This is a genomic window from Microcoleus sp. CAWBG58 (assembly GCF_020883045.1).
Lineage (GTDB): Bacteria > Cyanobacteriota > Cyanobacteriia > Cyanobacteriales > Microcoleaceae > Microcoleus.
In genome coordinates, this window is sequence record NZ_JAHRFA010000014.1 from 1 (window position 1) to 114,207 (window position 114,207).

105 protein-coding genes and 1 pseudogene are annotated in these 114,207 nt (G+C 45.8%); 58 read left to right on the plus strand and 48 right to left on the minus strand.

Features of this window, described 5'->3' with window-relative positions; genetic code table 11:
- Nucleotides 1–259: 259 nt before the first annotated feature.
- From QZ918_RS08470 to QZ918_RS08490, 5 genes are all read left to right on the plus strand, one after another.
- Complete coding sequence (locus QZ918_RS08470; RefSeq protein ID WP_293333453.1) at nt 260–2,203, plus strand: sensor histidine kinase; 1,944 nt, start codon at nt 260–262, stop codon at nt 2,201–2,203.
- Nucleotides 2,200–2,664, plus strand: a complete 465-nt coding sequence (locus tag QZ918_RS08475; RefSeq protein ID WP_293333456.1) for a response regulator — start codon at nt 2,200–2,202, stop codon at nt 2,662–2,664. Before QZ918_RS08470 ends, QZ918_RS08475 begins: the two co-directional genes overlap by 4 nt.
- Nucleotides 2,665–2,922: 258 nt before the next feature.
- The gene (locus tag QZ918_RS08480) at nt 2,923–3,177 is read left to right on the plus strand and encodes a hypothetical protein (RefSeq protein WP_293333459.1); all 255 of its coding nucleotides are present in this window, start codon (nt 2,923–2,925) and stop codon (nt 3,175–3,177) included.
- 233 nt (nt 3,178–3,410) lie between these two features.
- Nucleotides 3,411–6,338 (plus strand): PAS domain-containing protein, encoded by a 2,928-nt coding sequence (locus QZ918_RS08485; protein WP_293333462.1) that lies wholly within the window; start codon nt 3,411–3,413, stop codon nt 6,336–6,338.
- Nucleotides 6,339–6,717: 379 nt separating this feature from the next.
- The gene (locus QZ918_RS08490; RefSeq protein WP_293144902.1) at nt 6,718–7,215 is read left to right on the plus strand and encodes a hypothetical protein; all 498 of its coding nucleotides are present in this window, start codon (nt 6,718–6,720) and stop codon (nt 7,213–7,215) included.
- Nucleotides 7,216–7,279: 64 nt separating this feature from the next.
- Here the strand turns inward: QZ918_RS08490 and QZ918_RS08495 are convergent, their stop codons facing one another.
- The 3 genes from QZ918_RS08495 to QZ918_RS08505 form a co-directional block, all read right to left on the minus strand.
- Nucleotides 7,280–7,645, minus strand: coding sequence for a response regulator transcription factor (locus QZ918_RS08495; protein WP_039886668.1), 366 nt, complete (start codon nt 7,643–7,645; stop codon nt 7,280–7,282).
- A gap of 678 nt (nt 7,646–8,323) precedes the next feature.
- Nucleotides 8,324–10,669: a GumC family protein gene (locus QZ918_RS08500; protein ID WP_293144905.1), complete on the minus strand. Its 2,346-nt coding sequence runs from the start codon at nt 10,667–10,669 to the stop codon at nt 8,324–8,326.
- Between the two features lie 136 nt (nt 10,670–10,805).
- On the minus strand, nt 10,806–12,284 hold the full coding sequence (locus QZ918_RS08505) for a polysaccharide biosynthesis/export family protein (RefSeq protein ID WP_293144908.1): 1,479 nt from the start codon (nt 12,282–12,284) through the stop codon (nt 10,806–10,808).
- A 312-nt stretch (nt 12,285–12,596) separates the two neighbouring features.
- On the opposite strand from QZ918_RS08505, the gene QZ918_RS08510 reads away from it, so the two are divergent.
- From QZ918_RS08510 to QZ918_RS08560, 11 genes are all read left to right on the plus strand, one after another.
- The gene (locus QZ918_RS08510) at nt 12,597–14,015 is read left to right on the plus strand and encodes an O-antigen ligase family protein (protein WP_293144911.1); all 1,419 of its coding nucleotides are present in this window, start codon (nt 12,597–12,599) and stop codon (nt 14,013–14,015) included.
- A gap of 119 nt (nt 14,016–14,134) precedes the next feature.
- The gene (locus tag QZ918_RS08515; protein WP_293144914.1) at nt 14,135–15,469 is read left to right on the plus strand and encodes a flippase; all 1,335 of its coding nucleotides are present in this window, start codon (nt 14,135–14,137) and stop codon (nt 15,467–15,469) included.
- On the plus strand, nt 15,466–16,683 hold the full coding sequence (locus QZ918_RS08520) for a hypothetical protein (protein ID WP_293144917.1): 1,218 nt from the start codon (nt 15,466–15,468) through the stop codon (nt 16,681–16,683). The genes QZ918_RS08515 and QZ918_RS08520 overlap by 4 nt, the downstream gene beginning before the upstream one ends.
- Before the next feature lie 38 nt (nt 16,684–16,721).
- Nucleotides 16,722–17,783 carry a hypothetical protein gene (locus tag QZ918_RS08525; RefSeq protein ID WP_293144921.1) on the plus strand — a complete coding sequence of 354 codons (1,062 nt, stop codon included), beginning with the start codon at nt 16,722–16,724 and terminating at the stop codon, nt 17,781–17,783.
- 18 nt (nt 17,784–17,801) lie between these two features.
- Nucleotides 17,802–18,728, plus strand: a complete 927-nt coding sequence (locus tag QZ918_RS08530; RefSeq protein WP_293144924.1) for a glycosyltransferase family 2 protein — start codon at nt 17,802–17,804, stop codon at nt 18,726–18,728.
- Nucleotides 18,729–18,878: 150 nt separating this feature from the next.
- Nucleotides 18,879–20,129: a glycosyltransferase family 4 protein gene (locus QZ918_RS08535; protein WP_293144927.1), complete on the plus strand. Its 1,251-nt coding sequence runs from the start codon at nt 18,879–18,881 to the stop codon at nt 20,127–20,129.
- A gap of 315 nt (nt 20,130–20,444) precedes the next feature.
- Complete coding sequence (locus QZ918_RS08540) at nt 20,445–21,326, plus strand: glycosyltransferase family 2 protein (RefSeq protein WP_367275290.1); 882 nt, start codon at nt 20,445–20,447, stop codon at nt 21,324–21,326.
- Nucleotide 21,327: 1 nt separating this feature from the next.
- The gene (locus QZ918_RS08545; protein WP_293144933.1) at nt 21,328–22,488 is read left to right on the plus strand and encodes a glycosyltransferase family 4 protein; all 1,161 of its coding nucleotides are present in this window, start codon (nt 21,328–21,330) and stop codon (nt 22,486–22,488) included.
- A gap of 148 nt (nt 22,489–22,636) precedes the next feature.
- Nucleotides 22,637–23,890: a glycosyltransferase family 4 protein gene (locus tag QZ918_RS08550; RefSeq protein ID WP_293144936.1), complete on the plus strand. Its 1,254-nt coding sequence runs from the start codon at nt 22,637–22,639 to the stop codon at nt 23,888–23,890.
- Nucleotides 23,891–23,948: 58 nt separating this feature from the next.
- Nucleotides 23,949–25,022 (plus strand): NAD-dependent epimerase/dehydratase family protein, encoded by a 1,074-nt coding sequence (locus tag QZ918_RS08555; RefSeq protein ID WP_293333465.1) that lies wholly within the window; start codon nt 23,949–23,951, stop codon nt 25,020–25,022.
- A 120-nt stretch (nt 25,023–25,142) separates the two neighbouring features.
- Complete coding sequence (locus QZ918_RS08560) at nt 25,143–25,949, plus strand: WecB/TagA/CpsF family glycosyltransferase (RefSeq protein WP_293333468.1); 807 nt, start codon at nt 25,143–25,145, stop codon at nt 25,947–25,949.
- Nucleotides 25,950–26,149: 200 nt separating this feature from the next.
- Here QZ918_RS08560 and QZ918_RS08565 read toward each other — a convergent pair whose 3' ends face one another.
- A complete protein-coding gene (locus QZ918_RS08565; protein WP_293277405.1) occupies nt 26,150–26,428 on the minus strand; it encodes a hypothetical protein in 279 nt (92 codons plus the stop codon).
- Between the two features lie 141 nt (nt 26,429–26,569).
- On the opposite strand from QZ918_RS08565, the gene QZ918_RS08570 reads away from it, so the two are divergent.
- Complete coding sequence (locus QZ918_RS08570) at nt 26,570–28,033, plus strand: Ig-like domain-containing domain (protein ID WP_293333471.1); 1,464 nt, start codon at nt 26,570–26,572, stop codon at nt 28,031–28,033.
- A 678-nt stretch (nt 28,034–28,711) separates the two neighbouring features.
- Here QZ918_RS08570 and QZ918_RS08575 read toward each other — a convergent pair.
- Nucleotides 28,712–29,668: a class I SAM-dependent methyltransferase gene (locus tag QZ918_RS08575; RefSeq protein ID WP_293333474.1), complete on the minus strand. Its 957-nt coding sequence runs from the start codon at nt 29,666–29,668 to the stop codon at nt 28,712–28,714.
- Nucleotides 29,669–30,062: 394 nt separating this feature from the next.
- Complete coding sequence (locus QZ918_RS08580; RefSeq protein ID WP_293333477.1) at nt 30,063–31,031, minus strand: Npun_F2552 family protein; 969 nt, start codon at nt 31,029–31,031, stop codon at nt 30,063–30,065.
- Between the two features lie 74 nt (nt 31,032–31,105).
- Between QZ918_RS08580 and QZ918_RS08585 the strand changes: the two genes are divergently transcribed.
- The gene (locus QZ918_RS08585) at nt 31,106–31,309 is read left to right on the plus strand and encodes a hypothetical protein (RefSeq protein WP_293333480.1); all 204 of its coding nucleotides are present in this window, start codon (nt 31,106–31,108) and stop codon (nt 31,307–31,309) included.
- Here the strand turns inward: QZ918_RS08585 and QZ918_RS08590 are convergent.
- Nucleotides 31,306–31,632, minus strand: coding sequence for a hypothetical protein (locus QZ918_RS08590; RefSeq protein ID WP_293333483.1), 327 nt, complete (start codon nt 31,630–31,632; stop codon nt 31,306–31,308). The genes QZ918_RS08585 and QZ918_RS08590 overlap by 4 nt on opposite strands.
- Nucleotides 31,633–31,670: 38 nt before the next feature.
- Between QZ918_RS08590 and QZ918_RS08595 the strand changes: the two genes are divergently transcribed.
- Nucleotides 31,671–31,952, plus strand: coding sequence for a hypothetical protein (locus tag QZ918_RS08595; RefSeq protein ID WP_293333486.1), 282 nt, complete (start codon nt 31,671–31,673; stop codon nt 31,950–31,952).
- A 67-nt stretch (nt 31,953–32,019) separates the two neighbouring features.
- Here QZ918_RS08595 and QZ918_RS08600 read toward each other — a convergent pair whose 3' ends face one another.
- Nucleotides 32,020–33,444, minus strand: coding sequence for an aspartate ammonia-lyase (locus QZ918_RS08600; RefSeq protein WP_293333489.1), 1,425 nt, complete (start codon nt 33,442–33,444; stop codon nt 32,020–32,022).
- A 205-nt stretch (nt 33,445–33,649) separates the two neighbouring features.
- Entirely contained in the window at nt 33,650–33,847 is a 198-nt protein-coding gene (locus QZ918_RS08605; protein WP_293333492.1) for a hypothetical protein, read from the minus strand.
- Between the two features lie 57 nt (nt 33,848–33,904).
- Between QZ918_RS08605 and QZ918_RS08610 the strand changes: the two genes are divergently transcribed.
- The 6 genes from QZ918_RS08610 (at nt 33,905) to QZ918_RS08635 (ending at nt 39,888) form a co-directional block, all read left to right on the plus strand.
- Complete coding sequence (locus tag QZ918_RS08610) at nt 33,905–34,357, plus strand: hypothetical protein (RefSeq protein ID WP_293333495.1); 453 nt, start codon at nt 33,905–33,907, stop codon at nt 34,355–34,357.
- A gap of 550 nt (nt 34,358–34,907) precedes the next feature.
- Entirely contained in the window at nt 34,908–36,788 is a 1,881-nt protein-coding gene (locus tag QZ918_RS08615) for a hypothetical protein (protein WP_293333498.1), read from the plus strand.
- A gap of 298 nt (nt 36,789–37,086) precedes the next feature.
- The gene (locus QZ918_RS08620; protein WP_293333501.1) at nt 37,087–38,931 is read left to right on the plus strand and encodes a DNA repair helicase XPB; all 1,845 of its coding nucleotides are present in this window, start codon (nt 37,087–37,089) and stop codon (nt 38,929–38,931) included.
- Between the two features lie 30 nt (nt 38,932–38,961).
- Nucleotides 38,962–39,087: a hypothetical protein gene (locus tag QZ918_RS08625; RefSeq protein ID WP_293333504.1), complete on the plus strand. Its 126-nt coding sequence runs from the start codon at nt 38,962–38,964 to the stop codon at nt 39,085–39,087.
- A gap of 161 nt (nt 39,088–39,248) precedes the next feature.
- Nucleotides 39,249–39,476, plus strand: coding sequence for a hypothetical protein (locus tag QZ918_RS08630; RefSeq protein WP_293333507.1), 228 nt, complete (start codon nt 39,249–39,251; stop codon nt 39,474–39,476).
- Nucleotides 39,466–39,888: a hypothetical protein gene (locus QZ918_RS08635; protein ID WP_293333510.1), complete on the plus strand. Its 423-nt coding sequence runs from the start codon at nt 39,466–39,468 to the stop codon at nt 39,886–39,888. Before QZ918_RS08630 ends, QZ918_RS08635 begins: the two co-directional genes overlap by 11 nt.
- A gap of 66 nt (nt 39,889–39,954) precedes the next feature.
- Here QZ918_RS08635 and QZ918_RS33075 read toward each other — a convergent pair whose 3' ends face one another.
- A complete protein-coding gene (locus QZ918_RS33075) occupies nt 39,955–40,053 on the minus strand; it encodes an HNH endonuclease (RefSeq protein WP_367275291.1) in 99 nt (32 codons plus the stop codon).
- 173 nt (nt 40,054–40,226) lie between these two features.
- Here QZ918_RS33075 and QZ918_RS08640 point away from each other — a divergent pair, with 173 nt between their 5' ends.
- The gene (locus QZ918_RS08640; RefSeq protein ID WP_293333513.1) at nt 40,227–40,568 is read left to right on the plus strand and encodes a DUF2281 domain-containing protein; all 342 of its coding nucleotides are present in this window, start codon (nt 40,227–40,229) and stop codon (nt 40,566–40,568) included.
- On the plus strand, nt 40,558–40,914 hold the full coding sequence (locus QZ918_RS08645; RefSeq protein WP_293333516.1) for a type II toxin-antitoxin system PemK/MazF family toxin: 357 nt from the start codon (nt 40,558–40,560) through the stop codon (nt 40,912–40,914). Before QZ918_RS08640 ends, QZ918_RS08645 begins: the two co-directional genes overlap by 11 nt.
- Nucleotides 40,915–41,120: 206 nt before the next feature.
- On the opposite strand, the gene QZ918_RS08650 is transcribed toward QZ918_RS08645, so the two are convergent.
- Both QZ918_RS08650 and QZ918_RS08655 read right to left on the minus strand, forming a co-directional pair.
- Nucleotides 41,121–41,882: an SGNH/GDSL hydrolase family protein gene (locus tag QZ918_RS08650; protein ID WP_293333519.1), complete on the minus strand. Its 762-nt coding sequence runs from the start codon at nt 41,880–41,882 to the stop codon at nt 41,121–41,123.
- Nucleotides 41,883–41,941: 59 nt separating this feature from the next.
- Complete coding sequence (locus QZ918_RS08655) at nt 41,942–42,127, minus strand: class I SAM-dependent methyltransferase (RefSeq protein WP_293333522.1); 186 nt, start codon at nt 42,125–42,127, stop codon at nt 41,942–41,944.
- 201 nt (nt 42,128–42,328) lie between these two features.
- Between QZ918_RS08655 and QZ918_RS08660 the strand changes: the two genes are divergently transcribed.
- Both QZ918_RS08660 and QZ918_RS08665 read left to right on the plus strand, forming a co-directional pair.
- Nucleotides 42,329–43,495: an iron-containing alcohol dehydrogenase family protein gene (locus QZ918_RS08660; RefSeq protein ID WP_293333525.1), complete on the plus strand. Its 1,167-nt coding sequence runs from the start codon at nt 42,329–42,331 to the stop codon at nt 43,493–43,495.
- Between the two features lie 233 nt (nt 43,496–43,728).
- Complete coding sequence (locus tag QZ918_RS08665) at nt 43,729–44,910, plus strand: aspartate aminotransferase (RefSeq protein WP_293333528.1); 1,182 nt, start codon at nt 43,729–43,731, stop codon at nt 44,908–44,910.
- A gap of 164 nt (nt 44,911–45,074) precedes the next feature.
- Here QZ918_RS08665 and QZ918_RS08670 read toward each other — a convergent pair whose 3' ends face one another.
- Together QZ918_RS08670 and dapF are read right to left on the minus strand one after the other, a co-directional pair.
- The gene (locus QZ918_RS08670; protein ID WP_293145011.1) at nt 45,075–46,220 is read right to left on the minus strand and encodes a hypothetical protein; all 1,146 of its coding nucleotides are present in this window, start codon (nt 46,218–46,220) and stop codon (nt 45,075–45,077) included.
- A gap of 299 nt (nt 46,221–46,519) precedes the next feature.
- On the minus strand, nt 46,520–47,431 hold the full coding sequence (gene dapF, locus QZ918_RS08675; RefSeq protein WP_293333689.1) for a diaminopimelate epimerase: 912 nt from the start codon (nt 47,429–47,431) through the stop codon (nt 46,520–46,522).
- A gap of 203 nt (nt 47,432–47,634) precedes the next feature.
- On the opposite strand from dapF, the gene QZ918_RS08680 reads away from it, so the two are divergent.
- On the plus strand, nt 47,635–47,847 hold the full coding sequence (locus tag QZ918_RS08680) for an Hfq-related RNA-binding protein (protein WP_293333531.1): 213 nt from the start codon (nt 47,635–47,637) through the stop codon (nt 47,845–47,847).
- Nucleotides 47,848–48,249: 402 nt separating this feature from the next.
- Here QZ918_RS08680 and QZ918_RS08685 read toward each other — a convergent pair whose 3' ends face one another.
- Nucleotides 48,250–50,565 carry a cation:proton antiporter gene (locus tag QZ918_RS08685; RefSeq protein ID WP_293333534.1) on the minus strand — a complete coding sequence of 772 codons (2,316 nt, stop codon included), beginning with the start codon at nt 50,563–50,565 and terminating at the stop codon, nt 48,250–48,252.
- A gap of 119 nt (nt 50,566–50,684) precedes the next feature.
- Here QZ918_RS08685 and QZ918_RS08690 point away from each other — a divergent pair, with 119 nt between their 5' ends.
- Nucleotides 50,685–51,776 carry an acyltransferase family protein gene (locus QZ918_RS08690; protein WP_293333537.1) on the plus strand — a complete coding sequence of 364 codons (1,092 nt, stop codon included), beginning with the start codon at nt 50,685–50,687 and terminating at the stop codon, nt 51,774–51,776.
- A 79-nt stretch (nt 51,777–51,855) separates the two neighbouring features.
- On the opposite strand, the gene QZ918_RS08695 is transcribed toward QZ918_RS08690, so the two are convergent.
- From QZ918_RS08695 to QZ918_RS08705, 3 genes are all read right to left on the minus strand, one after another.
- Nucleotides 51,856–52,182 carry a type II toxin-antitoxin system RelE/ParE family toxin gene (locus tag QZ918_RS08695; RefSeq protein ID WP_293333540.1) on the minus strand — a complete coding sequence of 109 codons (327 nt, stop codon included), beginning with the start codon at nt 52,180–52,182 and terminating at the stop codon, nt 51,856–51,858.
- Nucleotides 52,183–52,184: 2 nt separating this feature from the next.
- A complete protein-coding gene (locus QZ918_RS08700) occupies nt 52,185–52,427 on the minus strand; it encodes a ribbon-helix-helix domain-containing protein (protein WP_293333543.1) in 243 nt (80 codons plus the stop codon).
- Between the two features lie 163 nt (nt 52,428–52,590).
- Nucleotides 52,591–53,712, minus strand: coding sequence for a formylglycine-generating enzyme family protein (locus QZ918_RS08705; protein WP_293333546.1), 1,122 nt, complete (start codon nt 53,710–53,712; stop codon nt 52,591–52,593).
- Nucleotides 53,713–54,017: 305 nt separating this feature from the next.
- Between QZ918_RS08705 and QZ918_RS08710 the strand changes: the two genes are divergently transcribed.
- The gene (locus QZ918_RS08710; protein WP_293333692.1) at nt 54,018–54,866 is read left to right on the plus strand and encodes a M23 family metallopeptidase; all 849 of its coding nucleotides are present in this window, start codon (nt 54,018–54,020) and stop codon (nt 54,864–54,866) included.
- A gap of 212 nt (nt 54,867–55,078) precedes the next feature.
- Complete coding sequence (locus QZ918_RS08715; protein WP_293145034.1) at nt 55,079–55,621, plus strand: late competence development ComFB family protein; 543 nt, start codon at nt 55,079–55,081, stop codon at nt 55,619–55,621.
- 401 nt (nt 55,622–56,022) lie between these two features.
- Here QZ918_RS08715 and psb29 read toward each other — a convergent pair whose 3' ends face one another.
- Nucleotides 56,023–56,736: a photosystem II biogenesis protein Psp29 gene (psb29, locus tag QZ918_RS08720; RefSeq protein ID WP_293145037.1), complete on the minus strand. Its 714-nt coding sequence runs from the start codon at nt 56,734–56,736 to the stop codon at nt 56,023–56,025.
- Nucleotides 56,737–56,759: 23 nt separating this feature from the next.
- On the opposite strand from psb29, the gene QZ918_RS08725 reads away from it, so the two are divergent.
- Together QZ918_RS08725 and QZ918_RS08730 are read left to right on the plus strand one after the other, a co-directional pair.
- Complete coding sequence (locus QZ918_RS08725) at nt 56,760–56,918, plus strand: hypothetical protein (protein WP_293333549.1); 159 nt, start codon at nt 56,760–56,762, stop codon at nt 56,916–56,918.
- Between the two features lie 158 nt (nt 56,919–57,076).
- Nucleotides 57,077–57,727, plus strand: a complete 651-nt coding sequence (locus tag QZ918_RS08730) for a chromophore lyase CpcT/CpeT (protein WP_293333695.1) — start codon at nt 57,077–57,079, stop codon at nt 57,725–57,727.
- Between the two features lie 191 nt (nt 57,728–57,918).
- Here the strand turns inward: QZ918_RS08730 and QZ918_RS08735 are convergent, their stop codons facing one another.
- The 3 genes and pseudogenes from QZ918_RS08735 to hemF all read right to left on the minus strand — a co-directional run bounded on the left by QZ918_RS08735 (nt 57,919) and on the right by hemF (nt 59,914).
- Entirely contained in the window at nt 57,919–58,281 is a 363-nt protein-coding gene (locus QZ918_RS08735) for an STAS domain-containing protein (protein ID WP_106149243.1), read from the minus strand.
- Nucleotides 58,282–58,392: 111 nt separating this feature from the next.
- Nucleotides 58,393–58,524 (minus strand): annotated as a pseudogene (locus QZ918_RS33080) (RNA-guided endonuclease InsQ/TnpB family protein); the annotation flags it as partial.
- Between the two features lie 346 nt (nt 58,525–58,870).
- Nucleotides 58,871–59,914, minus strand: a complete 1,044-nt coding sequence (gene hemF, locus QZ918_RS08740) for an oxygen-dependent coproporphyrinogen oxidase (protein ID WP_293145046.1) — start codon at nt 59,912–59,914, stop codon at nt 58,871–58,873.
- A 189-nt stretch (nt 59,915–60,103) separates the two neighbouring features.
- Between hemF and QZ918_RS08745 the strand changes: the two genes are divergently transcribed.
- The 5 genes from QZ918_RS08745 to QZ918_RS08765 all read left to right on the plus strand — a co-directional run bounded on the left by QZ918_RS08745 (nt 60,104) and on the right by QZ918_RS08765 (nt 64,603).
- Nucleotides 60,104–61,174, plus strand: a complete 1,071-nt coding sequence (locus tag QZ918_RS08745; protein ID WP_293333562.1) for an Mrp/NBP35 family ATP-binding protein — start codon at nt 60,104–60,106, stop codon at nt 61,172–61,174.
- Between the two features lie 362 nt (nt 61,175–61,536).
- Nucleotides 61,537–61,728 (plus strand): NAD(P)H dehydrogenase subunit NdhS, encoded by a 192-nt coding sequence (locus tag QZ918_RS08750; protein ID WP_293333577.1) that lies wholly within the window; start codon nt 61,537–61,539, stop codon nt 61,726–61,728.
- Nucleotides 61,729–61,863: 135 nt separating this feature from the next.
- Nucleotides 61,864–62,532 carry an HAS-barrel domain-containing protein gene (locus QZ918_RS08755; RefSeq protein ID WP_293333580.1) on the plus strand — a complete coding sequence of 223 codons (669 nt, stop codon included), beginning with the start codon at nt 61,864–61,866 and terminating at the stop codon, nt 62,530–62,532.
- 116 nt (nt 62,533–62,648) lie between these two features.
- Nucleotides 62,649–64,109 carry a serine/threonine-protein kinase gene (locus QZ918_RS08760; protein ID WP_293333583.1) on the plus strand — a complete coding sequence of 487 codons (1,461 nt, stop codon included), beginning with the start codon at nt 62,649–62,651 and terminating at the stop codon, nt 64,107–64,109.
- A 272-nt stretch (nt 64,110–64,381) separates the two neighbouring features.
- Nucleotides 64,382–64,603 carry a hypothetical protein gene (locus QZ918_RS08765; protein ID WP_293333586.1) on the plus strand — a complete coding sequence of 74 codons (222 nt, stop codon included), beginning with the start codon at nt 64,382–64,384 and terminating at the stop codon, nt 64,601–64,603.
- 59 nt (nt 64,604–64,662) lie between these two features.
- Here QZ918_RS08765 and QZ918_RS08770 read toward each other — a convergent pair whose 3' ends face one another.
- From QZ918_RS08770 to QZ918_RS08785, 4 genes are all read right to left on the minus strand, one after another.
- A complete protein-coding gene (locus QZ918_RS08770) occupies nt 64,663–64,866 on the minus strand; it encodes a hypothetical protein (RefSeq protein ID WP_293191929.1) in 204 nt (67 codons plus the stop codon).
- Nucleotides 64,863–65,207 (minus strand): hypothetical protein, encoded by a 345-nt coding sequence (locus QZ918_RS08775; protein ID WP_293191927.1) that lies wholly within the window; start codon nt 65,205–65,207, stop codon nt 64,863–64,865. The genes QZ918_RS08770 and QZ918_RS08775 overlap by 4 nt, the downstream gene beginning before the upstream one ends.
- Nucleotides 65,208–65,448: 241 nt before the next feature.
- The gene (locus QZ918_RS08780; protein WP_293333588.1) at nt 65,449–67,833 is read right to left on the minus strand and encodes a tetratricopeptide repeat protein; all 2,385 of its coding nucleotides are present in this window, start codon (nt 67,831–67,833) and stop codon (nt 65,449–65,451) included.
- Nucleotides 67,834–68,195: 362 nt separating this feature from the next.
- Nucleotides 68,196–68,729 (minus strand): COP23 domain-containing protein, encoded by a 534-nt coding sequence (locus QZ918_RS08785; RefSeq protein ID WP_293333591.1) that lies wholly within the window; start codon nt 68,727–68,729, stop codon nt 68,196–68,198.
- A gap of 116 nt (nt 68,730–68,845) precedes the next feature.
- Here QZ918_RS08785 and QZ918_RS08790 point away from each other — a divergent pair, with 116 nt between their 5' ends.
- Entirely contained in the window at nt 68,846–69,154 is a 309-nt protein-coding gene (locus QZ918_RS08790) for a Rieske (2Fe-2S) protein (RefSeq protein ID WP_293333594.1), read from the plus strand.
- Nucleotides 69,155–69,972: 818 nt separating this feature from the next.
- A complete protein-coding gene (locus QZ918_RS08795) occupies nt 69,973–70,443 on the plus strand; it encodes a cupin domain-containing protein (protein WP_293333598.1) in 471 nt (156 codons plus the stop codon).
- Between the two features lie 248 nt (nt 70,444–70,691).
- Here QZ918_RS08795 and QZ918_RS08800 read toward each other — a convergent pair whose 3' ends face one another.
- Entirely contained in the window at nt 70,692–73,556 is a 2,865-nt protein-coding gene (locus tag QZ918_RS08800; protein WP_293333602.1) for a TIGR02921 family PEP-CTERM protein, read from the minus strand.
- Complete coding sequence (gene xrtO / locus QZ918_RS08805) at nt 73,534–75,084, minus strand: exosortase O (protein ID WP_293333605.1); 1,551 nt, start codon at nt 75,082–75,084, stop codon at nt 73,534–73,536. Before xrtO ends, QZ918_RS08800 begins: the two co-directional genes overlap by 23 nt.
- 138 nt (nt 75,085–75,222) lie before the next feature.
- Between xrtO and smpB the strand changes: the two genes are divergently transcribed.
- The 4 genes from smpB (at nt 75,223) to QZ918_RS08825 (ending at nt 77,573) form a co-directional block, all read left to right on the plus strand.
- Nucleotides 75,223–75,690, plus strand: a complete 468-nt coding sequence (smpB, locus tag QZ918_RS08810) for an SsrA-binding protein SmpB (protein ID WP_293145085.1) — start codon at nt 75,223–75,225, stop codon at nt 75,688–75,690.
- Between the two features lie 569 nt (nt 75,691–76,259).
- Nucleotides 76,260–76,472: a hypothetical protein gene (locus tag QZ918_RS08815; RefSeq protein WP_293333608.1), complete on the plus strand. Its 213-nt coding sequence runs from the start codon at nt 76,260–76,262 to the stop codon at nt 76,470–76,472.
- Nucleotides 76,473–76,659: 187 nt separating this feature from the next.
- On the plus strand, nt 76,660–77,346 hold the full coding sequence (locus QZ918_RS08820) for a tetratricopeptide repeat protein (RefSeq protein ID WP_293333613.1): 687 nt from the start codon (nt 76,660–76,662) through the stop codon (nt 77,344–77,346).
- Nucleotides 77,343–77,573 (plus strand): Osc7112_2153 family protein, encoded by a 231-nt coding sequence (locus QZ918_RS08825; RefSeq protein ID WP_293145091.1) that lies wholly within the window; start codon nt 77,343–77,345, stop codon nt 77,571–77,573. The genes QZ918_RS08820 and QZ918_RS08825 overlap by 4 nt, the downstream gene beginning before the upstream one ends.
- 282 nt (nt 77,574–77,855) lie before the next feature.
- On the opposite strand, the gene QZ918_RS08830 is transcribed toward QZ918_RS08825, so the two are convergent.
- On the minus strand, nt 77,856–79,295 hold the full coding sequence (locus tag QZ918_RS08830; RefSeq protein WP_293333616.1) for an IctB family putative bicarbonate transporter: 1,440 nt from the start codon (nt 79,293–79,295) through the stop codon (nt 77,856–77,858).
- 13 nt (nt 79,296–79,308) lie between these two features.
- On the opposite strand from QZ918_RS08830, the gene QZ918_RS08835 reads away from it, so the two are divergent.
- A complete protein-coding gene (locus QZ918_RS08835) occupies nt 79,309–79,455 on the plus strand; it encodes a hypothetical protein (RefSeq protein ID WP_293333620.1) in 147 nt (48 codons plus the stop codon).
- A gap of 37 nt (nt 79,456–79,492) precedes the next feature.
- On the opposite strand, the gene QZ918_RS08840 is transcribed toward QZ918_RS08835, so the two are convergent.
- The 8 genes from QZ918_RS08840 to QZ918_RS08875 form a co-directional block, all read right to left on the minus strand.
- Nucleotides 79,493–80,386 carry a sensor histidine kinase gene (locus QZ918_RS08840; protein ID WP_293333623.1) on the minus strand — a complete coding sequence of 298 codons (894 nt, stop codon included), beginning with the start codon at nt 80,384–80,386 and terminating at the stop codon, nt 79,493–79,495.
- 522 nt (nt 80,387–80,908) lie between these two features.
- On the minus strand, nt 80,909–82,357 hold the full coding sequence (locus QZ918_RS08845) for a 1-acyl-sn-glycerol-3-phosphate acyltransferase (RefSeq protein WP_293333626.1): 1,449 nt from the start codon (nt 82,355–82,357) through the stop codon (nt 80,909–80,911).
- A 445-nt stretch (nt 82,358–82,802) separates the two neighbouring features.
- On the minus strand, nt 82,803–84,812 hold the full coding sequence (locus QZ918_RS08850) for a ribonuclease catalytic domain-containing protein (RefSeq protein WP_293333629.1): 2,010 nt from the start codon (nt 84,810–84,812) through the stop codon (nt 82,803–82,805).
- Between the two features lie 302 nt (nt 84,813–85,114).
- Nucleotides 85,115–85,330, minus strand: coding sequence for a 30S ribosomal protein S18 (gene rpsR / locus QZ918_RS08855; protein ID WP_006631377.1), 216 nt, complete (start codon nt 85,328–85,330; stop codon nt 85,115–85,117).
- Between the two features lie 135 nt (nt 85,331–85,465).
- A complete protein-coding gene (gene rpmG / locus QZ918_RS08860) occupies nt 85,466–85,654 on the minus strand; it encodes a 50S ribosomal protein L33 (protein ID WP_015175916.1) in 189 nt (62 codons plus the stop codon).
- A gap of 38 nt (nt 85,655–85,692) precedes the next feature.
- Complete coding sequence (locus QZ918_RS08865) at nt 85,693–86,226, minus strand: RDD family protein (RefSeq protein ID WP_293333632.1); 534 nt, start codon at nt 86,224–86,226, stop codon at nt 85,693–85,695.
- A 106-nt stretch (nt 86,227–86,332) separates the two neighbouring features.
- On the minus strand, nt 86,333–86,575 hold the full coding sequence (locus tag QZ918_RS08870) for a DUF7219 family protein (protein WP_293145106.1): 243 nt from the start codon (nt 86,573–86,575) through the stop codon (nt 86,333–86,335).
- 206 nt (nt 86,576–86,781) lie between these two features.
- Nucleotides 86,782–86,913: a hypothetical protein gene (locus QZ918_RS08875; RefSeq protein WP_293333635.1), complete on the minus strand. Its 132-nt coding sequence runs from the start codon at nt 86,911–86,913 to the stop codon at nt 86,782–86,784.
- Nucleotides 86,914–87,210: 297 nt separating this feature from the next.
- Between QZ918_RS08875 and QZ918_RS08880 the strand changes: the two genes are divergently transcribed.
- Nucleotides 87,211–88,065 carry an SGNH/GDSL hydrolase family protein gene (locus QZ918_RS08880; protein WP_293333638.1) on the plus strand — a complete coding sequence of 285 codons (855 nt, stop codon included), beginning with the start codon at nt 87,211–87,213 and terminating at the stop codon, nt 88,063–88,065.
- A gap of 282 nt (nt 88,066–88,347) precedes the next feature.
- Here the strand turns inward: QZ918_RS08880 and QZ918_RS08885 are convergent, their stop codons facing one another.
- The 3 genes from QZ918_RS08885 to QZ918_RS08895 all read right to left on the minus strand — a co-directional run bounded on the left by QZ918_RS08885 (nt 88,348) and on the right by QZ918_RS08895 (nt 92,634).
- Nucleotides 88,348–89,247, minus strand: coding sequence for a DUF8686 domain-containing protein (locus QZ918_RS08885; protein ID WP_293333641.1), 900 nt, complete (start codon nt 89,245–89,247; stop codon nt 88,348–88,350).
- Nucleotides 89,248–89,434: 187 nt separating this feature from the next.
- Nucleotides 89,435–90,928, minus strand: a complete 1,494-nt coding sequence (locus tag QZ918_RS08890; protein WP_293333698.1) for a carotenoid oxygenase family protein — start codon at nt 90,926–90,928, stop codon at nt 89,435–89,437.
- 251 nt (nt 90,929–91,179) lie between these two features.
- Nucleotides 91,180–92,634 (minus strand): folate/biopterin family MFS transporter, encoded by a 1,455-nt coding sequence (locus tag QZ918_RS08895; RefSeq protein ID WP_293333644.1) that lies wholly within the window; start codon nt 92,632–92,634, stop codon nt 91,180–91,182.
- Between the two features lie 227 nt (nt 92,635–92,861).
- Here QZ918_RS08895 and QZ918_RS08900 point away from each other — a divergent pair, with 227 nt between their 5' ends.
- The 5 genes from QZ918_RS08900 to QZ918_RS08920 all read left to right on the plus strand — a co-directional run bounded on the left by QZ918_RS08900 (nt 92,862) and on the right by QZ918_RS08920 (nt 96,512).
- Nucleotides 92,862–93,341, plus strand: a complete 480-nt coding sequence (locus tag QZ918_RS08900; protein WP_293333647.1) for a hypothetical protein — start codon at nt 92,862–92,864, stop codon at nt 93,339–93,341.
- 4 nt (nt 93,342–93,345) lie between these two features.
- Nucleotides 93,346–93,864, plus strand: coding sequence for a cupin domain-containing protein (locus tag QZ918_RS08905; protein WP_293333650.1), 519 nt, complete (start codon nt 93,346–93,348; stop codon nt 93,862–93,864).
- Between the two features lie 6 nt (nt 93,865–93,870).
- Nucleotides 93,871–94,506 (plus strand): class I SAM-dependent methyltransferase, encoded by a 636-nt coding sequence (locus QZ918_RS08910; protein ID WP_293333657.1) that lies wholly within the window; start codon nt 93,871–93,873, stop codon nt 94,504–94,506.
- Between the two features lie 320 nt (nt 94,507–94,826).
- Entirely contained in the window at nt 94,827–95,681 is an 855-nt protein-coding gene (locus QZ918_RS08915) for a helix-turn-helix transcriptional regulator (RefSeq protein ID WP_293333660.1), read from the plus strand.
- 234 nt (nt 95,682–95,915) lie between these two features.
- Nucleotides 95,916–96,512, plus strand: coding sequence for a ferric reductase-like transmembrane domain-containing protein (locus QZ918_RS08920; RefSeq protein WP_293333663.1), 597 nt, complete (start codon nt 95,916–95,918; stop codon nt 96,510–96,512).
- A gap of 174 nt (nt 96,513–96,686) precedes the next feature.
- On the opposite strand, the gene QZ918_RS08925 is transcribed toward QZ918_RS08920, so the two are convergent.
- The 6 genes from QZ918_RS08925 to kdpA all read right to left on the minus strand — a co-directional run bounded on the left by QZ918_RS08925 (nt 96,687) and on the right by kdpA (nt 104,695).
- On the minus strand, nt 96,687–97,955 hold the full coding sequence (locus QZ918_RS08925) for a cation:proton antiporter (protein WP_367275288.1): 1,269 nt from the start codon (nt 97,953–97,955) through the stop codon (nt 96,687–96,689).
- Nucleotides 97,956–98,253: 298 nt separating this feature from the next.
- Nucleotides 98,254–99,396, minus strand: coding sequence for a histidine kinase (locus tag QZ918_RS08930; protein ID WP_293333666.1), 1,143 nt, complete (start codon nt 99,394–99,396; stop codon nt 98,254–98,256).
- Nucleotides 99,397–99,537: 141 nt separating this feature from the next.
- Complete coding sequence (gene kdpC, locus QZ918_RS08935; protein WP_527250391.1) at nt 99,538–100,224, minus strand: K(+)-transporting ATPase subunit C; 687 nt, start codon at nt 100,222–100,224, stop codon at nt 99,538–99,540.
- A gap of 107 nt (nt 100,225–100,331) precedes the next feature.
- Entirely contained in the window at nt 100,332–100,601 is a 270-nt protein-coding gene (gene kdpF / locus QZ918_RS08940; protein WP_293145140.1) for a K(+)-transporting ATPase subunit F, read from the minus strand.
- 151 nt (nt 100,602–100,752) lie between these two features.
- On the minus strand, nt 100,753–102,858 hold the full coding sequence (gene kdpB / locus QZ918_RS08945; RefSeq protein WP_293333669.1) for a potassium-transporting ATPase subunit KdpB: 2,106 nt from the start codon (nt 102,856–102,858) through the stop codon (nt 100,753–100,755).
- A 76-nt stretch (nt 102,859–102,934) separates the two neighbouring features.
- Nucleotides 102,935–104,695, minus strand: a complete 1,761-nt coding sequence (gene kdpA, locus QZ918_RS08950) for a potassium-transporting ATPase subunit KdpA (protein WP_293333672.1) — start codon at nt 104,693–104,695, stop codon at nt 102,935–102,937.
- 242 nt (nt 104,696–104,937) lie between these two features.
- On the opposite strand from kdpA, the gene QZ918_RS08955 reads away from it, so the two are divergent.
- Nucleotides 104,938–106,044 carry a sensor histidine kinase gene (locus QZ918_RS08955; protein ID WP_293333674.1) on the plus strand — a complete coding sequence of 369 codons (1,107 nt, stop codon included), beginning with the start codon at nt 104,938–104,940 and terminating at the stop codon, nt 106,042–106,044.
- On the plus strand, nt 106,034–106,774 hold the full coding sequence (locus tag QZ918_RS08960) for a response regulator transcription factor (protein ID WP_293333676.1): 741 nt from the start codon (nt 106,034–106,036) through the stop codon (nt 106,772–106,774). The genes QZ918_RS08955 and QZ918_RS08960 overlap by 11 nt, the downstream gene beginning before the upstream one ends.
- A gap of 16 nt (nt 106,775–106,790) precedes the next feature.
- On the opposite strand, the gene QZ918_RS08965 is transcribed toward QZ918_RS08960, so the two are convergent.
- Complete coding sequence (locus QZ918_RS08965) at nt 106,791–106,949, minus strand: hypothetical protein (RefSeq protein WP_293333678.1); 159 nt, start codon at nt 106,947–106,949, stop codon at nt 106,791–106,793.
- A 105-nt stretch (nt 106,950–107,054) separates the two neighbouring features.
- Here QZ918_RS08965 and QZ918_RS08970 point away from each other — a divergent pair, with 105 nt between their 5' ends.
- A complete protein-coding gene (locus QZ918_RS08970; protein ID WP_293333680.1) occupies nt 107,055–111,365 on the plus strand; it encodes a cadherin-like domain-containing protein in 4,311 nt (1,436 codons plus the stop codon).
- A gap of 77 nt (nt 111,366–111,442) precedes the next feature.
- Here the strand turns inward: QZ918_RS08970 and QZ918_RS08975 are convergent, their stop codons facing one another.
- Nucleotides 111,443–112,342: a LysR family transcriptional regulator gene (locus QZ918_RS08975; protein ID WP_293333683.1), complete on the minus strand. Its 900-nt coding sequence runs from the start codon at nt 112,340–112,342 to the stop codon at nt 111,443–111,445.
- A 378-nt stretch (nt 112,343–112,720) separates the two neighbouring features.
- Between QZ918_RS08975 and QZ918_RS08980 the strand changes: the two genes are divergently transcribed.
- A complete protein-coding gene (locus tag QZ918_RS08980) occupies nt 112,721–113,617 on the plus strand; it encodes an aspartoacylase (RefSeq protein ID WP_293333686.1) in 897 nt (298 codons plus the stop codon).
- Between the two features lie 74 nt (nt 113,618–113,691).
- On the plus strand, nt 113,692–113,826 hold the full coding sequence (locus QZ918_RS08985; protein ID WP_293145193.1) for a S8 family serine peptidase: 135 nt from the start codon (nt 113,692–113,694) through the stop codon (nt 113,824–113,826).
- The last annotated feature ends 381 nt before the right edge of the window (nt 113,827–114,207 follow it).

A 114,207-nucleotide genomic window follows, 5' to 3' on the forward strand; every position in this document is an offset into this window, starting at 1 on the left:
TGAACGAAAGTGCTGCTGTGCATGGCTTTTGACTAATTTTACCTCATAGTCTTACACTTGATGGGCACCGAACACAAGTCAAAGCCTTTTCAGGCAAGGGTTCTAGGCTTATTCAGCAAGCCCTAAACTAGAAACAAGACGATCGCAAATTTGAGCCTTAAATTTATCTGCTTTGGCCGCCGTGTCTGCCCGAGCAGAAAATTCATCGCCTGCAGCGAGCTAAAACAAAAAAAAGCGGGACTCGCGCGCCGACTATTTCATGAACAAATCGCTGACTCGCCAAATCACCGCAGGCATCGGCATCGCCTTGGGAATGCTAATTTTTAATGCGGCAACTTCCTACCGCAATACTCTGAAGTTAGTCGAAAATGAAGCCTGGGTGAGTCACACTCACCGAGTGTTAACTGAACTCGAAGTCACACTTTCGACGGTAAAAGATGCTGAAATTGGACAGCGCGGCTATTTGCTCACGGGAGAAGAACGGTATTTGGAACCATATTACAGCGCGATCGCTGGTGTCAACGTACAAGTAGTCGGATTGCAGGAGCTAATAGTTGACAAGCAGCAGCAACAGCGAACTCGTCAATTAAAAATTGCGATCGACTCTAAATTAGCCGAACTTGAGGAAACCATCAATCTGCGGCGCAAAAAAAACTTAGCAGCAGCCATGCAGCAAGTAAAAACCGATCGGGGAAAGCAAATCATGGATGGGATTCGACAGCAGGTAGCTGTGATGATTGTGGCAGAAAATCAGCTATTGCAACAGCGCGCCCGAGAATCCCAAGCCAGCGCTAATCTGACAATCCTGACTTTTACCGTTGCTGCTGTAGTAGATTGGCTGTTGCTGGTGTTGGTTTACTATTTGGTGCAGCGCGATCGCATTTTGCGCGACAATGCCCAAATCAAGCAAAATCAACTTTTAGAACAACTAGAACACGATCGCAATTCCCTGCAATTAACCGAAGAACGTTTCCGCCTCGCCATTGTTAACGCTCCACTGCCAATTATGCTGCACGCTGAAAACGGAGAAGTTTTGCAAATTAACTCCGCTTGGACAGAATTTTCAGGCTACAAATCCTCAGAAATTCCTACAATTGAAGATTGGACAGAAAAAGCTTACGGCAGCCGCAAATCCCTAGTGAAAGCAAATATTAATTGGCTGCACAAATTAAACTCGCGCCTTTCTGAAGGTGAATATATAATTACCACAGCCAGGGGTGAAAAACGAATTTGGGACTTTTATTCTGCACCTTTAGGCAAGCTTTCCGACGGCAGAAGTTTAGTAATTAGTACCGCCATTGATATCACTGCACGCAAACAAGCAGAAGCGGAAATTCGGATGCTCAACGCTACGTTAGAACAGCGAGTCGAACTCCGCACCAATCAACTGCAAGGAGCTAACGAAGAATTAGAAGCTTTCACCTATACCGTCGCCCACGATTTGCGCGCGCCCTTGCGGGGAATGCAGGGATTGGCTGAAGCTTTGTTAGAAGATTACGGCGAAATCCTTGACGAACTCGGTCAAGAATATGCCCAGCAAATTGTAAATTCTGGGCAACAATTAGAAGATTTGATCCAAGATTTGCTAGCATACAGCCACCTGAGCCGCACTGATTTATCGCTGCAAGTTGTAGAGTTAGAATCTGCTGTCACTGAGGCAATTGCTATGGTACAAGCCGATGCTAAGTCCAACGGTGCTCGCATCAGCGTGCGATCGCCCTTATTGCGGGTAATTGCCCATCGCGTTACTTTAGTTCAAGTCATCGCAAATTTGCTCGCCAATGCTATAAAATTTGTGGCAGGCGCATCGCCGCAAGTGCAGATATGGGCTGAGGAAATTCAACTGCCTCCAGAAGGAGAGACAGACAGACAGACTGCGGGAGAATGGAAAAGGGGGACAGTGGAAAAGTGGGAGCATTCGCAGTTATTGATTAGCACTGGCCAATTGCCTGCTATCAAAGCCAACGAAGACGATCGCATCATTCGTCTGTGGGTAGAAGACAATGGCATCGGTATTGCTCCTGAACATCAAAAACGGATTTTTCGCGTCTTTGAACGGCTTCACGGTATCGAGTCCTATCCCGGAACTGGTATAGGATTAGCTATTGTACAAAAAGCAGTCGATCGCATGGGGGGTCAAGTTGGTGTGGAATCTCAATTAGGACAAGGCAGTCGATTTTGGATACAACTGAGGAAAGGATGAGCCAAAGGCAGACGATTTTGCTGGTGGAAGATAGCCCCGTTGATATTCTGTTGATGCAGCGGGCGTTTCGCGATCGGATTTTTACTAATACTTCGCTGCAAATTGTCCGAGATGGAGATGCAGCGGTTTTTTATTTAAATGGTGATGGAGAATACAGCGATCGCGAGCGCTATCCTTTACCTGCGATAATTTTACTAGATTTGAAGTTGCCCAGGCGATCGGGTCACGAGGTTCTGAGTTGGGTCAAACAGCAGCCGCAACTAAAACGTTTACCTGTGGTTGTTCTTACATCTTCGAGGCAAACATTAGATGTCAATCAAGCTTACGATCTAGGGGTTAATTCTTATTTGGTTAAACCTGTCGGATTTGCTTCTTTATCGGACATGATGCAGAGTTTTGGCGAGTATTGGCTCAACCAGACCGAACTGCCGGATCCTATAGAATTTTCTGGTTTATCGTAGCGTTATCCCAATTTTTACGGTTTATTTCCTCGTTGTCAGACTTTTCCTCGTAACGAGAGATTTGAGATACTTCGACTTGGCTGTACAAGTTTGAGATTTACTTGTAGCGCCGTGAATCTGGGAGTTTGAACTTTGGTATAAGATTTTGTAATCTCCACTTCTGCTGTCGTGGGCTTGTATCCATTTTTGGGTGGTCATCAGTCATTCCCAATTCTTTAATCTCAAATATAATCAAATCAAAACTGGTAGAAGTTGGTCTTGAGGTGGCGAGTCCTGTATCATCTGTTCCTGTGCGATGAATCCAAGATTGACGGGAGGCTAATCAACCTCGAAAATCGTAAGGCTGGGATTTTTACCAGAAAGAATTGGTTGAAAGCCCGCCCGCGTTTGACGGAGAAATTAAAATTAGACTATTCATTACTCCAATCCTCGGACTTAAGGGTAGAGGTTGCCCTCAAAAGTCAACTGTCAATTGTCAACTCTCAACTGTCAACAGTTGAAGCAAGGCATTGACTAATATAATACCCACAAGGTTCGAGAGAAGACATTAGGTTATGTATCTGTTAGCAAATACTGGGAAAAAACTACCGACAGCATAATCTGTGAGATATAATAAAATACAAGCAAATACAATGAAAAAAATCCGAGGATAGTTAATTAGCACTAAATATTGAAATAACGGGATTCCTCAATAACATATTCTTAGATTCAAGAATGTTTGTGCCAATACAAAAAGCCCAAAAACCATGCTGTCTATTCTGTTGATCGACGACAACCCGAACGATCGCCTGATGATCGAGCGAGAACTGAGAAAAACTTTGCCCGATTTAGAAGTTAAGTCGGCGATAGATGCCCCAAGTCTCGAGCAAATCCTTGTCGTCGGGGGTTTTGACATGGTAATTACCGATTACCAAGTGCGCTGGAGCGACGGATTAACTATTCTGAAACAAGTTCAAAGTCAGTATCCAAATTGTCCGGTAATTATGTGTACCGACAGCGGGAGCGAACAAGTGGCAGTCGAAGCGATGAAAGCGGGTTTGAGCGATTACGTGTTCAAAGGGCGGCACTTCAATCGGCTGGCGTCCGCCGTGCGCGAAAGTTTGGAAAAACAGCAGTTGCGGGAGAATTACGCGAGAACTTCGGCGCAGTTGGCAATTTCTGAGGAAAGGCTGAGGGTGGCTATCTGCGCCTCGCAAATGGGAACTTGGGATTGGAATATATTAACTGGCGAGGTGGTTTGGTCGGAGGGACACGAACTGTTATTCGGGTTGGAAAAAAGCAGTTTTTTGGGAACTTATGAAGCATTTTTGGCCTGCGTTCACCCAGACGATCGCGATTCTATTGCTCGCGCGATCGCCTTTTCTTTAGAAAACAAGATAGAATACCAGCACGAATTTAGAGTGATTTGGCCCGACGATAGCTTGCACTGGATCGCGGCTAGGGGCAAGTATTTTTATGATGGTACTGGTCAATCGGTGCGATCGATCGGCGTGGTTTGGGATATTACCGATCGCAAGTTATCCGAAGCCAGAATACAGGAAAGCGAGGAAAATTTGCGCTTTGCCCTGGAAGCAGCTAACACGGTTGCTTTTTCTTGGGATTTTGTTTCCGCCGAAATCCGCCGTTTTTCCAATGCCCAAACAGAGATAGGTTTTCTCCCGGAGAGCGCCGTTGGTACTTTGGAGGAAAAAAAGAATGCGGTGCATCCAGACGATCGCGACAGCTTTTTTGCAGATTTGGATGCCGCACTCAACGGCTCGGGAGTTTACGACTCGCAACACCGCCAAAAGCGCCCCGACGGTTCGGTGATTTGGCTTCACGACAAAGGGCGGGTGGTTTTTGACGCATCCGGTAAACCTGTGCGGCTGTTCGGCGTTGCGATCGACATTACCGCTCGCAAACAGTTAGAATACGATCGCTCCCAAGCTTTGGCGCGCGAGCGATCGTATTTGCACCGCCTGCAAAAGTTAACCTCCGCCTCAGTTGCGCTCCACTCCATGCTTTCGGTAGCAGACATCGTTCAGTTAGCAGCAGATAGCGCCCGCTCCATTCTGGAAGTCCACCAAGCAGCCGTCAACCTCAGCCCTTCCGCCCACTGGGATGTTGGAATTAGCAAGTTTTCCCTATCCGAAAAATACGCCCAGTGGCAAGATTACTGCGAAGAGCCAGACGGTACGGGCATTTATCAGGAAGTTTGCCGGCACCAACAGGCGATGCGGATGACTCAAAGCGAGTTAGAGGCTCACCAGGCGTGGCGGAAGTTCGGCAAGGCTGCCGACAAGCACCCGCCGATGCGGGGCTGGCTGGCGGTACCGCTGACGGCTCGCGATGGCAAAAATATGGGATTGATTCAGTTGTCGGACAAGTATGAGGGGGAGTTTGGGGAAGATGACGAAAATATTTTAATGCAGTTGGCTCAGGCAGTTTCGGCAAGCATCGAAAACGCGCGGCTTTATGAGGAATCTCAGCAAGCAAATCGCATGAAAGACGAGTTTTTAGCAACTCTTTCTCACGAGTTGCGATCGCCCTTAAACGCGATTTTGGGCTGGGCGCAACTGCTGCGACACCGCAGTTTTAGTCCGGCTGCTACTGCTCGGGCTTTGGAAACAATCGAGCGCAATGCTAAATTGCAAACTCAATTGATTGAGGATTTGCTGGATATTTCGAGAATTATTCGCGGCAAATTGACTTTAAATCCTTGTCCCGTAAATTTGATTTCGATGGTGGAAGGAGCGGTAAATACGGTGCGGTTGGCGGCCGATGCTAAGTCGATCGACGTGGAGTTGGCAATTCTAGATTTGGGCTGGGATACTGCTGAATTTTGCCCGCTCAAAGAGGTTTCTGGCGATCGCGAATCTCCGTTAAATCCGAGATTTTTGGTATCGGGAGACCCCGGCCGCTTGCAGCAGATAATTTGGAATTTGTTGACGAATGCGATTAAGTTTACGCCGCGCGGCGGGCGAGTGGAAATACGCTTGCAGCGATTAGATTCGGAGGTTGAGCTAACTGTTACCGACACCGGAATTGGGATTGCTGCGAATTTTTTGCCCTACGTGTTTGAGTCTTTCCGGCAAGCGGATGCTACGATTACTCGCAATTATAGCGGTTTGGGGCTGGGTCTGGCGATCGTCCGGCAGTTGGTGGAACTCCACGGCGGCAGGGTTTGGGCCCAGAGTCCGGGACTGGATATGGGTTCGACTTTTACTTTCCGCCTCCCTTCGATTCCGGTAAATTCGATCGCCCGTGAGGAAGCGTCGCTGTTGGCTGGCGGTGGTAATTTACAGGGAGTCAAGGTTTTGGTGGTTGATGACGAGGTGGATTCGCGGGAATTTATGATGTTTGTCTTGAGCGATTCCGGGGCGGCTGTCAGGGCTGCATCCTGTGCTGCTGAAGCGTTTGAGGTGGCTTCGGAGTTTGTGCCGGATGTTTTGGTCAGCGATATCGGAATGCCTGAGGAAGACGGCTATTCGCTGCTGTTAAGGCTGCGTTCTCTGGCAACCCAAAGCGGCAGGAAGTTTCGGGCGATCGCCCTGACGGCCTATGCTAGAGATGAAGACCGCGATCGGGCTTTGAAAGCTAGTTACGATCGGCATCTGACTAAACCCGTACAGCCCGATGTCTTGGTGGAGGCTGTAGTCAGTTTGAGGCGTGCCGGCGCTAACAATTTAAAATAATTCAATTAATCATTAGTAATTATGTTAGTAGTGAGTACTTTAGCCCGCATCAAAATCCTAGGAATAAAGTCCTCGATACAAACCTCAATCAAATTCGTTCGTAGTGAGGACTTTAGTCCGCATCAAAATCTAGGAATAAAGTCTGAACGATCGAACCTCAATCAAATTGGTTCGTAGTGTGGACTTTAGTCCGCATCAAAATCTCACTAATAAAGTCCGAACGATCAAACCTCAATCAAATTGGTTCGTAGTGTGGACTTTAGTCCGCAGATATGTTGCGGACTAAAGTCCACACTACAAACCTTTTATAAAATGCCGATCGAATGATTGGTTTGTGTTAATATGCTAAAATATCCAAAAACCACGCAATAAATAAGAAGTGGACAAACTTCAGACAGACATAGAAGCAATTTGCTCTCAGATTGAGGCCTTGCGCCGCGAACGCCAACAGCTTAGCACTGGCGCGATCGCCCCAGCGGGGGATTCGCCCCAAGCCATCGCTGATGCTTACCGCCGTCACGCGAGGGAAACAGCACAAGTGTCGGCAGAAGTCAAGGGAATAGATGATGCGATCGCAGCTCTGTCTGTTCAACTGAATCAGAAACAACAGCTATCGGTAAACTTGCAAAGAATGAGTCCAATGGAGCAGCAAGTTGAAGAGGGAAGAGAGCTCGCTCGCGGACACGCGGAACGGATTAACGAACTGGCAGCCCAATTGGCGGGAGAAGTGAAGGAACTTAAAGCCATTGCCGACCAAATTAGCCCCAGCTACTGGCAGGTTTATTACAAGCCTTTTATTACGGGTTTTAAGAGTATTTCTGTACCCTACGTGCGATCGGACGGGGATGTTTGGACTATTGTCAATCGAGTAGTTTAGAGAGGCTGCGGGATCAGAAATTGGAACCACTCAAGACATTTTTTTCTGTCCCTCTTCCTCTACTTCAACCGCGCAGCAGTTGCTTAATGGTACCCACCAATTCCTGAGGGTGAAAGGGCTTGGCGATGTAAGCGTCAGCTCCTTGTTTCATTCCCCAGTAGCGATCGAACTCTTCGCTTTTGCTCGAACACATTACCACGGGCAAATTCTGAGTTTTGGGGTCGCTCTTGAGCCGGCGACAGACTTCGTAGCCGTTCATCCGGGGCATCACGATATCCAGAACGACTAAATCCGGGCGGTTGGCTTTGATTTGCTCCAGAGCTTCTACGCCATCACTAGCTACGGTGACGTTGAGTCCTCTACCTTTGAGCAAGTCGGCGATCATCTCCCGCAGAGTGACGCTATCATCAACAACCATAACTGTACTCATAGAATAATCCCTACCAAGTTTCTGGGTTGAAACGTTCACATTAACGTTTGCATTAACGTTCACCTTCAAAGGTGTCTTTTCCTGATTGAGATTGCGCTCTGCTAGATGTAGTTTACCCACTTTTGCTGATTTCCCAATCATTTTTTAAAGAATTACCGCGAATCAAATATCCGCGCAATCTCGGTTGACACACGAGGCTATGTCCGTTAGTCTATCATTTTCTTTCTCAAATGGTACGTTTTTGAACCTCCCCACGTCTGAAGCCGGGGGATTCTTGCCCACCAATCAAGGATCTAAGGGGACAATAAGAGTATCCCCCTACTCACTCAAACAGCTCTAAGCTGAGATTGCGTATACTTTCTGAGTCCTTCGTGTGTCTAAGTTTGAACGCTCCATACCCTGCCATTATTTGCCCTTTAACTATTCCAACTCTAGTTGGATCTGTCCGTTGCTGGGATTGCGACCTACTAGGGTACTTCAATCCGCTCTTATGTTATTCCTACTCACTTTTCGCTTCTGTTGATTATACACGGCGGTTGAAACCGCTACCGACTTATCCCCATGTCGCGCCGCCCGGGGCACGGGAGGCTCGTCTTTCGGTCAAAAAATGATGGTGCAGGTTGGTTGTGCATTTCGGGTAGAGGAGGGCGGCACGGCGCCGCTGGGATCGAAATTTGTCTAATTTTGATTTTTTGTACCTAAAGCCGATAGTTTTTGGTCGTAGAGCGTGTCTAAACCGACCGAGCGCTGCCGGTAACTGTTAGGATCGTTTTTGCAGCCGTTAGCCACGATTCCCAAAACCGAAGCTCCAGAAATTTTTAATTCTTCTAAAACTTTGCGAACTTGCGCTCGGTCTGTTTTGGCAATTTGCACGACCATAATCGTAGCGTCGGTGTGAGCTGCGATCAAGTGGGCGTCTGCCAAGCCGGCTAGCGGTGGGGTGTCATAAATCACTAAGTCAAAAAATGCTTGAAACTGCTCCATCAGATACTGCATCTTTTTGGAAGAAAGCAGCTTGATCGGATCGGGCGGAATTTGTCCTGCGGTGAGTACGAACAAATTGTCTTGATTCAAAGCTCGCTGAATCGCGTCGTTGAGGCTGAGATCCGTGGAAATGGCATCGGCTAGCCCGCGCACGTTCGGCAGTCCTAGCTTAGTATGCAGTTGCGGGCAGCGCAAATCTGCATCTACTAACAATACTCGCTGTCCGACTGCTGCTGCTATGGCAGCCAGGTGCAAAGCTACTGTAGATTTGCCGTCTCCAGCCACGGCCGAGCTCACTAAGAGCGATCGAATTGCCGTACCTGCACTGAGCAAGTGAATATTAGTGTAGAGCGATCGAAATGCTTCTAAAAATTGATAGTCCAACTCCCTAAAAATACTTTGCCCCCCGATGAGCGTCGGAGGAGTAGGTTCAGTGTCGAGGGATTCGAGAACTTGCACTTGCGACTTCGACGACGAGCGAGCCGAAGTTAGTTTCCTCTGCCTCGCTGGCGGTCTGCGCCTGACTTTTTTGCTAAACGGAATCACCCCGATCACCGGCAATTTTGTGGCGATTCTCAGCGCTTCTGGAGTGTGGAAAACAGTATTTAGCACCTCTACGAGCAAGCCGACTGCTATGCCCAGCAGACTGCTTAAAATTACTGCCAATGCTAACTGTCTTTTGGTTTGTTTGACTGTAGATGGGATCGGCCTGTTGAATTTGTCTAGTGGAATTTCCGGAGGATTGATCAGCACCCAGGGTATTTGCTGCTGAGCTGCATCAATCCGCAAGGCTTCCCGTTTTGCCAAAAAGTCCGACAAACTCTTAGTAACAACTTGTTGTTCCCGCACTAAATTGTCGTATTGTCTCGTTGTTACTGAGAAATTTCTAATTTTTTGGTAGAGAGCCTTTTGCAAAGCAGTCATTTCGCGATCGCGCGCCTCAACTTCTTTGATTTGGCTTGACAAATTTCCCATCACCACTTCTTTTGCTTGTTGAGTCGCTGTTAAAACCAGTTCTTCCCGGCTTTTTCGCAGTGCTAAAACAGGCAAACTGTCATCTCTATACTGAGCTAATTTCAGGGACAAGTCTGAGTCTATTTTCTGGATTTGAGATAACAGTCCGCCGTAAGCTTGTCCTTGGGTCATCAATACGCCAATGGGGTTATTTTTATCCAGTAAATTTTGATAGCTTTGGTAGAGATTACGCATCCCTTTTAACTGTACCTGGAGTCCTACTTGCTGTCCCCGAATGCTTTGAACTTGTTCTGACAGAGATTTTCCCTCTAGCTGCGGCTCAAACAAGTTGCTATTCTGGCGCAGTCTTTGGACTTGCAGTTGCAAAACTTCGACTCTTTCTCGGAGCTTGGGCATCTCCATGTCTATAAATTTAATACCTTGATTGATGCCCGTCAGCCGCTGCTGCAAGCTATATTCTAGATAAGCTTTAGAAACCTTATCCAATACACCGTAAATTTTATTTGGGTCTGGATCTTTGTAGCGAACTTCTAAAATTTTTGTGCCTTGCTGTTTGCCATCTCTTCCGTAGCTGACGCGGCTGATCGACAGTTTTGTCATCAGTTCGCTGTAGGTTAGGTTGGGATTCCAAGCTCGCAAATCTTGAAGCACTGGCTGCATCATTTTGGGGCTGCGTAAAATCCTAATTTGGGTTTCGTAATCTACTAAACTAATTCCTTCTATATTAATTTTTGCTAAGTCGGCAGCGACGGTATTGTCTAATTGTTTGGATAGCAAACCTTCAGCGGTTGCTGGTTCTACTAACAGAGAAAATGAGCCTTCATACTCCAGCGTTATCCGTTTAGAAGCGGTGACGATCCCTGTTCCTGCGAGGGCGCTCAAAGCAATTGTGGCTGCTGCCATCACCAGGATACGGCGGCGCAGGACTCCTAACAGCCACGACAAGTCTAGCTTTTCTTCCTCTGTCTCCTCGACGAACCTATCTCTGTAGTTCTGAGCCGAGAAGTCGGGCAGTTTGCCATTAGATTTGGGTGTGAAGGGTTGGTAATCTTGTCTGCTATCCATATTCAGCCTGGGTATTCTTGAGGTTTATATTTTTGATGTTGATATTTTTGAAGCTGCCACGCCGCGACGCCAGAAATTCTATTGTTTAATTTATTCTAGCCTTTCGCAGGAATTATCCACCTCACCAGCAACATTCTTACCTAAATAAACTTCGGAGAACGTTTATAAAATTTAACACTCCGGTAGCTGGTGCGACAGGCCCGACGATCGCGTTCATGCGGTCTATGAAGTTGACGATACCGCTGCGGGATACGATAATCATGTCGTTGTTCCGAAGTTGAGGATTGACTTCTTCGTTAATGCCTTGAGTTAAATCGACTTCGATCGTCCGTTTAGTAGCAGTACCGTCCTGATTGAGGCGGACTAGCTCAATTTTATTCCTTCTAGCTCTCGTATTCTCGTAGCCAAAAAATCCTCTGGAAACTAAAGCTTGATTGAGGGTGGCATTAGGTGGCAGCCTCAAGGGATCGAGAGATGTTCTGACTTCTCCTACTACATAAACGTTAATGCCGGAAGGAGCAAAGTTAGTGCTAGCCAGCACGCCAGCTTCTGCGGGGTTGACGATAGTTGCTTTGGGAACGATGATGGTGTCTCCCTGCTGGAGGATGGTATCTTGGGCGCCGTCGCCAGACTCTAGGAATTGCCACAGGTTGACTGGAATGATTTGTTCGCCTTTTCTGGTGACGCGGCGCACTTGAATTTGGCGGATGTCGGCTTCGGAGGTAATTCCGCCCGCAAGCTGGATGGCGCGAATGACGGTGGGAAATCCTTCTCGGCTGAGGTCGCTATTGGTGTTGCCGCCGATGACTACGTAAGCCCCCGGGCGGGTTACTTGGCCGACGATGGAGATCGATCGGGGTTTTTCCGGCGGCGGCGAGAAGTTGGCGATCGCAAATTGGCGCGCCTCTGCTTGGTTGAAGTTCGCGACGGTAGGGATCACAATCGTGTCTCTGTCTTGCAAAATGATATCTTGAGAAATGTCTCCTTCTTGCAAGAATTTCCACAGGTTAACGCTAAGCACTTGGTCGGGGCCGTCGGGTTGGGGACGGCGGACGCGGATGTTGCGGATGTCGGCGACGCCAGTGACACCTTCTGCGAGTCTGAGGGCTTGGGTGACGGTTGGGTACTGGACGCTGGGCGCGACCCCCGGGCCTGGAGTGAGGGTAATCGTGAAGTTTCCGGGTCTGGTGACTTCTCCGATGACGCCGACGTTGAGGGGGCGGGCGGCGATGAGGCTGACTGTAACTATCGGATCTTTGAGGATGCGGCGGTAGGCGTTGCGGATGATGGTGGTGGCTTCGACTAAGGTACGGCCGCGGATCGAGATCAGACCGATCAGCGGGAGGTTAACAGAACCGTCTGAGAGGACTTCGTAGCCACGGGTGAGCTCTGGTACTTCGAGTATTTCTACTTGGATGCGATCGCCACCACCGAGTTTGTAGCTTTGGGGCGATCTTCTAACGCCGACAGGTGTTGTGACTGCGCCAGGACGCAATGGTAGTTGCGCTGTTGCACCAATCGGGAACCCGAGGGAAATACTCGCGCAGGCGATCGTCCACAACGTCAAACCCAAGACTGGCGGGTTTACTTGTTTGGAAAAATCAGTGTTAACCACAGACTACTTATTTTATTTGAGGATCATTCACCAGTTTAATCGCCGATCGTTGAAAAGCAATGTCGATCGCAGATACAAAGAAAAAAATCATCAAATTTTCTTCCCCTCCCCCTCCCGGCAATTATCTAGAAGGCAGAATAAAAAAACCTCGGCATTCCCCAACCCCTCTCCTCATACCCAACCAACCAACACTTTAGAGCAGCAGCAGCTTATATAGAAAGATCGCCAGCGACAAATGCCTCGGTTTATTGTTATTTTGGTGGAATTAGCCCGCTGCTAAATTGATATTTTTCTCAGAGAGGGTAGATATTTATGGCGAGAATGATTAAGGAACTCATGCTCAGCAATAATTTGTTGCTGATGATATTGGGTGTCAGTGGCTTGGCGATCACTCTGTTGATATTTCAGATTGCCAGCAAAAAACAAATTGGTATTACTTTAGAAAAGTGGTTTGCCGTTCTGTACATTTTCATGTCTACTCATGTTAATGTACCTCCTTTTAATTATATGCACTTTATCAATATCACTGACCCTGAGGGTGGAGTAATTAAGCAGCTTCCTTATATATTTTATCCCTGGATGGTTTTTATTTTATGTGGAAGATTTATTAATTTTTGTAAACACCAACTTGTCGAAGGATTGTTATTTGTGGTGCTGAGAAATCCGGGTTTTTCGCTATATTGTTGGCTACCAATAACATCGACACTGTGGTCGCTAGTTCCTGATATTACGCTGAAAGCGGGGATAGCATTTACAGGTTTTACGGTTGTGAGTTTTTATATAGGTGCGCGATATGAGTGGCACGAACTATCAGCCCTAGTGCGATGGGGTTATACCTCGGTGGGTATAGTTAGTTTTTTGCGCTACCCGAATGTGACACGGGAATTGTCAGGAATTACCAGTCACAAAAATTCTCTGGGCAGCATGATGGTAGTAAGTACAGCACTTTGGTACCTGCACTATTCCCAAGGTGCGAAAACTCAGAAAGAACGCTGGATAGCTCTGGCATTCATGTTTTTTTCCTTTTATTTGGTTAGAACTACTAGCTCTGGGGGTTCTTTAGTTAATAGTTTGATGCTCATAGTTGTAGTATCATCCTTAAGCTTTTTGAGCAAGTTAAAGTTTCAATGGGCATTTACTTGTATTGTCGGCTTTACGATCTTCGGTATCATAGGTAGCGTTTATATAATGGACAATTTGGAATCCATTGTTGTCGGAGGTTTAGGAAAAGATTTGACTTTGACAGGACGCACGGAGTTCTGGCCGCAATTAATCGCGGCAGCCAACCAGCGTCCTTGGTTTGGCTATGGATTTGAGGGATTTTTTCAACAAGCATTAATAGGAAAGGAGACCCCAGCTTATTATATATATACTACGAGTGGATTTCAACCTAAAACTGCTCATAATGGCTCCATAGCAGTCTTACTCTCTTTCGGCTATCCAGGACTGGCCCTAATCATAATTTCTGTGTTTACAAATCTGATTTTTGCCGTCCGCCAACTGAGCCGCAGCCCGCTATCTCAAGCGGGAATACCGATTATTTACTTAGTTTTTATTGTTTTGAACAACCTAACTGAAGGTTCTCTATGTGATATTGGGGATGTCTGGCTTGCCTACGTGTTAATAACAGTTAGACTCAGTATCGATAGTGGCAAATCTCCATCCAGCAACCGGCGTATTTCCGGAGGCGATTTGGTGGCGCCATCTTCATCCAGATTGAATCATGATTAACTTGCAGAAGTTAAAAATTGCTCGAACTATGATATACTATATTAATGAGCCTGGTTTTTGATTAATCCCCCAACGCTCGAAAAGTATATTTATTTCTGACAAGGACTGAAAACTTTCTGATGTTAGATAAGCTAAATGCGGTCAGTCAAAAGCTCGGCCCCGGCCTCCGCCAGGTACTCGGCAACCTGGCTTGGCTGTTGACTGACCAAATTTTGCAGATGAGTCTGGGTCTGCTGGTGGGAGTGTGGGTAGCACGATATCTGGGCCCGGAACAATTTGGCTTAATCAATTATGCGATCGCCTTTGTTTCGCTGTTTTCCTCGGTGGCAACAATGGGATTGGGTACTCTGGTAGTGCGAGACATTGCTCGCAATCCCGACTGCAAAGAAGAGACTCTAGGGACTGCTTTTGCCATACAATTAGCAGGCGGAATCATCACTTTACTGCTCACTGTCACAGTGATTTCAATACAGAATCCCAATGACAGCTTAACTCGTTGGCTGGTAGGGATTATCGCCGCCGGCACGATTTTTCAGTCCTTTGAAACAATAAATTTTTGGTTTCAATCTCAAGTTCAATCTAAGTATACAGTTCTCGCTAAAAATTGCGTATCATTACTGGTTGCAGGACTCAGAATCGGATTAATTCAACTCAAAGCACCACTGATTGCTTTTGCTTGGATCAGGTTGGGAGAGGTAGCATTAGCCGGATTGGCGATCGCAATTGTCTATCAAAACAAGGGAAATGATTTAAAGCTGTGGCGAGTCAGTTGGCAGCGAGGTAAAGAACTGCTTCACGAAAGTTGGCCGCTGGTGCTTTCAGGCTTGGCGGTTTTTATTTATTCCAAAATCGATCAAATCATGCTCGGTTCTATAAATAAAACTGAGTTAGGATATTATGCAGTTGCAGTCAAACTATCAGAAATATGTGATTTTTTGCCTGTGATCATCGCTTCTTCTATTTTCCCGAAACTCGCACAGTTAAGAGAAAAAAATTATGGCGAATACTTAAAAAACTTTCAGATTTACTCAGATGCCATGTTATTTTTGTGGTTGGGAGTGGCATTACCAATCTCTCTGCTAGCTCCTTTCATAGTCCAAACTCTCTACGGCGCTCAATATACAGACTCAGCCAGGGTATTGTCAATCTACGTTTGGGCTCAATTTGGCAGTAACTTCGGCATCGCTAGAAATACCTATTTTGCTTTAGAAGGTCAACTGCGATACGGTCTTTACTTGACATTTATTGGCTCATTTTTTAACATAGTATTGAACTCTCTACTAATTCCTAAATATGGAGCTTTTGGAGCAACTGTGGCAACTTTAATTACTTATTTCTATGTAATTATTTTAGTCAACTTTTTGATTAAAGAACTGAGACCTTTTGGTAATTTAATTCTGAATTCGCTGAATTTATACAAGGCTGCATCCAGGCTGATAGGATTGATCAAATGATTGAAATTAAACCCAAGCTCGAACACCGATCGCACTGTCCCTCTTCTGGGCAAATACTCAAACCTGTCAAAGTATTGTGGCAAGGTTCCCGCATCTGTGTTGTGTCTGAGTCTCCAGGAGGTGGCGAAATCATTGACGAGTTGAGAATTGGTCACGCGGCTAAAACTGCTTACAGCATTAACTTAGCTGAAGGAACAACTTTTAGCGATGACAAATATGCGGAAGAATTTTTAGCAAAACCCTTGCTCAAATCTCTCCAAAATCCTCAAAACGAACACCTAGAAATTACTCAAGAAATCTTCAAATCTTGCGATCGGGTGATCGTATTAAACTGCATTGATTATCTGTACGGACACAGCCTTTTAAAGTTGCTCAACGCACAGAGGCATTTAGAATCTCACCCAGAATTTGGTTTGATTGTCATTGTCCAAAAATTTATGAGGTGGATGGTTCCCGAAGGAGTTGCTGAAGTCTGGACAGTACCTATATCGCTGAAAAATGGTCAGTCTCACTATCCCAGTTTTGACGCTTTTGTCAGCAAACAGTTAGAACGTTTCCAGGAAGTTTACATCAGTGAAGCCTATTCTCACCCCAGTCAATTTGATATTAGTAAATTTACGGGGGTTGCCAAACACGATTTTGATAAGGAAGAATACAAAATTACTTTTGTTTGGCGGGAAGATCGGCTGTGGTGCCGGCATTTGCTTGTCAAAATTTTCCGAAAAATTAACTTGCTACAAATTCCTTTAAGTATTCAAAATTGGAAAGTGCGGAGGTTGTTTGCAAAAATGCGAAAGTTGCTACCGGAAGCTAAGTTTGCAGTTGTAGGTTTAGGCAAAAACACTAGCTTTCCAGAGTGGGTAGAAGATTTCAGAGTGGATAAGTTCGATGAAAAAACTGAGAGGGAAATGTGTCAGGTTTATTCAGAGAGTCGCTTGGTGATTGGGATTCACGGTTCCAATATGTTACTGCCTTCGGGACACGCTGGTATGACGATCGATATGATCGATGAAAGGTGGGGCAACTTTGCTCAAGATATTTTATATCAAGAAACAGACCCCAGACTGTCTTCGTTTCGCTATCGATATCTGCCGCTGGCGACTAGCTTAAAAAACTTAGCGCATATTGGTTCTGAAATGATTATCAAGCGCTTGGATTTCTATTTTCACATGACGGGCGATTCCCTTAGGGATAGCTTCGCTTCACGGCTTTAATTGACTTCACACTTTAAATATAACAGGAGATAGACACGATGAATGACAGCGGTTCTGTTTATATAGTTACTGGAATGTGCTGCGATGAAGAAGGCCAGGAAAGTAAATATCCCCAAGGATCGGATGCTAAATCTTCTTCGGAAAAATTTCAATCAGTTTACTGGCGGTGTGCGGTGGTATATTTTGCTTCCAGCGTTAGACATAACCCAACAGCTCAGCATATTTTATTTACGAATGCCGATCGCATTCCAAATATTGAAAGCTTTAACACCGTTGAGTTTTTTGACAAAATTGGAGTTAAGGTTGTCCAGATTCCATTTACCTATCAGCCGCCAATGGAATACTACCCCGCATTCAGAAGTACCTTTTTTAAGTTTGACATTATTCAATATTTGAAAAATCATTCAGAGTTAAACGATCGCTGTATAGCTTTAGACTCTGACTGCGTGTGGGTAAACTCCGCCGATCGCATAATTGCCGATATTGAAAAACAAGGTTTGGCTACCTACGATTTGTACGAGCCTGAAGACAAAAAAATCAGCGGTTTAACCAGGCGAGAAATGCAGAAAATTTATGAGGAATTAGGCTATAAAGTAGATGAGCCTCCCAAGTATTTTGGTGCAGAATTTATCGTAGGAAGTGGCAAACACATTAAAATATTGTCCGACGAAGTAGACTCGATCTGGGAGACTTGCTTGCAAAGATTTGCCGAAGGAAAGACAAAATTAAATACAGAAGAGCAGATGCTCACCTACATTTACAACAAGCTGGGATATGCTCGCAGCAGCGGCAATGCTTATTTTAATCGAGTGTGGACATCGCCGATAATCCATACGGCAACTGAGGCTGATTTAAAAATGGATATATGGCATTTGCCAGCAGAAAAAGGATACGGAATTAAGCGAATTTTTGCACAAGTTTCTAATCCCCAATCAGATTTTTGGAATTTGCCTTTAGGAGAGCAGTTTACTAAATATGTTGCGGGTTATGTTGGCATACCACAACGCAATATTTCTAAGACTGTCTTGGATGTTTTTGACAATAGAATTTCTGGGATCAAAAGGAGATTGTCAAAAGTCAAAAGTGTTGTCAGCAATTAGCATAGTGGAGTTGGGTAAATGTTCGATCGACCGTTAAAAACCCCCGTTGCATTTATTATTTTCAAACGTCCCGAAGAAACTCAGAGAGTATTCGCAGAAATTCGCAAAGTCAAGCCGTCAAAATTGTTAGTAGTTGCTGACGGGCCGCGGCCGGACAAGCCGGGAGAAGACGCGCAATGCGCTGCTGCTCGCGCAATTGTTGAGCAGGTAGATTGGGAATGCGAAGTTTTGCGGAACTATGCTGAGACTAATTTGGGCTGTCGCGATCGCGTTTCTAGCGGGTTGAATTGGGTGTTCGATACGGTGGAAGAGGCGATTATTATTGAGGATGATTGTTTGCCTGACACTACATTTTTCTACTTTGCCGAAGAGTTGCTGGAACGTTACCGATACGACGAACGAATTATGTCGATATCCGGTCAAAACGTGCAGTTTGGCAAGCAGCGAACTGATTTTAGCTACTACTTTTCTCGCTACACTCATTGCTGGAGTTGGGCGAGTTGGAGGCGAGCTTGGCGACACTACGATCTAGATATGAAGCTGTGGCCTTCGGTGCGAGATGGCAATTTTTTGATGGATGTATTGGAAGATGCTCATGCTGCTAAAATCTGGACTAAAACTTGTCAGTTGTGTTACGACAAAGCTATTGATACGTGGGATTTTCAGTGGACATTTGCGAGTTTTATTCAAAATGGTTTGAATATTTTGTCTAATGTCAATTTGGCTGCAAATATCGGACACGGAACGGGGGGAACTCACACGGATGATGTCAACAGTCCCTACAACAATATGTCTGTGGAACCGATCGCCTTTCCTCTAAAACATCCTCCGTTTGTGATTCGCGATGCCCAAGCGGATCGCTTTACTCAAGAGAGTTTATATGATTACGATCCGAAATTGGTCAAGAAAGTCCAGCGAAAACTTAAACAAATTTTGAAAATCTAAGTAAAAATGCTGTTTTTTAGAGATTCTACTTTTTGAATGAGTCGGGGATTTGGGTATTTGGTTGGGGATTTTTAAGGATTTAACCACAGAGGGCGCAGAGGGCGCAGAGAAAGAGAAGAGGAGAAGGGATTTGATAATGAGGATGTTTGGATGAAAGTTTTGCTGGTGAGTAATTACGATCTTAAAGGTGGTGCTGCGAGGGCGACTTATCGGCTGCACAAGGGCTTGCAAAGTATCGGGGTGAATTCCGAAATTTTGGCTGGTTATAAGTTTAGTGATGATGAAACTGTGCGGTTGATGCCGACAAGGTTAGGAGAAAAGTTTAAGAGTCTCCGAGGAAAATTAAATAGATTGCCGTTAAAAGTTTATCCCAAACTAGGTCAGGTAATTTTTTCGCCGCAGTGGGTTCCTGATTCTTTGGCCTCGGAAGTTGCCAAAATTAATCCGGATGTAATTAATTTGCACTGGGTTTGTGAAGGTTATATGCAGGTTGAAACCCTGGCTAAGTTTAATAAACCGGTGGTTTGGACGCTGCACGATATGTGGGCGTTTACGGGTGGATGTCATTACAGTGAAAATTGCGATCGCTATCTTAATGCTTGCGGTGCTTGTCCGCAACTGCACAGCAGTAAGGATGCTGATATTTCTCGTTGGATTTGGCAGCGAAAAGCTGAGGCTTGGCAAAATTTGAATCTGACTTTGGTAACTCCGAGTCATTGGTTGGCTGAATGCGCGAAATCTAGTTCTTTGTTGAAAAATTATCCAGTGAAAGTGATTGCAAATGGCCTTGATGCTGAACTCTACAAGCCGCTGAACCGCCCGCAGGTTAGGGATAGTTTAAATTTGCCTCAAGATAAACAGTTGGTGTTGTTTGGGGCGATGCAGGGTACGGGCGATCGCTGGAAGGGCTTTCCGTTGCTGGTTCCGGCTTTGCAAAGCCTCAGTCAGTCGGGTTGGCAAGATAAGATTGAACTGTTGGTTTTTGGATGTGCTGAGCCTGAAAGCCCGATCGATGTTGGTTTCAAAACTCATTATTTAGGCAGGTTGGATGATACTACTTTGTCAAAGGTTTATGCCGCGGCGGATGTGATGGTTGTACCTTCGCGCTATGAAGCTTTTGGGCAGACGGCATCGGAAGCACTGGCTTGCGGTACGCCTGTGGTGGCTTTTGATGTGACGGGATTAAAGGATATTGTCGATCGGCACTACAATGGCTATTTAGCCCAACCCTATGATAGCGAGGATTTAGCGCGAGGGATTGCTTGGGTGCTAGAAGATGGTGAGCGGCACCAAAAGCTTTGTCGCCATGCACGAGAGAAAGTTGAAGCCAAGTTTACCTTAGAAGTACAAGCTCGCGAGTATCAAAATCTTTATCAAGAAGTTATCCTTCCTCCCAAGTAAGTAAAACTAATTAAATTGACAACTTGTAGGGTATTTATAATGCCGATTTTTCGGTGTGTATTAGTATATTTTCGGACACCGGACGTGTTGATTGTTACCATTACTCCGTCAGGCAATTAGAGTCTGGGCAAAGCTGGAAAATCAAAAAATAAACGATCGACTAAATATCTTGATACTTGCGACAGATTAAGTTAATAATTGAATAGGACTCGCCTGCGATCGGCATTGTCGATCGCGCGAGGACAGTTTTATACCAATTTTGCACAAACAGCCCAATATTTGATATAGATGGAGCAGATAAGTATAGCAGTCCTGATGACTTGCCATAACCGCAAGTTAAAGACTTTGGCCACTCTAGAGTCGCTGTTTAAGCAAAAATTAACAAAGGAAATTGCACTCAATGCTTATCTGGTAGATGATGGTAGCACTGATGGCACAGCAGAAGTAATACAGCAAACATACCCTCACGTCAAGATTTTTTCGGGAGATGGTAACTTATTTTGGAATGGAGGAATGCGGGTTGCTTTCAGCGAAGCTATGAAAGACGATCCGGACTACTATGTCTGGCTCAACGACGACACCGTGCTAGAACCAGAAGCTTTCAACGACTTGCTCGCCACCAGTAGCGAGCTAATTAAAAAAGGAGAAAAAAAGGCGATCGTTGCCGGCTCTACTCGCGATCCAGAAACCGGTGATTTTACATACGGCGGTATAGTCAAGATTACCCCATTACTTCCCTTTAAATTTCGCTTCCTTCAGCCAACAAAATTACCTCAACCTTGTGACAGCATGAATGGTAATTGTGTATTAATTCCCCGCAGCGTAGTTCAACTGGTTGGCAATCTCGATCCAGCTTTTATTCATTATCTATCAGATTGGGAATACGGCCTGCGCGCCCGACAAAAAGGCTGTACAGTTTGGATAGCTCCAGGCTATCAAGGAACCTGTTCTCTCAATCCGCAGTCAACCACAACAGCCGCTGCCAATATGAGTGAAGGCTTGAAAAAAATGAACCAACCCAAGGGTTTAGCTTTTAAAGATGCTACCCTTCAACCCTGGGAAGAATGGAAAGTTTTTGCTCGCCGTCACGGTGGTTTATTCTGGCCAGTGTATTGGTTGCTACCTTACAGAAGGTTAGTTTGGTTTTCAGTTTTAAGCAAGCTGGGATTCACTAAAAATAAAACTGAAGGTGAATAGCATGGTTGATGGAGATGATTTGCGCGTCGCTTGGCTGGTTCCAGAAGTAGAATTGGGTGCATATTGGCAGCCTGTATTAAGAGAATTTACAAAGGTATATAAAAATACTGTATTTTATACTGGTCGCGTTTGGTCGGGGTTCGATCCGACGCTACCGGGAGCATCAGCAATTAAGTTGGTAGGAGAGACTAAATTTGTCGAGACAGAAAAGATCGAAACAGGATACGATCGCGGTTTCATCGCAGTGTCGCCTAGCATCATCGGTCATTTGCTCAAATTTAGGCCGCAAGTAGTTTTTCCTCAAGCTTTTTCTTTGTGGACTGTCTTGGTAATTCTCCTCAAACCGTTTTGTCAATGGCGAGTTGCAATTATTTATGACGGGAGTTCCCCAAACACAGATTTTCGAGATTCGAGTTTTCGGACATTCGCCAGACGCATTTTAGCTAAGTTTGCCGATGCTTTTGTTTCTAACAGCCAAGCTGGAAAAAGATATTTGGTGGAAGTTCTCGATGCACCCGAAGAGCAAGTTTTTACGAGAACTTATTTAGTTCCCGATGCAGAAACGCTGCTGAAACCTTTGACCGCAACCAAGCCGCTAAATTTAGATATCAAACACCCAGTTTTTTTATATGTGGGACGGATCACAGCTAGAAAAGGAATTAAGACGCTGTTAGAAGCTTGTGCCATGCTCAAAAAGCAAGGATATTCTGATTATACTTTACTAATTGTTGGCAAGGGCGACCAGCGAGAGGAGTTGGAAGCTTTTATTAAAAAGCAAGATTTCCCGGAGCAAGTAAACTGGGTGGGATGGGTTGACTACAAAAGTTTGGGAACTTATTTTCAGTTGGCTGATATTTTTGTTTTTCCTACTTTTGAGGATGTCTGGGGTATGGTTGTACCGGAAGCAATGGTGTTTGGAAAACCTGTATTGTGTTCTAATGGTGCAGCTTCCTGTGAGTTAATTGCGTCTGGGGAAAACGGTTATATTTTCGATCCTAACAATGCCCAGGAGTTGGCAGAAAAGATGCAGATTTTTTTAGATAGTCCCGATTTAATTGAGTCTATGGGAGAGTGTTCGCGACAGCTAATTTCTCAAAAATCTCCGGAAACAGCAGCTAAAGCTTATGTCGAAGTTACATCTTTTCTAATGGGGAAGAGGTGAAGTCAGTTGACAGTTGACAGTTGACAGTTGACAGTTGTTATTGGTTAGCAATAACTTCCCCATTCTACCTCCAATGCCCTGTTTAGTCGATGCCCAATTCCCAATTCCCGATGCCCAATTCCCTCTTTGCCAAATTACAAAATAACAAATGAAAGTTCTATTATCTGCGTTTGCTTGCGAACCAAATCTAGGCTCTGAAGAGGGAGTTGGATGGAATACTGTTATCCAATCTGCCAAACATCACGAAAGTTGGGTATTTACTCGGACGTTTTGTCGATCGTACATTGAAGCAGAACTAGAACGCAATCCAGTGCCTAACCTGCACTTTGTTTATTTCGATCCGTTTGGGTGGAGCGAAGATTGGAAGGGGAGACAGGGATTGCTGCAACTCCACTACTATCTGTGGCAACTCTGGGCTTATTTTATCGCTCGAAAGCTCGATCGCGAAATCGGTTTTGACATAGTACACCACGTAACTTATGTTAAACATTGGTCGCCAAGTTTCCTCGCACTGTTACCACATCCTTTTATTTGGGGGCCTGTCGGGGGTGCAGAAGCAGCACCAAAGCCTTTTTGGCAAGATTTTAGCCGCCGGGGCAAAATTTATGAAACACTGCGAGCATTAGCTCAAAGCGTAGGAGAACGCGATCCGTTTGTGGGGCTGACAGCGCGCCGCAGTGCCGTCGCCCTAGCAACTACCGAAGAAACAGCAGCTCGACTGCGATTTCTCAAAGCAAAAAATGTGAAAATTTTCTCCCAAGTCGGTTTGTCCCAGCAGGAAATTGAGGAACTAGAAAAATTTCCAACCCCGCCCGATCGACCAATTAGATTTATTAGTGTCGGTCGTCTATTACACTGGAAAGGAGTACACTTGGGACTCCGTGCATTTGCGGAGGCGAAGGTGGAAGAATCGGAATACTGGATTGTGGGAGACGGCCCGGAAAGGCAGCGTTTAGAAGCTTTGGCAACAGAATTAGGATTGGCAAATAAAGTATTATTTTGGGGAGCTTTACCGCGTACTGAAACTCTTGCAAAAATGGGCGAGTCTCATGTTCTCCTCCATCCGAGTTTGCACGACTCGGGAGGTTTTGTTTGTACTGAAATGATGGGGGTTGGGCGTCCTACGATTTGTTTGGATTTAGGTGGGCCCGCGACTCAAGTGACTGCTGAAACTGGCATTAAAGTCAAGGCTACCGACCCAGAAAATGTGACGAAAGGTCTAGCAGAAGCTATAGTGTGTTTAGCGCACGATCGTGAATTGCGATATCGCTTGGGTCGAGCCGGTCAAAAGCGCGTCAGGGAAATATATGATTGGAATATAAAAGGTAAATTTTTTGCCGAATTGTGCGAAGAATTGTGCGCCGAATTGTGCGAAGATGTATTCCAAGGCAAATCAGGATAACTTCTGATTTGTGCGATCGCACAAAACACAGAAAACTATATTTTTTAGGCGGTGAAACGTGAGCGTTGCAATTATTACTGGAGCGGCGGGTTTAATTGGATCCGAGGCTTGTAAATTCTTTGCCCAACAAGGTTTCGACATCGTTGGCATCGACAACAATATGCGTCAGTTCTTTTTTGGTGCTGATGGTTCTACTAATTGGAACCGCCAACAACTCGAAAAATCACTGGGAACAAAGTATTACCATTTAGATGTGGACATTCGCGACTATGAAGCGATTACCAATATCTTTCAGCGGTATGGCGAGTCGATCGAGTTAGTAATTCACACAGCCGCCCAACCCAGCCATGATTGGGCTGCCCGCGCTCCTAAAATAGATTTTACCGTCAACGCTAACGGTACTCTCAATCTTTTAGAAGTAACTCGCTTGTACTGTCCCAAAGCCGTTTTCATTTTTACTTCTACCAACAAAGTATACGGCGATACGCCCAACAAATTACCTTTAATTGAATTAGAACACAGGTGGGAAATTGAACCAGGTCACACTTACGAAGGTGGGATTCGGGAAGATATGTCAATCGATCAGTGCCTGCACAGTTTGTTTGGTGCGTCTAAGGTGTCCGCTGATATTTTAGTTCAAGAATACGGTCGTTATTTTAATATGAATACGGCTTGTTTTAGGGGTGGATGTCTGACTGGGCCCAATCATTCGGGAGCTCAATTACACGGATTTCTCGCCTACTTGATGAAGTGCGCCGTGACAGGAACTCCCTACACCGTCTTTGGGTACAAAGGCAAGCAAGTCCGCGACAACATTCACAGTGCTGATTTAATTTCTGCTTTTTATGAATTTTATAAAGCTCCCAGAAGCGCCCAAGTTTATAATACAGGAGGAGGCAGATATAGCAATTGTTCCATGTTAGAAGCCATTCAGATGTGCGAGGCAATTGCGGAACGCAAATTTAATTGGACATATGCAGAAGGGAATCGGATTGGCGATCACATTTGGTGGATTAGCGACAACTCAAAATTTTCCAGTCACTATCCTGACTGGAAAATGAAATATAACGTCAAACAAATCCTACAGGAGATTTATGAATGTAACCGCGAGCGTTGGCTGAAACAGGGTTAGAAGGATTGAGCAGTAACAACAAGAATTTGCTGGCATTTTTGGTAAAGATTGAATACAACGTTAAACAAATCCTACAGGAGATTTATGACTGTAACGGCTGTTGGCTTACAGAGGTGTTCTATGATCGATCTCGGGAAAAAGAATGTACTAGGCATATTAGTAAATGCCCTGAATTATGAAGCGGCTGTCAGCAAAATTATTGCGGCAGCCAACGCCGGAAAACCACTTTCAGTTTCGGCTCTAGCGGTGCACGGGGTAATGACAGGGGTTCTTGACAGCACTCACCGCTATCGGCTCAATCACATTGACTTAGTATTGCCGGATGGACAACCGGTAAGGTGGGCGTTAAATTTGCTCTACAATACGGGATTGCCCGATCGAGTTTGCGGGCCGAATGCGATGTTAGAAATCTGCGAACGTGCGGCCGAAGAAGGATTATCTATCTATTTGTACGGTTCTCATGCTTCTGTACTGGAGGCTTTGTCTCGCAATCTCTGCCAACTTTATCCCAAGTTAATTATTGCTGGAACTCAGCCTTCTAAATTTAGGCACGTTTCGCCGGAAGAGAAAAAGGAAATTGCGCTGCAAATTCGCAACAGCGGTGCAGCCATTACTTTTGTAGGTTTGGGCTGTCCGCGACAAGAAGTCTGGGCTTACGAATACCGGGATGAGATATCAATGCCGCTGATTGCTGTAGGTGCGGCCTACGATTTTCATGCAGGTAATTTGGCTAAATCTCCCGAGATTTTATCTAAGATAGGTTTGGAATGGCTGTTTAGGCTGATGAAGGAACCCCGACGCCTCTGGCAGCGGTATGTTTTGTTGAATCCGCTTTATATCTGGCTGTTTTTGCTGCAAGCTTTCAAATTAAAAGAGTTCGACCCCAAAGACGCCACGCCGCCTGTGGAAGAAGTATTGTATGGTTGAATTTTATCTGTTCTGTTGTAAATGGTCAGTTTTGACCAATAAAAAGCCACAAGCCGAAAGTAGAAATAATAAATAATTATTTTAACTGGCAACTTTAAACTTGTGACGATTTAAATCGAGAATTAATGGGTTGTTTTCTGGGATTTTTGTTTTGCTTGCTTTGTAACTTGCTATTTAGATTGCTGAGGAACTAGCAGCCGTCATTGTTCGATCGTTTGGGGGACTTGAACTCGACAGCCAGCACAGTTGCAGCCTGAAGTTATGAGGGCGAGGTCTCCTATTTTGTCAGAGTTGATTTCTGGCAGCGAGGATTGGGTTTCGTCTTGATTTATGTCTGCTGGACTGGCAGATATTTCGCCATTGCGCTCGATGCTGAAATTTGGGGCAATTGGGGCGCTAGCATTGGCGGGATTTACCGCGAAGAGCATTAAGCTTAAAGAACCGGAGCATCCCAGTACAGTCAGTAGGTTTTTGTTCACGATCGCTTTCGAGTAGAGGGGAAAAATATTAGTTTAACAGACTGATTTGAGGCATCGCATAAAATTTAACTTTTATTTGAGATTGCTTGTTTGTATTGAAACAAGTTTGGGAATAAGTCTAGTCTAAATTCAGGCTTTTGTATGTTTGTGGGAAAATTAAAAAGGTTCGAGCCGATCGACCGCACGGCTGTATCATTGATTGTATTGCTGAGTTTCGCGATCGGGTTTTTGCTGGCTGTGGGCGATCGATCTTTACCGAAAGTGCGCGCTTTTAGCTGGGAAAACAAACAAGTAGGGGCGAGAGATACGGCTTTTGTCCTGACTTTTGGCCGCCCGATGGATCGTGCAAGCGTTGAAGCAAACCTGCACGTCGAGCCTCCTTTGCCGGGAAAAATTAGTTGGTCGGGACGGCGGTTGGTATATACTACGATCGCGCCTCCTGAGTACGATCGCACTTATACAATTTCTTTGCAACAAGCGCGGGAAAAACTAGGTTCTGACAAACAAGGAAAGGCGATCGCACCGTTTGTCAGTCAATTTAGCACGCCCGATCGAGCTTTTGTTTACACTGGCACAGAAGCCTCAGAAAAAGGGCGGTTAATTCTTTACAATCTCACCCGCAAACAAAAAATCATCCTCACTCCTGAAAATTTAGTAGTTAAAGATTATAGAATTTACCCGGCGGGCGATCGCATTTTATTTTCTGCTAGCGAATGGTCAAAATATCAGCCTGGTTTGTACGAACAATCCTTGTATGCCGTCACTACAGGCAGAAGTTCCGATCCGGCTCAAAAACCTGGCAGCATTCAGCAGATTTTAGGCAATCAAGACTATGAAAATCTCAAATTCGATCTGTCTCCTGATGGCAAGGCGATCGCGATTCAGCGAGCAAAGAGGGGCAATGCAGAGGACATTGGTTTGTGGGTAGTGCGATCGCAAACTTCGGTAGTGCCGCAGCGGTTGTTAAGTCATCCCGCAGGAGAATTTGCGATCGCCCCAGACAGCGCAACCCTAGCAAACCCGCAAGCCGACGGCATCGCCATTTTATCCCTAACACCAAACGTCAAACCTTTAGAATTCATACCATCTTTTCGGAGAGTATTCAGCTTCACTCCCGACGGCAGAGAATCGGCAATGCTCAAGTACAATAGCGATTTTACGCAGTCAATCTTTTTAGTAACCAACCAGGGATTGCAAAAAGAATTAATCCGCACCGCCGGAGAATTCATCAACTGTCAGTTTGACCCCAGAAATCCTCAGCTTTACTGCTTGTTAACCAGGCGCAAGCCAGGGAAAGAGTTTTCCGAACAACTCACCCTCGAAGCAATTGATTTGCAGACATTTAAAGTAAAACCCTTGTTAGTTTTGCCAGATCGGGTGGAGACAAAAATGAGTTTGTCTCCGGACGGGTTAGAATTGCTGTTAGATCGGGTAGTTGTCAAGAAATCAGAACCAGTCGCAGGAGATTTGAGAACAGATGGCGGAAGTGCGATCGCCTCTTCAACTCTCATACTTTTAAACTTAAAAAACGCACCGGCATCTAATAATTCTCCATCAGCCGAAGACTTGCCTTTAAAAGGATTCCGCCCTCGCTGGCTGCCCTAAACAAATCGAGACTCCTAATTTTTTCATGGCTTCGTTTTTCTTTTAGGACAAAGTTTCGACAATAATCATTATATAGCCTTTCTCAAAAAGATGAGGTACTCATGGGGATAGGGCATAGGGGATAGGGCATAGGGCATAGGGCATAGGGCATACCTCACTTTTCTGAGAAGCGCTATATATATAATAGCAATTCCCAAATTTATGCAATGCCGTATTTGTATGGTGTGGAGCCATCGCCAAAAAACATCGAAAATTTCATAGGGTGACGCACCGAAAATATTTGAGGAAACCACCCGGAGTTTCACACAGTATGTAGGGTTGGTGCGTCAGGGGAGAATCTCAGTTTTGTTTGAATAATGCTACATCGGTTGCGATCGCTTTATAGAAGCTTGGCTATGCGGGGAAAGTAGCACTAAGGCAAAAAAGACCTAATTGCCCAAGTTAGATGCACCCGTCCATCATGCGTAAGTCCTGTCTCTGGTAATGGGAAGCCTCGCTACTGAAATTCTCAAGGTACTAAGAACTTCTCAAAGCTTTATTGTCCTTCCTTCACTCTTACCAGAAAGAATTGGTTGAAAGCCTCTCCCTTTGAGGGAGAAATTAAAATCAGACTATTCATTACTCCAATCCTCTTCCTTGTAGGTAGAGGTCGCTCTCAAACTGTCAAGCGGTCAACTGTCAACTGTCAACTGTTGAATATGGCTTTTGTACAACAATTCTGACTGAATCGTATTTTTTTTCGTCGGGAGCCAGAAATGTTTTCAGTAGTAACTTCCAAGCTTGGAGTTTACTGTTTGCTTTGGGCTTTACCATCCCAGGAGATTGCCTTGAATCGAGCGCATTCAAAATTTTTCTTTCATCCTCGATCCAACCGTTAGTAAATAGGCGATAGTAGCCATTAAACTCGGTAGAAATTACCTCAAATCCCACCTGTTCGCAGATAGCGCGCAAACTTTCCGGTGTGAAGAAATAAAAATGCCTTGGCACATCTAGATGGAGCCATGCAATCCCTGATTCTTTTAGCGCCCTACACGAGTTATTTGGTACTTCCATCACCAATTTGCCGCCCTCCGCGAGCAACTCCATGGTATTGCGGAGTGCCAGTAAAGGATTTATGGTATGTTCCAGTACGTGGTTCATAATAATCATGTCGTATTTTCTCGACGTGATTTCCGGGGGCAAAGATTCAGCAGTGCCATAATATACATCAAGATTTCGTTCCTCGGCGAAACGCAAAGCTTGTCTATCTGGTTCTACTCCCCAGACTTTGTGACCATCCAATTTGAATTCTTCCAGCAGTTTGCCATTGGCGCAACCGATTTCTAATATCGAGTAAGAAGAAGTCCCGAACTGCTGTTTCCACCATTGAGTGGTGACATCTACTCCCTTATCGAAACGCCAAGCTAGATGCGTCCGCAATTTATCGAAGAAGGAAATAGAAGAGGGTGCTTCTGAGTCGGTAAATTCTGCATGGTGAGTATAGTAATCGTCGATGTCGTAGAAGCTCTCAATTTGATCGAGTTCTGGTAGAGGATGGAGGCATCCAAGTTGTGATTTTTGACACCAGTACAATTGAAATGACTCTTTATTTGCAGGTCTTCGCCAATCACCCGGGATGAATAACCAGGGCTTCATACTCTGTCCCGATATAAGGGAAACTACAGTAGGACTTAAGGGCTTCTGAGTTTGCATTGGAGTTCTCCTTATTTTACAGACTTGATGTACTGATAACCACCGGAGTTGCAGTTTACATCATGAAATCAGTTATCGCAGTTGAAAATTGTGTGTTCTGATACACAGTAGATGATTACCCTAAAATTATGAGGCTTCAGAAACACATTTCTCCGGCATGGTTGTTAGCTTAACGTCTTATTTAACATAACTCATTTAATTTCACTACTCAGGACAGGTTTTAGTCAGGAATCAGGCTAGGATAGGGTTTGGGCTTTCTGGGCAGCTAAAATTCCCACGATAGAATGAGGGTTTGAGCCACTGCCCAAAAATGTGGAAATTATTTTAACTTGCTTTGTCACTTCTCCGATAAAAACACACTTATTCCCTTATTTTCTGTGACAAACCGGGTATAAAGGTGCTTGAACACTGACTTAATCACCCGAGGCATCCCAAAGTCGATCGGCATCATATTTTCTGGTAACTTCCAATCGACAACCTTGAGAGTTTCCGGGCGCAACAGTGGAAAATCGAGTTCCTCCAAATTCGAGCACAGTCCCAATCTCATCGCCGCAGCTACAGTCGGAACCATTGCTGGATCGACATTAATAATTTCTACTAAAGTTCGATCCAAAGCAAACACATCACTGGACGCGCCCAAAATTCCTAAAAACTTAGGTTCGCCGCCGCTGGGCCCGTTACCTTCGTGACCGATAATCCCATCCAAAATCGTCAAATTTGGGTTAATTGTCCGGGCCGTTTCTACCAGCATTTGACCGAATCTGGCGCTATCTTTGCCAGCTTCCATGTGCCACCAAGCCTTCATTTTCCCGGGGACGCAGCCGAACAAGTTTTTGACGCCCATGGTGACGGTTAATTGAACGTGAGATTTGAGTTTTGGCAGATTAATCACCACATCAGCTTCCATTGCTTCTTTGCAAAGTCGGAGATGGTTGAAATCTTGGCTGACTGTTTCGTAGCGTTTTCCTTTAAACTCTACTACTGGCAAATTTAGTTCTGCCAACAGTGGCAAATAACCGTTGGCTTTAGCGACACCCATGGCGCTACCAAAAGCGGGACTGTCTCCTAAAAACGGTTTGCCGCCCGCTTCGATGACCATTTTCGCTACGCAGTAAACTAATTCCGGGCGGGTGACGCATTCTTTGGTAGGGCGAGCACCTGTGAGGAGGTTGGGTTTGAGTAAAACTCGATCGCCCGATTTGACAAAAGCCGACATTCCGCCCAAGGGTGCGAGCAGGTTTTCTAAGGATTTTTGGAGTTTTTGGCGATCGTATGAATTGGCCCGAATTAAACTAACGGCAGACATAATGATTCAGTTGACAGTTGACAGTTGACAGTTGACAGTTGACAGTTGACAAAAGAAGGAAGAGGATTGGAGTAATGAATCGTGTTCTTTTAATTTCTCCCGATCGGGGTTCCGGCTTTAAACTAATTTTTTTTCGGAATCGGGAATTGGTAATGGGTAATTGGCGATCGGGAATTGGCAGGAGAAATGGATTATTAGTATTTTTTTACTTCGTGATTACCAATTACCAAGTACCAATTACCAATTATCCATTACCAATTACCAATTACCAAGTTTAAGTATTCATCGGCAATCTGCCAGAAGCAGCCCGCTGCATGGTACTAACTCGCAGGGAGTTAGAGAAAATTCCTTGACCTTGAAGTTCCGGGATAGCAGGTTTAACTTCCACTTTCACCAACCGGGCCGTGCAGATAAAAACCGTTTGATCGACTAGATGAAAAGTCAACCAAGGTTGATTTAACAAATTTAGCACTTCCTCTTGAAATTCTTGTGCAGGCATCGGAACAGTAAAGGTTTCCGTGTGACCTTCCACATAATGAAATGTCACTTGAGTGGTGTTCTCTTTATCTTGAGTTACTTTGCCAAAGGAACCTGCGCGCATAAATATTGCTCCCAAACTTTAGAGTTGAAAAGATTAAGATGGCGGTTGAAACCGCGTTTAAACAAACGAAGATGGCGGTTGAAACCGCGTCTAAACAAACGAAGACGGCGGTTGAAACCGCGTCTAAACAAATGAAGACGGCGGTTGAAACCGCGTCTAAACAAACGAAGACGGCGGTTGAAACCGCGTCTAAACAAACGAAGACGGCGGTTGAAACCGCGTCTAAACAAACGAAGACGGCGGTTGAAACCGCGTCTAAACAAACGAAGACGGCGGTTGAAACCGCGTCTAAACAAACGAAGTCCACCTCCGTGGACTGAAGAAAATAATGTAATTTTAACCGCCGGTTTTCTTCTCCCAAGGGCATTGGCTTATACCTGCGATCGCCTAAACGTTAGCAGAAGATACTGGCATCGCACTCATTTTCTCCAAATCCAGAACTGTTGCCAAATCTTCTGCACTCATTAAACCGCGTTCCAGCACAATTTGCCGCAAAGATTTGCCGGTTTCGAGAGATTCTTTGGCGACGGCGGCGGCGTTGAGATAGCCGATGTGAGTATTGAGGGCGGTAACGAGGGCGAGACTGCCTTCTGCGTAGGCGAGACATCGATCGCCATTGGCTTCAATTTTGTCGAGGCATTTGGTTGTTAGGGCGCTGATGGTGTTGCCCAAAATTTCGATGCTGTGAATCAGATTGTAGGCGATCAGGGGCATCATCACGTTTAATTCTAATTGTCCTGCTTGGGCTGCTAGGGCGATCGCGCTATCGTAACCCATGACTTGAAAACACACCATCGATGTCATTTCTGCCATCACTGGATTGTATTTCCCAGGCATAATGGACGAACCAGGTTGCACCGGAGGCAGTTGAATTTCCTTGAAACCTGTTTTTGGCCCCGAGTCCATCAAACGCAAGTCGTGGGACATTTTAACGCAATCCTGAGCGAGATTTCGGATGGCGCCGGAGACATTAACAAAGGGCGCCATGCTCTGCATTGCTGCCATTAAATGCGGTGCTGGTTTCAGGGGTTTTCCGATTAACTCCGAAAGAATTTGAGCGACTTTTTCGCAGTATTCTGGGTGAGTATTTAAGCCAGTTCCCGCAGCACTTCCGCCCAATCCCAAGGATGTTAAATCTCCGGAAGCAGTGGCAATTCTGGCACTGTGTTCTCTCAGAATCTGTGCCCAAGCGCGGAAGGTTTCGCCGAGTCGCACGGGGACGGCATCTTGCAAGTGAGTGCGGCCGGATTTGACGATATTGTGGAATTCTAAGGCTTTTTTGTCCAGGGATGCGATCGCCTGCGACAAAGCCGGGAACAAAGTTTTTTCCAAAGCCAACAATCCGCCAATCCGAATTGCAGTTGGAATCACATCATTGGTTGATTGACCGTAGTTTACGTGATCGTTGGGACTAACGCGCTTGTAGTTACCTTTTTCATCGCCCATAATTTCCAAAGCGCGATTGGAAAGAACTTCATTGACGTTCATGTGGTGAGAAGTTCCGGCGCCTGCTTGGTAGACATCAACGACAAATTGATCGCGTAAATTTCCGGCTAAAACTTCATCAGCAGCTTTAATCAGTGCGGCGCTGATATCTTCAGGAATGCAGCCGAGTTTACCGTTAGCTATCGCGGTAGCTTTTTTAATTAAAACGCAAGCATCGACGTAAGTTGATAAAGGCTTAATACCGCTAATTGGAAAATTTTCAACGGCGCGCAGAGTTTGGATGCCGTAGTAAACAGTAGATGGGATTTGTTTGTCTCCCATCGAGTCGCTTTCGGTGCGGTAGGTGATGGTTGGCTGTTGAGTCATGTCGTCTGGTTTGCGATAATTAGGAAGTGTACAATTTTTTGGGTAACACCGCGCTGCGGGTGTTTTTACTGTACCGCACCCGCTGGCGACTGTGCAGTAATGCGTAAATTGCGATCGGCTAGAATTATCTCACGTCAAGCGTGTTTAATCTAAAATCTCAAATCGAAAAATGGAAAATCGACAGTCTCGATCGCCCAAAATTATCTCACATCTCGGGGTTCCCTCTGCAATCAAGTTGGCGTTCAACAGTTGACAGTTGACAGTTGACAGTTGACAGTTTGAGAACGACCTCTACCCAGAAGTCCGAGGATTGGAGTAATGAATAGTCTGATTTTAATTTCTCCCGCTCGGGGTTGGGACTTTCAACCAATTCTTTCTGGTAAGGGCGATCGCGCGCAGACAACCCCAGTTAGCTATAATCTTACAAGCAAACAAATTTCAGTCTTACTGTTAAACTGCCATGAACAAACCAGAAAAAATTTTCAAACACCCAATAAATATTTTGATAATAGGCTTAAGTGTCTCCATGATTTTTCCGGCTTCAGTAAAAGCTAGATCCAGCATAGTTTCCTCCCTAGTAACTTCCGAAAAGCCTGCCGTTTTAATCGCTAAGGTTCAGCGGCGAATCCAGTTCAAAAAAGGTACTCATTCAGCCGAAATCAAAGGAGGAGTAGCCCGTGGCACTGTCAATACTTATTCGATCGCAGCTAAAAAAGGGCAAAAGATGAAAATCGAGATCCAATCCCTTGAAAAAAATGCTGTTTTTAGCATCATAGACCCAAACACAAAGACGATAGTTAAAGAATCAAAAAGCTGGTCTGGCGAATTGAGCGAAACAGGAGACTATCAAATAGCTGTCGCTACAGAAAGAGGAGGTGCAAGTTACAATATGTCAGTTTCGATTAAGGAATGAGAATGAAATAACTTACAATTTAATGGTTCTTGTGGGATGGGCGTCCCGCCCGTCCAAAAAAGACGGGCGGGATGCCCATCCCACGCTGACCGTTTTGACTGAAAGGGCTATCACAATCATCCGAGAGTGGCCCCTTTGTATAGAAATCTCATCGAAATTGTTGTTAAAAATTGATACAGGCGAAATCTTTCACCTACAAGCAATTTACTCAATTTTAAACGGAGTGTAAATGCTCGGCTTCCTTGTGACAGGTTTAAGTATGTCGGGTTTATTTGGCAGAAGAAAACAGCCAACCTCAAACGATTAAAAGTAAAGATGCGAGACACTAACGAAGAACTTGATGATGACTGTTGAACCGGGTAATTTTAGGGTGAAAATATTCCCTTAAAAATTAAAACGGATAATCTATACATCGTTCCGGTTCATCGTAGCGTAACTGTCTTAACCAAATTTCTGGGATTTTGTAACAAAAGTTCAAGTTTTGCATCCGGTAAAGTTGTTATATTTGGGTTGCAAAAACAATTTTGAAGCGGGCGCATTGTCAAATATTATGTCACGTAACACAACCATAAATAACTTTTTTAGCCTCCAACAGGCACTAGAAGGAATAATTGTTGAGGATTTAAAAAAGCTCAAAGCATTATTACCCGATCCTCGTAAATTAACCCGTAAAGCGGATCTGGTTGATGGAATTAAATCGCAATTGCGGGGAGAGAACCTTCGGAATCTGTGGGCGAAATTAGATGACATTCAAAAAGCGGCTGTAGCTGAAGTTATACATGGGGAGGATGGTGTTTATTTTCCTGCGATATTTAGCGCCAAATACGGAGAACCAGCAAATTTTGGAACCAGCGATCGCTATGGAACTAACAGAGAACCATCACTACTATGCTTGTTTATTTATGGCAGGCAAATACCCTACGATTTAGAAGAAGAATTGCTGAAATTCGTTCCAAAACCCAAAGAAGCCACGTTAGATCATGCTGGTGAAACAGTAAACAATATTGCTAGACTCAGCATTCAAAGATATAACTACAGTACAGGAGAAAAGGAGACAGAAGAATACGAGATGCCCTTGGCTTCTTGTGAAACACAGTTGGCAGCTACAAAGGATTTGGCAGCCGTTTTGCGTATGATTCAGTCGGGTAAAGTTGCTGTTAGCGATAAAACTGGTTTACCTACTGCTGCAAGTGTAAAGGCGATCGCCTCTATATTGCAAGGCGGTGATTTTTATAATGAGGAACAGCGTCAAATTACCCTAGCCAAGGATAGCGACTTCGACGATGAAGTATTCGCGGAAATCGGTAGCATCAAGCCCTTTGCTTGGATAATGATAGCCCAAGGAAGCAAGTTCGCGGAACGATCGGGCAAAAAGCTAGTTTTGACGAAAGCGGGACAGAAAGCTTTACAAGAATCACCCGCCAAAGGTTTGCAGACAGCATGGAAACGCTGGTTAAAGACAAAAATCTTTGATGAATTTCGCCGCATTGATGCGATCAAAGGACAAACTGGCAGGGGCGCAAGTACCATGACAGATGTGACGTGGCGGAGAGATGCGATCGTCTCTGTGCTGTCAGAATGTCCTGTAGGTAAGTGGGTTCTGTTTCATGAATTCAGTAAATATCTAGTCGCAACGGGCCATAGCTTTGATGTGAACGAGCAACCGTACTATCTGTATATTGGTGAAGCTGGATATGGGAATTTATCAGAATTGGGTGGCTACAGTTGGCCGATTCTGGAAGAAAGATATATGCGCTGTTTTTTGTTTGAGTATGCTGCTACTTTGGGAATCATTGATGTTGCATATGTCGATCCGTTACTCATGCCATCCGATTATGACTATCTTTGGGGAACCGACTATCTGGAATTTTTGAGTCGTTATGATGGCTTAGTATATTTTCGTTTGACGGCTTTGGGGGCTTACTGTTTGGGCTTGACGGATAAGTATACTCCGCCAGCAATTGAGGTTCGTCAAACGCTGCGGGTATTGCCGAATTTAGAAATTATTGCGGCGGGAGATGGTGTCGAGACATCTGATGCGATCGTCCTTGATGTCTATACTAAGAAAGTTTCGGATGTGGTGTGGCGTCTCGATCGCCCAAAAATCTTTGCAGCCATTGAAAATGGATACCCATTAGCCGAGTTTACAGAGTTTTTGGACGCCCGGAGTATTGAACCGCTGCCGCAAACTGTGCAACAATTTCTGACGGATGTTACAGAGCGATCGAATAGCGTGCAAGATATAGGCACTGTCAGGTTGATTGAATGTAATACTGCCCATATAGCATTGCTGATTGCAAATGATTCCCGTACTAAAAAATTCTGTCAGTTGGCGGGCGATCGCACTTTAGCGGTTCCATTGGGCCAGGAAACGAAATTTCGCACCGCCCTGCGGCAAATGGGTTATGTCTTGCCCCAGACTGATAAATAATACACCTGATAGTATTAGTCTCAACAATGGCGACTTTTGTATTTTTCGTTTATAGCCGAGGCCAGATCCCCCTAAATCCCCCTCCCGGGGGACTTTGAGAAGCATCCTGTCTCCCCCAAATCGTTGCGGGGGCTAGGGGGGAGAAAAACCCTAATCGCCAGTATTTGTAGGGTGCGTCGCTGGCGATAAATCCCTAAAAAAGATCGACAATCTCGATCGCGACCCACCTTTGACATAGACTGGAACAAATAAACCAAACATTTCTTCCTTCTTCCCTCTTTCTTCTTTTTACCCGATCGTGAAGTCGAAGGGCTTTCTTCCTTCTATCAACTATCAACTGTCCCAGGTCAACTGTCAACTGCCAACTAAGAGAGGGCGGGCACGGGGGCACCGCCCCTACAAACTATCAACTGCCAACTGTCAACTGTCAACTGTCAACTGTCAACTGTTAATTATGAGTTATGTTCCTGAAAATGCTTTAATCGTGCAGAGCGATCGCTCAATTTTACTAGAAGTTCACGCTCCTACAGCGAAATTAGCACGAGAAGCGATCGCACCTTTTGCCGAATTAATCAAAAGTCCCGAACACATCCACACCTATCGGATCACGCCCTTAAGTGTGTGGAATGCGCGGGCGGCAGGAATGTTAGTTGAATTGATGATCGCAGCGCTGCGAAAGTATGCTAAATATGATATTCCCGAATCGGTAGCACAGGAAATTGAACTGCTGGGTACGCGCTACGGATTGACGGTAATTGAAAGAATTAATGCGGAAAATCCCGATTTACAACTGCGGATTGTCGATCGCCCGCTGACGGAGTTGTTAGTGCGGGAAGAGCGCGTAAAACCGTTGTTAGGTAAGCGGATCTCGGATCTTTGCTTTCAAGTTGATGCGGGAAATCGCGGTGTACTCAAACAAGCTTTGCTAGCAGTAGGTTATCCGGCGGAAGATTTGGCTGGATATGTGGAAGGTGCCGAGTTGGCGATTGCGTTGCGCGATCGCACTTTAGGAGGCGACTTACCCTTTAATTTGCGCGCCTATCAAAAGGAAGCGGTAGAGGCATTCTATCAAGGAGGAGAGGTAAAAGGTGGCAGTGGAACGATCGTCCTACCGTGCGGTGCTGGTAAGACAATTGTAGGGATGATTGCGATGAGTTTGGTGCAGCAAAAGACACTGATTCTCACCAGCAGTTTGACTTCGGTGCACCAGTGGCGCAGGGAAATATTGGACAAGACGAGTTTAACTGAAGATGCGATCGCCGAGTACAGCAGCAACAGCAAAAAAACGGCTTCTGTAACTCTCTCGACTTACCAAATGCTCAGTTATCGATCGACTAAAGATGATGACTTCCCCCACTTCGAGTTATTTAACGCGCAATCCTGGGGACTGATTATTTATGATGAAGTTCATCTATTACCCGCACCGATATTTCGGATTACCGCCGACTTACAAGCGCGACGGCGGTTAGGTTTGACTGCGACATTGATTCGCGAAGACGGGAAAGAAGGAGATGTTTTCACACTAATTGGCCCGAAACGCTATGACGTACCTTGGCGCGAATTGGAAGGACAGGGATTTATTGCCACAGCCAATTGTACCGAAATCCGCGTCGCCCAAAATGAAGCCGAAAAAATGGAATATGCCCTCGCGCCCCGTCGCAGTCAGTTTCGGATTGCTGCGGAAAATCCGGGTAAGTTGGATGTCGTGCAAAGTTTGTTGCAAAAGGAAGCGGGACACCGTATTTTAATTATTGGCGAGTATCTCGAACAGTTGGATGCGATCGCCCGAGTTACCGATTTGCCGTTGATTACCGGGAAGACAAAACAGGTTGAGCGCGATCGGCTCTACGAAGCATTCCGTCACAAAGAGATTCCCGGATTAATTCTATCTCGCGTCGGCAATTTTGCCGTCGATTTACCCGATGCCGACGTGTTAATTCAAGTATCAGGTAAATATGGTTCACGCCAAGAAGAAGCGCAGCGCCTGGGACGAATTCTCCGGCCAAAATCTGACGGACACACTGCGAGTTTTTATACATTAGTTTCGCTACAAACTTGCGAGGAGGATTTTGCGCGGCACCGGCAACTGTTTCTGACCGAACAGGGCTACAGTTATACTATTGAGGTTCAAGGCGATAGTTAGTTGGCGTTAGGTATTCGTGTTTTTTCTGATTTGAATAGCTGTATTATTGTGGGATATGGGAAAAGTGCGATCGATCGGAAAATTCGGAAGCTATTGCGGGCGATAATGCTCCGCATCGCTAGCGCGATCGGGTTTCACCTGTCGGGAAAAATATAACGGTAAAGTTGAGCCGCCACAGATAACCCTTGACTCCCACAGATAAACTATCGGCAGTGGGATCTAACAACTTGCGATCGCTTCTATTCTATTTGAAGGTAATGTGCAGGTGCGAACTCAATACTCTATAATACATACAACCCAAATTCACCAAGAACCTTATGCCTCTGATTGAACTTGCACCCCTCCTCAAAGAATTATCTTATTCTGATAAGCTCATCCTCTTACAATTTTTAGTAGCTGAGTTATTAAAGGAATCTGGTTTAACCCCATTAGACCTTCAAGATCGAGACAAAGTAGCTAGTCAAGGTTTGTATGACTCTTTTGAAGCTGCTGCTGTTTTAGCAAAGGCGTTGACAGAGGAAAAAGTAGCTACACATGGTCGATAAAGTCAGATTTGCTTTCACGGAGATAGATCCAAGCCTCGGCGCATTGAGTACATTGCCGTACCTGCCAATAGTCCTGACTTATCAGAACCAATCTGTTAGTACGAGAGGCTTACTAGACACAGGTTCTAGCGTCAACGTATTGCCCTACGAAATGGGTTTAAGATTAGGAGCAGTTTGGGAACGTCAAAGGCTGTCTGTTCCACTAGGGGGAAACTTAGCTAGGTTTGAGGCGCGGGCCTTAGTGGTGACAGCAAATGTTGAGAGATTTTCGACCGTAGAGTTGGCTTTTGCTTGGACACAAGACAGAAACGCCCCACTGATTTTGGGACACATGAACTTTTTCCTGGTATTTGATGTCTGCTTTTACCGATCTGAATTGCTATTTGAAGTTAGTCCTAAGATGTCTCAATAGATAGCAAGAGTATTAACTGTCACATTATTTTATCCTCTAATCAAAGCTCGAAATGCAGTAATTTGCTTACTCATTTGATTTACCTAAATTGCATAGGGAACAAAGCGTTTGCAAGTTCTCAAGTACAGTCTCGCCTCCTTTGCTCCAAGCGATTTTGCGATCGATCTGTGAAAATCATTTAGGATTGCTATAGTTGGGACTATACCATCAAGATTTGGGGGTATGATGGGTGAAGTAACAAGGAAAGATGAAAATTATGGCGCAATTTGCACATATGGAACTACAAAACTTGATTGCGTGAGAAATAAACCGAAAAACGCTTAGGGAAGGTAATTCATATGCCAGAAACAATTAATTTTGAGCAAGCAGTGTTAGATAATCTGCGACAGTTGCCAACTGATAAACAAGAAGAAGTTCTAGACTTTGTACAATTTCTGGTGCAAAAAGCGTTACATAAAAAACAGTTACCCAGCGAAAGTTCTGAGTCAAACAGTTCGTCAATAACCCAACATCCTCTCAAGCTATCACTTATAGAAATTGCTAAGTTGTCGATCGCAGAACGCCATAAAATACTAGCACCATATATAGCTGCTACAGCCGAAGATTTTTTGAATTATCCTGAATTAACGGAGTTTTCGGTACTTGATGGCGAAGACTGGGAGACTGAGTATGACTACTAACCCAAAACGAGGAGAGATTTGGCTGGTACAACTCGATCCCACGCGAGGACAAGAAATTCAGAAAACACGTCCTGCTGTTGTGATTACTTCTGAAATGTTTACTTCAATTCCCATGCGGATTATAATTCCTGTGGCTACATGGCAACCTAAATTTCAAAATCGCCCCTTCATGATTCTGATTCAGCGAACTGAAGAAAACTGTTTAGACGCGGACTCAGCCGGGAATGTTTTGCAAGTTCGGAGTGTAACTACTGAGCGCTTTGTTAGATGTATCGGCAAAGTTTCAGAAATAGTTTTGCAAGAATTAGTAACAGGCTTAATTCTCTGTGTTGATTATAGTCCATAAAATCAAGAATGTCGATCGCCCTTACGACCGCAACTGCTCTAGATCTAGTAAAATTTGATATCTACCGATATCTGAGTGAAAATCGTCTGATTTCATTAGCAGCTTCTTGCCGTAGATTTAGCCGAAATGCTTCGCCCCTACCAGTATATTTTCAAAAATGAGATGCACCCATCGGAGTCCCCATCCATCCAGAACTAAAGTTCTGACTATATTTTCTTCTGCCCTATTGTATTTAGCATTTGCGACAAATTCTGATTGAGAATTTCATATCCCTGTGCGTTCAAGTGCAATTCATCGCGTCTATATTGTGGCAAAATTATGCCCTGACTATCGCCAAGAATCGGGAATGTATCAAACACTATGATTTTCTCTCCAGCTAAGGTAGCGATGTAGGTATTGACTTCTTTAATTGCTCGACTGATGTCATCAGACCAAAAAGGCTTGCGTTCTAGTGGCACTTCTCCGACTGGGAAAATAGTAGTCACGATTACTACTGCACCTAGATTCTTAGATTTTTCGACAATTCGCTTAATATTTGCTTGACAATTAGCAACGATCGCATTTCTGCTTTCTGGAAACAAGGGAATCGTTTTTAGATCGTTGACACCAACTTGGATTATGACAATTTTGGGTTTTAAGGAACTCACATGAGAGGCAAATCTCTCGATCGCCTGAACAGAGGTTTGAGAACCAATTCCCCGGTTAATAAACTCATATTGATCGAGATTGGGTGATGTCCAACTGGCTGCCCTGGAGTCACCAAAGAAAACCACTCGGGTTTGCTTGGTATTAGTAGCTGGCTGGGCATTGATGGGATGGTTGGTCAATCCCAGAGGATCTAAACGAGTTTGATTGAGTTCGCGATAATACTGTTTGGCTCGACTAAAAAGCAGAATATTTAGGAAAATTGAAGTTCCTAGGACTAATAAAAGTGCGATCGACAAAATAGTAGGTTTGCTCAATGTCATATTTTTGGAATTGTGCTGCAATTCAATGTCATATCTTATGGGAACTCTATATCGATGGGTTAAACTGCCAGAATACGATACCCATACTCAGCAAGAATAAGTGCATAAGAAGCTGTCCCAGCACCAATATCGGCAATTTTATAAGCCTGTGAAGATTGCGGAATTTCTAACAGTTTTGTGGCTGTACGCGGATCGCTTCTTCTGGTTTGGACGTAGGTTTTGCCGATCGCGTCGTAAAGTGCCATCCTCCATCCTCCCTCTCCAATGCTTAACCGTAAATTCATTATACCGATCGCCCTTACAACTCCCGCAACCCAGGCCCAACCACAATACTTAATAAAAACTTTACAAAAGTTACCATGTTGCCCAACACGAGTTAGAGTTATCCTATAAAATCCAGCAATCCTGCAAAGCGTCAACCTTCCCGTCACTTATCCAGTGGTTCGATGACTCACACCCAAAGCACCAAAACCGCCACCCCTACTGCAATTTATTCCTTGACAATTGCTCCCGCCTGTGTATTGCGGGGTCAAAACGCCCTCGCACAAGCCGGAGATGCGATCGCCCGTTTCGGAAAGCGGCCCCTAATAGTCGGCGGTAGCAATTCCCTCGCCGCCGCCAAACCCTACCTGCAACCAATTCTCGAAGGCACTGGGGCGGGCACGGGGGCACCGCCCCTACAGTTTGCTGAAATAGCCTATGGCAATGATTGCAGCGAAGTCAGCCTCGAAAACCTCCGCGAAGCTGCTAGCAACCATCAAGCCGACTTCATCATCGGTGTCGGTGGCGGCAAAGCCTTGGATGCAGCCAAACTTCTCGCCCACCAGTGCAAAATTGCGATCGTCACCATCCCCACATCAGCAGCCACCTGCGCCGCTTGGACAGCACTTTCTAATATTTATTCCGAACAAGGTGCCTTTCAATACGATGTTACGTTAGCCAGATGTCCCGATTTATTGATACTCGACTACGGCTTAATTCAAACAGCACCGCAACGAACATTAGTAGCAGGAATTGGAGATGCGATCGCCAAATGGTACGAAGCATCAGTCAGCAGCGGACACTCCGAACAAACTCTGATAATTTCTGCCGTCCAACAAGCTAGAATCCTGCGCGATATCTTGTTCCAAAAATCAGCCGCCGCCCTCAAAGAACCAGGTAGCGAAACCTGGCAAGAAGTCACAGACGCCACCGTATTGCTAGCAGGAGTCATCGGCGGAATTGGCGGAGCTGGGTGTCGCACCGTTGCCGCCCACGCTGTTCACAACGGCCTAACTCATCTATTAGCAAGTCACGGCACATTGCACGGCGAAAAAGTTGCCTACGGTATATTAGTGCAACTGCGGCTAGAAGAAATTCTCCAAAACAATCAACTAGCAGCAACCGCCAGACAGCAACTGCTAAAATTCTACGCCGAGATTGGATTGCCCCAAACTTTAGACGACTTAGGACTCGGAGACGTTAGCCTCACACAATTGCAGCGCGCCGCCGAAATAGCTTGCCATCCCAATTCCGACATCCACAGACTGCCATTTAAAGTCGTTCCCGAACAATTAATGGCAGCGATGGTTTCTACCACCGCACCTGTGGGAGAATTGAAAATCAAGAATTAAAAAAGTTTGTAGTAAGGACTTTAGTCCTTGAAACTTTTCCCGAGAAAGGACTGAAGTCCTTACTACGAACCAGGCAAAATCCGATGTTTTCTACAGCACCACTTGTGGGACAATTAAAAATTAAGAATTAAAACAGTTTGAGTAAGGACTAAAGTCCTTACTCAAACTGTGTGAGAAAGGACTGAAGTCCTGACTGCGAACCCGAAAAACAACTAATAACTGATACACAAAAAATGACTTTGGATTGGATTAGCCCTGCTGACAGGTTGCAAAAACTACCGCCCTACGTATTTGCCCGTCTCGACGAACTCAAAGCCCGCGCCCGCGAACAAGGACTAGATTTAATAGACTTAGGAATGGGAAACCCCGACGGTGCGACTCCGCAACCGGTAGTAGAAGCCGCCATCGCAGCTATCCAAAATTCCGCAAATCACGGCTATCCGCCCTTTGAAGGAACTGCCAGTTTTCGCCGTACAATTACCAAATGGTACAGCCGCCGCTACAATGTTGAACTCGATCCAGAAGGGGAAGCATTACCTTTATTGGGTTCTAAAGAAGGTTTAGCACATTTTGCGATCGCCTATATCAATCCCGGCGACTTAGTATTAGTACCGAGTCCCGCTTATCCCGTATTATTTCGCGGCCCAATCATCGCCGGTGCCAAAGTTCACAACATCATCCTCAAACCAGAGAATGACTGGGTAATTGACCTAGGTTCCATTCCCGACAGCGTAGCCGAACAAGCCAAAATACTCTACTTTAATTATCCCAGCAATCCGACCGGAGCAACGGCCCCCCGCGAATTTTACAAAGATATTGTTGCTTTCGCACACAAACATCAAATTTTGTTGGTTCACGACTTGTGTTATGCGGAATTAGCCTTTGACGGCTATCAACCGACAAGTTTATTAGAAATTCCAGGCGGCAAAGAAATCGGTGTTGAATTTCACACCATGTCAAAAACCTATAATATGGCCGGCTGGCGAGTCGGTTTTGTAGTTGGAAACAGCCGGATTATTCAAGGTTTGCGGACTTTAAAAACTAACTTAGATTACGGCATATTTTCTGCCTTGCAAGCAGCAGCAGAAACAGCGTTGCAATTACCAGACAGTTACTTGCACGAAGTGCAGGAACGCTACCGCACTCGCCGCGATTTTATGGTTGCAGGATTGGCAGAATTGGGGTGGAATATTCCTAAACCTCTGGCTGCAATGTATCTTTGGGTTCCTTGCACTCCGGGCATGAGTTCGACAGATTTTGCCCTGAATGTTTTGCAGAAAACCGGTGTGGTTGTCACTCCTGGTAATGCTTTCGGCCCGGGTGGCGAAGGATATGTGAGGGTTAGTTTGATTGCAGATTGCGATCGGCTGGGAGAAGCTTTGCGCCGTTTGAAACAAGCAAACATTCGATATTAGTTATTGGGCATGGGGCATAGGGCATGGGGCATGGGGCATGGGGCATGGGGCATAGGGCATGGGGAATTGGTCATTAGTCATTGGTCATTGGTCATTGGTCATTTGAACCAACAGTCAACAGTCAACAGTCAACTATCAACTGTCAACTATCAACTGTCAACTGACTATAACTTTTTAATTTGTTCGATCGCCCAGTTGAACGTTTCCATAACTTGCTGGAGGGCAAATTCGTCTTCCAAAGTAGATAAAGCCAGACTCGGCGACCTTCTCTCGCCCGGTTCTGTAGGTAGCGAAAGACCGATCGAACTTAGCTTATTTCTCAATTCCAGCCAATTTTGTTCAGCATTAAATGGCGGTTGGGAACCGTAATCGTCAGCAGAAATCTCCATTCTGCCAGCAATATCTACAGTGAATAACTGATATGGTTTTCTGCCCCTGTGATGCAACCCGGCCGCGAAACCCCCGTAGGTGTCCCCCGTTCCCCAATGGATTTGAATTTCGGGTTCTTGACTTTTTGCCCAAAGATATATAGATCTTGCCATTTGCGCCTCGTCCGCGCCTTGTCTGGCTTTGATTTCCGCAAAAAATGACGATTCATCCCAGCGCCTTCTTTCGCGCATTGCGTTGGATTTTTTATGCTGTGCTTCGGCTGTCTGACCGATAACTCTGGGAACCAAGGTTCTCAAACCATCTTCACTTACATATTGCTTAATTTCCAGGGCCAAAACTTCAAGCGGATCCATTTGTTCGTTGAGAAATTCCACAACTCGGCGCATTTCAGCGGAAATCTCGTCTGCTACAAATACTAAGCGAATTTTACCGGCTTGCAAATTAGTTTTAACTTTCTGCCAAAATAGGTCTTCATTAGCATCCGCACCGAGAAACTCTTCAAAAATCTGTTCGGGATCGCGACCCCGATCGCGACAATTGGCTTCAAACAGAGCAATAATTGAATCTATTGGCCAGTAAACCAACGCATTAGCAGCATAGTCGATCGACTGACCCAAAACTTTTTGCCGGAGTGCAGCATTAGGAGTGCGCCTGACATCCACCAAAGTAGGAACTGCATTTTGGTCGAGAAACAAGTGATCCAGCGACCACTGGACGGCACTTTCCTCATCGGTGGACACTGCTGCTTCCCGTGAAATTAACAGCCACTTCCGCGCCGTCGCCCGATCGATTTGATCTCCAGCAATCAGATTAGGATAAGTTACAAGCAAGTCTTGTAACTGGTCTTCCGAGTCGTAGGGCTGTTCCATCATTTCTACCAGCCTGTCGTCGTCCTGAATCAGATAAATACCTCCAGCCATGCACATCCACCTACTTAGTTTTAGATTTTAGATTTTAGATTTTAGAATTCAGGCTGATTTATTAGTTATTAGTCATTAGTCATTAGTTATTAGTTATTAGTTATTAGTCAATGAATTCAGAAGGTGCAAGGGATTATTCATTCATCATTCTTCATAATTAAAGAATTAAAGAAAAATTTGGAATTCAAGAATTTTCCTTGTTTGTCAATTCCACAAAAAACTCCTTCTGACTGATGACTAATCATAACTGACTAATGACTAATGACTAATCACAACAGTCAACTGTCAACTGACAACTGTCAACTGACAACTGTCAACTGACAACTGACAACTGACAACTGACTAAGACAACCAGTAAATACTTGCTGTGCTGGCCCAGTCATGTAAATCCGCCCAGAAACTTCTGCCCATTCAATTTCCAAAACGCCACCTGGGAGTTCAACAGCAGTTGTTCGATCGCACTTTCCGACCAACACGCCAGCCACCACAGCAGCACAAGCACCAGTCCCACAAGCTAGCGTAACACCTGCGCCCCTTTCCCACACACGCATTTTTATGTAGTCCCGTCGTATAACTTGAATAAATTCAGTATTTGTACGCTGCGGGAAGGCTGGATGGTGCTCGAATTGAGGGCCGACAGTTTCCAAAGCCACAGCCGAAACATCGTCTACAAAGGTAATGCAGTGAGGATTTCCCATGCTGACGCAGGTAACAGACCAAGATTTATCGGCAACTTCGATCGGCACATCTATCACTTTGGCATCTGGCGCAGCCAAAGTTGTGGGAATTTCCGCAGCCATTAGCCGGGGAAGTCCCATATCCACCTTAACCTGACCGTCCGATCGCAATTCGGGGCTAATCACACCCGCCAGAGTGTGGATGCGATACTCAGTCTTAGATTTACTCCCCCCCTTGCTAAGGGGGGGGTGAATTTCCGCTGCTTCCAAATCGGCGATAAACTTAGCCAAACAGCGAATCCCATTGCCGCACATTTCCGGTTCCGAACCGTCGGAGTTAAAAATCCGCATCGTATAGTCAGTGCCGTTTTGACCCGGAAGAGCAAAAATCACGCCGTCTGCACCGATCCCAAAATGTCGATCGCACATGGACACAGCTTGTTCTGGTGTTAAAACTGGTTCTGAGGAGTGGCGGTTGTCAATCAGAATAAAATCATTGCCCAGTCCTTGATACTTCGCAAACTCGATCGGCATAAAAACAAACCTCTGTTGATAGTTGATAGTTGACAGTTGACAGTTGACAGTTGACAGTTGTAGGGGCGGTGTCAATAGTGCGGGCCCTCTTCGTTGTCAGCAAACAGGTTGACAGTTGATGGCAAAAAAATGACTAATGACTAATGACTAATGACCGATGACTAATGACTAATGACTAATAACCAATTTACCCATTTTCCACTATGTCAGAATTTGAGACCGGATTGCCCAGCGTTCGCTTAATACAAAGCTACATCAAAGACAAAGAACAGTTAGAGATCAAACTGATGACTGGCGACTTGCTAGCCGGCAAAATTTTTTGGCAGGATCATAGCTGCATTTGCCTCCTAGATGCCTCAGAAACACAAATTCTGATCTCGCGATCGGCAATTGCTTATATTAAACCCAACGTCTGAGGAGAGGGCGAGAGGGGGAGATGGGGGTTCAACAGTTGACAGTTGACAGTTGACAGTTGACAGTTGGGGGAGAGGGGGGGAGGGGGAAAATCTTTCGTGTTTCCTGTTCCTTCTATCCGTTATCTCGTTTCCGGGTTCATCGGAGTTATATAGTGCGATCGTCTCGATCGCGATTGGTTCGATCGCGAGACGATCGCACTACATAATTGAAATATATTATTCCGATGCTACTGGATTTGATATCACATCCGTTACATCCCCTACAGAGCTTGCTTGCTGAACTTCCGTCTTCCGTCTTCCATCTGACGAATAACGTTCGATCGCGCGGACAGCACTAATCCCCGATGCCCTCTTTTGCCGATGTCCTGCACAGACTAATGACTAATGACTAATGACTAATGACTAATCGCTAAATAGCTTTTCGCTAACTTGGGCGCTGACAAAAGGCAGCTTTAACGCAGGTTGTCGCAGCGGAGGCGAGGCCGTCCGCTGCATCAAGCCGAGCTCGTAGAAGCCGCCGCACAGTAGCAAACGATCGCCCTCTTGCAAATCAGTAGTTCCATCCGGCCAGCGAGTAAACTTCCCTTCCCGGCGGATCGCCCGCACCTGCACCCCGTACTGGGTGAGCAAATTTACCTCTGATAGTTTTTGGCCAACCCAAGGACTGTTGGCTGGTAACCTCAACCACTGACAGGAACTGTCGCCCTGCGGTACAGCAACTTCGCCCTTCGCCAGCAACTCAAAACTGATCAGTTCTTCCGGTTCACCCACTACCAAAAGTCGATCGCCCGACAGCAAAGCAGCCTTCCCGTTAGGATAATCAATTTCCTCACCATCTTCGCGGACGATCGCCATCACGCTGACCCCTGTCAACTGCCGCAAGTTAGTTTCTTCCAGAGTCATCCCACCAATGGGAGAGCCCTCCGGTAAGTTGTACCAATCGCCGTTGAGATCTCGAACCGCCACTTTCAAATCCCGCGAAACCGCCAAAGGTTCCCGCGCCGGCCGCAATTCCAGATAGCGGCTGCTGCGAATTTGCTGCACATCCCGCCCAATAGCCATTGCTGACAAACCCATACCAGCTAGCAAGTGGGCAGACAGTTCTAAACTAGCCTCAAACTCCGGCTGCACAACTTCCCAAGCCCCGAGTTGGTAAAGCAGTTCAATATCTTTATCTTTGTTGGCGCGCACCACAATATCCAAATCCGGGACTAATTCTAAAGCCCGCTTCAGACACAAACGAGTGCTCATCGGATCGGGAAGAGTAATCGCCATTGCTTTGGCACGTTCTACCCCGGCGGCTTCCAATACGTGCAAGCTAGCAGCATTCCCGTAAATGTAAGGAATTCCTGACACTCTGCATTCTTGAATTCTGCTTTCCGACTCGTCGATTACCACAATTGAACAGTTGCGGCTTTGCAGCACTTTGACTAAATTTCTGCCAACTCGCCCGTAGCCACAAACCACAACATGATTTTGTTCCGGCAAAGTTTCAGCTATTTCGACAGGTTGAGATGTTTGGTCAAAGTAGCGCTGCAAAGGCCCGAAATTTTCCGCCCACTTCAATAACTGTGGCACGCTTCTCAATACAAACGGCGTCAGCACCAAGGTGACTGCTGTCGTTCCTAAAATTAATAGGTAAACGTTTCGCGAAACCAGTCCCATAGCTTGGCCGGAACTAGCGAGTACAAAGGAAAATTCTCCGATTTGAGCTAAGCCCAAACCTGCGATTAATGCTGTTTTTAGGGGATAGCCAAATAATCGGACGATCGGCGTTACAATCAAGAATTTGCCGACAAATACTAGAAATACCAGTCCCAAAATTAACTCTAGATGGTTCCAGAGAAACACTGGGTCGATTAACATTCCGATGGTAACAAAAAATAAGGATGCAAAAATATCTCGCAAAGGCTCGACATAAGTTAGAGTTTGGTCGGCATATTCCACCTCCGAAATCATTAAACCCGCCACAAATGCGCCCATCTCGATCGAGAAACCCAGATATTCTGTCAGCAGCGCAATCCCTAAAGCCAAAACCACAACTCCCAGCAAAAACAGTTCCCGGCTTTCTGTTCTCGCGAGGTAGCGCAGCAACTGCGGTACGATCCAAATGCCCGCTACTACTGCACCCGCAGCAAATAATCCGATCCGCACCAGGGCCCAGACTATTGTCATGCCGATCGCCTCTGCGGGCTGGTTGAGGGCCGGCAAAACAGCCAGCATTAGCCCCAAGGCCAAATCTTGAACTACCAAGATTCCCAGCATGACTTGCCCGTGGGAAGTACCGCCTTCATTGCGTTCCATCAAGCATTTGAGTACAACCGCCGTCGAGGAAAGCGACAGGATCGCCCCTAAAAACACCCCTTGGGCAGGGGAATCTACCCAGCCTACACCCAAAGAAATTGCAGTAGTAAAGGCGATCGTCAGCACTATTTGCAAGCCCCCCCCGCCCAGACTAATTGCTTTAACTCGATTTAGTTCGGCGAATGAAAACTCCACTCCCAAAGCAAACAACAGAAAAGCAACACCAAATTCTGCCAGGGTGTCTACCTGAACTAATTCTTTAATCAGCCCCAAACCGGCCGGCCCAACTACGATCCCTCCCAGAAGGTATCCGAGAATTACCGGCTGTCGCAACAACGATGCAAAGAGTCCTCCTGCTGCGGCAGCAGCGAGAACTAGAACTAAGTCAACAATCAGTCGGAAGTCTTCTTGCACAACTTTATGAAAAAAGTGTAAAGTTATATTATAGTGTTTAATGTGTTGACTATGTTGGGGAGCGTTGACTATAGTTGAGTAGCAAACCCAACTGGCACTCTTGAACAAGGTATTTTGTAATGACAAAGAGTTCAAATCCTCACAAAAAGCTCAACCTCTTGCAAGTTTATCGAGGGATTGGGGCTTTATTGGTGGTACTGTTTCACGTCAACCAGATGAGTACGGAAAGATTAAATCAAGTTACTTTTTTTAATTTATTTCAGGCTGGATGGAGTGGAGTTGATTACTTTTTTGTATTGAGCGGTTTTATCATGGTCTACGTTCACCGATCGGCGATCGGCAAAAAAGACCAGTTAAAATCATTTTTAGTCAAGCGCTGCGTGCGAATTTACCCGATCTACTGGATAATTACTCTGACAGTTGTATTTTTCTTTCTAGTGATTCCAGGTTTTGCTAATGCTCAAGACTTAAGTTTGGACAAGATAATTCTGTCGCTGCTTTTGATTCCTCAATATGGCAAGCCAATTCTGGATGTAGGTTGGACTTTAGTTTACGAAATTTATTTTTACGTATTGTTCAGCATAGCTATCTGGCTAAAGCCTAAACAGTCTGTGCCTCTGCTATCAGTTTGGCTATTTATCACATTTCTACATTTTTGTAAAGTAGTACAATTTCCCGATGCTTTTTTCTTACTGAATACAGTATTTGGAAATATGAATCTAGAATTTGTTCTAGGTGGCTTGGCTGCGTATATCGTGCTTAAATATAACAATAAGATTACTAATTACAGATGGATCCTATTTGGGATAGCAAATTTAGGATATGTTATTTTAGGACTGTTTGTCGCTTGGGGCAACATAGAGTTCGATCGGATCAAGACTTTTGCAGTGCTGGCAGCTATATTAATCGTTGCTGCAACTTCGATCGAGCTTAAGGATTCTCCGAGACTTCCTTATCTTTTAATTTTCCTGGGCGATGCCTCGTATTCAATATTTCTCCTCCACAGTCCGGTGATATCAGCAACTACAAAAATTGTCCAAAAGGCGAATTTAGGAAAATATTTCGACGGTTTCTTTGCCCCTGCTATAGTGGCATTGTTGGCCGTAGTTATCGGCTGCATATTCTACTCTTTCATCGAAAAACCATTGACAGTTTATCTGCGGAAAAATGTAGTTGAAAAAATGTTTCTTCCGAAAACGCAAGCAAGCTAATTGTATGGTGCGTTGCTGTGAGATTCGCGGTGCGATCGAGCTTGCAGATTCGTAAATGCGACGCACCCTACTTTTGATATTACTCGGCTTCATCTCCTGACAAAATTTCCTCTAAATCTCTCGCTGCGTGCAGAATTCGTACCACCTCAACAAAGTCATCAAAAGACAAATAGAAAATTACATAATTGTCAAAACCCCTAACTGAAAACCTTCGCAAACCATCTAACCGTGGATTTTGCACTGGATAGAGGCGACCCATTCCCGACATTTGAGCCAACCTCGCCAATGTCTGACGTGCTGCATCAAAAAAACGCAGCGCAGCATCAAGATTATTTTGAGCAATATAAGCAAAATGTTCGTCTAAATCTTGACTTGCTCTTGGTGTAATAGCAATACGTTTAGTCATTACTATTTTTCGTCAATTTGAGACAGCAAGTGATTGCGTTTTTGCTCCCACCAATCATCGGTAATCTCTACAGAATTGCCACTCTCCAAACCTGCCAACAATAACGACTCTACTCGCAAGGCCCTTGCTTGTTCTTGGCGAATTAGGTGCAAGATATATTCCGCTGCATTGCTGTAGCCTCCGATCGCGACTTGTTCGTTAATAAATTTTTGAATTGAATCGGAAAGAGGAAGATTGAGAGTCATATTTTTGATCCTTCCTGATGTGCGATCGCCCTTAGCATATTTTCAATATTATAAACCAAATTTAACCTATTTTCGTTTGTGTGGGGTGCGTCGCTGTGAAATTGTCGATCGCATTTGCAGATTGTTTCGGGCGACGCACCTTACTATTGTGTGAAAAAATCATTCACACAAGACCAATAACAACCCGAAAACCGACCTCACAGGATCTATCAGTCTGCAATTTGCTCATATGACTCATACTTCTGCAAGCGTAGTCTGTACTATCGAAAGAACCTCCACGCAACATTCGTCGATTCTCTTCTCCGCCTATTTCCCAGGAACTTCCATCAGACGGTGCCCCGTTATAGTTAGAGTGATAGCAATCGCTGCACCATTCCCAAACATTTCCGTGCATATCATACAGTCCAAAAGCATTAGGCAAAAACTGCCCTACACCTGTTGTACACATCCGGGAATCTCTCGAAACATAGTCACGATCCAGATCGTCATAGGCAGGATAACTTGGCGTATAAGAATACTCAAAGGTAGTATTAACTAAATCCTTTGTAATTTTCTGACCAAAATAGAAGCTTGTCGTCGTTCCAGCGCGACAAGCATATTCCCATTCTGCTTCTGAGGGTAAACGATAAATATTGCCTGTTTTTTGAGTAAGCCGATCGCAAAATTCGACAGCTTCATTCCATGATACCTGTTCGACAGGTCGTTTAGCTCCTGTCCAACCGGATGGATCACTTTTCATTATTTGTTTCCACTGTTCTTGAGTAACGGTATATTCACCCATGAAAAAAGGTTTAATCGTTACCTGATGAATGGGTTGTGCTGAACTTTTTTCTCTGTCACCCATTTGGAATGTGCCACCAGGAATATAAACCATCTGGAGTGCAATTTTGTCACCTAAGTCTTCAGTAAAAACTTTAGCAGACTTAACGCAACGACTATTTTCTCTACCGTGGTTGTCTGCCGTGATGACATCAAAATTAAAACTATAAAAAAAGTTATTCAATTGCCATTTTATATTTGATTCATCTCGATCTTTTAGCAAATTGTAAACAGCAAATTTTACTTGTAGCGATTTATCGTTCAGTCCTTGAAGAAGCAAGTCTAAGCCAACTTCTCCATATTCGAGCGCTTCAGATAGTGCAGCGATTCTGACTTCGACAATGGGTGAAGCTAAGCGGCTTTTAACACCCGCAACTCCTCCAAGTACCGCCGCATCCTTAGGAATTAAATTTTGACCGCCAAGGATGGCATCATATTCTCCGGGTTGATTTTGCTCGTTTGGCATGGCATTGTAACCTCTGTAATATCTACAACTGTGGCATTAATCTAATAAATATGTCAAATATTCAAAACTTATAATATGTTTGAACAAGATTTTTTAATGTCATCTTTAATGCAGCGCAGGGCAAGTCCTAATAGGGCGTTATCCTTTTCGGTCAAAGCGTGCTAGATTAGCTACTTTGTGTAACATTAGCTAGACAAAGGTTAAGGACATCTGTCATGACAGCGACTGCGAATCGAGCTAACTGCGGAGAGACTGCCAAAATAGTGGCGAGTGCTATTTTTGGATGTAGGCTTTTGAGAACAAAGATGAAGAAGGCGATTTTGACAGGCCCAATTATTGCCAGCATTCTGGGTGTGGTATCGCCCGCGCAAGCTTTGCAGGTGCAGGTGACGCCGCCAAATCCCGAATTAGGAGATACGCTGTCAGTCATCATTCAGGTAAACAACGGCAGCCCGACTCCAACGGTTTCCGTACAGCAAAAAAATTACCCCGCGTTTGCGATCGGCAATAATCGCTTTCGGGCCCTGCTACCGACGACTCCACTGGATAAACCCGGTGCTCGCCTTCTTCAAGTCTCCGGTGACGGACAAGTGCAGAATTTGAATGTGCAAGTTCGATCGCGCAATTTTCCCACTCAATCCATCTGGCTGCCGCCCGGGAAAGACTCCGAAGGTACAGATGCCGAATTCGATCGCGTGGACGCGTTTAAAGCACTGGTGACACCCCAAAAATTTTGGGATGGCAAATTGTTGCGCCCCAACTCCGGCGAAATTACCACTATTTACGGCGTGCGGCGGTACTATAATGGGGTATTTGCTAAGGACTACTACCACCGCGGCGTCGATTACGCGGGCGCTTACGGTTCCCCTGTAGTTGCACCGGCCGCCGGTCGCGTGTCTCTCGTGGGACGCGAATCCCAAGGGTTCAAAATCCACGGTAATGTAGTTGGTATCGACCACGGCCAAGGGGTAGCAAGTATTTTGATGCACCTCAGCCGGATTGATGTCAAGGAAGGCGATTTCGTCAAAGCGGGTCAAGTAATTGGTGCTTTGGGGTCAACGGGGGCTTCGACAGGCCCTCACCTGCACTGGGGACTTTACGTGCACGGGCAGTCGGTCGATCCGGTACCTTGGCGGCTTCAGGGAGTTGAGTAAGACTTTTTACCGATTTTGACGAATTTAAAAGTCAATTATGGGGTAAGTTTGTGGCTGGGGTGTGTAGATAACTGTTCTGGGTTATCACTATTGGGTTATGATTTGTAGAAAAATTCTCAACTCAAGCCTCAAAACTCGAATCTCAAGACGCCAGCAATTGCGTCTTTACAAAACAAAACTGTATTAATGATGCCGTTGAGCGGGAAGCATATATGAGTATTGAAAAAATTGTTGAACAGGCTTTGCAAGACGGCTATTTAACGCCGTCTATGGAAGCTGAGGTAGGACGTATCTGTAATACGGCTTCTGAATTGTCGATCGAAGAGTACATGGCTCTCGATCGCCTGATGGGAGCTTTGTTGACCGGAGAAGTGGTGGTTTTGCCGCGCAAACAGTTCATCAATGTGATGGAAGAGTTGGTGCTTAGCGAGGCGATCGCCAGAGTTGCAGAAATTGAGGCGACGAGCAGCGAGCTGAGTCTGGATGTGGGAGATATTGCGGCTTATGCTTTAAATAGGCTTCCCCCTCTGTACGCTACGACGGAAGAGGGAGCTCACTTTCAAAGGGCTAGGGCTAAGGAGCAGCTTCACGATTTGATTTCCAAAGAAGTTAACGCAGCGATCGACCGCAACTTGGTCCGACCTGAACCGGTAAACCCCACAGCTTTGGGTAAGCCGTCTTCTGGAACCGAAGTTCTGTCAAATCTGAGCAATTGGCTGCAAGCTAACGCCGTTAATTTTGAGCCACAGCCTTAGTACCACGTCCAAAAGCTCTATTTTGGTTAACTCGATCCCGCTGAATTAAAAAAGCGGGATTTTTAGTTTTTGAGCCACAAACAGTTGACAGTTGACCGCTTGTCAGTCAGCGAAGCCGAAGGGTTGACCTGGGATAACTACCTCTACCTAGAAGTCCGAGGATTTGATTAGTCATATCGTTTCCGGTTGTATCGGAATTATTTAACCGCAGAGGGCGCAGAGAACACAGAGAGATAAATGAGAGATTAATACAGGACGATGCTACCGGATTTGATATCACAAGATATCCGTCACAATTGAAAAAAAATAAAGGAATTGTTTGTTTTAGGTAGCAAACAATTCCCTTTTCTTTCTGGCCTCTGCCCTCTGACTGATGACTAATGACTGATGACTTGAAACGATTAATTATTGCTCTCAGAAGAGTCTGCTGAGGGGGCGGCAGTAACTTTTGTTTCTCGTTTTTCACGTTTTTTCCGTTCAGCTTGGATGACATCTTGAAGCACTATTCGCGCTTGAGCCATTTTTTCCAAATTGCTGCGGTACAAATCTAAATCTTTGCTAACTTTGTCTTCAGGTAGATGCAAAGCTGCACTGATTTTGCCGATCGCGTCGTTGCGAGTTTCTTGGTTTTTCACCATCTCGGGGTCAGCTTTTTCTAACAGCGAGAACAAACCGATCGCAAATAAGCGACTGTACTTAAATTGAGCGTTGCTGGCGATCGCCCCTAAGGACGCTTGCAAATCTCCTGTATCTTCAAAGCTGCTGGAGCGATCGAGCCACGAGAGCAACTCAGACCCTCCAAGGCGATCGGCCAAGCTTTCCAATCTGTGAGCGTCTTGCTTGTAGCGATCGGGATCGTCTTCTAGGGCTTTGCACAAAGCGTTAAAAATCGAAAGTCTGTCTGCTTCTGGGGCGTACCCTAGCATGAATCGATCGAAAGCTGTCACCACGCCCAAAGCATAGATCGGGTCGTATTGAAAATCGACATTCGCCGAAAGCAAGTGCATTTCTACCATCAACTCTTCTACCACTCGACGGTAAATAGAGTTAATCGGCCGAGTGTGAATCGTATAGAAACTTCGCTTAGTATCTGAAACAGTACGGTTCTTGTTCACCTGAGTTTTATAGATAAATAATTGTGCCGCCACAGGTGGACCAGCGCGGCATGAGTAAAGTCGGGGGAGTTGATTGGCGATCTCCCTGGCAAAATTTGCCAGTTTTTTTTAACTGTGCAGCCGAGACTGCGAGACAAAATTTTATGGAGAAGATTTTGCGGGCGATCGGCAGCAACAATTAATCTGTCGCAATACGATGGCAAAAGCCAAGTATCTTTACAATCATAGCTCTTCTGGGATCGCTCCTAAATCCCATCTTCTGACTTCCCGGCCCTGTTCGGGCAACCTTTATCACAATCAGATTTTACTGTCAAGCCCAATCCTCAAAAATCCCACGAACATGACAATTTCTCCTGAATTAAGAGCTTTAGCCCAATACATGGCGGGCGAATTTGACAACCGAGAACAAGCGCTAGCAGATCCGGCGTGGTACGTCCACCTGCATTTTTGGCAAAGACCCCTGCCCGTTGCTCTATTTTCCGAGCCCAGCATTGCCCTCTTTGCCGAACAAGCCAATATTCTAGAATTAGATAAGCCCTACCGTCCCCGCATCGTGCAACTGAGGCACGTGAAGAGGGCGCCGGAACTTATAGAAGCTCAGTATTATATGTTCAAGGATATCGCAGCCGTCAAAGGAGCCGGTCGCAACCCCGACTTACTGGCAAAACTAAAGAGCGAGCAAATCGAACTTCTTCCCGGCTGCACCCTATCGGTTGCGGTGCAAAATTTAGGCTCAAATCGCTATCGATTTCGGGCATCTCTGCCGGAGGGAACTCGTTGCTGCTTTACCTACGATGGGCAAACTTACCAAGTAGACTTGGGATTTGAAGCCGCAGACGAGGAATTTCTCAGCTACGACAAAGGAATAAACCCCACGACAGGCAAGGCTATCTGGGGAGCTTTAATGGGCCCTTTTAGATTTGTCAAGCGTCAGGATTTTGCTTCTGAAATATTGGCCAATACGCTTGGGATCGGATCGGACGGCGGTTGAAACCGCGTCTACAGAAACAAAGTCCGCCTCCGCGGACTAAAGAAGAAGATCGCGTAATTTTCACCGCCCGGTCTTTAACCTGCACCAGACACGTGCAAGTTTGTGTAGACGCGATTTCAATCGCCCGGTCTTCTTCAACCTGCGGAGGCAGGTTTTGTTTGTGTAGAAGCGGTTTCAACCGCCCGGTTTTCTTAACTTGCGCGCGGCACCCCCTCTAGAGCTTCTTCTTCTGTTTCAAAGATTTCAAAGACAGAATCCATCATGGTGACTTCAAACACCAGTTTGGCTTCTGGATGAACATTGCAAATGCGGAAACTGCCCTTAACTTTATCCGCATCGCGCATACCGGCTACCAACGAGGTCAGGCCAGAACTATCGATAAAGTTTACCTGACCAAGATTCACGACGACATGACGGCTGAGTTTGGAAATACACTCTTGCAACTTGAGGCGGAATTGCCAAGCTGTCGTGATGTCCAACCGTCCTGTCGGTGCTAAGACGATAACTGTTGTACCGTCAGATAGCGTGTGGGTTTTTTGATCAATATGAATCACTGACCCTTCCCTCAAATTTATGACTATTTATCGCGGTGGTTACTTTCTGCTATACAAATACTAGACTTGTCTAGACATTTGCTTCTTACTTCACAGGGAGCATGGGAGCGGTTATCCCTCAGTAAGCTTTCGCGCTTTAGCCAAGCGTGATAAATTAATCGCTGCCTTCAAGTCTCTGTCCATTGAGTTACCACAACTTTCGCTGTTGAAGGTTCTTTCTTTCAGTGGCATATCTTGGATATGCCCACAGCTTGACTATTGTTTTGCAAGGGCGGAAACCAGCGGTCAGCAATGATTATTTCACAACCAAACTTTTTCGCCTTATATTCTAGGTGACGCTTGAATTCAGAGAATCCACAGTCAGCTATTACCTGTGCTAGTTTGTGATTTTTTAGCATCCCATCAACATTTAAATCTTCTACTTATCGTTGCGTGGTTTTTGCATAAGTAAGTAGTGACTTGATGCTGAAAGTCCAAGTTTTTTCACAAATGGCGCAGGGTTTGAACATGGCACACTATGAGTGTTTGTGTAAAAGTTTACCATTCTGTCTACTCAATTGCTAGCTAAGGACTTTCTCAGTAGTTTAACTCAGGTCGGTGACTGCTGAGGCATCCAATTCGCCCAATCTTGCGGTTTTAAGAACTTTGAGTAGAGTTCGGCTTCTGGAGAGTTGGGTTCTGGCTCGAAACAATACTCCCAGCGTACCAGAGGTGGCAGGGACATCAGAATCGATTCGGTGCGTCCGTTGGTCTGTAAGCCAAAGGTCGTGCCCCGATCGTACACTAAGTTAAATTCAACGTAACGGCCGCGGCGGTAAAGTTGGAAATCGCGCTCGCGATCGCCGTATGCTTTCGATCGGTGTTTTTCAACAATTGGGGTGTAAGCCGGCAAAAATGCGCGGCCGCAGTCCTGTATGAAGGCGAACAGCGACTCCCAGCTTCTAGGCTCAGGGTTTCCGACATTTTTGCTGTACTCAGCAGCTTTCCCTTTGACATTCTGGTCGCGGTAAAGCGGGCCTTGAGCGTTTTGGTAGTCAAAAAACAGGCCGCCGATACCGCGAGTTTCTTGGCGGTGGGGCAGGTAGAAATATTCGTCGCACCAGAGTTTAAATGCCTGGTAATAGTCCGAGTGGTGTTTGTCGCAAGCTGCTTTCAGAGTTTTGTGGAAATGAGCTGCATCCTCATCCAACAGGTAATAGGGCGTCAAATCGACACCGCCACCAAACCACCAAATCGGGCCCGCTTCAAAATAACGGTAATTCAGGTGAACCGTAGGCAAGTAGGGATTGCGGGGGTGCAGCACCATCGAAGTACCAGTGGCGTAGAAATCGTGACCGGCAGCTTCTGGGTGCTTGGTCAGAATCAAAGCAGGCAAACTTTCGCCCCAAACTTGGGAAAAATTAACTCCGCCTTGTTCAAACACATTGCCTTCGCGCATAACGCGAGAACGTCCGCCCCCGCCTTCGGAGCGTTCCCAAGAGTCCTCTTTAAATTTGCCGCCGCCATCGACCAGTTCGAGGGCTTGACAAATTTCGTCTTGTAGGCTTTTCATAAATTGGCTGACTCTAGCTCTAGAGTCAGCGGGCGGCAAAAACGGAGAAGTCGTGGTTTTAAGTGTTGTAGAAACTGTCATAAAATTTTCTGTTGTCAGATTTGAATCTTAGATGGTGATGATTGCCAAATCCAGTCGCCATGTAATTATGCCACCGCAGGTCTGCAAATGATCGCTATGAAGTTACATTAAAAAATAGCAATAAAAATATACTTAAACTTGCGATCGAACATTCACTGACACAATTGCAGAGCTATGGTGGAGAACACAATGCCCAGTACACTCGATATTAGTTCAGTCTTAGAAATCCTGCGACCTGTGCAAGACCCCGAACTGCAAAAAAGTTTGGTGGAATTGAACATGATTCGTAACATCAAAATTGACGGCGGAGTCGTCAGTTTTACTTTAGTGCTGACAACGCCTGCTTGCCCGCTGCGAGAGTTTATTGTCGAAGATTGCCAAAAAGCGGTCAAACAGTTGCCAGGAGTCGAAAAAGTGGCAGTGGAGGTGACAGCCGAGACTCCCCAGCAGAAGGGAGTGGTCGATCGGCAAGGCATAGAAGGCGTTAAAAATATTATCGCCATTTCCAGCGGCAAAGGCGGCGTCGGCAAAAGCACGGTAGCCGTGAATGTGGCTGTAGCGCTAGCGCAAACCGGCGCAAAGGTGGGTTTGCTAGATGCCGATATCTACGGGCCCAACGACCCAAATATGTTGGGTTTGGGGGACGCGAAAGTGATGGTTAGGGACGGAAAAAGCGGGGAAAGCCTCGAACCCGCCTTTAATTACGGCGTCAAATTGGTGTCGATGGCGTTTTTAATTGAGAAAGACCAGCCTGTAATTTGGCGCGGGCCGATGTTGAATGGGATTATCCGGCAGTTTCTGTATCAGGTGAATTGGGGCGATTTAGATTATCTGATTGTCGATATGCCTCCGGGTACTGGAGACGCGCAGTTGACGATGGCCCAAGCGGTGCCGATGGCGGGTGTGGTGATTGTGACGACGCCGCAGACGGTGGCTTTGTTGGACTCCCGCAAGGGGTTGAAGATGTTCCAGCAGTTGGGAGTGTCGGTGTTGGGAATTGTGGAAAACATGAGCTATTTTGTGCCTCCGGATATGCCTGACAAGCAATATGATATTTTCGGTTCCGGCGGCGGGGAAAAGACGGCGGCAGAGTTGGGAGTGCCGCTGTTAGGCCGCATTCCGCTGGAAATTCCCCTGCGGGAAGGTGGCGATTCGGGCGTGCCGATTGTGGTGGGACAACCGGGTTCTGCTTCGGCGAGGGAGTTGCGGGCGATCGCGGGTCGGATTGCTGGTAAAGTTTCTGTAGCAGCCTTAGCCTAAATTACATTGGAATTAACATTACCCGAAATCAGGAGACTTCACGTGCCCATTAGTGTCAACTTAAGGTCAAATCCAGTCAGAGATTGCTGTTTGACGACTAGGCCCAGATCCCCCCTAGCCCCCCTTAAGAAGGGGGGGACAGAAAGCCTCTTTAAGTCCCCCTTCTTAAGGGGGATTTAGGGGGATCTGGACTCGGATATAAACGAGATTTCTCAAGGGTTTCAGGCTTAAGTTGACACTCCTTGGGCAGTGCCGTGTCCCTACCTGATTATTTTGGGGTAGGGAGACGGCATTGCCGTCTCCGAACTCGATCGCCAAGAAACGTTAAACTATAAAACAGCAAACATCACATTCAAAAAATTATGATTTTTCCTGGTTCCGCAGTTCGAGTTAAAGATAAGGGCGAGATTTACTACGCTTTTCAAGGACAAGTCCAGCGAGTTACCGACGGGAAAGTCGCCGTACTGTTTGAAGGTGGCAATTGGGACAAGTTAGTCACTTTCCGCCTGTCGCAGTTGGAACTTGTCGATGCTACGGCTGGCCGCGCGAAATAGTCATTAGTCATTGGTCATTAGTCAGTTGTTATTTGTTATTTGTTATTAGTACCCACTCACAAATAACAAATAATAAATAACCAACTGCTAACCGCCAACTGTCAACTGTCAACTGTCAACTGTCAACTGACTAATATGCGTTTACCTTTACCCCAATTTGCTACAAAAGAGCGCCATCCCGATCGCATTGCTGAAGTCATCGAGACGGCAACTACAGAGTTTTTGGCTCAATGCTTGGAACCGGATGACTTGAGTTTTCCGGTGATGCCACCTTTTGGGAGTTGGGTGAAGGCCCAAGATGAAGAGTCAAAAAATCAAATCTACGGCGTAGTTTATCATGCTACCACTAGCCCGATCGACTCGGTGCACAGAGCTAGGGCTTTGGGTTTATCGCTGGAAGAGTTGCGGGAAGAACAACCGCAGATTTTTGCGATGCTGAAAACCGAGTTTCGAGTGGCGCTTGTGGGGTTTGAGAAGCCACCGGAAAGGTTGAACGGCCACGGCCCATCGAGGGGTACAATTTATCAGTATTTGCCGCCGCGCCCGCCGCAAATTCACCAAGCGGTTTATCGCTGCGAACCGGATGAGGTGATTGATTTTACGGTGCAGTTGGATTTTTTGAGGACGCTGCTGGGAGTGACGAATGCGCCTGTGGATGCGCTGACGGCTGCGACGATTCGGGAGATTTATCAGTTGCGAATGCGCGATCGATCTTGGTTGGTGGAAGCGGGGAGGAATTTAAGTGTTTTGTTGAAGGATGATTATGACAGGTTGCGGGTGATTTTGAGTCAGATTCATCCGTAATACTCGACAAAATTGAAATAGCCTGAAGCTGGCATTTTATAGATGACAGGTTTCCCAAACTAAACTAAACTATCAATAGTTCAGACCCCACTTTACTGCTATACAAAATAAATCTTATGCAGGGATCCATACTCGCAGGACGCTATCACATCATAAAACACTTGGGAGGCGGTGGCTTCGGTCAGACTTACCTGGCTGAAGATAAAAGGCGATCGGGAAATCTTCGATGTGTCGTCAAACAACTTAAGCCGCAGTTTACCGATCCGCAGACTTTAAGTATAGCTAGACGTTTATTTAAAACAGAAACAGAAAGCCTCCACCAGCTAGGAACTCATTCTCAGATTCCCGAACTTTTGGATCACTTTGAGGAAAATCAAGAATTTTATTTAGTTCAGGAGTTGATTGATGGAAGAGATTTAAGTAAAGAAATTATCCCTGGCCAGCGGCTTAGCGAGTCGGAAGTTATGGCTATTTTGCATGAAATCATAGAAATATTAGTATTTGTTCAGCAACACAAAGTCATCCACCGGGATATTAAACCTACTAATTTAATGAGGCGCAATTCCGATCGCAAAATATTCTTAATTGACTTTGGTGCTGTCAAACAAATTACTACTCAAATAGTTAATACCACTGGGCAAATACCGCCGACTATTGGCATCGGTACTGGTGGCTATATGCCAGCGGAACAAAATAACGGACATCCTAACTTTAGCAGCGATATCTATGCTGTGGGAATGACTGGGATTGAATGGCTGACGGGGATACTTCCTCATGAGTTGCCAAAGGATGCTAATGGTGAAATTGTTTGGCGCGATCGGGCTCAAGTTAGCGACGGCTTTGCTAATATTTTAAACAAAATGGTGCGCTATCATTTTCGCGATCGCTACCAGTCTGCCACAGAGGTGTTGCAAGCTTTCAACAATTTGAGAAGAGTTCCACCACCTACTACTGTAATATCATCTCCTAACTTATTGACATTAATGAGTAACTGGACGCGAGAACATATAATTGGTTTGCTTGGGGTTAGTTTGGCTGCTATATTTGGTGTAGCAGCATTCTTTACACCAGAAATTAGAAAGATGCTGGGATTGGAGGGTGCGGATAATCTGGCAAGTTATGACAATACAGCCCAAGGCATTAAAATCAAATATCCCGATAATTGGACTAAACAAGAAGAGTCTAACGCCATTACCCAAGAGGTGGTTCAATTTATTTCACCGAAAGAAAGCGAGGGCGATAAATTTCAAGAACGGCTGATTGTGACAGTCGAACCTACGACGAATAATAAAACCCTTGATGAATATACCAAGTTATCTAAACAAGAAATCCTGAATTTAGATAAAAATGCTAAGATAGATAAAGAGGAAGAATCTACTCTGGCTGGCAAAAATGGGTATAGAGTTGTTTATACAACAAAAGAAGGGAATGAAGAGTTTAAAAAATTGAATGTTTGGACAATGAAAAATGACAAGGCTTATTTGATAACCTATGAGGCGGAAGCGGGGAAGTACAAGCAATTTTTGCCGATTGTTGAGAAGATGATTAAGTCGCTGGAAGTTCAAGACACGAAATAAATTTATTGAGGCAGTTGTCAGATTATGGTGACAGTATCAATCAAATCAGATCCCCCTAAATTTCCCTTAAAAAGGGTGACTTTGAACCGTCTTGTCCCCCCCTTTTTAAGGGGGGTTAGGGGGGATCTCCGGGTTTAAAAACTTGTTCTAGTCTTTGAACTTCGACATAGATTTGTATTTACCTTTATGCGATACTTGGATGGTGTATAATAATACTAAAAGTCAACCTCAATTAGTGGCAGAATCGGGTAATAATCAAGAGGAAATTATTTATGACCCCCCAATCTGGAACCAAATCACCCTTGGATCGTAAACCGCAAATTCCCCTAACAGAACTCCAGCAAAAAATTGATGCTGGAGTTAAAATTGCTATTGCTAAAGCCATCGAAAAACACCGCAGATTAGGGGAATCAATTAGCATTTGGCAAGATGGCAAAGTAATTACTTTAACTGCCGATCAAATTCCTCCCCTGAAATTAGATAATGATAGTTAATCCTTATTTTGCCATCAAATGAGCAACAAATATTGTAGTCAAAAGGTTTGGGCAATTATTTAGGATTCGGCTACTTTTTCTGGTACTCGCCTATATTTGCCATCTAAACGTTCCTGTCGCTGACGGCGGTTATCAGCTTCTAACATTGCCAGCACTTCATCTAATTTTAAATTGACAATATCAAGCTGCTGGCAAGATTCTCGCATCCTAGCAACATTTTGTTGTCTAGTTTCTAAATCCGGTATTCTGGGCTGTTGAGTCATGGCAGATTCCAACTCCTTTTAATTTCTTGAATACTTGCTTCTGAGCCATCGGCTGCTGCTTCTGTCTCTGCGATCGTCCTATACAAAAAGTCTAGCACATCGGCCGTTGCTGCTGGTTGAGATTCTGCCACCTGTTGCAAGATTCTGTGCAAGCGGTTGTAGGGAATTCTCAGGCGTTCCTTGACATTATCAATTGCTTCTAACTCAGGCATTGTTTCCTGTGTTTCGCCAAATTGCTGTAAGAGGGAATATTCTGCTGCTGTTGCTGTGTCGAGAAGTGCGACTAACCGCTGTTGCAATCTGAAAATAGTGCTGATAGTTTGGTCTGGTAATGTTGCCATGAATTGGAATTTGGAGGATGACAAATTATCAGTATATTAGCACTGACTGGGGCCGAGAAACCGGGTTTTTTACGAAAAATATTTGCGGTAGCCGACAGATTAGGTGAAAACCCGGTTTCTTTGGTTAGCATGGGGGTTGAGAAACCGGGTTTTTACGCAAATACTTTCGTTGCAGCCCATATATTAGGTAAAAACCCGGTTTCTTTCTCCCCGCGCCGGACAAGATAATGCCGTTTCTCTACTAGCGAACTGTTAAATTGTACCGACCTCTTTCGCCTTTTTTATTAGCATTAACAACTACGGTATAGCGGCCGCTGGCGGGTAAGGTGAAAGTGAGGGCTGAATTAGTATTCGATCGGCTGATGTCGTCATTTTTTGCTAACAGTTTTCCATCAGGGCTAAAAAGTGCGACTAAGGTATCAAAATCTTGGCTTTCTACGCTAATTGTAACTGATTGACCGGCACGGCCTACAAACGTATGTTGCTCGTACAGACTTCCGTCAGAGGGAAGGGCAGAGGATCTACCGGGTATTAATGAGCTATTAGCACTCAGTAGGGTGGTAGATGTTGATTGAGTCGGTGTATTATTTTGAAGCTGTCTAATTATAACTAGGAGACTTTGGTAAGTTTTTTGATCTCCTCGTTGCTGAAATAAGTCTGCTGCTTTCTGAAAGTCTTGAATTGCTCCCTCCTTGTCTCCTAAGTCATGGCGGGCTTCACCACGCATGAAGTAGGCATTGAGATCGTTAGGATCAATTCGTAAAGCTTCGTTGTAATCTTGTATCGCTCCCTGCTTGTCTCCTAATTTAGAGCGGGCAGTCCCCCGTATGTAGTAGGCCAGGTCATTATTGGGGTCAATTCGCAAAGCTTCGTTCAAATCAGTGATCGCACCCTGGTTGTCTCCTAAGTCACGGCGGGCAGTTCCCCGCGAACTGTAGGCATCAGCATTATTGGGGTCAATTTTTAGAGCCTCGGTGTAATCTTGTATCGCTCCCTGCTTGTCTCCTAGTGTATTGCGAAAATTAGCCCGGAAGATGTAGGCATAGGCATCATTGGGGTTAATTTTCAGAGCCTGATTGTAATCTTGTATCGCTCCTTGCTTGTCTCCTAACTCAAAGCGGGCTATACCCCGACCTTTGTAGGCATCAGCATTATTGGGGTCAATTTTTAGAGCCTCGGTGTAATCTTGTATCGCTCCCTGCTTGTCTCCTAACTGAACGCGGGCTAAACCCCGATTGAAGTAGGCTGGCGCGTTGTTGGGGTTAATTTTCAGGGCTTCGTTGTAATCTTGTATCGCTCCCTGCTTGTCTCCTAACTCAAAGCGAGCAGTACCCCGCCTTAAGTAGGCTAACACAAAGTTAGGATTGATTAGTAAAGCTTGATCATAATTTGCTATCGCACTCTGGTAGTCTCTTAAACCCTCATAAGCACCGCCCCGAAATATGTAAGCGAGCAGAGTGTTAGGCGCGAGTTTCAAAGCTTGATTGAAGTCCTCGATCGCCCCCCGACGATCTCCTGAAAAAGAGCGAGCTTCACCTCGGTTAGTATAGTCTGTCGCAGATATAGGATTATTTCGCATGACTTGGTTCAAATCGTCTGTAGCCCCCTGAGCGTCTCCCAATTGCTTGCGGGCAAATGATCTGATGAAGAGTGCTTCGACATTGTTAGGCGAGATTCGTAAGGCTTGATTTAAGTCCTGTAGCGCTCCTTTTGTGTCTCTCGAAAGAAAACGTGCCTGCCCTCTATTGACATAAGCAGCAGCATAATTAGGATTAAGCTGAATCGCTTGATTGTAAGCAGCGATAGCACCCTGGAAGTCTGCTTCGTAAAATCTGTTCACACCCTGAATAAAGAAATCATCAGCTTTCGGCCCAGTCGCCACAGGCGCACTCGGAACCTTCACCCCTAAATCCACTTGAGACGAAGCCAACAATCTCAAACTCGTATTAATCGGAATCCCCAGATTAAAACCAGTCTTAGCAATTTGAATATTTTGATTAATACTGCTAGATTCCGCCGCCCTCGTATCCGCCCTCCCGTGAATTCCCACCACCTCGCCATTCTCATTCAACACCGGCCCCCCGCTCATTCCCGGCAGCGTATTGTTACTATAAACCAACGCATAACCATCTTCTAAAGGTCGAGAAGCATTAGCAGTAATTCGCCCATCGGTGAAATTGTAAATCGAAGTATTAATCGCCGCCGAAGTCTTCGGAAAACCTGCCACATAAGCCGCTTTCCCTTCTGTCGCCAAATCCGAGTTGCCAATCTTAGCAACGCTGTAAGTTTGACTGCTGGTAAACTCGACAACTGCTAAATCAATATTTGGCAGTTTTTTGACACTGCTGTAATTGAGCAAATAGCGTTTATTATCAGGGGTAACAATCTCATATTTAGCTTGAGGATCTTTGAAAACGTGACGGGCTGTGAGTACAGTGTAAGTGTTGCCATTCCGTTTGATAATGATTCCAGAACCGGGATTTTTACTGTCAATCAGAACTGTGATAGATTTAGCGATTTTGCCAACTTCATCAGCAGATATTGCGAAAACTGCGGTTGGTTGGGCGATGACAATAGTTGCAACAGTACCTATTAAGGCGATGGGAATTTTGTTAGAGAAGTTCATTGATTTTAGGTGTTAATGGAATAGGTGAGTTGAGCTTAATTTAATTTGTACCTTCGGAAATCTCGTTTGTATCGAAGGCTCGATCCCCCTAAATCCCCCTTAAGAAGGGGGACTTTGAGTTTTCTTGGGTTTCTATGGTTTGTATCGAAGGCTTGATCCCCCTAAATCCCCCTTAAGAAGGGGGACTTTGAGTTTTCCTGGGTTTCTATGGTTTGTGTCCAAGTTTCGATCGCCCTAAATCCCCATTAATAAGAGGGACTTTGAATGCTCTCTTGTCCCCCCCTTCTTAAGGGGGGCTAGGGGGGATCTCCGGGTTTGAAAACACGCGCTAGGAGAATCGATCGCCCATAATGAATAGTCACCTATGGAGAAATAGGAGAAACATTTTCCTCAACAGGTGTCTCTTCCAAATATCTATCCACATCAACAGAACCAGGCCCAGTTTCAGATAATATATATCCAGAAGCCAACCCGCGACGATCCATCAATCTTTGCAAGGTAGCATCAGCATCACTCCCCCGCTTGAGAGTGAATAGCAAAGTCCTATTCGTACAAGCATCATCTTTGTTAACAGCAGCACATACCACCGGTTCTCCGTTCAGAGTCCCAGTGTTAATATATTTAAGAGTACCGTTATCGTAGTTTCGTTGAAATCTTCGACCTACCTCTTGGCAGCGTTTTTGGGCAGTCCACGGCGGCGGAAAATAGTTGTTAGAAGTCCAGCGAACGAGTGGCACATTCCCCCGTGGGGTGCGAACCAAGGTGACAGGCTGTCTGTTGAGAGTAGCGCAGAAAAAGCTATTATTTCCCGCACGACTGGGTTGACTAAACAGCGCACTCGTGGTAGTAGAAACTACTAACCCTGTCAGGAGTCCCGTCAAGATTTTGAATTTCATAAGTATAAATTTTTGATATATTATCTCATAGCTGAGCTACATTTGCAACCTGGAACTTATCCTGATGCTGAAGCCGCAAATCAGTCTGTCATAATTTATTTAAACAAAAAAATCATATGTGGGTAGAGATAACAGCACTAAATCAGATTCCCGAACGGGATATTTTGAAGGTAAAAGTTGAAGGAATTTCACTTATTTTGAATCGCCAAGGTGCGAATGTCACTTGTTACCGCAATGCTTGCACTCATTTAGAATATCCGATCGACATGGGTAAGGTTGATAACGGTATCATTACTTGTCCGTTTCACAAATATCGGTTCGAGTTAGATACTGGTAAATGTTTGAATGCAGCGAGTGATTCTCTAGAGTCTTATCCCGTAAAGATTGAGGGCGAAATCGTTTTTGTTGACATCGATGAATCATGATTCATCAGTCATTTATTCATACCAATTTGAAACAAAATCTCATAATAATAAAAAATGAGAACAAGAAATTAGAGGTTTTTACCTGTAGGGAAACCGCACGGCACCGTGTCTGACAATCTATGCCTTAAGACAGATATTTTTTATACAGTTAATAACCTTTAATAACCGTAACAACAATTTGTCAAAATCTTATTATGTGCTGTTTCCAACACAAACCTGCTAGCCCCGGGAGGCTTTGCCGACATGGGAGTCAAACAAGGCAGAGCATAAGAATCTGAGTTTCCTGGTAAAGTACAAAGTCCCACGCATTTAATAGAAGGGCTCCGAGCATGATACCAGCAATTTTATAACCCAACACGGTTCACTTAAGACAGATCCCCCCTAACCCCCTGAACCAAGCAGGGCAGTTTTATTGTCGGAAAAAGAAATCTGAAACTATCGAAAGCATCGCTCAAAGGTCGGATAGCACTTTTGCCAAGGTACGTAGTTGCGCTTCAGCACTCTGTCCTAATCTTAGAAAGAGCGCTGAAGCGCAACTACGTACCTAATTTATATGACAACAATAAAACCACCCTGCCTAACCCCCCGAACCAAGGGGGGGACAAGAAGCTCTTAAAGTCCCCCTTCGATGCGGGGGATGCGAGGGGGATCTCCGGGCATAAATAGTGTTAAGTAAACCGTATTGTTTTATAACCCAACAAACATTCTCAATAGTGTTCATACTCCTCGTACCTTCACGCGGCAAGGATCGTCAAAGATAAAATCTCAACTAGGGACGGAAAACCAGATATTCCAATAAATAAAATTATGAAAAAACTATGCCTGTTTTTTTTTTGATGGTGATGATTAGCTTGGGAACAGTTGCAATTGTCAGAAGTCAGCAAACAACACCACCTATCAATACCTATAGTCAAACCGTGAAACGGGAAGTCTTCGCGAGTGGTTATCCTAGTGAGGCAGAAGGTAGAATTTTAGAATTAGTACGTTATACCATTCCTGGTATGGCAAAAATGCTGCCTCACCTTCATCCAGGGATGCAAATTTTCAAAGTTGAATTGGGGACACTCACCTATACTGTTGTCCAGGGAATCGCGAAAATTAAACGCGCCAATGGTAAAGAAGAAACCCTAGACGCGGGCCAAACTACTCGTCTGACGGTGGGAGATTCTTTAGTTGAGGCAGGGGGTATGGTGCATTACGGTCAAAATGAAACAGGAGATCTGGTAATTCTGCTTTCCACTTCTCTCCTGGATTCTCAGAAACCGAAAGCAATTTTGATCGAGCGTTAATCGACTTTACTGGTGCTTGGTGGTGGCGGATTAAAGTTTTGAACCGGCATCTGGGGTTCATATGGTGTCCGAGTAATTAAGCACAATCAGATTGGTTCGTAGTGCGGACTTCAGTCAGCTTTCATGCGGAGGACACTCCCGACGCACTACAAACTGTTTTTGTTATGGTAATAGAGCGGACATGATATGACTCTTTCCCAAGCACATCGCTTGGGAAGGAGTTAATTAACTTTAAACCACCGCACTTTTCAACCTATCACTTTGGCGCGCCGCTGGCGGAGGAAAATTGTCAAAAGCCCGATCGCCCCAACGATCAAAAGCAGCCATTCTTCCGGTTCCGGAACCCCAGAAACATTCAAAGGATTGTTCGGTTTCGTCAACTCCTCCTTACCCGATTCTACCTTGCGATCGAATCGATCGCTCTTAGCTTCCGCCGCCTTTAGCTGCGCCCTTTGCGCGTCATTAACTAGCACAATCATCGAAGAATAAGGCGTGACGACTTTAAAGTTTTTAGCCAGCGAGTGCATTGCATCCAACTGAGTCAACTGATTGGAAGTTTTCTCTTTGCTAAGTGCAGCGATCAACTGTCGCGCAGCTATCGGTTTAAAACCTTCATTTTCATCATCAGTTATTTTCGCAACCGCCGCCGACTTGGGAGTTTTGGCATAACTCCAAACGTAGCCATCAACAACAGTAATTGCAGATTTCCCTGATGCTGCTGTCGTCGCCACTCGCTGCATCGCCTCTTTGATATCGGTAGAAACTCCGCCGCCGCTATCTTGAATCAGCTTTAAAGTTCCATCATCGTAAGCCGGTGGTAAGCCTCCCAAATGCACAGTCCATAGGGGTGAGGGCATGGAAACGCTGGTTTTGCGATCGTCGGATAACTCATAGCTGTGGCGATCGCTCACCAAGAATACAGTATCGTAAGTGCGATCGGCGCGCAACTGTGCAAACTGTTGCAGAATATCCTTAAGTTGGAGCGTACCATAAAACGTCAACTTTCCAACATCAAAACTCCCCAAATCTTGCACCAACTTCGGCGGCATCCCCGCAGCACTCGCCACATACAAATCAACCGTATTTGCTTTTAAACTATTCGCTTTCAACCATTCAAAAGTCTCCTTAACATCCTTTGTTTCCCCCGTCATACTGCGGGAAGTATCCAGAATCACTGCAAACTTTTTGCCCTGCGGCAGCGAATAATTTGCATCAACCAGCGGCTTAGCAGAAATCGTATTTTCTCCCGGCAAATTCGCCAGACGCGGTATTGGTTGCTGCTGCGAAACTGCTGGCACGAATCCCGGCAGCCAAGTTTCTCTTGCCTCTTTCCCCCTGTAATTTACCTGTTTTCCGGCAATTGTGCGGCGAGTATTTCCATCCCAATAAATGTTACGTTTTTCTGCTAAAACAGGCATCGCCCAACCCTGTGGTTGTCGCATCACTTTGTAAGTAAGCCACAAGTGCATTTCCGTTGGTGCGTTAGTTTGCGTGGGCGAAAACTCTCGTTTAGCCGGAATTGGAAAAGCTCGCAAGCGGTATTGTTTCGGGCCAACTTGTTCGAGCAAAGCTGGATCTACGCTTTCTCTCACCTGCTGGTTGTAAACTTGCTGGGCGGCACCTCTGGGCGAGACAGTAAATACAAAACGCTTGTTCAAATCGCCAGTATCGCCCAGCCAAACTCCTGTAACTGCGGCGCTTTCCGGCAGTGAAAAGTAATAGAATACTTCTTGCAAGTTCGGCGTTTGATTTTTGTAAACTTCGTAGAGTTGAACGTCAGCCCAGTCGCCCTTTTCTGTGACTTTAACTTCTTGCGACTGCAACCATACTTTTTCCTCATTCACATTCAGCAAACCTGCTTTAGCTTCTTGGCGGTTAGATGTTGACTGCACCGCGTGTTTTACTGCTTCCGTGTCACCTTTTTGAATTTCGGTATCGAAGAATTCAGCGTAGAGTTTTTCGGCTTTTTTAACATCGGAATTAGAGCCTTGATACAAAAACGGCGACATGATAAAATTGTAGCTGTTCTGCACGTTGCGAGCCGCTGTGTTAGGCAAACTGAACGTATTTTTGTACATCTCATAAATGTGGTTGTTTTCTCCCACAGTGCTGAGATAGCGGTACGGAGATAAATAAGCATTAACTAAGCCCGATCGAATCATATCAGACTTGGCTAATAAAGTTTGACGTGCAGTGTCATTTGCTGCGGGAGTTGCCAGCATTTTCATTGCTTGAATTTGCGGTTGCTGTAGCAAAGCTGCGAAAATCGCCAGCCAAGCGGCCATAACTCCCAAGCTACCCATGATTGCTTGATTCTTTCCGTATTGGGAAGCAAAACTGCGAAATACTTTGCGTCCAGATTGGATGTAGAGAAAGCCGAAAAGCGAAGGCATTACTACGAATAAGCTGGAGGTAAGACCAAACAAAATCAAGGATAATGGTAGCCACCAAATTATCGATAATGAAGTGTATTTTAGAGAATCTATCAGTGGTGCTACCCAGACAAAACTGAAAAATCCAACTGTGATGGTAAATGCTACAGGTAGAGCGTAAAACATCAGCAAGGTTGCCGCCCAAGTTCCAACTAGCAGCATTAAGCTGTGAAATCCTAACTGTATCCATGCACTTCGCTGGTTTCCCCTGAATCCAATCAAACTGGAATTTCGGTTGCGAGCATCTTGAGATATTGAAATATCTTGAATATTTTCTTGTTTCCCAAAATATCCGTACAGCATTTCTACTAAAAATGCTGCAATGCACAAAACGATTGTAGCGATAATTAGCGAGCTGGCTGGATTCAGTTCTCGCAGCATAAACAGCCTGATTAAGCAGAGCAAAAACAACGGCGCTTCTACTCCATAAAACAAGCGCATTAGCTGCAATGGTTGCTTGTGAAAACGCCTTGCTCCTAGTATGGTAAACACTGTCGGTACTGCAATCAGTGCTGTTAGGGTTAAGGAAAATTCCAGGGGAATAATTCCGTCTATTGTGGCTTGGATTAACGGAATTGCTAGGTATGGCAAAATTCCTAGATAAACAGTTGACAAAAATGTCAAGTTCCACACCCAGAAAATTATTTTGAAAATTGCATCAAATACCTGCTTTGCTTTCATTTTTTGCTCCTGTTAAGCTTTGTTTGACGGCATTGTGTACGTTAGCAGTAAACTCTTCTACCTCAGGACTATCGGGATTTACGGAACTGTCAAAAAGAATAGAAACTAGCACCCAAGTCTGATTGCGATGGGTGATGTCGCTGGCGATGCGCGATAAGAAGTTATCTGTGGTTTGGGCTTGAGATTGCAACCAGTATGCAGCGGATAGTTTGTTGTCTTTGAGATACAGCCAGCGAGCTGTGACGGTAGGAGTTAGCTGTTTTTGTTCTATTCGATTGACGGAGATGCCACTGGTGACAAAGCACAACTCTGGTGCGTGATATGTCTGCCAAGATGTGCTGGCTACTGCGAGCATGGAACCGTGCAAGTTACCTGATGCAAATCTCTTTTTTTCTGCTTTTGTCTCTGGGTAATTGCCGAAGAATCTTTGTTCGCTGGGATTTAGCGGGATTGCTTCGGATATAATTTGTTGGGGTAGTTGTAAAGGGGCGATCGCTACTTTGGTACTTTCGACATGATAGAATTGAGAAATTCCTGCTAAAACAGCCACCGTCGCAATTAGTCCGGCTTTTGCCAGAGGCTGATTTTTCAGTATTTCCGAATCTCGTTGCGAGGGGAAATCAATTTGTGTTGTTGCCTGAAATTTGGGAACTTGTTGCAGCATCAGCCAACTTACAAAACAACCGCAGACTAAACCTACAATTCCCAGCGGTACGTGGAGGATTTCTGCATAGGTTGGCTGTTGCCAAACTTGGGCAACCAGCACTAGCGCGACAACCCGCAAAGCGTTAGCAGACAGCAACATTAACAAGTTAGCAGCGCATACTGCCAGCCATTGAAAACTCAATTTTCGGCTTTCTAACCAGGTAGCCACTAGCAAAAATAGCGTCCCGACTAATAGGGTTTTAATGCCGCTGCAAGGTATATCAACGTGAGCGATGCCGTTTTCCAAAATCAGGATATCGTAGGAAGAAATAGCTCCCACGTGCAGGATTGAGAGCAACTGTTCTACTACGTGAGCAGTCATCACTCGCGCTGGCAAGCCGAGGCCGCTATTAAACTGATTGCTGAAGGGTAAAATACAAGCCAGCAAGCCGGCAATTGGCAAGTTTTTTTGCCAAAAATTCGGTTCTGCAAAGAAGCCCGACAGCCCGTAAGTTCCTAGGATAAATAGCAGTACGCTAACTTGTGGGATATTAATTGTGCACCCAAGGGCGATCGCCAAAACACCTGCACCCAAAATCAACAGCAGCGGATTGCGCCTCAAAACGAAGTTTGGGGAAAATGCCCGCGGGCGATCGCCCCAACCGAGCGATCGCACTACTAATGCTACAATCAGAAAACCAATTGCTATCTTGTACAGTGCCGGTATCTCAACAAACGACGATAACAGCCACTTAACAGCAGAGATATTGGCCCAAAACCAAGCAAGCGCCAGCAAAAAAGGAGCCAGCCAAACCAAATTAACCGCCTGAGGGGGACTAACAGAATCTGAAATTCCCGAATCTGGAATATTGGTGCGCTGCATGATACCGCTTGAAATTCACATTGATGAAATCTTAGCTCAGCAAAATTGGTAATGCCTAGACCCGTAAATTAAGTTTTGTCAAGCTTCTATTTTCTATACATAAATGTTAGCGTTATAATAATTTAATCGGAGGTAAAAATGAGCGAAAAAACGACAGGATACAAAATTCTTAGCGACAACCGACAAGCGCGCCATTTGTATGAAATTATAGATACATATCAGGTGGGAATCGAGTTAAAGGGAACCGAAGTCAAATCAATCCGGGAAGGAAAAGCCAACTTGCGGGACGGATATGCTTTGGTTAAAAATGGCGAAATATGGCTGATTAACGTTCATATTTCGCCATGGAGAAGTGCCAGCAACTATTTTAATCACGAGCCTCGCCGCACCCGCAAATTGCTGATGCACAAGCAGGAAATTCGCAAATTAATCGGCAAAGTGGAAGAAAAAGGTTTGACTTTAGTGCCGTTAAAAATGTATTTAAAAGGTGGCTGGGTAAAACTTGATATCGGTTTGGGAAAAGGGAAAAAACTGCACGACAAGCGCGAAGATTTGAAAAAACGCGAAGACAAGCGGGATATGGAACGCGCGATGAAGCAATATTAGTCATCGGTCATTAGTCATCAGTCATCAGTCATCAGCCGGCAAACAGTCAACTGTCACCGATCAACCAACTACTGCGCTCTTCGGACTCTTCTTTCAACTGTCAACTGTCAACTGTCATCAGTCATGTGGGAGCATCTCATTTTTGTAAAAAGCATTTTTTTTTAGTGCGAGCTTAAGAGCTCGCGTACTATACAATCCGCGAGCGGGGACAGCACTATAAATACAAAACTGAGATGATCCCTATCATGTCCGATCCATAACCATAATAAAAATGGTTCGTAGTGCGGACTTCAGCCCGCAGCTTCAGAGCGGACTGAAGTCCGCACTACAAACTGCACTACAAACTGATAACCATAATAAAAATGGTTCGTAGTGCGGACTTCAGTCCGCAGCTTCAGAGCGGACTGAAGTCCGCACTACAAACTGCTTCAGAGCGGACTGAAGTCCGCACTACAAACTGCTTCAGAGCGGACTGAAGTCCGCACTACAAACTGCTTCAGAGCGGACTGAAGTCCGCACTACAAACTGCTTCAGAGCGGACTGAAGTCCGCACTACAAACTGTTCGCGCGTGCCGTTAATCGAGCGGACACCATATCATCATTCATTCAGTCATCAGTCATCATTCCGTAAACTGTCAACTGTCAACTGTCAACTGTCAACTGTCAACTGTCAACTGTCAACTCTCCTGCTTCCCACTTCAATTTTCAATCTTCTTGAAAATATCCGGATTGCTTGTGGAGTCCCGCGAAGGGTTAACCTATGCTCGAATACATCTAGGTAATCGCAGCATGACGCAAGCATTCGGCTGTGGAGTTGCAAACCATAAATGAGAAATGAACTCAAGCCTTCTTTCATTTCCTAAGATTATGATGCCATGAGGGTGGCAATTCAATCTAGACAACAAAATATCCCAACTCTCAAGTTAAAAGATGCTAAAAACGACACCGTTAGCTAACATTTTTAATGTCATGAAAGAGCCAACAAAAAAGCATCATCACTCCAAGTGGGCGGCATTCCTACTGATGCTAGCAGTAGGCTTTGGGGGCTGGCAATTTGGGTTGCCGGAACTCGCCTCACTGTTTAATAATAGGGGCTTTGAAAACTATAAAGCCAACAGATTGGCTGATACTCAAAAAGCCTATGAATTAGCCCTCTCGGTAGATCCCAAGAGCAGAACAGCTCTTTACAATTTGGGATGGCTGTGCGAAGAGGTGCAAGATTTAGAGTGCGCCCGAGGAAAATACCTGCAAGCTGCCAAACTGGGTCTCCCTGCTGCTTACAGCAATTTAGCTCGATTATATATAGTAGACAAGAAAAACTATGCTGCTGCCGTTCACTTGCTGTGGCAAGGTTTAAAATTGGCTGAGGACGATCGAGTAAAATATTCCTTACTCAAAAATTTGGGATGGGCTCGGCTGAAACAGGGTAGATATTCCGAGGCGTTGCAGCATCTGGATGCAGCGATTAAGCTTGATAGTGAAAGACCAGCAACTTACTGCTTAAAAGCGCAAGTCCTAGAAGGGATGAAAAAGACGAAGGAAGCGCTACCGCTGTGGAAAACTTGTCTAAAGTATGCGGATTCCCAAGAATTCGATGAGGATATATGGATAGGAATGGCACGTCAACGATTAAAAGAGGAAAAAACAAATAAATGAAACGCACAGTTTTGCTTTCATCAACCATGCTGGCAATTATAACGGTAATGGAGCTAAGTCAAGCCTCAAGAGCAATGCCAACTCCTGCAACTGTTACACCCACAGTGAATGAATCAGTCGCAACGCTGTTCCAATCGAATCAGTCTACGGCGTGGCGGCGGTGCAAAGATAGAGATGGATATTATGCGTGTCCGAGATTTGCAATGCCTTCGGATAGCGAAGAATAAGAGTTATTTTCGATAATTTTTGTAGAGTTCGCCACTAGCACTTTACAACTAACAGGTATGTAGTATGTAGTAGTTGTTATGTAGGTGCACGCTGTGCACCTTATACCATTTGAGATTTGAGATTTGAGATTTTTCGATTTGAGATTTGAGATTAAAGAATTGGAAATGACTGATGACTATCATCGCTTGCAGCTTTCCTAAAACTGCCTGCTTTTTTGGAACTGGAATCCTTACCGGGCGGGGATAAAACCCCGCCATCACTTTTATGGGATCGATCGCTATCTACTCGCCCTGTGTCAAACCTGAATCTTGCTGCTGCTGAGAATTGCTGTAAAAACTAGCAATAATCGCCACCATCAACCACCAAAGCATATTAACTTCCGGCCGATACCAAACTGTATCGACAAAACCGTGAGCCATCATACCAGTTAAAGTGGCGATCGCCCCAATCAACCAAAATCCCTGATTTGATTTGAGATTTGGGGATTCTTCCTGTAAATGAGAGCTGTTAAATTGTGCGTCGCGCAATTTTTTGATGTGCAACAAACCTTGATTGACGGTAACAGTCATCAGCCACAGGAAACACATTAAACCGATAAAACCAGTTTCGACGGCAATTTCGAGCAGCACAGAATAAGCGCTCAAAGCAGTGAATTTTGGCTTCATATAAAGCGGATAAACTTTATTAAAAGCAGTATTTCCCGGCCCAATGCCGAGGATTGGCCGATCGCGAATCATGTCAATCACCGCAGTCCAAACATTAATCCGAAAATTGTTGCTGCTGTCGCCGCGGCCGACAAACATACTCGAAACTCGATCGCGCAACGCTGGCACCAAAGCTACTCCCAAAATTAACGCTCCAGCCAAACCTCCTAACCCTAACGGCAGCGCCCAAGTGCGCCAGAACCTAGGCATCAAAGGGCTGTACCAGTACCAAAGCAAAACTAAAAACACTACTAGCAGAGCCACAAAACCGATCCAAGCACCGCGACTGTCGGTGTAGCGCAAACACGCGCAATTCACCACCAGCATCGTCAACGCTAAAAGTTTGGTTCCCCATCCTTGCCACACAAAAAGTGCAGCGGCGCTCAAGGCAATGGCTGGTAGCAAATAGGAACCGAGCAAGTTGGGATTGCCCAAAAAACTGTAAACTCGCGTGACATCGGCTTGAGTAGATGTCGGATCGTTCCAAGTAGCTAATGGTGGTACTTTATCAATCCACTGCCGCACGCCGTAGAAACTGACAACTAAAGCAACATTAAGATATACGGCTATTAACCACGATCGCAAACGGGAATCTCGCAATATCCGCGCCATCAGTGCAAAAAAGAGCAAATACAGCGTTAGCTTCGTCCAACCTGTAAAGGCGGCGGCTTTCACCGGCGACATGGCTGTGGCGACGGTAGCAATGCCCCAGTACAAAAGTACCAGCAAGTGAATGGGTGTCAGGGCGATCGCGCGATCGTCCGAAACAGTCAGCAGCACCCAAAACGCAGCGGCAGCAGCCATCAACACACCCACCAGGGCGTTGTTTACAAACGGGCCCATACCGAACGTCAAGGCGAGCAAAACAAAACCCAGGGGCTCTGCCCACTGCATCAGCCAGCTACTCTGCCGCCAACTGCGTAAAGAGCCGATCGCCAAATTCAATAAATAACTGCCACTTTGCCACTGAGAGAGCGGCAAATTTGCCAGAGTTAACTGTTGCCAAACTGAATTCATTTTTAGATTGGGAATGGGGAATCGGGCATCGGGAATTGGGAATTGGGAATTAGGAATTGGGAATTGGGCAAACACGGAATTGGGAATTGGGAAAAAGGTAATTTTTATTTCTAACAACTGCCAACTGTCAACTGCCAACTGCCAACTGTCAACTGATTAACGCTGTCCCAGGTCAACTGTCAACTGTCAACTGATTTTTACCTTTCCAACAACTCGGTAGCATTGGTACAGGGGAGCCAGAGCACGTACCGATATCCAGATTCTGGAGTGCCTTGAATCGAGAGTTGGCCGCCTTGAATTTCCACCAACTGGCAGCAAAGCAGCAGCCCCAAGCGTTCCCTAGCGCCGTAACCAGCTAACACAGGTGCCGTATCCGCAGCATTCTCAGCCACCAAAGCCGCCAACTCAGAAAACGCCAGCGTTAATCGCTGCGAAGCCTGTGTCTGTGACGGAAGTGGCGGTTCAAATTCCAGGGAGTCGGTTTCGGAGTTCGATCGCGCACCGCTATCGGCTCCGACCTTCAACAAGTAGTCGGAGTAGAGTTTAGCATGGGGCAAACTTTCACCCAACCAAGGATGAAAAACCCAAACTCCGATATTGATACCGTCTTGTTTCCGAGAAACGTGAACTCGAATCACGCTGCCTGCCCCAGCCGATTGAATAATGCTAAAAATTAAGTGGTGCAGCATTTGCTGAACTTTATCCTTATCGGCCAACCAGATGCGCGGCCCGGGCCCCATGGACAAGTTAATTTCTTGCTCTCGTCTAGAGGCTGCTGGCGACAGGGTTGTCACAACTTGCTGAGACAAAGTTTCTATATCAACTGCGGTTCGCTTCAATGTGAAAGCGGTATCGTCTAGATCTGCCAGTTCCAAAATTTCTTCAACTAGCGATCGCAAAGATCGGCTGCTGTCTTGGATCACGTCGATATATTCTTTTTGCTTGCTCGTTAAGGGGCCGTAAATTTCTTGGTTCAATACGCTTGCCATACCGAGGACAGAAGTGAGCGGGGTGAGCAATTCTTGCGCTAAATGATTCAGCAGTTTTACTTTAATTGAGTTAGTAGATAAATCGATAGGTTTGCTATTCATCGGTTATTTTTGTTGGTTCATTATCGAGCGCTTATTGTTAGATCCAGTCCGGTTAAATAATTCTAATTAAGTTTGTACTGAGGACGGCAGCCCTCAAAATCTTATAACGCCGAACGAAAACAACTTTATTATCAGTGATTAACCGGCACTGATACTTAGTTACTTATTATACATCTTCCCCGAATTTATAACAAGTTGTTTGCTGCACGAATTAAAAATAGAGTGGCAACCCAAAGACAATATATAGCAGAAGGAAGACCGAAGACAGAAGTTGCGATCTTCCGCTAGGGTTTGAGCAATTAAAAACTTCCTAACTGTCGGGCGCGCGATATCTTCCTGATTCCTGCTTTTCTCTTTCAGCTTCTTTTTTCTTGAAAATTTACACACTACAGACGGAATAAACCACGTTTTTCAACCGATATTTCTTACCCTATACGGAGGATTTGAACCAAAGAATCGGATAGATGCCTCCAGTTTCTTATTCTCTATTCCTGATTCCTGCTTCCTCCAAAATCTGACTAATTAAGATTTAATCATTCCTTCTAAAGCGGATTGCAAGTCTTGAGTGAGTTCGGCAACTGCTACCCTGCGGCTGCTTTGATATCCCTCCCAGCGATCGCCGACTGATATCGGTTCGCCGACGGTCATTTGCACCTGCTGTTTGCCCAAAGAAGGGCGGCCGAAAGGATTTCCGCCTTTGATGCGAGTCAGTACGTCCCACAGCAGTAAAGTTGTTTCTGCCAAACGTTCTGCTGTGAGTTTTTCTTGGACGTATCTGCCGGTGACTGAGACGAAACTTTCGACAAGTCTCATGTGCCACATCCGCAGACTTGCTTCTTCAGCGAGGCGATCGGCTAATCCTCTTTCTAAGGCACAAAGTCCTGCAATATCTTTGATATCTTCTCGATAAATATAGTCCCAGCCTGCTTGTTCCAGACGGCGGCAGCGGTCTATCAAACTGCCTTTGGGCTTCAAGTTAAAATATTCTTCTGCTACTTGCAAACCTACGTCTAATAGTGCTGTCAGTCGAGCAATCATCGCTTCATTTTCCGAATCGATTGTCGTTGTTTCGGGCAGTAATAGTGATGTCAAAGAAGATGTTTTTAACTGTTGTGGATTTCGATGATAAAAACGGGTGTAAAACTGTTCCATTACAGTTAGCAAATGACTGCCAACTCGAATCAGGCGCAGATATTGGAATTTGTGATGCTGGTCTGCGGGAGCGAGATTTTCTGCCTCTAATTTAGCAATCTCGGTGGGTTCTAAGGCTGGAAGTCCGCAATCTATTTCTAATTGAGTTAAAAGTTTTTCTAAGGGTTCCCAAGGTGGATTGACATAGCGGTATTGAATGCCGATCGGCACAATCAACACTTTTTCTTCAGTACGTCCGGCTTTTAGCAAGTCTTCAACGCACCAGAAGCCCATTTGAGCGATTCCCGGTTCCAGGGGGCTGACTATTTCATTGTGACCGTTGGTGGCGCCTTCTGGGGCGGCGGCGATGGGGAATTGGCTGTTGGCGAATAAATCGCGGGCCGATCGCAATCCAGCGCGATCGATCTTGCCGCGCACAATCGGAGTACCACCGAGGCGAGAATACAGCCAGCCGACGCTAGCACCGGCCCAGAGGGGAATTCCGCGATCGTAAATAAAGTGGGAATGTACGGGGGATTGCAGGGGAATACCTTTGGCGCGGGCCGCCTGGGGAACGAGTTTCCACACCAGTTGTCCCAAACAGTAGGGATCTTCTGAGTTGGGATGGCGGAAGGCTAGCAAGAAGCGAACTTTCTGGTTTTGAAATTGGTGGAATAGTTCGGCGAGGGTTTCGACGTTTTCGGCTTGAATGTGGCTGATATTTGTCTTAAATCGCAGCCACCAGGGGAGTATTTGCTGACAACCATTGACGATGAGGGGGTTGTAGGCTGGGGGTATGAATTCCAGCGGTGGCTGAACTTGGTTTATAGAATTGGGCATTTGGCGATTTTAAATTTTAGATTTTAGTTAATATCATGTGCGATCGATTTACCGCAATCAGATTCGTTCGTAGTGCGGACTTTAGTCCGCAGCAGAAGAACGGACTAAAGTCCGAACTACAAACAAACAAAGGGTTCGTAGTGCGGACTTTAGTCCGCAGCAGAAGAACGGACTAAAGTCCGCACTACAAACAAACAAAGGGTTCGTAGTGCGGACTTTAGTCCGCAGCAGAAGAACGGACTAAAGTCCGCGCTACAAACAAACGGTTTTTGTGATGGTAATCGGCTGGACATGATATAAGACGGCGCTTGCAACCGCCCCTAGAGAAACAAAACCCACTTGATTGAGATTGCTAACTTAAGCTTATTGGTTTATAGCCACAAGCGGATAACTCGTCTCGCTAAGATTTTGGCAATCCCAAATCCCAAATCTAAAATCTAAAATCCTATTGTGCGACTTCAAGAATGATTTCTTGGAAGTTAATCACGTCCGATCGCGGATCGCAGTGAGTGACTTTGACTTCTAGCCGATCGCCAATTGCGATCGATCGACCAAACCGCATCGCCAACTCCAAACCCAAATCTTCCAACAAAATCAAAGCCAGATTGCTATCTTCCCTCAACCAGCGCAGCATCAAAGCTTCCCAAACCTCATCGGGATTGCGCCGCAAATATTCCAATCCCCAATAACGGTTTGTTTGGCGTTCCACGGTAGAGGCTTCTCTAACTGCGGTACCGAGACACATCACAATATCCTGTATTTCTTCGGCGGAAAAAGGCAGAGGTTCATCCCGCAGGTGGGCTTTAATTTGGAAGTGAGTCAGCAAGTCGGTATAGCGGCGGATCGGGGAAGTAACTTGAGTGTAGGATTCCAAACCTAAGCCTGCGTGGCGTCCGGGGGTCAGACCCATTTCGCTGCGGGGCATACAGCGGCGCACGGCGCAGGCGCGGGCTGGGCCAGCGGGCACGGCCAGCAGTTCTTCCTCTGGGGGGAGTTCCGGCTGCGGCTGATAGCGGTAGGGTATGGGCAGGCTGTGAGTTTGACCGTAGCGGGCTGCGACTTCGCCGGCTAAAATCATCATTTCGGCTACTAGCAATCTAGCTGTGGAGTCGTTGATGACGTGGATGTCGATCTCGTCGCCGTAGACTTTGATGACGGATTCGGGCATGAAAATGCTGATGGCGCCTTGGGCTTCGCGCCATTTTTGACGCAGTTTTGCCAAAGCCGCGATCGCACCTATTTCCGCTTCTGCTTCGATTCCCAACTCCAGCATTTCGTCTACGTCATCGTAGGTTAAGCGGTAGGTGGGTTCGATCGTGCTGATGTGGATGCTGTAATCTAAAACCGCCCCGGTTTCGTCTAAGGTAATGTTAAAGCTGAGGGCGCTGCACTCTTTACCTTGAATTAAACTCATCGGCCCGGTTGCCAAAGCCGGGGGAAACATGGGAATCATCCCCGTGGGCAAATAAACCGTAGTCGTGCGCTTTCTGGCTTCGAGGTCGAGTTCGTCTCCAGGGGAAAGCAAGCGAGTGGGATCTGCTATGTGTATCCAGAGTCGCTGCTGGCCGTTTTCGAGGAATTCTAAACTGAGGCCGTCGTCGATTTCCGTAGTGCTTTCGTCGTCGATCGTGTAAACCTTGAGGTGAGTTAAATCGAGACGATTTGTGTCCGAGTCAGTTGGGGGATTTTCTAGGCAGCTTTGGGCCACTTCTAATACCTTTGCGGAGAATTGTAGGGGAATTTGGCTTCGCCGCAAAAACAGGTTTTCGTGGGTACTCCACAGGCCGAGATCGACTAGGAGTTGAAATGCTGCTTCGGGGTTTTCGGGACGTTGTAAGCTGGCTAAAGTTTCTAAGGCCGGCGTGCGGTGAGTTGCTTCTTCTCCGAGGGTGGCAAAGCGTTCTAGGGCGTCGAGGCGAGTTCGATCGCTAGTTGCCCAATCTACATTATTTTCCCCAGCCAGCCGCTGTTTGACTCGATCCCAAAATCCTTGAGATTCTTGGTGTCGCTGCTGTTCTACTTCTTGCTGGTGTTTGATTTCGGCTACTTGGGCAATTGGTCGGGGCTCGTACCGATCGCCCTTTTGCTTGAAATACAGTTTGTCTGTTGACAGCAAACAGTAAGCTGCATAACATTGCGCCGGAGTGCGATCGGAAAATAGCAGCATTGCCAGGGCTTCTGGATCTGTATTTTCTCCGTCGCCCACTAGAAGTTCCCAAGCTACTTCTAGACTCGACGGATCTGAGAAAGCTTCTACTTCTTTAAGAAATTTGGAAATGTCGGAGGGTTTGTAAGTTTCTCCGACTGCTTCGTAGCTGATTTGTTTGGGCGGTATGCTGTGCGGTTGACCGTTTTCGTCTACCACTACCCAGTTTTTCTTGCCGTCGGGGCGATCGGCAACGGCCAGACGGCGGTCGCCGTGCACTCTAAATTCTACTAACGTTCCCTTCTCCACTTGCCCGCTTTATGTTTGAGATTTTGGATTTTTACAGTTGCCACTTATCGAGTTTCTTTGCTTCCGATTCTAGATTTTGGATGTTTACATTTTTTAAATCAATTGTCAAAACTAACATCTAAAAAGTTTTGCTTTTTGTGCTTTAGTTTTTAACTTTTGAGATTTTGATTAAGACTTACGCACCAGCGACTCAATACCAAATATTGCCAGCTATTAGCTACCATCGCTTCCGACAAAAAGACGTTGTTTTAGCGTAAGTCCTATTTTTGTCCAAAATCTAAAATCTAAAATCCAAAATCCAATTAGCCTTCTTGGTTTACGAAGGGCATCAAAGCTACAATTCTTGCTCTTTTGATGCTGCGGGTCAGGTCGCGCTGTTGTTTTGCCGTCAAACCGGTAATCCGGCGGGGCAAGATTTTACCGCGTTCTGTGACGTATTTTTTGAGCAAATCGACATCTTTATAGTCGATCGGGTCTCCTGGTTTGATTGGCGAAACGCGCCGGCGAAAGTAAGTCATTTTTTCGGGAATTGGTAATTGGGCATTGGGCATTGGTCTGCGCAGGGCATTGGCCAGACAGGGCATTGGTTACTCGTAGCTAATCACAAATAACAAATGACTAATGACTAATGACTAATGACTGCTGACTAATGACTATTTAATCTCTTTGTGAGCAGTGTGCTTGTTGCAATGGGGGCAGAACTTTTTGAGTTCCAGCCGTGCCGTCGTGTTGCGACGGTTCTTGGTCGTGGTGTACCGAGACACGCCTTTGGAGCGTTTGCTCGCGTTAGTTCGGCACTCAGTACACTCTAGGGTAATTATGATGCGGACGCCTTTAGCCATAATTCTAAATAAATTTCGACTAATTTAAACACAATTTACTATCGTCTCACATTTGTCTGCACTTGGTCAAGCAATCTTCTGACTTTGATGTCGAGGGAGTAGCCGCGCTTGGTTCCGATGACGATCGACTGCGCCAGTCGATCGTGAAAAGCTTGGGGAAACCTTTCTGCGTCGGTGAAAGCAACGCTACAGTCGATCGCCAATGGTAACATCAGCAGCAAGACGCCCGCGTTGGTGGAGGTGAGTCCAGCTACACCCGCGAAGGCTAGGGCGGCGCAAAAGCCCAGCAATGCCTCGCGCTTGCACAATTCTTGCACTCCAGGAGTCCGTTGGAATCTGGGATCGAAAATTTTCATGTCCAGGGCCCAGCGCCCGAGACTTTGACCTTGGTTTTTCCTGACGATAGCTACGCGCATTATCATCCACAGCAGGACAAAAAAGATCGTTTGGGCGATCGGATTTGTACCGAGAATCAAACTAGGTATCCAAACGGCGATCGCGTCGATGCAGAAGGCACCGGCGCGGCGTTCGAGCGATACTTTGGGTAGGAGGGGAACTAGGTCGGAACTCATGGGTCAAAAGGGCGATCGCCATTAGCTACTTTTTTATCTTAAACTGTTCAGCCGGTCGATCGGTCTAAATCAAACTAAATCAAAGTCAAAGCCCAGCCCTAATTCTTCAAGCAGAAAATGGATTTTCGCCGATTCCCAACAGCATTTTCGACTTTTCCACCTCTTCCCAAAGTGTTTTGATTTGAATAAACGCCTCTTCCACAGGCATTTTGCCGTTTGATACCAAGGCACTGATGTAACCCACCCGCTGCGAAAACTCTTGTAAATTCGCATTAAACACCAAATTCTCTGGCTTTATTTCACCGTAGTAACGATTTTTAGGATATAAAAAATCTGAAATTGCTACCATTACTTTAACCTTCCCTGAAAACTTGTTTCTTGAATATCTAAGTATGTAGACGGAATTAAACGAACAATGTAACAGTATGCAAACAGGCTTGTGTCAGCCAGTAGAAAACGTTTAGACACTTTACAATTGTTTATTTACAATTGTTTACATAGTTGTGTTTGAAAGCGCCGACTTACTTGTGAACAGATCTATAATATAAACCGCGCTTATCTTCTATAGTTGTGCTGCAAGTAGCAAAAATTATGTGAGATTTGGCGGAGTTTTTTGTGACTCGAATTACAAATAGAGATGGCAGTTGACAGTTGACAGTTGACAGTTGACAGTTGACAGTTGACCATGGGAGAGCGACCTCTACCTAGAACGAAGAGGATTGAAGTAATGAATAGTCTGATTTTAATTTCTCCTTCAAAGGCTTGAGGTTTTCAACCAATTATTTACGATCGAAGCATAAGTAATTTCACCTAGAAAACTTGGACAGGGGAAATCTATCGATTTTAGATTGTGGATTGTGGATTTGCTCAGAAACTGGTGTTTGTCCGTAAATTCTGACTGAAGTAAATCAGTGACAAAAAGCCCAAAAATCGATATGATTATTGGCGACCTCAATAGTTAGACTTTTACTAAAAAACTCCATAATGTCTGCAAATGTGCGATCGCCCCGTCCCAAATCCCCGCTGAAGCAAGTGTTAATCAGGCTTGTCCTCGGCGTAATTGCTGCTGTTATCGCGTTTAACATTCCTCACTCCTTAATTCCCGTGTTTAGAGAACCTGTATCCCAAGCATCGCCGCCGCCAGAAATCCAAAACGTGCTCGCCGGGAAGCGCAGAATTGTGACTGTGGGCGACAGCATCACCGAAGCGGGGAAATACCCAGGAGGTTACGTTTGGCTGCTGGAACGCTATCTGAATGCCCTGTATCCCGATCGCAAAATCGAGATCGTCAACGCGGGAATCTCCGGTAACAAGGCGAGTGATATGCAAGCGCGGTTTCAAAAAGATGCGATCGACAAAAAGCCAGATTTAGTCACGATCAACGCCGGAGTCAACGACGTTTGGCACGCTTTCTTCGACTTCCAAAACCTGCAATTTCATCCCCAAGGCAACTTAGCTGCGGGAGTACCGCTAGCAGATTATATAGACAAAATAACTCAAATGGTGCTGGCAGCAAAAGCCGCAGGAATTAGAGTCGTACTGCTTTCTCCTACTCCGATTCGCGAGATTCTCGACGGCCCGGAAAATCGCAGGTTGCAAGAATATGTTGCCGCGATGCGAGAAATTGCCAAGCAAAACCAGTGTTTATTTATCGATTTGAATGCGCCTTTTCGGGAAGTGATCGGAACCTATCAAAAACACGCCGGCAAAACTCTAAATTTGTTAGCAGCCGATGGAGTTCACCCAAATCCGTCGGGATATCGAATCATTGCTTTTACTATCTTGCGCGGTTTGGGAGTACCCGCTAAGGATATTGAAAATTTGCAGGTAAAAAATTGACAGTTGTTAGTTGTTAGTTGTTAGTTGTTAGTTGTTAGTTGTTAGACTTATCCAAAAATTATTGTGCAGCAGGGATTATGCCTGTTCAAGACGGGAGCATCTCATTTTGGTAAAAAGCATTTTTTCTTTGAGTGCGAGCGGGACAGCACTACAAATGCAAAACTGAGATGCTTCCGTTCAAGACAGACTTTTATTGATTCCCTGTTTGGCCAATTCCCAATGCCCAATGCCCAATTCCCTGTTTGGCCAATTCCCTGTTTGGCCAATTCCCTATTCCCGTTATCACTCAATGGGCGGATGATAGCGCTTCAACCAACAGCTACCGATAATCACCAACGCTACCACAACGATCATTTCCGTCCAAAAAAACGATAGGAAATCGCTAGCAGTTCCCACTGGCGGAACTCCCGGTTGAGAGTTGCGAATACCGGGAAAAGCAAACAACATCACACCAGTCCAACTCAACATTCCGACTTCCGGTAACTTCCCCGATTTCATCACCTTTAATGCTAGCAACAGCGCCATGATTGACAGCACCCACATAATCACAATAATCACTATGGCAAAAAATTTTACCGGGAGCGATCGCGTGGCAGAAATATCGATATAAATAAAGATAGATGAATTCTCTTCCATTGGCTTATAACTGATATCGAAGCCGGGAACATCAGCATTAAACTTAAATTCCAGCGGCACAGGATTTAGTTGGAAGGGAGCAAACTGTTTGCCAATTGAAGCCAGCGGGTCAATTGAAATAGCTACTTTAGCAATGTGCGTGTCAAAGGGATAATTGTTGATTTTTCCCTTGACTAAGTTAAACTTTAATGCTGGGACAATCATCGGTTTGCCTTCTTTAAAGCTAATTTCCGAATCCTCGATATTGGCACCGTTAACTGTCATTAATAAATCTTGAGCCGGGTAAGTAGGCCCTTTTTTATAAATACCTTTGAGCTCGAACTGCAAGCGGGTTTCTAATTCGTTTTTAATCGGGTCTACGCCAATTACGGTCATTTTGACCTCAACCAAGCCTTTGGGGGCTACAGCGGTATCTGGAGAGGGGCTGTAAGGCTCTTGGGCATTAGCATTGTGAGAGTAAATAGATAAGATAATTGCAAAACTTAGGGCGAGGCTGCAAATTAAAATAAGTATTTTTTTGAAATTAATTTTATTGATAGTTTGCATTAATTATGGATATTTTATGTCTCGAACTGTTGTTAGCATTCCCCGCAATACAAAAGGTTCGTAGTGAGGACTTTAGTCCGCATCCGTCAGAGGACTAAAGTCCTCACTACAAACAAAAGGTTCGTAGTGAGGACTTTAGTCCGCATCCGTCAGAGGACTAAAGTCCTCACTACAAACCAATTTGATCTTAGTTCTCAGGAAGCAGTACGTTTGGTGTAAAACTGCCGTGCAAACCGTAGGGAATGTGCTGTTTTAAATGCAGGCGCGCTAGGGGGCCTTTGGTGATGTCGCGGGCATCTAGAATCGCTAAGGTCGATCGATGATTAGCCGCATCATACATCAAAACGAGCAGCCAACCGTCATCCTCAGCCACAGCATCGGGACGGGGAACAAAAACTGGTTCCCCCGCAAAGCCGCGCGGCGCCACACTCCAAACTTGCCTCTCACCCGTGTGGAAATCTATTTTAAGAATAGCTTGCAAAGGAGCATTCCCAGTGGGAGAGTCAGCGGCGCCGATGTAAAGATATCGGTAAGGTTGTCCGACATTATTCGGATGCAAAGTCGGAAACTCGCAACACCGAGTTTCAACAACTTGATGCTGCACGGTTTTGTCTTGCAGATTTAACTTGAACCGCCACAATTCTCCCGCTGGAATGCTGTTAAAATCAATCTCCAGAAAATCGCCGTCATGTTCTACGGTTGGAAATGATTCGTAGCAAACTGAATCTACAAAAACTTCGCCATTTTCTTCCCAGGCGTTGCAGTGGTGGAACACAAAACAAGGTTCTGTTTCTAATATCTTCACCTCGTCAGTGCCGTTGCGCGGAATTAAAATTGCTTGGGTGGGCTTGTTTGGCGAAAATTGAATGCACTGGGCTGCACTCCGAAATCCTAATAGGAAAAGTAGGGGGTTGAAGCTGACAGGATTTTGGAAGAAGATGCAGTAATTCTCGGTAATTACCATGTCGTGCAGGAAGGCAAAACCCGGGATTTCGTGGGCGTGTTTTTGTAAAAGTTTGCCGCTTTCGTCGAGTTCGTAAATCGCGATCGTACTTGACAAACCGGGCTTGACGGAAAAGTTGACTAATGTGTCTCCTTTACCATTTTTCCCTTTTTCAATTCTGGGGTGGGCGGCGAAGGCTTCACCGGGTTGTAAAATCCCATCTAGGGTGTCTAATCCGAGGGTTTCTAGGCTGCGGGGGTCGAGTCTGTAGGGCTGTGCTGCTTCCCAGAGTGCTAGCAGTTTGTCGCCCCAATAAATGATGTTTGTGTTGGCGATGTTTTTGATTTTGACATCAAAGATGTTGGCTAACCAGCCTCCGGGTTTCTGTGTGCCGAATACGCCTCGGTGCAGGATTTTTCCTGATTTTTGTTCGGCGAGATAGCCTTCGGTGCGGACGAATCGGTTGCGGAAGTGGGCGCGTTTTTCGGAAATTGCGATCGCACAAACCATGCCATCGCCGTCAAAGGGGTGGTGGATGCGCGATCCGTTGACATCCAACAATCCGGGCCCGTTGCGAAAGAATGTGCCTTGTAAGCCTTCTGGGATCTCGCCTTCGATGTTGTCAATCCAGTAGTCGGCTTCGTTGGGTTGCGATTCGTAGCCGCGCTGCCAGTCTTTGCGATCGTATGATAGGTTTTGAGCTACTGTTTGAGGTTGGGGAATTTGTAGTTTTTGCATTGGTGGCATCAGCTTTTATTTGTTTAACCGCAGAGAGCGCAGAGGACACAGAGAGGTTCAACAGTTGACAGTTGACAGTTGACAGTTGGATAGCTACCTCTACTTATTTATAAAGAAGAGGATTGAAACAGTGAATGATTTTGTTTGATTTCCCCCTCGAAGGAGGAGGCTTAAAACCCATTCTTATGGGCAAAAGTGAGAGAGTCACAGAGTTGAAAACACTGTTCAATTTATCTGTTGCAGAACTTTCTTTATTTACTATCTGCGGTGAGGTTTTCGGACATTACTGTTGGCACTAAGTCGGGAAAGTATTCGGGCATGAAATGTTGTCCGCCCGGTTTTGCACAGCCGAGTTCGGGTTCTAATACTGGGAGAGATTGTTGGTAGTTTGGATCTCCACTTTCTGTACTTTCTGCCGGGAGCCAGTTTAAGAAGGGAAGAGGTAGCAGTGTGGAGAGGTTGGCGATCACTACTAGCAGCCAGAGGTTGTCGAAATTGCGATCGGTAATTCCGAGCCAGTGTGTCAAAATTGCACCTCCTTCGTAGGAAATAATTCCTGCTAAATTGGTGACAGACATCAGCACTGCAAATAAGGTTGCTTCGACGCCGGGAGGACACAACCGCGCTGATAGTACCAGCACGGGCATATAAGCAATTTGTCCGATTACTGTCAGGATCAGGCTGTCTCCGATGCTGAACCATTGGTCGTCAATTCCTAATGCTCGGTTGGCATGAGTTACTAATAATAATGCAGTCATGCCCAAGGCACTTGCAATGACTGTTGACCAGCCGAAAATGACTCGAAATGGAATTGCTTTGAGGTAGCGCTGAAACAGCCAAATGCCAACGAGGGCGGCTATGCTGGTGACGAGGCGCACTCGTCCGAGAAATTCTGGTTGAAAGCCTAATTCGTTGGTGGTGAAAAAGAAGAAGGCGGAGTCGGAGCTTGGTGTGGCTTGCCACAGAAATAGAAAGGCGGTGGGCAACCAAATTGTTTTTTGGGTAACAGCTTGCCGCAGTTGTTTTAGTTGGTCTTTTACTGTTTCAAAGTCGGTTCTTTTGTTGACTTTTTCTTCGGTAATTAACCAGGCTGTGGTTGATACGATGAGCGGGAAAGATGCGGTGATTAAAAAGATGGTGTGGGTGCTGAAGTGTTGCAGCAGGGAACCGCTGAGGTAGGCGGTAATTAGTCCGCCAATGGCTGATGCCCCCCAAGATAAGGATTGCAGGGAACCGGCGTCGCTAACTGTTTCTTTTCTCGCTCTTTCTACTACTAGGGAGTCGGCGATTACGTCGCTGACGGCTAGTGAAAGGGAACTTAGGGCGATCGCCCCTGTAGCGGCCAGTGGCGTGTGTACAATTGTTGCGAGGCTCACCCATGCTGCCGTTCCCAACAGCCCGGAGAGGACGATGTAAGGGCGTCTGCGGTAGCCGAATATGGGCAACCCGTCGGACATGAAGCCGAACACAGGTTTGATAATCCAAGGTAGGGCGACGACGCCCAGCATGGCTGAGACTTCGGCGGGAGTCATGCCGAGTTCGTCTTTGAGGAAGAAGCTGACGGCTAAGCGGGCTAGTCCGAGGATGCCTTGGACGAAATAAATCAGTAAGATGGCTATGAGTTCGGGGGTTGGCTCATTCCCGAAGAATACTTTTTCTTTTAAGGATTCTTTGAGTTTGCTGGCGCCAGAGGGGGAAAGGAGCATTTGAGCAATATTTCTTAATGAATCTCAATATTTATAACACATTCTTAATGAATTGACAGTTTACTGTTGAGAGTTGACGGTTGTGACGGTTGTCAGTTGACGGTTGACTGTTGTCAGAAGAAAAAGGGACGCAACGGTTTCAGCAATTAGGAATTTAGGAATTTCGCGATCGCCACAAGAGGTTGCTACGATTGTAATTACTCTGAATTTAATGATTTTTTGTATCAATGAAAGCAGAAATTACAATTGTCTCTCTGGCAGTAGCTTGGATTTTAGGATTGGGCGCTAATTTAGCCTTGGCTTTACCTGTTGCTAATGGGCAAGGAGATTATACGGGGCTGCTGGCGAGACAGCGGGGAAACAGGCAGGTGAATTGGGTGGTTGTTGACTCGGATTCTCAAGGATTAAATTGTCGGATGGCCCAGAGGTTTCGATCGATCTCTGTTGACGGCGTTGATGCGCCCGATGAGTTATTTGCAAAAAATAAACATAATGTTTCGCAGTGGCCTGTGGTGACTACTTTTCGGCGCGGAGAGCGGTTGGAAGCGGTGACTGGAAATAATGCCAATCAAATTATGATTGCTGACTCTAATGGTAAACCTTGGTTGCCTATTTCCACGGATAAGGGTAATTGTTTTGTGCGGGCTAACAGCCGTTTTGTTAAGCCTGTTCGGGAAAATCCTACTACTTTGAAACCTTTGGAATAGAGAAATGAACCGCGAAGGCGCGAAAAACGCGAAGGAAGAGAAAGAAGAGAAGGAGTTTTGTATGATTGTTAATCCTAAAAATGTCCCAGAAAGTACAGGCTCAAATTATCCTGAGCAATTCAAATCTGCTGTTGCGGGAAGAGTTAAAAAACGCTTGGGTGATGCTGCGGGTTTGCAGAATTTTGGGGTAAATTTGGTGAGGCTGGCGCCGGGAAGTTGTTCTGCTCTGAGACATTGGCACTCTCGTCAAGATGAGTTAGTCTATGTTCTGGAAGGGGAAGTTACTCTGATTACAAATGCTGGTGAGGAAGTGCTGCAACCTGGTATGGCGGCGGGTTTTCCGGCTGGTGATGCCGACGGGCATCATTTAGTCAACCGATCGCCTGCTGATGTTGTTTATCTCGAAATTGGCGATCGCACTCCTGATGATTCAGTGACTTATCCAGATGAGGATTTAATTGCTAAAGCGGGCGATAATGGTTGGATTTTTACGCACAAAAATGGCGAGATTTATGAGGATTGAAAGTTTATGAGTCAAGTCAATCTTTGGAGTTCAGCGGAACACGCTTTGTGGTATCTTGCTAAGGCTGATGGTATTCCTCACCGCACGGAAGGTGAAGCGGTTTTGTTGGAGGAAGTGCCGAAAGATATCAAGCGCATTCTAGATGTGGGTACGGGAGACGGGCGGTTGTTGGGTTTGCTAAAGTGCAATCGCCCGAATGTTGAATCTGTGGCGATCGACTTTTCGCCGACTATGTTGGAAAAAGCCCGCATTCGCTTTGCTGATGACAATACTGTCACGGTAATCGAGCACAATTTTGACGAACCTCTGCCGGATTTGGGCAAGTTTGATGCGATCGTTTCTAGTTTTGCCATCCATCACGTTGAGGACGATCGCAAACGTTCGCTTTACGCCGAGATTTTCGAGCTTTTGGAACCCGGAGGCATTTTTTGCAATTTGGAACACGTAGCGTCCCCAACAGAGGCTTTGCATCAGAAGTTTCGAGAGGCACTAGGTATTAGCGATTCGCCCGACGATCCTTCTAATAAATTGCTGGATGTGGAAACACAACTAAGTTGGTTTAGAGATATTGGTTTTGACAATGTAGACTGTTATTGGAAATGGCGGGAACTAGCTTTATTAATTGGGGTGAAACCTGTTTAGTTGGGGTGGAATACAGCATTCGTAAAAGCGTGTTAACTTAATGTCCAACGTAGTACCAGTCGGCTGTCTAACTATTAGATATTCGATCCCCCCTAGCCCCCCTTAAAAAGCAGGACAGTTTTATTGTCGTCAGACTTAGGTACGTAGTTGGGATTTAGCCCTCTTTATAAGATTAGGAAAGAGGGCTAAAGCCCAACTACGTACCTTCGCCATCAGCATTTTTTCTTCTTCCTTTCATTACTCCAATACTCTTCATTTTAGCTATATCTCGCTCTCAAACTGTCAATTGTCAACTGTCAACTGTCAACTGTTAAATAGCTGTGTCTGATAATGAACCTGCACCGCATTTGCACCTGCTTTCTAGCTTTGAATTGGGATGGAATGGTTTGAATCTGATTTATGAGCTAGAACCTGCTGATGAAATGCCGGAAACTGATTTAGAACACCACTTTATTCTCATCGCTGAAAATGATTTTCGGGCGAGTTTTATGTTAAATGGAAGTTGGCAAGAGGTAGATTATGCCAGCGGCGATATTGCGATTATTCCTGCTACTCAAAGTATTCCGAGAACGTTTGTCGATCGCGAAGTTCCATTAATCGAGCTGTTTCTCGCGCCTGAAATGCTGGCGCGCGCTGCTTTTGACTCTGGGGATGCAGATAAAATTGAGCTCGTGCCGCAGTTGCACCTGTGCGATCCGTTAATTCAGCATATGGGGCTGGCTTTGAAGCAAGAATTAGCAGCCGGAGGCGCAGACAGTCGCCTGTATGCAGGGTCTATGGGGACAGCGCTTGCTGTGCATTTGCTGAGGCGTTACTGTTCTTTTACTCCTGAAATTAAAAACTATACGGGCGGGTTGTGCAAGTATCAGCTACGGCAAGTATTCAATTATATTGACGAACATTTAGACGATAATTTGAGTTTGGAAAAACTGAGCAATCTCGTGCAGATTAGTCCGCATTATTTTGCAAGTTTGTTCAAGCAATCTACAAAAATTACACCGCATCAATATGTGGTGAAATGCCGCATAGAGAGAGCGAAGCAGTTGCTGCGGCTGCGGGAGTTGACACTTGTAGAAATCTGCCACCAAGTCGGATTTCAAAGTCAAAGTCATTTGACCAGAGTGTTTCGCCAACAGGTTAAAACTACTCCAAAGGCTTATAGAGATGCGCTTTGAAGGTTGGGAAGATTAGGACATTTTTGGGAAGATTCGGCAAGACAGCGGCCACGGGCGATCGCTAAATTTAGTATGCACTGAAATTTTGTCCTGTTAATTGCCGGCAATCATAAGGTTCGTAGTGAGGACTTTAGTCCTTTCTTGGATGCGGACTAAAGTCCTCACTACGAACCTATTTTTTCATGGTGTTCGATTGGACAGGATCTGAGAATTTATTGTAAGGATTCACCACGGATGAAAGATCGTAAATTTGCTGTTGAAGGATGGAGAATTGTTGGTCTGTCTGCGCTGACAATTGGGATTATGCTTGCTGTGATTTGGCTGATTTACGGTGTTGATGAGACAGCGATGCGGTTGGCGATTCGAGCAACTGCTCGTACTTCGTGTATCTTATTTCTATGTGCTTTTGTGGCTTCGTCACTTCGCAGGCTGTGGCCAAATATATTTACACAGTGGCTGTTAAAAAATCGCCGCTATTTCGGCTTGTCGGTGGCTGTGTCGCATACGTATCACGCGATCGCCTGGACTGGCTTGTGGTGGGCAACGAATGGCGCGTCGCCCGGGTTTGACCCTCTGGGGATATTGGGCTACGTGTTCCTGTTTGCAATGACTGTAACATCTTTTGAGCGATCGGCAAAATGGATCGGTCAACGGGCCTGGAAGATTCTGCACAATGCTGGAATGCACTATTTCTGGCTGGCTTTTACCTTTGAATTTGGGATCAAGATTTTCAAATCGGCGATCGTATATTTACCTTTGACAGGGTTGCTAATTGCAGCAATGATGCTCCGCTTAGTTTCTCCGAGAATACAGAGAAAATTAGTTGGTTAGGACTTGACTAATAAAACTGGTTCGTAGTGAGGACTTTAGTCCTGATTTCTGAGGACTGAAGTCCTCACTACGAACCTATTGCTGGTTTGTAGTGAGGACTTTAGTCCTGATTCCTGAGGACTGAAGTCCTCACTACGAACCTATTTTATCTGCTTTGTGTGTTAGTCCTGTGAATTAAATTAAGTCGGGGACTTTAGGTTTAATTCGGCGCTCGTACCAGTTCATTAACGGGGTGGCGCTAATGCCGTGCACAATCACAGAAATTACGATCGTAGTAAAAGTAATCCAGGCAATTTTTTCGCCGATTTCGCCTTTCAAGCCGTGACCGAAAGCATAGGTAAGATAATAGATTGAACCGACGCCGCGAATGCCGAACCAACCGCAGAGCCAGCGGCTGGCGGGATGCAAGCGACTCCCGATCGTACTGATCCAAGCTCCCACAGGGCGAATAAAAAAGATTAACAATCCACCGATTAAAAGGGCGTAGCTTCCATGGGCAACGAGAGCTTCTAGGCGCAACATGGAACCCAATATTAAAATTGTTCCTACTTCCATTAACTTTTCTATGCGCTCGGTAAAGTGCAGTTGGGAAAGCGGTTTTTCGGGGTCGCGGTAACTGCGCTGCACTACAATTCCTGCTACAAAAACTGCGAGGAATCCGTAGCCGTTGACTACTTCTGTCAGGGAATATGTGAGCAGAATTGTGCTGAGGGCGATGAAATCTTCCATTAGTTCATCGGCGGGGCGGTAGCGTTGCAATCGGCGATCGATCCAACTGACGGCTTTGGCTACTAAAATGCCCATCACGATACCTGAGGCCCCCGCCCAAAGCAAGTCAACTGCTACCCACTGCGAAAACCAGTTCGGCCAATTGTTATCTTTTAGCGCATAAATGCCGAAATAAACAAAGGGAAAAGCTAAAGCATCGTTCAAACCGCCTTCTGATGTTAAGCCAAAACGCAATTCATCGCGATCGTCTATATCCGCTAACTGAACTTCTGAGGCTAAAACTGGATCTGTCGGTGCGAGAATTGCTCCCAATAAAATCGCTGGCCCCCAATCTAATTTGACAAACCAATGAGCGATCGCAGCAACAGCTAAAATGGAAATTGGCATTAAAAAACCGAGCAGCCGCGCTGTGGAATTCCAAGCCCAAAGTTGCAGCGGGCGATTCATTTTTAAGCCACAACTAAACAGAGAAACAATAACTACAAATTCTGTGAGTCTTTCTAAAAATTGAGCTTCGGGGCGCAATTCAATCAGCTTGACGCCATAGGGCCCCAATCCGATACCGACAATTAGATAAATTAAGGCATAAGATACCGGCAATCGCGAAATCCATCCCGAACCCAAGGTGACGGTGAGCAGGAGGATGCCAATCACTAGCAAGTTGAGTATGTAATGATCTACCATAGCGATCGCACTTTTAATCAGCTTTAACAAGTGCAATCTTGACAGATCGAAGCTTCTGGTACATCCGCCGAAAGCTAGAGCCTGCTATCCTCCGAAAGTTATATCTATCTGTTATTTGTTATCTGTTATCTGTTATCTGTTATAGCAATCCTCGCATCATTTACATAATTCTTGTAGGGGCAATCCCCCCGTGGTTGCCCGATAGATAGGAGGGTAGGCACGCACCATCCACTACCCCTACAAATCCTCATGAATCATTTAGGATTGCTATATCTGTTATTTGTTATTTGTAGCAACTGACTATTGACTGATGACTAATCACTGATGACTAATGACTTTTTTCGGTAGCGATGATGTGCAAATCTACGTGTTTGAGCGATCGCACTAACTTTTGAGTCAACGAGCCCCGCAGCAGCAAATTCCATCGCGATTGCTGGCTTTCGCCGATCACAATTTGAGTAATCCGATACTGTTTCGCTACATCTGCGATCGCTTTGGCTATATTATTGCCATTTAGCCGCAAAAATTGCCCGTTAAATTCTTTACAGAGTTTCTCACAAGTTTCAATATGCAAGCTTTCTGCTTTTGTTAAAAATCGGTCAGGATCGCTGACAAACATAGCATAAAAGGGGGCATTCATGTAATTAGCAAGCCTCGCGCCCCGCCGCAGCAGTTGCAAGGAATTGGGATAAGTCGATACGCATACTAAAACTCGTTCGTGAATGTTGCAAGATTGACCTTTTAAAGTTGCTGCATCGTCTTCAACACTATCTGCTACCTCCCGCAGCGCCAGTTCTCGCAATGCAATTAAATGACGGCGCTGGAAAAAGTTTTTTAAAGATTGTTCTATTTTTTCAGGAGCGTAGATTTTGCCTTCTCGCAATCGTTCTTCTAAGGTTTCGGGCGTGACATCAATAACGACTATTTCGTCAGCTTCTTCTAGAATGCGATCGGGCACTCGCTCTCGCACTACAACTCCCGTAATTCTCGCTACTAAATCGTTGAGACTTTCTATGTGTTGAATGTTGAGGGTGGAGAAAACATCTATCCCTGCTTTCAGAATTTCTTCGACATCTTGATATCGCTTTTCTCGCAGAGAACCGGGAACGTTTGTATGAGCTAGTTCGTCTACTAATGCTAGTTGAGGGCGGCGTTCAATCACCGCCTCTGTATCCATTTCTTTCAGCATTTTTTCACCGCGCAGCATTTGTTTTTGCGGCACTATTTCCAGTCCCTCGCCTTTGGTTGCTGTCTCTTTCCGCCCGTGGGTTTCTAACAGTCCAACGGCGACATCAATACCTTCAGATTTGAGTCTGTGCCCTTCTTCCAGCATTCGGAAAGTTTTGCCGACACCGGGGGCCATTCCGATAAAGATTTTGTGCTTTCCCCGGCGGTGAGGGCGATCGTAAGTGCGATTCGGTTGGGCGTAAATAGGGTCGGAATGGTTGCTGAGTTCGCTAGAGTGAATCATAGCAGTTAGCAGTTAGCAGTTAGCAGTTGACAGCGTTAATCAGTTGACAGTTGACAGTTGACAGTTGACAGTTGACCAATAACCAATAACCAATGACTAATAACAACTGAATACTGACTACTGACTACTGACCACTGAGTATTATAAACCGTCGAGAGCCAAATTTAGTTTGAGGACGTTAACTCCCGGTTCGCCAAAAATTCCCAGAAATCTGCCGTCTGTATTCTGGGCTACTAACATTTCGATTTGATTGACATTGAGCGATCGCACTTTTGCTACCCGTTCAATTTGCGCCCTAGCTGATTCTACGCTAATGTGCGGGTCGAGGCTAGAACCGGAAGTATAGACTAAATCTGCTGTCGGTTTGATACCAGATAAATTTAGGCGAGCCAACTCAACTTCCACGCCCTGAAAACCATCTTTTTCATTACCTCGCTTCAGCAAATCGGAGTTGCTAGGAGCAAGATTGCTCGCTCCGGAAACGCCCGTTCTCTGACTTAAGTTTTCTGCCTTTGTGGAGTCGTAATCTATTGCCACAAAGCTGCTGTAATTTGTGGTACTGGGGCGACCCCAAAAATATTTATCCGAGCCGAAAGACTGACCGATTAATGAGGAACCGACTACATCTCCTTTGTTGGTAATTAAACTGCCGTTTGCCTGGTAGTTGAAAGCCAGTTGACCGATTGCTAGCAGTATTAATGGATAAATAATCGCTGTGATTCCCCACAAAACTAAAGTAACACGAATAGCTCTGATTAATTCTCTCATAAATGACCTCAATGAAGGAAGTTCGGCAACGGATTCTGTAACGGATGTAACGGATGTCATGAAAAACTGGATGCTAGAAACCGGGTTTTTGCGGAAATATTTGGTTTGGCGGGCAGATTTGGTAAAAAACCCGGTTTCTCAGAGTCGGCGCGCCCTACACGCTCAACCTAAAATCTTTCTGGCTGAAAAATCACGACAAACAAATAAACTGCTAGTCCGATAATTACTAAACCCAAAAGACTTAAACCCCAGGCAGCTTTTTTAGTCAAACCTTCATCGGCAGCGGCATAAACAGCCGGGGCAATTATCAAGTTAAAGCACATTACTAGAAATAACTGCACCGGGATAGGGTGGCGCTGCCACAGCATTTGTCCTAACTCAACTGTTTCTTGAAAATCCCTCGGCAAAACATCATTTAGCAAATCATTTCGTTTCATAAATTCTCCGGGTTTGGGAAATAAATGTCTGTCTTTGTATTGGATTATTTTTGTGGGAAAATCGAGGCATAGCAAGAGTGATATCCGTTTCCAGGTAGAGCTGGGAAGAGTCATCCGCTACATCCGCTACAAAATCCGCTGCCGAACTTCTTTATGCTAATCCGATCGCAGCAATGAAAACATCAATAATTTTGATGGCGATAAACGGCGCAACTGCTCCGCCCAATCCGTAGATTAAAATGTTCCGCTGCAACAGTTGATTGGCACTTAGTGGTCGAAATTTAACCCCAGTTAGTGCCAGGGGAATCAAAGCGGGAATAATCAAAGCATTGTAAACTAATGCTGATAAAACCGCAGATTGACCGCTGGCTAAACCCATCACGTTCAATGCGCCGACGGGGGCAAACATTGCGGGAATAATTGCAAAATATTTGGCGATATCGTTGGCTAGGGAAAACGTAGTCAGCGCGCCGCGAGTAATTAGCAACTGTTTGCCAATTGTCACTAAGTCAATGAGTTTTGTGGGGTCAGAATCTAAGTCCACCATGTTCGCAGCTTCTTTGGCTGCTTGGGTTCCAGAATTCATCGCCAAACCTACGTTTGCTTGGGCTAGGGCGGGTGCGTCGTTGGTTCCGTCTCCCGTCATTGCTACTAATTTGCCCTCGGCTTGTTGCTTGCGAATTACTTCGATTTTGTCTTCGGGAGTGGCTTCGGCGATGAAGTCGTCTACTCCGGCTTCGTCGGCAATTACTGATGCTGTAATTCGGTTATCTCCGGTGAGCATGATGGTGCGAATTCCCATTTTTCGCAGTTGGTCAAACCGATCGCGAATTCCGGGTTTAATCACATCTTTCAAATAGATAATTCCGTAGGTGTCGTTACCTTGACAAACGCCTAACGGTGTGCCTCCAAGCCGGGAAACTCGCTCGTAAGCTTCATCGAGATCCGGGCCGATATTACCGCCGCGCGATCGCACAAAACCCTTCACCGCATCCACCGCGCCCTTGCGCGCCTCGGTACCATCAGCCAAATCCGTGCCCGACATCCGGGTTTTTGCCGAAAAATCAATGCCTTCAGATCCTTTGGGGTTAGTGCGATCGAAATCCACGACTGCGCCCAGATTTTGAGCCAAACGGACGATCGACTTTCCCTCAGGCGTATCGTCAAAAACGCTCGCAGTCAGCGCTACCTGCGCCACTTCTTGCAGCGAATGATTGTTTACCGGAATGAATTCCTCGGCTAAACGGTTGCCCAGGGTGATCGTCCCAGTTTTGTCCAAAATCAGCGTGTTCACGTCGCCGCAAGCCTCCACGGCGCGCCCGGAGGTCGCTATCACGTTAAATTGAGCGACGCGATCCATCCCCGCAATGCCGATCGCACTTAACAAACCGCCGATCGTTGTCGGAATCAGCGCCACCAGCAGCGAAATCAGCGTTACCACGCCCACAGGAGTTTTGACATAATTGCCCACGGGCGGAATCGTCGATACCACAATCAAAAACACCAGAGTCAGCACCGCCAGCAGCACCGTCAGCGCGATCTCGTTGGGCGTTTTCGAGCGTTCAGCGCCCTCTACCAGCGCGATCATCCTGTCCAAAAATCCCTTACCGGGGTCGGCCATCACCCGCAGAGTCAACTCGTCTGAAAGGATGCGCGTACCGCCGGTAACGGAACTGGCAATGTCGGAACCCGGTTCTTTCAGTACCGGCGCCGATTCCCCGGTGATCGCCGATTCGTCTACAGATGCGACGCCTGCGATCACTTCGCCGTCGGCAGGAATGACATCGCCTGCGATCGCTTTAATTTGGTCGCCGCGTCGGAGAGATGTCGAACTAACTTCTTGAATTGAACCGTCTGGTAGGAGTTTGCGGGCTGTGGTATCTGCTTTTGTCGATCGCAGTGCATCCGCTTGCGCTTTCCCGCGGCCTTCCGCTACCGCTTCTGCAAAATTAGCAAATACCAAAGTAAAGAACAAAATGAACGTTACAAGGCCGTTAAACAGAACTTGATTGTTGCCGGGAACCGGGCCGAACAGCGTCGGATCGACGGTCAAAAGTGCAGTGACAATTGTGCCAACCCACACCACAAACATCACGGGATTTTTTAGCATCACCCGCGGGTCAAGTTTGACAAAAGCTTCTTTAAAAGCTCTTTGATAAAGACCTTTGTTATTTGCTTTTGGGGTGTGTTTGCGAGACTCGCGAGAGCCTCTTGAGCGGGGAGTTTTTTGAGAGTCCGGGGTATTGGAAGAAGCCATGATTTGGATTTTTTAATGAACCGCAGAGTACACAGAGAACGCAGAGAAAGAGAAGGGTGAGGTTGATGATTTTTTGTTACTGAGGTGGAGGAGTTGGTGTTGCTAAAGGTGTTGTGGGTGCGGTTATCCCTGCTGGTTCCAACTTGCCGCTGCTGATTTGGTATCCTTCAGCAATTGGCCCCAAAGCCAGCACTGGGAAAAATGTCAGCGCGCCGAGAATGATGATTACTCCTGCGGTGACGCTGGTAAATAAAACGGAATCTGTTCTGAGAGTGCCGGTTGTTTCGGGAACCAGTTGTTTGTTCGTCATGCTGTCAGCTAGCAGCAGCAGCGCAATAATTGGAACGTAGCGCCCCATCAGCAAGCTAAAACAAGTGCTTAAATTCCACCAAAGTCCTGTCGGCGCGGGTTGAGAATCGCCCAATCCTTCAAAGCCAGAACCGTTATTAGCCGCCGCTGAAGCGTATTCGTACATCACCTGCGAAATGCCGTGAAATCCTGGGTTGCTGATGCCGCTCAAGCTGTCGGGAAAGGCGAGGGTAATGGCGCCGGGGATTAAAACTGCGATCGGGTGAATCAACAAAACAACGCTAGCTAAAACAATTTCCCGCTTTTCAATTTTTCGTCCCAAAAATTCCGGCGTTCTCCCCACCATCAATCCGGTGAGAAATACGCTCAAAATCGAGTAGATAAATAAGTAAGCTGTTCCCGTTCCCTGTCCGCCCCAAACAATTTGGATAAACAAGTTAAACAAAGTAGCAAAACCCCCTGGCGGCATTAAAGAATCGTGCATTCCGTTGACAGCTCCGCACATTGTCCCAGTCGTAGTGACAGCCCAAAGTACAGTTTCTGCCCAACCGAATCTAACTTCTTTCCCTTCTAAGTTTGGTTGCACGGAACCGAGCAAACTATTAATTTGGGGATTGCCTTGATATTCGCCAACTGCTGCAATGCTAATCAAGATTACATAAATGGCAAACACCATCCCAAAAATCAGCCATCCCTGCTTTTTGTTGTTAGCAAATCTGCCGTAGGTGTGAATGAGTGCTGCTGGTATAGAAACCATTGCTAGTGTTTCCAGCAGGTTACTAAAAGGGTTGGGATTTTCAAAAGGGTGAGCCGAGTTAATGGCAAAGAAACCGCCGCCGTTCTCTCCGAGTTGTTTGATGCTTTCCAAGTGAGCTACTGGGCCGCGAGCAATTACTTGCGTGCCGCCTTCTAAGGTACGCGCAACTGCGGGGCCTGCTAGGGTTTCCGGCACTCCAGAAATGAGCAAAAATAAGCCAATTATCAAAGAAAGTGGCAGCAGAATCCGGGTGATCGATTGAATTAAATCGATATAAAAGTTACCGAGGGGGCGACCTGTCAGTCCCCGAATAAAGGCAATCCCTACTGCTAAACCAGTGGCTGCTGAGGTGAACATTAAAAAACCCAGAGTTAACTGGGACAAATAACTGAATGTTGTCTCGCCTGAGTAATGCTGTTGGTCGGTATTTGTGAGGAATGAAATAGTTGTATGCAGCGCGGTATCCCAGGTTGGTGCGCTGAGGCTCGTGGGATTCAAAGGCAGCAGTCCCTGAAGCATGAAAAGTAAGAATACAAATATGCCCATTGCTGCATTGCTGTATAATAGCGATCGCGCATACTGCCAGCCTGTCATTGAATCTACAGCCCTGATATTGCTGGCCTTATAGATGAGTTGTTCGACTGGTTTTATCGCGGGGTCGAGAATGGTTCGTTCTCCCATGTACACCCGTGCCATGTAGTTGCCGAAGACGGGCGCGATCGCGATTAAAATGATTAGGGTTAATGCAATTTGAATTAAGCCTTGTAACATAACTGAGTTAAAAATTACTCGTTTAGTGATTACTTTACTCAGGTTGGGGGTTGTTGATAATCTGTCTTAAGGTATAAGTTACTGTTTATTAATGCGGTTTTTCTTACTTATACTTATACTGATAGGCGAATGTTTAGCCAAGGTCTCAAACCTATACTTGCAGGTATAGATGCTGTATAAACGCTATTTTTTGCGCGAAAATGTAGCTGACATTTTATAAGCTTAAAATGGATTAATTAGAGATGTTTGAAAGCTTATTGAAAATTCCCAAAATTCTGGGGGTTCAAGAAAAGTATTTGCGCGGAAGGTGGTCGATCGCCTTTTTATTCGCGATTGTCGCAGCACTCGAATTTGCTACGCCGTCGCAGTATCTGTTTGGATACTTGTACACGGGGCCGATTTTACTGGCAAATTCGCGGCTGAGTCGGTTGGGAAAGTTGCAAATTACGCTGTTAGCAGCAGCATTGACGCTGTTGAACTTGTTTGTTCCTTACGGAGAAACGATCGCCCTAGCAACTGTAGCAAATAGGGCGATCGCAGTTATGGCCTTGGGAGTCACGGGATATTTGAGCGATCGCACCCAGCAGTATCAAGAAGCGATCGCGATCGCCAAAGCACAGTTGCAGTCTCAGCAGCAGCTAGCCAGCATCCGAGAGGATTTTGTCTCTACTTTGAGTCACGACTTGAAAACGCCGATGCTGGGTGCAATTGAAACAATCAAAGCTTTTCAGGGAGCAAACTTTGGGGAAGTCACTACCAGCCAGCAAAAAGTTCTCGAAACAATGGCGCGATCGCAAAAAATGTCACTACAATTAGTAGAAACGCTGCTCGATGTTTACCGCAACGATGCCGAAGGTTTAAAACTGCAACTTGCGCCCGTAAATTTAGCAGCTTTAGCAGAAGAAGTAATTGCCACACTCATCCATTTATCGGCAGCGCGCCGAGTTTATATTAGTATAAGTTACGGACAGTCTGACTTTCGCCGTTCTTTGTGGGTAAACGGCGATGAAGTGCAACTCCAGCGCGTTTTTGTTAATTTGCTAACAAACGCGATCAACCATTCTCCCCGAGGTGGTAAAGTAGAAATAGTCATGGAATCTTACGCAACCGATCAGGTGGTGAAAGTTATCGATAGCGGGTTGGGAATTACTAGCGATGAGCTGCCCCACTTGTTCGAGCGTTTTTATCAAGGAAATGGCGATCGGCAAGCCAAAGGATCGGGATTGGGGTTATACTTATCTCGCCAAATTATTGACGCCCACGGCGGTATAATTTGGGCAGAAAACAAATTGCCTTTAGGTGCTTTGTTTGGATTCCGACTACCAGCTATCTCTGCGAATGAAACCTAATTGTCCCTTGCGAATTCTCTTAGTTGAAGATGACGAACTGTTTCGGTTGGGACTGCAAACCAGATTGCAGCAAGAAAGTTCTTTGCAAATAATTGCCGAGGCGGAAGATGGAGAAACGGCGGTAGAATTGACTCAGGAACACTTGCCGGATGTGGTGGTTCTCGATGTCGGTTTGCCGGGAATTGGTGGCATTGAAGCCTGTCGCCAAATTAAACAGAGACATCCAGAAATTCCAGTTTTGATTTTAACATCTCACGCCCAAAAAACCTTAATTGAAAGGTTGATTGCTGCGGGAGCCCAAGGATATTGTCTCAAGGGAATTGCCGCCGAAACTTTGGTTTTGGCAATTCGATCGGTAGCGGCGGGTGCTTCTTGGTGGGACAAAGCCGCAACTGCGGAAATTCGGGCGGTTTTTAGCAATCCCGAACCTGTCAAAAGCGCGAGTAAATGGGAAGTTTTAGACAATCCGCTGACTCCGAGGGAACAGGAAATATTAGCCTTAGTTGCGGGCGGGAAAAGCAATCAGGAGATTGCACAAATATTGTACATCGCTCCGGGGACTGTGCGGGTACACGTCCACGCGATTTTGCAAAAGTTAGAAGTGCGCGATCGCACTCAAGCAGCAGTGTTCGCTATTCAGAAAGGATTGGTAGCAGAAGAACTTTTGGCGATCGAACCTTCAACAGGTTCGATCGTGAGGAATGCGAGTCCGCATCAGGTTCGATCGTGAGGAATGCGAGTCCGCATCAGGTTCGATCGTGAGGAATGCGAGTCCGCATCAAAGAAAGGACTGAAGTACAGGTTCGATCGTGAGGAATGCGAGTCCGCATCAAAGAAAGGACTGAAGTACAGGTTCGATCGTGAGGAATGCGAGTCCGCATCAAAGAAAGGACTGAAGTCCTCACTACAAACCCTATTGCTCGTTAATTTTACTGATGACATTTAATATTAAACTTTGCTAAATTTCATACATATTAATTTCCGTAAGGTCATCCAACCAGAGGTGTCTTGTGCCAAGTTTTATCAATTATGTTAGGGGCTCGATCGCCTTTCTCGACTCTGCCCTCCCCGACATCCAAAATCTTTGCAACGGTATTGCAGCCGGAATAGAAGTAATTATCATCGATGCAGCGCGCGATGGAGTAGCACAAATTACGGAAGTGCTAGGCAGTCGCGACAATATTAAAAGCATTCATATTATCTCCCACGGTCGATCGGCAAGTTTGCAGCTAGGCGCGATCGACCTAAACTTGACAAATTTAAACTTTTATGGTCAAAAATTGCAGCAATGGTCGATCGCCCTGACAGAGAGTGCAGAGATTTTGCTGTACGGGTGCGATGTGGCGGCGGGGGAAAAGGGCGCTAACTTCGTGCAGCAAATCAGTCGTCTCACAAAGGCAAAAATTGCTGCTTCTAGTACGCCTGTGGGAAGTGCAGCTAAGGGCGGAGACTGGGAACTAGATTATACAACTGGGTGGGTGGAGTCGGAGTTGGCGATCGAGCCAGCCACAAGAGCCGCCTATCAATTTGTGTTCAGCTATACTCTCTACGACGGTACAAGTAACTTTATACCGGTGCCAGGAATGCCGGGGGGCATTGGGACATTAGGTGTCACCCAATTAGCTTACGGACAAGTACCTCTGCCTGCCCCATTTGGTTCTGGTCTTCTTCCTGCTGGTGCGTACTCACCCAACACGGGTATTAATACTGCTAGCGTGACGGTGGCTAATAATACGACAGGATATGCGGGATACACGAATTATCAATATACTCCGCCACCAATAGGAACATTTGCTCAACTAAATCCGGCTTTCCCCGCCTTGAATCGCACCAGCGGTTTCAGCGTTTCTTTCAACGCTACGGTGACGACTGAAAACAGTAATAGTGACGATCGCGCCGGTTTCAGCATCATCGCCATTAGCAGCGACGGTCAAAACGGTATTGAACTCGGTTTCACCAACCGCAACCTCAGCCCCATCGGAGGCATTTTTGCTCAAAACGGTGGCGCATCCCCAACTCTGTTTACTCGTGGGGAAAATGTACCTGTTAATATCAGTGCTGGTACGAACTACAAACTGGTGGTTCAAGGAACTACTTACACCCTGTTTGCTGGTGGCGCAGCCATACCAGGGCTGACAAATCAGCCGCTACGCAACTACACGGCATTTAATCCAGCAACCAGCCAGCCAGCTTTACCCTACAATCCCTACAGCCAGCCAAACTTCTTATTTTTGGGCGATGCGACGGATCAAGCAAGTGCCACTTTTAGGCTGGGCCCGATATCTGTTAATAACTTGCCGATCGCCAATCCCGATACTTATACTACTTTGCACAATCGAGTGCTCAACGAACTTCCGGGAGTTGTACTCAATGACACTGACCCCGATAGCTTTTTCGGTCTGTCAGTTCCCGCCTTAGTAAAAGCTCCTAGCAACGGTAAACTGACATTGAATGGCTTCGGCAATTTCATTTATACTCCTAATCCTGGCTTTGTCGGAATTGATACCTTCACTTACAGCCTTAGCGACGGGACTGATACTGTCCCCGGTACGGTGAGTATTAATGTTACTAACAAGCAGCCGATCGCCAATCCCGACACCTACAAAATCGAGCACGATCGAGTGCTCAACGGATTTCCATCCGTCTTATCAAATGACTTCGATTTGGATTTTTTAGAAACATTGACTGCTGCTGTCGTCACAGGGCCGACCAAAGGTAAACTCGTACTCAATCCCAAGGGTGATTTCACTTACACTCCTAACCCTGGCTTTGTTGGAATTGATACTTTTATTTATAGCGTTAGCGACGGCGCTGCGACTGTCCCCGCGACCGTGAGTATTGATGTTACGAACATTCCGCCGATCGCCAATCCCGACACATACAAGGTTTCGCACGACAAAGTGTTAACCGGATTTCCAGGAGTTTTAAGCAACGATGCTGACTTAGACTTCCTAGAGACGTTGACTGCTGCTGTTGTCACACAACCGACTAAAGGTAAACTCGTACTCACTCCCAAGGGGGATTTCACTTACACTCCTAACCCTGGTTTTGTCGGAATTGATACCTTCACTTACAGCGCTAGCGACGGGGCTGCGACTGTCCCCGCGACGGTAAATATCAACGTTACGAACAGTCTGCCGATCGCAAATCCCGACACCTACAGCACCACTGCGGGAAAAGCCATCAGCCAAATAGCGCCGGGAGTTTTAGCCAACGACTCTGACGCAGACTCGGACGCGCTGACTGCTGCATTGAGTGCAAATCCGACGAAAGGTGCGATCGCCCTCAGCAAAGATGGTTCTTTCACCTATACTCCTAAGGCAGGCTTTTCTGGGACAGACACATTTACTTACACAGTCAATGACGGCATAGTTAGCTCTGCACCAGCTACCGTGACTGTAAACGTCAACAATAACCCGCCTGTAGCGATTGCTGACAGCTATACAACTCCTTTTAATACCCCTCTCAATGTGGCAGGGTTGGGAGTCTTAATCAACGATACAGACCCGGAAAATGACCCGCTGACTGCGATTTTGGTGGCGGGGCCGACGAAAGGTGCGATCGCCCTCAGCAAAGACGGTTCCTTCAGTTACACTCCGAATGCTGGTTTTGCAGGGACAGACTCTTTTACCTACAAAGCTAATGACGGAAAAGCTGATTCTGCGATCGTCACAGCAAGCATTGTTGTCAATAACTCTCCAACTCCGACTCCGGTAACAACTCCAACTCCGGTAACAACTCCAACTCCGGTAACAACTCCAACTCCGGTAACAACTCCAACTCCGGTAACAACTCCAACTCCGGTAACAACTCCGACTCCGGTAACAACTCCGACTCCGGTAACAACTCCGACTCCAGTAACAACTCCGACTCCAGTAACAACTCCCACTCCAGTAACAACTCCCACTCCAGTAACAACTCCCACTCCAGTAACAACTCCCACTCCAGTAACAACTCCCACTCCAGTAACAACCCCGACTCCAGTAACAACCCCGACTCCGGTAACAACCCCGACTCCGGTAACAACTCCGACTCCGGTAACAACTCCGACTCCGGTAACAACTCCGACTCCAGTAACAACTCCGACTCCGACTCCGGCAATAATTCCGACTCGGATTCCAACTCCGACTCCGGTAACAACTCCAACTCCGGCGACAACTCCAACTCCGGTAACAACTCCGACTCCGGTAACAACTCCGACTCCGACTCCTGTTGACTTTGAAAGCATTGGTGGCGGTAATGCTGACGATCGCATTTGCGACGAAATTACCTTACCTGCGATCGATTCAATTCCCGGGCCGAATTCAGTCGATCGCACTTTCAACGGCACTGATGGCAACGATTTCCTCATCGGTAGCAATCTCAACGACGCGATCGACGGTTTCAACGGGAACGACATTCTGCTGGGCGGAAGCGGTAACGACAATATTTATGGTGGGCAGCCCAGCAATATCCCTCTCGGCCCGAATGCAGACAAAGACTTGCTATTTGGCGGCAGAGGTAATGATTACCTCAACGGAAGTGCCGGCGACGATCTCATTTTCGGTGGTAAAGGCGATGATGTGGCGATCGGTGGCAAAGACGATGACTCGATCTGGGGTGACAAGGGGAATGACACTCTGGTGGGGGCTGAGGGTAACGATTGCTTGTTTGGAGGCAGTTTTGACCCGTCTAGCCCTGACTCGAACGGACGCGATTTGCTGTTTGGCGGTGCTGGCAACGACTTCTTGAATGGAGGAGATGCTGCGGATACTCTGGGCGGTGGAGAGGGCAACGATACGCTCAACGGCGGTAAGGGCGATGATGTTCTGGTGGGGGGTACGGGCAACGATTTGCTGCTGGGCGATCGGGGTAGCGACAGCATTTGCGCTGCGGATGGGGATGATACTATTTTTGGCGATCGCGCCATCGGCTTAAATGGATCTCCAGATTCCCTTTGCGGCGGTGCTGGCAACGATTTGCTGTTTGGTAACGGCGGTAATGACAACCTCTGCGGTGATGACGGCAATGATACTCTGTACGCCGGTAAGGGTGATGATACTTTGACTGGGGGTTTAGGTAACGATGTTCTCAGTGGTGGCGTTGGGCGCGATCGCTTTATTTTAACCGCAGGTGAAGGCAGCGATGTGATTGCTGATTTCACTAAAGGTGAAGATTTGCTAGTGTTAGCGGGCGGTTTAACTTTTGCTCAACTCACTATTACCCAAAGCCCCAATGCAGGTGCGATCGCGATTTCTGGGAACGGTCAACTCTTGGCTACTGTGAATGCAGTGGCTGGTAGTGCGATCGATCGCAGTGATTTTATCCTATTTGGGCGATAACAAAATAGTTCGTAGTGCGGACTTCAGTCCGCAGATTTTTGCGGACTGAAGTCCGCACTACGAACGAATCTCATTACCTAATAGAGATGAATTGAGAGGCTGTTAATAATCTCCAGAAATTGCTGCAAAATAGTCGATGAATCATTCTGCCGCCAAACCGCAGTTAAGTTAGTGGTTGTCATTTGTTCCAGAATCGGACGATACACCACTCCTTTGCGTTGAAGATTCTGGACGTGAGATGGCAGAATGCTAATACCAGTTTCGCCTGCAACTAACCCCAAAATCGTGACCATAAACACGGCTGTTTGAACAACTTTTGGCACAAATCCTGCTTGGGAACATAGATGGTAAATTTGTTCGGACAAACCCGCCACAACTTGATGCAGGGGCATGACAAATTCTTCATTTTTTACGTCAGCAAGCGAAATTTGGGATTTGGCTGCAAGCGGATGATTTTTGGGTAAGACGGCGACAAGTGGTTCTTGCGTGATAGACATCGTTTCTAAATCATTGTCTTCCGAGATTTCGTGGTAGAGATACAGAAAAATGATATCAGTTTGGCGATCGCGCAATCTCTGAATTAGAAAAGCACTATGTTCTTCCTGTAAAATCAGTTTTACCTTTGGATATCGCTGCCGAAACGTTCGCAGCATCTCTGGAAAGACACCATTCGCGATCGAACTCGTAAAACTCACCGTCAAATGGCCCAATTCACCTTGATGAATGCGCTGGGTTTTATGTACCGCTTGTTCTAACAGTGCCAGAGTTGCACGAGATTCTTCTAAAAACGCCTGTCCTGCTGGAGTTAGCCCAATTGGGTGACTTTTGCGATCGAATAGTTGCACGCCCAATTCAGTCTCCAAATCTTTAATTTGGTTGCTTAGGGGCGGTTGCGAAATGTGCAATCGCTTTGCCGCATTCGTAAAGCTCAGTTCGTCTGCCACTGCAATGAAGTAACGGAGATGGCGAAGTTCCATAGATTTTAGATTTTAAACTTTAAACTTGGAAATGAATAATTACTATAGCGGTTATTGAGTAGATACTGCCATACTTTTTGAGTATATTCTTATATTAAAAAAAGTATTTGACATCTGATAATAACTTCTTTATTTTGGAAGTAATAGGGAAGACTATCAATGAATGCAAAAAATATTTCTTTTGACAGTCACATTTGTAGTAGGGTGCGTCAGCCACTTCTGGCTCTCTACCTAAAAATTAGGCTATAAGCTGACGCACCCTACATTTCAGTAAGCGATCGCACTGAATTAAAAGCATTCATTCAGACGCACTCAGTAATAGTTAGGAAAATTTAGCAAGCAATTGCGATTTTAAATATCACAAAATGAGGATTATTTATGTTGTCGCACGTAATTCGACGAGTTGCAGTTGTCGGAGGAACCCACGGAAATGAGTTAACAGGAGTTTACCTGATTAAGAAGTTTCAACAATTCCCAGACTTGCTGAAACGATCGACCTTTGAGACAGTTGCCTTATTAGCCAACCCGAAAGCGGTGGCGCTGAATCGGCGTTATGTCGATCGCGATTTGAACCGTTGCTTTAGCCGCGCAGATTTGGCTAACCCAGGCTTAACGGGTTACGAGGAAACACGCGCTAAGGAAATCTGGGCCCAACTATGTCCTAAAGACCAAAATAAAGCTGATTTCATTATCGACCTCCACAGCACAACGGCGAACATGGGGCTGACCATTTTACCGTCTAGCAAACATCCGTTCAATTTGCAATTATTAGCCTATTTAAGCGAGCTCGATCGCTCAGTTCGAGTTTTTTTCCGAGAGGATGATGGTGAGGATGCGCCAATGTTGCGATCGCTATCTGCTTTCGGTTGCACGATAGAAGTTGGGCCCATCGCCCAGGGAGTCGTCAACGCCCATCTGTTTGAGCAAACCGAAAGGCTGGTTCGCACCATTGTAGATTATCTCGATGCCACAAATCTGGGCAATCCGCCAGTTATACCATCATATTTAACTGCATATCAGGCGATCGTTTCCGTAGACTACCCGAGAAATGCTGTAGGTGAAATCCAAGCCACTATCCATCCCCAACTTCAGTTTAAAGATTACGAACCCTTACATCCCGGTGAACCGATGTTTCTCACATTTACGGGAGAATTGCTCCCCTATCAAGGAGAATCTACAGTTTTCCCTGTATTTATTAACGAAGCAGCTTATTACGAAAAGCACATAGCGATGCTTTTGACGAAAAAACAACAGCTTCAGCTTGAAACTGCATAAAATCCTGTCCCGCAAATTACCAGCAATAAAAAAGGTTTGATCGTTCGGACTTCAGTCCCCATCCATCCCAGGAAATAAAAAAGGTTTGTAGTGAGACTCACGTAGCGGGTGTAGCGGCTTTAGTTTTGAATGCCAATCCCACTCTAACTCCGGCTCAAGTTGAGTACATTTTGACAACAACAGCCAACCCAAATGGGATAACTGTCTAGAAACAACAAGCAACTATTCCGAAACATTAGCCGATCGCCCTACAACCCCGCGAATCTGTTTTGTGAGAAGCTGGGGGCGATCGACCAAATACTGGTTTATTGACATCTCCCCATGCCTAAAGGCGAGGGGATTCACAAGACCACAATTTAAGTCTTATAGGTGCTGACAAATCACCTCTACCAACTCCACTTAGATCCAATCCAAGCATTGTTGCTACTTTACGACCAATATTTGCACACCCATTGCAGTCTGCATTAATTAGCCATCCCTTCGCAGTCCGATACAATCCACGTTTAATTCTGGTTCCCGAAGCTTTCCACCCTGATAGGGTCGAGTGATAGGTCGCCCTATCACACTCCCTTTCAAAACCGTGCATGAGA

Bases quoted from the DNA above. Each gene is read 5' to 3' on its own strand.
- QZ918_RS08470 (WP_293333453.1), top strand. From the start codon at position 260: ATGAACAAATCGCTGACTCGCCAAATCACCGCAGGCATCGGCATCGCC.
- QZ918_RS08475 (WP_293333456.1), top strand. From the start codon at position 2,200: ATGAGCCAAAGGCAGACGATTTTGCTGGTGGAAGATAGCCCCGTTGAT.
- QZ918_RS08485 (WP_293333462.1), top strand. From the start codon at position 3,411: ATGCTGTCTATTCTGTTGATCGACGACAACCCGAACGATCGCCTGATG.
- QZ918_RS08495 (WP_039886668.1), bottom strand. From the start codon at position 7,645: ATGAGTACAGTTATGGTTGTTGATGATAGCGTCACTCTGCGGGAGATG.
- QZ918_RS08500 (WP_293144905.1), bottom strand. From the start codon at position 10,669: ATGGATAGCAGACAAGATTACCAACCCTTCACACCCAAATCTAATGGC.
- QZ918_RS08510 (WP_293144911.1), top strand. From the start codon at position 12,597: ATGGCGAGAATGATTAAGGAACTCATGCTCAGCAATAATTTGTTGCTG.
- QZ918_RS08515 (WP_293144914.1), top strand. From the start codon at position 14,135: ATGTTAGATAAGCTAAATGCGGTCAGTCAAAAGCTCGGCCCCGGCCTC.
- QZ918_RS08520 (WP_293144917.1), top strand. From the start codon at position 15,466: ATGATTGAAATTAAACCCAAGCTCGAACACCGATCGCACTGTCCCTCT.
- QZ918_RS08525 (WP_293144921.1), top strand. From the start codon at position 16,722: ATGAATGACAGCGGTTCTGTTTATATAGTTACTGGAATGTGCTGCGAT.
- QZ918_RS08530 (WP_293144924.1), top strand. From the start codon at position 17,802: ATGTTCGATCGACCGTTAAAAACCCCCGTTGCATTTATTATTTTCAAA.
- QZ918_RS08535 (WP_293144927.1), top strand. From the start codon at position 18,879: ATGAAAGTTTTGCTGGTGAGTAATTACGATCTTAAAGGTGGTGCTGCG.
- QZ918_RS08540 (WP_367275290.1), top strand. From the start codon at position 20,445: ATGACTTGCCATAACCGCAAGTTAAAGACTTTGGCCACTCTAGAGTCG.
- QZ918_RS08545 (WP_293144933.1), top strand. From the start codon at position 21,328: ATGGTTGATGGAGATGATTTGCGCGTCGCTTGGCTGGTTCCAGAAGTA.
- QZ918_RS08550 (WP_293144936.1), top strand. From the start codon at position 22,637: ATGAAAGTTCTATTATCTGCGTTTGCTTGCGAACCAAATCTAGGCTCT.
- QZ918_RS08560 (WP_293333468.1), top strand. From the start codon at position 25,143: ATGATCGATCTCGGGAAAAAGAATGTACTAGGCATATTAGTAAATGCC.
- QZ918_RS08570 (WP_293333471.1), top strand. From the start codon at position 26,570: ATGTTTGTGGGAAAATTAAAAAGGTTCGAGCCGATCGACCGCACGGCT.
- QZ918_RS08575 (WP_293333474.1), bottom strand. From the start codon at position 29,668: ATGAAGCCCTGGTTATTCATCCCGGGTGATTGGCGAAGACCTGCAAAT.
- QZ918_RS08580 (WP_293333477.1), bottom strand. From the start codon at position 31,031: ATGTCTGCCGTTAGTTTAATTCGGGCCAATTCATACGATCGCCAAAAA.
- QZ918_RS08585 (WP_293333480.1), top strand. From the start codon at position 31,106: ATGAATCGTGTTCTTTTAATTTCTCCCGATCGGGGTTCCGGCTTTAAA.
- QZ918_RS08590 (WP_293333483.1), bottom strand. From the start codon at position 31,632: ATGCGCGCAGGTTCCTTTGGCAAAGTAACTCAAGATAAAGAGAACACC.
- QZ918_RS08595 (WP_293333486.1), top strand. From the start codon at position 31,671: ATGGCGGTTGAAACCGCGTTTAAACAAACGAAGATGGCGGTTGAAACC.
- QZ918_RS08600 (WP_293333489.1), bottom strand. From the start codon at position 33,444: ATGACTCAACAGCCAACCATCACCTACCGCACCGAAAGCGACTCGATG.
- QZ918_RS08610 (WP_293333495.1), top strand. From the start codon at position 33,905: ATGAACAAACCAGAAAAAATTTTCAAACACCCAATAAATATTTTGATA.
- QZ918_RS08615 (WP_293333498.1), top strand. From the start codon at position 34,908: ATGTCACGTAACACAACCATAAATAACTTTTTTAGCCTCCAACAGGCA.
- QZ918_RS08630 (WP_293333507.1), top strand. From the start codon at position 39,249: ATGCCTCTGATTGAACTTGCACCCCTCCTCAAAGAATTATCTTATTCT.
- QZ918_RS08635 (WP_293333510.1), top strand. From the start codon at position 39,466: ATGGTCGATAAAGTCAGATTTGCTTTCACGGAGATAGATCCAAGCCTC.
- QZ918_RS08640 (WP_293333513.1), top strand. From the start codon at position 40,227: ATGCCAGAAACAATTAATTTTGAGCAAGCAGTGTTAGATAATCTGCGA.
- QZ918_RS08645 (WP_293333516.1), top strand. From the start codon at position 40,558: ATGACTACTAACCCAAAACGAGGAGAGATTTGGCTGGTACAACTCGAT.
- QZ918_RS08650 (WP_293333519.1), bottom strand. From the start codon at position 41,882: ATGACATTGAGCAAACCTACTATTTTGTCGATCGCACTTTTATTAGTC.
- QZ918_RS08655 (WP_293333522.1), bottom strand. From the start codon at position 42,127: ATGGCACTTTACGACGCGATCGGCAAAACCTACGTCCAAACCAGAAGA.
- QZ918_RS08660 (WP_293333525.1), top strand. From the start codon at position 42,329: ATGACTCACACCCAAAGCACCAAAACCGCCACCCCTACTGCAATTTAT.
- QZ918_RS08665 (WP_293333528.1), top strand. From the start codon at position 43,729: ATGACTTTGGATTGGATTAGCCCTGCTGACAGGTTGCAAAAACTACCG.
- QZ918_RS08670 (WP_293145011.1), bottom strand. From the start codon at position 46,220: ATGGCTGGAGGTATTTATCTGATTCAGGACGACGACAGGCTGGTAGAA.
- dapF (WP_293333689.1), bottom strand. From the start codon at position 47,431: ATGCCGATCGAGTTTGCGAAGTATCAAGGACTGGGCAATGATTTTATT.
- QZ918_RS08680 (WP_293333531.1), top strand. From the start codon at position 47,635: ATGTCAGAATTTGAGACCGGATTGCCCAGCGTTCGCTTAATACAAAGC.
- QZ918_RS08690 (WP_293333537.1), top strand. From the start codon at position 50,685: ATGACAAAGAGTTCAAATCCTCACAAAAAGCTCAACCTCTTGCAAGTT.
- QZ918_RS08695 (WP_293333540.1), bottom strand. From the start codon at position 52,182: ATGACTAAACGTATTGCTATTACACCAAGAGCAAGTCAAGATTTAGAC.
- QZ918_RS08700 (WP_293333543.1), bottom strand. From the start codon at position 52,427: ATGACTCTCAATCTTCCTCTTTCCGATTCAATTCAAAAATTTATTAAC.
- QZ918_RS08705 (WP_293333546.1), bottom strand. From the start codon at position 53,712: ATGCCAAACGAGCAAAATCAACCCGGAGAATATGATGCCATCCTTGGC.
- QZ918_RS08710 (WP_293333692.1), top strand. From the start codon at position 54,018: ATGAAGAAGGCGATTTTGACAGGCCCAATTATTGCCAGCATTCTGGGT.
- QZ918_RS08715 (WP_293145034.1), top strand. From the start codon at position 55,079: ATGAGTATTGAAAAAATTGTTGAACAGGCTTTGCAAGACGGCTATTTA.
- QZ918_RS08730 (WP_293333695.1), top strand. From the start codon at position 57,077: ATGACAATTTCTCCTGAATTAAGAGCTTTAGCCCAATACATGGCGGGC.
- hemF (WP_293145046.1), bottom strand. From the start codon at position 59,914: ATGACAGTTTCTACAACACTTAAAACCACGACTTCTCCGTTTTTGCCG.
- QZ918_RS08745 (WP_293333562.1), top strand. From the start codon at position 60,104: ATGCCCAGTACACTCGATATTAGTTCAGTCTTAGAAATCCTGCGACCT.
- QZ918_RS08750 (WP_293333577.1), top strand. From the start codon at position 61,537: ATGATTTTTCCTGGTTCCGCAGTTCGAGTTAAAGATAAGGGCGAGATT.
- QZ918_RS08755 (WP_293333580.1), top strand. From the start codon at position 61,864: ATGCGTTTACCTTTACCCCAATTTGCTACAAAAGAGCGCCATCCCGAT.
- QZ918_RS08760 (WP_293333583.1), top strand. From the start codon at position 62,649: ATGCAGGGATCCATACTCGCAGGACGCTATCACATCATAAAACACTTG.
- QZ918_RS08765 (WP_293333586.1), top strand. From the start codon at position 64,382: ATGACCCCCCAATCTGGAACCAAATCACCCTTGGATCGTAAACCGCAA.
- QZ918_RS08770 (WP_293191929.1), bottom strand. From the start codon at position 64,866: ATGACTCAACAGCCCAGAATACCGGATTTAGAAACTAGACAACAAAAT.
- QZ918_RS08775 (WP_293191927.1), bottom strand. From the start codon at position 65,207: ATGGCAACATTACCAGACCAAACTATCAGCACTATTTTCAGATTGCAA.
- QZ918_RS08780 (WP_293333588.1), bottom strand. From the start codon at position 67,833: ATGAACTTCTCTAACAAAATTCCCATCGCCTTAATAGGTACTGTTGCA.
- QZ918_RS08785 (WP_293333591.1), bottom strand. From the start codon at position 68,729: ATGAAATTCAAAATCTTGACGGGACTCCTGACAGGGTTAGTAGTTTCT.
- QZ918_RS08790 (WP_293333594.1), top strand. From the start codon at position 68,846: ATGTGGGTAGAGATAACAGCACTAAATCAGATTCCCGAACGGGATATT.
- QZ918_RS08795 (WP_293333598.1), top strand. From the start codon at position 69,973: ATGCCTGTTTTTTTTTTGATGGTGATGATTAGCTTGGGAACAGTTGCA.
- QZ918_RS08800 (WP_293333602.1), bottom strand. From the start codon at position 73,556: ATGAAAGCAAAGCAGGTATTTGATGCAATTTTCAAAATAATTTTCTGG.
- xrtO (WP_293333605.1), bottom strand. From the start codon at position 75,084: ATGCAGCGCACCAATATTCCAGATTCGGGAATTTCAGATTCTGTTAGT.
- smpB (WP_293145085.1), top strand. From the start codon at position 75,223: ATGAGCGAAAAAACGACAGGATACAAAATTCTTAGCGACAACCGACAA.
- QZ918_RS08820 (WP_293333613.1), top strand. From the start codon at position 76,660: ATGAAAGAGCCAACAAAAAAGCATCATCACTCCAAGTGGGCGGCATTC.
- QZ918_RS08825 (WP_293145091.1), top strand. From the start codon at position 77,343: ATGAAACGCACAGTTTTGCTTTCATCAACCATGCTGGCAATTATAACG.
- QZ918_RS08830 (WP_293333616.1), bottom strand. From the start codon at position 79,295: ATGAATTCAGTTTGGCAACAGTTAACTCTGGCAAATTTGCCGCTCTCT.
- QZ918_RS08835 (WP_293333620.1), top strand. From the start codon at position 79,309: ATGGGGAATCGGGCATCGGGAATTGGGAATTGGGAATTAGGAATTGGG.
- QZ918_RS08840 (WP_293333623.1), bottom strand. From the start codon at position 80,386: ATGAATAGCAAACCTATCGATTTATCTACTAACTCAATTAAAGTAAAA.
- QZ918_RS08845 (WP_293333626.1), bottom strand. From the start codon at position 82,357: ATGCCCAATTCTATAAACCAAGTTCAGCCACCGCTGGAATTCATACCC.
- rpsR (WP_006631377.1), bottom strand. From the start codon at position 85,330: ATGACTTACTTTCGCCGGCGCGTTTCGCCAATCAAACCAGGAGACCCG.
- rpmG (WP_015175916.1), bottom strand. From the start codon at position 85,654: ATGGCTAAAGGCGTCCGCATCATAATTACCCTAGAGTGTACTGAGTGC.
- QZ918_RS08865 (WP_293333632.1), bottom strand. From the start codon at position 86,226: ATGAGTTCCGACCTAGTTCCCCTCCTACCCAAAGTATCGCTCGAACGC.
- QZ918_RS08870 (WP_293145106.1), bottom strand. From the start codon at position 86,575: ATGGTAGCAATTTCAGATTTTTTATATCCTAAAAATCGTTACTACGGT.
- QZ918_RS08875 (WP_293333635.1), bottom strand. From the start codon at position 86,913: ATGGTCAACTGTCAACTGTCAACTGTCAACTGTCAACTGTCAACTGCC.
- QZ918_RS08880 (WP_293333638.1), top strand. From the start codon at position 87,211: ATGTCTGCAAATGTGCGATCGCCCCGTCCCAAATCCCCGCTGAAGCAA.
- QZ918_RS08885 (WP_293333641.1), bottom strand. From the start codon at position 89,247: ATGCAAACTATCAATAAAATTAATTTCAAAAAAATACTTATTTTAATT.
- QZ918_RS08890 (WP_293333698.1), bottom strand. From the start codon at position 90,928: ATGCAAAAACTACAAATTCCCCAACCTCAAACAGTAGCTCAAAACCTA.
- QZ918_RS08895 (WP_293333644.1), bottom strand. From the start codon at position 92,634: ATGCTCCTTTCCCCCTCTGGCGCCAGCAAACTCAAAGAATCCTTAAAA.
- QZ918_RS08900 (WP_293333647.1), top strand. From the start codon at position 92,862: ATGAAAGCAGAAATTACAATTGTCTCTCTGGCAGTAGCTTGGATTTTA.
- QZ918_RS08905 (WP_293333650.1), top strand. From the start codon at position 93,346: ATGAACCGCGAAGGCGCGAAAAACGCGAAGGAAGAGAAAGAAGAGAAG.
- QZ918_RS08910 (WP_293333657.1), top strand. From the start codon at position 93,871: ATGAGTCAAGTCAATCTTTGGAGTTCAGCGGAACACGCTTTGTGGTAT.
- QZ918_RS08920 (WP_293333663.1), top strand. From the start codon at position 95,916: ATGAAAGATCGTAAATTTGCTGTTGAAGGATGGAGAATTGTTGGTCTG.
- QZ918_RS08930 (WP_293333666.1), bottom strand. From the start codon at position 99,396: ATGATTCACTCTAGCGAACTCAGCAACCATTCCGACCCTATTTACGCC.
- kdpC (WP_527250391.1), bottom strand. From the start codon at position 100,224: ATGACATCCGTTACATCCGTTACAGAATCCGTTGCCGAACTTCCTTCA.
- kdpF (WP_293145140.1), bottom strand. From the start codon at position 100,601: ATGAAACGAAATGATTTGCTAAATGATGTTTTGCCGAGGGATTTTCAA.
- kdpB (WP_293333669.1), bottom strand. From the start codon at position 102,858: ATGGCTTCTTCCAATACCCCGGACTCTCAAAAAACTCCCCGCTCAAGA.
- kdpA (WP_293333672.1), bottom strand. From the start codon at position 104,695: ATGTTACAAGGCTTAATTCAAATTGCATTAACCCTAATCATTTTAATC.
- QZ918_RS08955 (WP_293333674.1), top strand. From the start codon at position 104,938: ATGTTTGAAAGCTTATTGAAAATTCCCAAAATTCTGGGGGTTCAAGAA.
- QZ918_RS08960 (WP_293333676.1), top strand. From the start codon at position 106,034: ATGAAACCTAATTGTCCCTTGCGAATTCTCTTAGTTGAAGATGACGAA.
- QZ918_RS08975 (WP_293333683.1), bottom strand. From the start codon at position 112,342: ATGGAACTTCGCCATCTCCGTTACTTCATTGCAGTGGCAGACGAACTG.
- QZ918_RS08980 (WP_293333686.1), top strand. From the start codon at position 112,721: ATGTTGTCGCACGTAATTCGACGAGTTGCAGTTGTCGGAGGAACCCAC.